The sequence below is a fragment of the Rhodococcus sp. 5A-K4 genome (genome assembly GCF_046097995.1).
Taxonomy (GTDB): Bacteria; Actinomycetota; Actinomycetes; order Mycobacteriales; family Mycobacteriaceae; genus Rhodococcus_F; species Rhodococcus_F erythropolis.
Window position 1 is genome coordinate 1 of the sequence record NZ_JBJURM010000018.1, and the last position, 115,343, is coordinate 115,343.

Annotated in this window: 108 protein-coding genes (1 of these 108 running past the window's edge); 60 read left to right on the plus strand and 48 right to left on the minus strand. The window is 63.0% G+C overall.

What is annotated here, in order from left to right; translation table 11 throughout:
- Positions 1-33 precede the first annotated feature (33 nt).
- Together ACKAMS_RS21795 and ACKAMS_RS21800 are read left to right on the plus strand one after the other, a co-directional pair.
- Positions 34-1,329, plus strand: coding sequence for a thymidine phosphorylase (locus tag ACKAMS_RS21795; RefSeq protein ID WP_408989512.1), 1,296 nt, complete (start codon positions 34-36; stop codon positions 1,327-1,329).
- A gap of 9 nt (positions 1,330-1,338) precedes the next feature.
- Positions 1,339-2,424: an adenosine deaminase gene (locus ACKAMS_RS21800; RefSeq protein WP_019747695.1), complete on the plus strand. Its 1,086-nt coding sequence runs from the start codon at positions 1,339-1,341 to the stop codon at positions 2,422-2,424.
- Between the two features lie 15 nt (positions 2,425-2,439).
- On the opposite strand, the gene ACKAMS_RS21805 is transcribed toward ACKAMS_RS21800, so the two are convergent.
- The 5 genes from ACKAMS_RS21805 to ACKAMS_RS21825 are packed head-to-tail and all read right to left on the minus strand — an operon-like array spanning position 2,440 to position 5,675.
- The gene (locus ACKAMS_RS21805) at positions 2,440-3,678 is read right to left on the minus strand and encodes a hypothetical protein (RefSeq protein WP_020969158.1); all 1,239 of its coding nucleotides are present in this window, start codon (positions 3,676-3,678) and stop codon (positions 2,440-2,442) included.
- Positions 3,679-3,725: 47 nt separating this feature from the next.
- Positions 3,726-4,025 (minus strand): YbaB/EbfC family nucleoid-associated protein, encoded by a 300-nt coding sequence (locus tag ACKAMS_RS21810; protein WP_021332523.1) that lies wholly within the window; start codon positions 4,023-4,025, stop codon positions 3,726-3,728.
- On the minus strand, positions 4,022-4,375 hold the full coding sequence (locus ACKAMS_RS21815; protein WP_021332524.1) for a hypothetical protein: 354 nt from the start codon (positions 4,373-4,375) through the stop codon (positions 4,022-4,024). Before ACKAMS_RS21815 ends, ACKAMS_RS21810 begins: the two co-directional genes overlap by 4 nt.
- Positions 4,372-5,364, minus strand: a complete 993-nt coding sequence (locus ACKAMS_RS21820; RefSeq protein WP_042951361.1) for a C40 family peptidase — start codon at positions 5,362-5,364, stop codon at positions 4,372-4,374. The genes ACKAMS_RS21815 and ACKAMS_RS21820 overlap by 4 nt, the downstream gene beginning before the upstream one ends.
- Positions 5,361-5,675, minus strand: a complete 315-nt coding sequence (locus ACKAMS_RS21825; protein ID WP_020969162.1) for a type VII secretion target — start codon at positions 5,673-5,675, stop codon at positions 5,361-5,363. Before ACKAMS_RS21825 ends, ACKAMS_RS21820 begins: the two co-directional genes overlap by 4 nt.
- An 81-nt stretch (positions 5,676-5,756) precedes the next feature.
- On the opposite strand from ACKAMS_RS21825, the gene upp reads away from it, so the two are divergent.
- Positions 5,757-6,380: a uracil phosphoribosyltransferase gene (gene upp / locus ACKAMS_RS21830; protein ID WP_007727319.1), complete on the plus strand. Its 624-nt coding sequence runs from the start codon at positions 5,757-5,759 to the stop codon at positions 6,378-6,380.
- On the opposite strand, the gene ACKAMS_RS21835 is transcribed toward upp, so the two are convergent.
- Entirely contained in the window at positions 6,377-7,969 is a 1,593-nt protein-coding gene (locus tag ACKAMS_RS21835; RefSeq protein WP_408989513.1) for a phospho-sugar mutase, read from the minus strand. The genes upp and ACKAMS_RS21835 overlap by 4 nt on opposite strands.
- A complete protein-coding gene (locus ACKAMS_RS21840) occupies positions 7,966-8,763 on the minus strand; it encodes a purine-nucleoside phosphorylase (protein ID WP_007727315.1) in 798 nt (265 codons plus the stop codon). The genes ACKAMS_RS21835 and ACKAMS_RS21840 overlap by 4 nt, the downstream gene beginning before the upstream one ends.
- Before the next feature lie 67 nt (positions 8,764-8,830).
- Here ACKAMS_RS21840 and ACKAMS_RS21845 point away from each other — a divergent pair, with 67 nt between their 5' ends.
- The 4 genes from ACKAMS_RS21845 to ACKAMS_RS21860 are packed head-to-tail and all read left to right on the plus strand — an operon-like array spanning position 8,831 to position 12,979.
- The gene (locus ACKAMS_RS21845; RefSeq protein WP_019747702.1) at positions 8,831-9,529 is read left to right on the plus strand and encodes an enoyl-CoA hydratase-related protein; all 699 of its coding nucleotides are present in this window, start codon (positions 8,831-8,833) and stop codon (positions 9,527-9,529) included.
- Between the two features lie 12 nt (positions 9,530-9,541).
- Entirely contained in the window at positions 9,542-10,702 is a 1,161-nt protein-coding gene (locus ACKAMS_RS21850; RefSeq protein ID WP_020969164.1) for a M20 family metallopeptidase, read from the plus strand.
- A complete protein-coding gene (locus ACKAMS_RS21855; RefSeq protein ID WP_003940741.1) occupies positions 10,699-11,847 on the plus strand; it encodes a M20 family metallopeptidase in 1,149 nt (382 codons plus the stop codon). Before ACKAMS_RS21850 ends, ACKAMS_RS21855 begins: the two co-directional genes overlap by 4 nt.
- A gap of 55 nt (positions 11,848-11,902) precedes the next feature.
- Entirely contained in the window at positions 11,903-12,979 is a 1,077-nt protein-coding gene (locus ACKAMS_RS21860; protein ID WP_019747704.1) for a hypothetical protein, read from the plus strand.
- A gap of 13 nt (positions 12,980-12,992) precedes the next feature.
- On the opposite strand, the gene ACKAMS_RS21865 is transcribed toward ACKAMS_RS21860, so the two are convergent.
- A complete protein-coding gene (locus ACKAMS_RS21865; protein ID WP_003940753.1) occupies positions 12,993-13,463 on the minus strand; it encodes a gamma-glutamylcyclotransferase in 471 nt (156 codons plus the stop codon).
- 154 nt (positions 13,464-13,617) lie between these two features.
- Between ACKAMS_RS21865 and ACKAMS_RS21870 the strand changes: the two genes are divergently transcribed.
- Together ACKAMS_RS21870 and ACKAMS_RS21875 are read left to right on the plus strand one after the other, a co-directional pair.
- Positions 13,618-15,021, plus strand: a complete 1,404-nt coding sequence (locus tag ACKAMS_RS21870) for an NAD(P)H-quinone dehydrogenase (protein WP_020969166.1) — start codon at positions 13,618-13,620, stop codon at positions 15,019-15,021.
- Between the two features lie 180 nt (positions 15,022-15,201).
- Entirely contained in the window at positions 15,202-16,383 is a 1,182-nt protein-coding gene (locus ACKAMS_RS21875; RefSeq protein ID WP_408989514.1) for a PLP-dependent aminotransferase family protein, read from the plus strand.
- On the opposite strand, the gene ACKAMS_RS21880 is transcribed toward ACKAMS_RS21875, so the two are convergent.
- Together ACKAMS_RS21880 and ACKAMS_RS21885 are read right to left on the minus strand one after the other, a co-directional pair.
- Complete coding sequence (locus ACKAMS_RS21880) at positions 16,364-17,149, minus strand: 3-oxoadipate--succinyl-CoA transferase subunit B (protein WP_021343669.1); 786 nt, start codon at positions 17,147-17,149, stop codon at positions 16,364-16,366. The genes ACKAMS_RS21875 and ACKAMS_RS21880 overlap by 20 nt on opposite strands.
- The gene (locus ACKAMS_RS21885; protein WP_408989515.1) at positions 17,146-18,060 is read right to left on the minus strand and encodes a CoA transferase subunit A; all 915 of its coding nucleotides are present in this window, start codon (positions 18,058-18,060) and stop codon (positions 17,146-17,148) included. The genes ACKAMS_RS21880 and ACKAMS_RS21885 overlap by 4 nt, the downstream gene beginning before the upstream one ends.
- A gap of 84 nt (positions 18,061-18,144) precedes the next feature.
- On the opposite strand from ACKAMS_RS21885, the gene ACKAMS_RS21890 reads away from it, so the two are divergent.
- Positions 18,145-19,041, plus strand: coding sequence for a LysR substrate-binding domain-containing protein (locus tag ACKAMS_RS21890; protein WP_408989516.1), 897 nt, complete (start codon positions 18,145-18,147; stop codon positions 19,039-19,041).
- Here ACKAMS_RS21890 and ACKAMS_RS21895 read toward each other — a convergent pair.
- Complete coding sequence (locus ACKAMS_RS21895) at positions 19,038-20,453, minus strand: MFS transporter (RefSeq protein ID WP_019747710.1); 1,416 nt, start codon at positions 20,451-20,453, stop codon at positions 19,038-19,040. The two genes, ACKAMS_RS21890 and ACKAMS_RS21895, sit on opposite strands and share 4 nt — an antisense overlap.
- Positions 20,454-20,624: 171 nt before the next feature.
- Positions 20,625-22,115 (minus strand): glycerol kinase GlpK, encoded by a 1,491-nt coding sequence (gene glpK / locus ACKAMS_RS21900; protein ID WP_019747711.1) that lies wholly within the window; start codon positions 22,113-22,115, stop codon positions 20,625-20,627.
- 108 nt (positions 22,116-22,223) lie between these two features.
- Between glpK and ACKAMS_RS21905 the strand changes: the two genes are divergently transcribed.
- The 3 genes from ACKAMS_RS21905 (at position 22,224) to ACKAMS_RS21915 (ending at position 25,375) form a co-directional block, all read left to right on the plus strand.
- Entirely contained in the window at positions 22,224-23,966 is a 1,743-nt protein-coding gene (locus tag ACKAMS_RS21905) for a glycerol-3-phosphate dehydrogenase/oxidase (protein WP_047890264.1), read from the plus strand.
- Positions 23,967-24,065: 99 nt separating this feature from the next.
- A complete protein-coding gene (locus ACKAMS_RS21910; protein ID WP_019747713.1) occupies positions 24,066-24,608 on the plus strand; it encodes a hypothetical protein in 543 nt (180 codons plus the stop codon).
- Positions 24,609-24,658: 50 nt separating this feature from the next.
- Positions 24,659-25,375, plus strand: a complete 717-nt coding sequence (locus tag ACKAMS_RS21915; protein ID WP_019747714.1) for a GAF and ANTAR domain-containing protein — start codon at positions 24,659-24,661, stop codon at positions 25,373-25,375.
- Here ACKAMS_RS21915 and ACKAMS_RS21920 read toward each other — a convergent pair.
- Positions 25,344-26,291 (minus strand): LysR family transcriptional regulator, encoded by a 948-nt coding sequence (locus tag ACKAMS_RS21920; RefSeq protein ID WP_021332532.1) that lies wholly within the window; start codon positions 26,289-26,291, stop codon positions 25,344-25,346. The two genes, ACKAMS_RS21915 and ACKAMS_RS21920, sit on opposite strands and share 32 nt — an antisense overlap.
- A 153-nt stretch (positions 26,292-26,444) precedes the next feature.
- On the opposite strand from ACKAMS_RS21920, the gene ACKAMS_RS21925 reads away from it, so the two are divergent.
- Positions 26,445-27,821, plus strand: a complete 1,377-nt coding sequence (locus ACKAMS_RS21925) for an MFS transporter (protein WP_408989517.1) — start codon at positions 26,445-26,447, stop codon at positions 27,819-27,821.
- Positions 27,818-28,561, plus strand: a complete 744-nt coding sequence (locus tag ACKAMS_RS21930; protein WP_060938853.1) for a 3-hydroxybutyrate dehydrogenase — start codon at positions 27,818-27,820, stop codon at positions 28,559-28,561. The genes ACKAMS_RS21925 and ACKAMS_RS21930 overlap by 4 nt, the downstream gene beginning before the upstream one ends.
- A gap of 22 nt (positions 28,562-28,583) precedes the next feature.
- Here the strand turns inward: ACKAMS_RS21930 and ACKAMS_RS21935 are convergent, their stop codons facing one another.
- The 3 genes from ACKAMS_RS21935 to ACKAMS_RS21945 form a co-directional block, all read right to left on the minus strand.
- Positions 28,584-29,468, minus strand: a complete 885-nt coding sequence (locus tag ACKAMS_RS21935) for an aldo/keto reductase (protein ID WP_029537905.1) — start codon at positions 29,466-29,468, stop codon at positions 28,584-28,586.
- 100 nt (positions 29,469-29,568) lie between these two features.
- A complete protein-coding gene (locus ACKAMS_RS21940) occupies positions 29,569-30,105 on the minus strand; it encodes a hypothetical protein (RefSeq protein ID WP_019747719.1) in 537 nt (178 codons plus the stop codon).
- Positions 30,106-30,122: 17 nt separating this feature from the next.
- Positions 30,123-31,064 carry an oxygenase MpaB family protein gene (locus tag ACKAMS_RS21945; RefSeq protein ID WP_019747720.1) on the minus strand — a complete coding sequence of 314 codons (942 nt, stop codon included), beginning with the start codon at positions 31,062-31,064 and terminating at the stop codon, positions 30,123-30,125.
- A gap of 87 nt (positions 31,065-31,151) precedes the next feature.
- Here ACKAMS_RS21945 and ACKAMS_RS21950 point away from each other — a divergent pair, with 87 nt between their 5' ends.
- The gene (locus ACKAMS_RS21950; RefSeq protein WP_019747721.1) at positions 31,152-31,721 is read left to right on the plus strand and encodes a TetR/AcrR family transcriptional regulator; all 570 of its coding nucleotides are present in this window, start codon (positions 31,152-31,154) and stop codon (positions 31,719-31,721) included.
- Here ACKAMS_RS21950 and ACKAMS_RS21955 read toward each other — a convergent pair.
- Together ACKAMS_RS21955 and ACKAMS_RS21960 are read right to left on the minus strand one after the other, a co-directional pair.
- On the minus strand, positions 31,708-32,499 hold the full coding sequence (locus tag ACKAMS_RS21955; RefSeq protein WP_060938854.1) for a DNA-formamidopyrimidine glycosylase family protein: 792 nt from the start codon (positions 32,497-32,499) through the stop codon (positions 31,708-31,710). The genes ACKAMS_RS21950 and ACKAMS_RS21955 overlap by 14 nt on opposite strands.
- Before the next feature lie 48 nt (positions 32,500-32,547).
- Positions 32,548-37,095 (minus strand): ATP-dependent helicase, encoded by a 4,548-nt coding sequence (locus ACKAMS_RS21960; protein WP_243617105.1) that lies wholly within the window; start codon positions 37,093-37,095, stop codon positions 32,548-32,550.
- Between the two features lie 106 nt (positions 37,096-37,201).
- On the opposite strand from ACKAMS_RS21960, the gene ACKAMS_RS21965 reads away from it, so the two are divergent.
- The gene (locus ACKAMS_RS21965; protein WP_020907057.1) at positions 37,202-38,533 is read left to right on the plus strand and encodes an anaerobic C4-dicarboxylate transporter family protein; all 1,332 of its coding nucleotides are present in this window, start codon (positions 37,202-37,204) and stop codon (positions 38,531-38,533) included.
- Position 38,534: 1 nt separating this feature from the next.
- On the opposite strand, the gene ACKAMS_RS21970 is transcribed toward ACKAMS_RS21965, so the two are convergent.
- The 3 genes from ACKAMS_RS21970 to ACKAMS_RS21980 are packed head-to-tail and all read right to left on the minus strand — an operon-like array spanning position 38,535 to position 41,286.
- A complete protein-coding gene (locus ACKAMS_RS21970; RefSeq protein ID WP_020969180.1) occupies positions 38,535-39,626 on the minus strand; it encodes an N-formylglutamate amidohydrolase in 1,092 nt (363 codons plus the stop codon).
- Between the two features lie 34 nt (positions 39,627-39,660).
- Positions 39,661-40,665 (minus strand): acyl-CoA dehydrogenase family protein, encoded by a 1,005-nt coding sequence (locus ACKAMS_RS21975; RefSeq protein ID WP_279163744.1) that lies wholly within the window; start codon positions 40,663-40,665, stop codon positions 39,661-39,663.
- A 57-nt stretch (positions 40,666-40,722) separates the two neighbouring features.
- Positions 40,723-41,286, minus strand: a complete 564-nt coding sequence (locus ACKAMS_RS21980) for a helix-turn-helix domain-containing protein (RefSeq protein WP_003940980.1) — start codon at positions 41,284-41,286, stop codon at positions 40,723-40,725.
- A gap of 134 nt (positions 41,287-41,420) precedes the next feature.
- Here ACKAMS_RS21980 and ACKAMS_RS21985 point away from each other — a divergent pair, with 134 nt between their 5' ends.
- Genes ACKAMS_RS21985 through ACKAMS_RS21995 form a run of 3 tightly spaced genes read left to right on the plus strand, consistent with a single transcriptional unit; the run spans position 41,421 to position 44,639 of the window.
- The gene (locus ACKAMS_RS21985) at positions 41,421-42,812 is read left to right on the plus strand and encodes a uracil-xanthine permease family protein (RefSeq protein ID WP_408989518.1); all 1,392 of its coding nucleotides are present in this window, start codon (positions 41,421-41,423) and stop codon (positions 42,810-42,812) included.
- Complete coding sequence (locus tag ACKAMS_RS21990; RefSeq protein ID WP_408989519.1) at positions 42,793-43,857, plus strand: isopenicillin N synthase family dioxygenase; 1,065 nt, start codon at positions 42,793-42,795, stop codon at positions 43,855-43,857. Before ACKAMS_RS21985 ends, ACKAMS_RS21990 begins: the two co-directional genes overlap by 20 nt.
- Positions 43,854-44,639, plus strand: coding sequence for an alpha/beta fold hydrolase (locus ACKAMS_RS21995; RefSeq protein WP_019747729.1), 786 nt, complete (start codon positions 43,854-43,856; stop codon positions 44,637-44,639). The genes ACKAMS_RS21990 and ACKAMS_RS21995 overlap by 4 nt, the downstream gene beginning before the upstream one ends.
- On the opposite strand, the gene ACKAMS_RS22000 is transcribed toward ACKAMS_RS21995, so the two are convergent.
- Complete coding sequence (locus ACKAMS_RS22000; RefSeq protein WP_408989520.1) at positions 44,590-46,095, minus strand: aldehyde dehydrogenase family protein; 1,506 nt, start codon at positions 46,093-46,095, stop codon at positions 44,590-44,592. The genes ACKAMS_RS21995 and ACKAMS_RS22000 overlap by 50 nt on opposite strands.
- Positions 46,092-47,408: a VOC family protein gene (locus ACKAMS_RS22005; protein WP_042951383.1), complete on the minus strand. Its 1,317-nt coding sequence runs from the start codon at positions 47,406-47,408 to the stop codon at positions 46,092-46,094. The genes ACKAMS_RS22000 and ACKAMS_RS22005 overlap by 4 nt, the downstream gene beginning before the upstream one ends.
- Positions 47,409-47,438: 30 nt before the next feature.
- Here ACKAMS_RS22005 and ACKAMS_RS22010 point away from each other — a divergent pair, with 30 nt between their 5' ends.
- The gene (locus ACKAMS_RS22010) at positions 47,439-47,903 is read left to right on the plus strand and encodes an Lrp/AsnC family transcriptional regulator (RefSeq protein WP_019747732.1); all 465 of its coding nucleotides are present in this window, start codon (positions 47,439-47,441) and stop codon (positions 47,901-47,903) included.
- A 66-nt stretch (positions 47,904-47,969) separates the two neighbouring features.
- Complete coding sequence (lat, locus tag ACKAMS_RS22015; RefSeq protein ID WP_070796163.1) at positions 47,970-49,298, plus strand: L-lysine 6-transaminase; 1,329 nt, start codon at positions 47,970-47,972, stop codon at positions 49,296-49,298.
- On the opposite strand, the gene ACKAMS_RS22020 is transcribed toward lat, so the two are convergent.
- The 6 genes from ACKAMS_RS22020 to uraD form a co-directional block, all read right to left on the minus strand.
- The gene (locus ACKAMS_RS22020) at positions 49,295-52,006 is read right to left on the minus strand and encodes a molybdopterin cofactor-binding domain-containing protein (protein ID WP_113683019.1); all 2,712 of its coding nucleotides are present in this window, start codon (positions 52,004-52,006) and stop codon (positions 49,295-49,297) included. The two genes, lat and ACKAMS_RS22020, sit on opposite strands and share 4 nt — an antisense overlap.
- Complete coding sequence (locus ACKAMS_RS22025; RefSeq protein WP_060938629.1) at positions 52,003-52,812, minus strand: FAD binding domain-containing protein; 810 nt, start codon at positions 52,810-52,812, stop codon at positions 52,003-52,005. Before ACKAMS_RS22025 ends, ACKAMS_RS22020 begins: the two co-directional genes overlap by 4 nt.
- A 7-nt stretch (positions 52,813-52,819) precedes the next feature.
- Positions 52,820-54,133, minus strand: a complete 1,314-nt coding sequence (locus ACKAMS_RS22030) for an 8-oxoguanine deaminase (RefSeq protein WP_230091204.1) — start codon at positions 54,131-54,133, stop codon at positions 52,820-52,822.
- A gap of 53 nt (positions 54,134-54,186) precedes the next feature.
- Positions 54,187-55,104 carry a factor-independent urate hydroxylase gene (gene pucL, locus ACKAMS_RS22035; protein WP_024487453.1) on the minus strand — a complete coding sequence of 306 codons (918 nt, stop codon included), beginning with the start codon at positions 55,102-55,104 and terminating at the stop codon, positions 54,187-54,189.
- Between the two features lie 64 nt (positions 55,105-55,168).
- Positions 55,169-55,498 carry a hydroxyisourate hydrolase gene (uraH, locus tag ACKAMS_RS22040; protein ID WP_408989521.1) on the minus strand — a complete coding sequence of 110 codons (330 nt, stop codon included), beginning with the start codon at positions 55,496-55,498 and terminating at the stop codon, positions 55,169-55,171.
- On the minus strand, positions 55,495-56,013 hold the full coding sequence (gene uraD / locus ACKAMS_RS22045) for a 2-oxo-4-hydroxy-4-carboxy-5-ureidoimidazoline decarboxylase (protein ID WP_113683016.1): 519 nt from the start codon (positions 56,011-56,013) through the stop codon (positions 55,495-55,497). The genes uraH and uraD overlap by 4 nt, the downstream gene beginning before the upstream one ends.
- A 116-nt stretch (positions 56,014-56,129) precedes the next feature.
- Between uraD and ACKAMS_RS22050 the strand changes: the two genes are divergently transcribed.
- Positions 56,130-56,930, plus strand: coding sequence for a tyrosine-protein phosphatase (locus ACKAMS_RS22050; RefSeq protein ID WP_029255030.1), 801 nt, complete (start codon positions 56,130-56,132; stop codon positions 56,928-56,930).
- On the opposite strand, the gene ACKAMS_RS22055 is transcribed toward ACKAMS_RS22050, so the two are convergent.
- The 9 genes from ACKAMS_RS22055 to ACKAMS_RS22095 form a co-directional block, all read right to left on the minus strand.
- Positions 56,931-57,293, minus strand: a complete 363-nt coding sequence (locus ACKAMS_RS22055) for a VanZ family protein (RefSeq protein WP_113683015.1) — start codon at positions 57,291-57,293, stop codon at positions 56,931-56,933.
- Positions 57,290-57,640, minus strand: coding sequence for a hypothetical protein (locus tag ACKAMS_RS22060; protein ID WP_003940792.1), 351 nt, complete (start codon positions 57,638-57,640; stop codon positions 57,290-57,292). Before ACKAMS_RS22060 ends, ACKAMS_RS22055 begins: the two co-directional genes overlap by 4 nt.
- On the minus strand, positions 57,640-58,065 hold the full coding sequence (locus ACKAMS_RS22065; RefSeq protein WP_020907074.1) for a DUF1707 domain-containing protein: 426 nt from the start codon (positions 58,063-58,065) through the stop codon (positions 57,640-57,642). Before ACKAMS_RS22065 ends, ACKAMS_RS22060 begins: the two co-directional genes overlap by 1 nt.
- A 76-nt stretch (positions 58,066-58,141) precedes the next feature.
- Complete coding sequence (locus ACKAMS_RS22070; protein ID WP_019747743.1) at positions 58,142-59,938, minus strand: acetyl/propionyl/methylcrotonyl-CoA carboxylase subunit alpha; 1,797 nt, start codon at positions 59,936-59,938, stop codon at positions 58,142-58,144.
- A gap of 138 nt (positions 59,939-60,076) precedes the next feature.
- Complete coding sequence (locus ACKAMS_RS22075) at positions 60,077-61,477, minus strand: condensation domain-containing protein (protein WP_046378325.1); 1,401 nt, start codon at positions 61,475-61,477, stop codon at positions 60,077-60,079.
- Between the two features lie 4 nt (positions 61,478-61,481).
- Entirely contained in the window at positions 61,482-61,898 is a 417-nt protein-coding gene (locus ACKAMS_RS22080) for a SufE family protein (RefSeq protein ID WP_019747745.1), read from the minus strand.
- Positions 61,895-62,800, minus strand: coding sequence for a sulfurtransferase (locus ACKAMS_RS22085; RefSeq protein WP_019747746.1), 906 nt, complete (start codon positions 62,798-62,800; stop codon positions 61,895-61,897). The genes ACKAMS_RS22080 and ACKAMS_RS22085 overlap by 4 nt, the downstream gene beginning before the upstream one ends.
- Positions 62,801-62,918: 118 nt before the next feature.
- On the minus strand, positions 62,919-64,382 hold the full coding sequence (locus ACKAMS_RS22090) for a condensation domain-containing protein (RefSeq protein ID WP_408989522.1): 1,464 nt from the start codon (positions 64,380-64,382) through the stop codon (positions 62,919-62,921).
- Positions 64,382-65,875, minus strand: coding sequence for a condensation domain-containing protein (locus ACKAMS_RS22095; RefSeq protein ID WP_020907077.1), 1,494 nt, complete (start codon positions 65,873-65,875; stop codon positions 64,382-64,384). Before ACKAMS_RS22095 ends, ACKAMS_RS22090 begins: the two co-directional genes overlap by 1 nt.
- A 150-nt stretch (positions 65,876-66,025) precedes the next feature.
- On the opposite strand from ACKAMS_RS22095, the gene ACKAMS_RS22100 reads away from it, so the two are divergent.
- A complete protein-coding gene (locus ACKAMS_RS22100) occupies positions 66,026-67,723 on the plus strand; it encodes an MFS transporter (RefSeq protein WP_046378326.1) in 1,698 nt (565 codons plus the stop codon).
- A gap of 63 nt (positions 67,724-67,786) precedes the next feature.
- A complete protein-coding gene (locus ACKAMS_RS22105; protein ID WP_060938608.1) occupies positions 67,787-69,097 on the plus strand; it encodes an HNH endonuclease signature motif containing protein in 1,311 nt (436 codons plus the stop codon).
- A 154-nt stretch (positions 69,098-69,251) separates the two neighbouring features.
- On the opposite strand, the gene ACKAMS_RS22110 is transcribed toward ACKAMS_RS22105, so the two are convergent.
- Genes ACKAMS_RS22110 through ACKAMS_RS22120 form a run of 3 tightly spaced genes read right to left on the minus strand, consistent with a single transcriptional unit; the run spans position 69,252 to position 71,887 of the window.
- Positions 69,252-69,893 carry a nucleoside triphosphate pyrophosphatase gene (locus ACKAMS_RS22110; protein ID WP_007731146.1) on the minus strand — a complete coding sequence of 214 codons (642 nt, stop codon included), beginning with the start codon at positions 69,891-69,893 and terminating at the stop codon, positions 69,252-69,254.
- 15 nt (positions 69,894-69,908) lie between these two features.
- Positions 69,909-70,250, minus strand: a complete 342-nt coding sequence (locus tag ACKAMS_RS22115; protein ID WP_019747751.1) for an acyl-CoA carboxylase subunit epsilon — start codon at positions 70,248-70,250, stop codon at positions 69,909-69,911.
- On the minus strand, positions 70,247-71,887 hold the full coding sequence (locus tag ACKAMS_RS22120; RefSeq protein WP_003940853.1) for an acyl-CoA carboxylase subunit beta: 1,641 nt from the start codon (positions 71,885-71,887) through the stop codon (positions 70,247-70,249). The genes ACKAMS_RS22115 and ACKAMS_RS22120 overlap by 4 nt, the downstream gene beginning before the upstream one ends.
- A gap of 115 nt (positions 71,888-72,002) precedes the next feature.
- Here ACKAMS_RS22120 and ACKAMS_RS22125 point away from each other — a divergent pair, with 115 nt between their 5' ends.
- The 5 genes from ACKAMS_RS22125 to ACKAMS_RS22145 all read left to right on the plus strand — a co-directional run bounded on the left by ACKAMS_RS22125 (position 72,003) and on the right by ACKAMS_RS22145 (position 76,291).
- Positions 72,003-72,857: a biotin--[acetyl-CoA-carboxylase] ligase gene (locus ACKAMS_RS22125; RefSeq protein ID WP_019747752.1), complete on the plus strand. Its 855-nt coding sequence runs from the start codon at positions 72,003-72,005 to the stop codon at positions 72,855-72,857.
- 118 nt (positions 72,858-72,975) lie between these two features.
- Positions 72,976-73,551: an HdeD family acid-resistance protein gene (locus ACKAMS_RS22130; RefSeq protein WP_003941007.1), complete on the plus strand. Its 576-nt coding sequence runs from the start codon at positions 72,976-72,978 to the stop codon at positions 73,549-73,551.
- 106 nt (positions 73,552-73,657) lie between these two features.
- Positions 73,658-74,224 (plus strand): PH domain-containing protein, encoded by a 567-nt coding sequence (locus tag ACKAMS_RS22135; protein WP_279219501.1) that lies wholly within the window; start codon positions 73,658-73,660, stop codon positions 74,222-74,224.
- A gap of 37 nt (positions 74,225-74,261) precedes the next feature.
- A complete protein-coding gene (locus ACKAMS_RS22140; RefSeq protein ID WP_003940916.1) occupies positions 74,262-74,942 on the plus strand; it encodes a response regulator transcription factor in 681 nt (226 codons plus the stop codon).
- A gap of 26 nt (positions 74,943-74,968) precedes the next feature.
- On the plus strand, positions 74,969-76,291 hold the full coding sequence (locus ACKAMS_RS22145; protein WP_019747754.1) for a HAMP domain-containing sensor histidine kinase: 1,323 nt from the start codon (positions 74,969-74,971) through the stop codon (positions 76,289-76,291).
- 26 nt (positions 76,292-76,317) lie between these two features.
- Here the strand turns inward: ACKAMS_RS22145 and ACKAMS_RS22150 are convergent, their stop codons facing one another.
- Positions 76,318-76,935 (minus strand): GtrA family protein, encoded by a 618-nt coding sequence (locus tag ACKAMS_RS22150; protein WP_021332550.1) that lies wholly within the window; start codon positions 76,933-76,935, stop codon positions 76,318-76,320.
- Positions 76,936-77,126: 191 nt separating this feature from the next.
- Between ACKAMS_RS22150 and ACKAMS_RS22155 the strand changes: the two genes are divergently transcribed.
- The 7 genes from ACKAMS_RS22155 (at position 77,127) to ACKAMS_RS22185 (ending at position 84,537) form a co-directional block, all read left to right on the plus strand.
- Positions 77,127-78,326 carry a 5-(carboxyamino)imidazole ribonucleotide synthase gene (locus ACKAMS_RS22155; RefSeq protein WP_020907084.1) on the plus strand — a complete coding sequence of 400 codons (1,200 nt, stop codon included), beginning with the start codon at positions 77,127-77,129 and terminating at the stop codon, positions 78,324-78,326.
- Entirely contained in the window at positions 78,310-78,822 is a 513-nt protein-coding gene (gene purE / locus ACKAMS_RS22160; protein WP_019747756.1) for a 5-(carboxyamino)imidazole ribonucleotide mutase, read from the plus strand. Before ACKAMS_RS22155 ends, purE begins: the two co-directional genes overlap by 17 nt.
- Before the next feature lie 7 nt (positions 78,823-78,829).
- On the plus strand, positions 78,830-79,207 hold the full coding sequence (locus ACKAMS_RS22165; protein ID WP_020907086.1) for a hypothetical protein: 378 nt from the start codon (positions 78,830-78,832) through the stop codon (positions 79,205-79,207).
- Between the two features lie 35 nt (positions 79,208-79,242).
- Complete coding sequence (locus tag ACKAMS_RS22170; RefSeq protein WP_019747758.1) at positions 79,243-80,430, plus strand: sensor histidine kinase; 1,188 nt, start codon at positions 79,243-79,245, stop codon at positions 80,428-80,430.
- Between the two features lie 35 nt (positions 80,431-80,465).
- The gene (locus ACKAMS_RS22175; RefSeq protein WP_019747759.1) at positions 80,466-81,158 is read left to right on the plus strand and encodes a response regulator transcription factor; all 693 of its coding nucleotides are present in this window, start codon (positions 80,466-80,468) and stop codon (positions 81,156-81,158) included.
- Positions 81,159-81,292: 134 nt separating this feature from the next.
- A complete protein-coding gene (locus ACKAMS_RS22180; protein ID WP_019747760.1) occupies positions 81,293-82,090 on the plus strand; it encodes an ABC transporter ATP-binding protein in 798 nt (265 codons plus the stop codon).
- Positions 82,087-84,537 (plus strand): ABC transporter permease, encoded by a 2,451-nt coding sequence (locus ACKAMS_RS22185; RefSeq protein WP_408989523.1) that lies wholly within the window; start codon positions 82,087-82,089, stop codon positions 84,535-84,537. Before ACKAMS_RS22180 ends, ACKAMS_RS22185 begins: the two co-directional genes overlap by 4 nt.
- A 3-nt stretch (positions 84,538-84,540) precedes the next feature.
- Here the strand turns inward: ACKAMS_RS22185 and ACKAMS_RS22190 are convergent, their stop codons facing one another.
- Both ACKAMS_RS22190 and ACKAMS_RS22195 read right to left on the minus strand, forming a co-directional pair.
- Positions 84,541-85,254 (minus strand): TIGR03089 family protein, encoded by a 714-nt coding sequence (locus ACKAMS_RS22190; RefSeq protein ID WP_408989524.1) that lies wholly within the window; start codon positions 85,252-85,254, stop codon positions 84,541-84,543.
- Between the two features lie 21 nt (positions 85,255-85,275).
- Entirely contained in the window at positions 85,276-86,760 is a 1,485-nt protein-coding gene (locus ACKAMS_RS22195; protein ID WP_408989527.1) for an LCP family protein, read from the minus strand.
- A gap of 114 nt (positions 86,761-86,874) precedes the next feature.
- Between ACKAMS_RS22195 and rfbD the strand changes: the two genes are divergently transcribed.
- The 4 genes from rfbD to ACKAMS_RS22215 are packed head-to-tail and all read left to right on the plus strand — an operon-like array spanning position 86,875 to position 90,554.
- On the plus strand, positions 86,875-87,714 hold the full coding sequence (gene rfbD / locus ACKAMS_RS22200; RefSeq protein ID WP_020907092.1) for a dTDP-4-dehydrorhamnose reductase: 840 nt from the start codon (positions 86,875-86,877) through the stop codon (positions 87,712-87,714).
- 43 nt (positions 87,715-87,757) lie between these two features.
- Entirely contained in the window at positions 87,758-88,672 is a 915-nt protein-coding gene (locus tag ACKAMS_RS22205) for a glycosyltransferase family 2 protein (RefSeq protein ID WP_019747765.1), read from the plus strand.
- Positions 88,669-89,751, plus strand: a complete 1,083-nt coding sequence (locus ACKAMS_RS22210) for a sugar phosphate nucleotidyltransferase (protein ID WP_019747766.1) — start codon at positions 88,669-88,671, stop codon at positions 89,749-89,751. The genes ACKAMS_RS22205 and ACKAMS_RS22210 overlap by 4 nt, the downstream gene beginning before the upstream one ends.
- A 32-nt stretch (positions 89,752-89,783) precedes the next feature.
- On the plus strand, positions 89,784-90,554 hold the full coding sequence (locus ACKAMS_RS22215; protein ID WP_019747767.1) for an SGNH/GDSL hydrolase family protein: 771 nt from the start codon (positions 89,784-89,786) through the stop codon (positions 90,552-90,554).
- Here ACKAMS_RS22215 and ACKAMS_RS22220 read toward each other — a convergent pair.
- From ACKAMS_RS22220 to cofD, 3 genes are read right to left on the minus strand one after another with little or no spacing between them, the layout of a single operon-like run.
- Positions 90,545-91,105, minus strand: coding sequence for an NUDIX hydrolase (locus tag ACKAMS_RS22220; RefSeq protein WP_019747768.1), 561 nt, complete (start codon positions 91,103-91,105; stop codon positions 90,545-90,547). The two genes, ACKAMS_RS22215 and ACKAMS_RS22220, sit on opposite strands and share 10 nt — an antisense overlap.
- A 3-nt stretch (positions 91,106-91,108) precedes the next feature.
- On the minus strand, positions 91,109-92,494 hold the full coding sequence (locus ACKAMS_RS22225; RefSeq protein WP_021343712.1) for a coenzyme F420-0:L-glutamate ligase: 1,386 nt from the start codon (positions 92,492-92,494) through the stop codon (positions 91,109-91,111).
- Entirely contained in the window at positions 92,491-93,483 is a 993-nt protein-coding gene (gene cofD, locus ACKAMS_RS22230) for a 2-phospho-L-lactate transferase (protein WP_003940958.1), read from the minus strand. Before cofD ends, ACKAMS_RS22225 begins: the two co-directional genes overlap by 4 nt.
- A 380-nt stretch (positions 93,484-93,863) precedes the next feature.
- On the opposite strand from cofD, the gene ACKAMS_RS22235 reads away from it, so the two are divergent.
- Complete coding sequence (locus tag ACKAMS_RS22235) at positions 93,864-94,142, plus strand: WhiB family transcriptional regulator (RefSeq protein ID WP_020907098.1); 279 nt, start codon at positions 93,864-93,866, stop codon at positions 94,140-94,142.
- A gap of 175 nt (positions 94,143-94,317) precedes the next feature.
- Here ACKAMS_RS22235 and ACKAMS_RS22240 read toward each other — a convergent pair whose 3' ends face one another.
- Complete coding sequence (locus ACKAMS_RS22240) at positions 94,318-94,806, minus strand: metallopeptidase family protein (RefSeq protein WP_003940797.1); 489 nt, start codon at positions 94,804-94,806, stop codon at positions 94,318-94,320.
- A gap of 80 nt (positions 94,807-94,886) precedes the next feature.
- Between ACKAMS_RS22240 and ACKAMS_RS22245 the strand changes: the two genes are divergently transcribed.
- The 18 genes from ACKAMS_RS22245 to secA all read left to right on the plus strand — a co-directional run.
- Entirely contained in the window at positions 94,887-95,273 is a 387-nt protein-coding gene (locus ACKAMS_RS22245; RefSeq protein ID WP_020969213.1) for a DUF3499 domain-containing protein, read from the plus strand.
- A 128-nt stretch (positions 95,274-95,401) separates the two neighbouring features.
- On the plus strand, positions 95,402-96,775 hold the full coding sequence (locus ACKAMS_RS22250) for a phosphomannomutase/phosphoglucomutase (RefSeq protein ID WP_019747772.1): 1,374 nt from the start codon (positions 95,402-95,404) through the stop codon (positions 96,773-96,775).
- 163 nt (positions 96,776-96,938) lie between these two features.
- Positions 96,939-98,033, plus strand: coding sequence for a hypothetical protein (locus tag ACKAMS_RS22255; RefSeq protein ID WP_020969214.1), 1,095 nt, complete (start codon positions 96,939-96,941; stop codon positions 98,031-98,033).
- Entirely contained in the window at positions 98,034-99,296 is a 1,263-nt protein-coding gene (gene manA, locus ACKAMS_RS22260; RefSeq protein WP_047889548.1) for a mannose-6-phosphate isomerase, class I, read from the plus strand.
- A 28-nt stretch (positions 99,297-99,324) separates the two neighbouring features.
- Positions 99,325-100,284 carry a cation diffusion facilitator family transporter gene (locus ACKAMS_RS22265; protein WP_021343715.1) on the plus strand — a complete coding sequence of 320 codons (960 nt, stop codon included), beginning with the start codon at positions 99,325-99,327 and terminating at the stop codon, positions 100,282-100,284.
- Positions 100,285-100,370: 86 nt separating this feature from the next.
- A complete protein-coding gene (locus ACKAMS_RS22270; protein WP_019747776.1) occupies positions 100,371-101,867 on the plus strand; it encodes an amino acid permease in 1,497 nt (498 codons plus the stop codon).
- Positions 101,868-101,978: 111 nt separating this feature from the next.
- On the plus strand, positions 101,979-103,205 hold the full coding sequence (locus tag ACKAMS_RS22275) for an alkane 1-monooxygenase (RefSeq protein WP_020907102.1): 1,227 nt from the start codon (positions 101,979-101,981) through the stop codon (positions 103,203-103,205).
- Positions 103,205-103,390 carry a rubredoxin gene (locus tag ACKAMS_RS22280; RefSeq protein WP_003940827.1) on the plus strand — a complete coding sequence of 62 codons (186 nt, stop codon included), beginning with the start codon at positions 103,205-103,207 and terminating at the stop codon, positions 103,388-103,390. Before ACKAMS_RS22275 ends, ACKAMS_RS22280 begins: the two co-directional genes overlap by 1 nt.
- Positions 103,387-103,569: a rubredoxin gene (locus ACKAMS_RS22285; RefSeq protein WP_084326458.1), complete on the plus strand. Its 183-nt coding sequence runs from the start codon at positions 103,387-103,389 to the stop codon at positions 103,567-103,569. Before ACKAMS_RS22280 ends, ACKAMS_RS22285 begins: the two co-directional genes overlap by 4 nt.
- A gap of 48 nt (positions 103,570-103,617) precedes the next feature.
- The gene (locus ACKAMS_RS22290; RefSeq protein ID WP_019747778.1) at positions 103,618-104,274 is read left to right on the plus strand and encodes a TetR family transcriptional regulator; all 657 of its coding nucleotides are present in this window, start codon (positions 103,618-103,620) and stop codon (positions 104,272-104,274) included.
- A 60-nt stretch (positions 104,275-104,334) separates the two neighbouring features.
- Complete coding sequence (gene ahcY, locus ACKAMS_RS22295; RefSeq protein WP_020969217.1) at positions 104,335-105,813, plus strand: adenosylhomocysteinase; 1,479 nt, start codon at positions 104,335-104,337, stop codon at positions 105,811-105,813.
- Positions 105,814-105,893: 80 nt separating this feature from the next.
- Positions 105,894-106,535, plus strand: a complete 642-nt coding sequence (locus ACKAMS_RS22300; RefSeq protein WP_019747780.1) for a dTMP kinase — start codon at positions 105,894-105,896, stop codon at positions 106,533-106,535.
- A gap of 116 nt (positions 106,536-106,651) precedes the next feature.
- Positions 106,652-107,329, plus strand: a complete 678-nt coding sequence (mtrA, locus tag ACKAMS_RS22305) for an MtrAB system response regulator MtrA (protein ID WP_003941013.1) — start codon at positions 106,652-106,654, stop codon at positions 107,327-107,329.
- A complete protein-coding gene (gene mtrB / locus ACKAMS_RS22310) occupies positions 107,326-109,065 on the plus strand; it encodes an MtrAB system histidine kinase MtrB (protein WP_019747781.1) in 1,740 nt (579 codons plus the stop codon). The genes mtrA and mtrB overlap by 4 nt, the downstream gene beginning before the upstream one ends.
- The gene (lpqB, locus tag ACKAMS_RS22315; RefSeq protein ID WP_020907106.1) at positions 109,062-110,840 is read left to right on the plus strand and encodes an MtrAB system accessory lipoprotein LpqB; all 1,779 of its coding nucleotides are present in this window, start codon (positions 109,062-109,064) and stop codon (positions 110,838-110,840) included. The genes mtrB and lpqB overlap by 4 nt, the downstream gene beginning before the upstream one ends.
- A 33-nt stretch (positions 110,841-110,873) precedes the next feature.
- A complete protein-coding gene (locus tag ACKAMS_RS22320) occupies positions 110,874-111,605 on the plus strand; it encodes a ComF family protein (protein WP_408989525.1) in 732 nt (243 codons plus the stop codon).
- A 175-nt stretch (positions 111,606-111,780) separates the two neighbouring features.
- Positions 111,781-112,461: a ribosome hibernation-promoting factor, HPF/YfiA family gene (hpf, locus tag ACKAMS_RS22325; protein ID WP_003940893.1), complete on the plus strand. Its 681-nt coding sequence runs from the start codon at positions 111,781-111,783 to the stop codon at positions 112,459-112,461.
- 130 nt (positions 112,462-112,591) lie between these two features.
- Positions 112,592-115,343, plus strand: the 5' portion of a protein-coding gene (gene secA / locus ACKAMS_RS22330) for a preprotein translocase subunit SecA (RefSeq protein ID WP_046378336.1). The gene runs 92 nt beyond the window's last position; only the first 2,752 of its 2,844 coding nucleotides appear in the window; the start codon lies at positions 112,592-112,594; its stop codon lies off the right edge, out of view.

A 115,343-nucleotide genomic window follows, 5' to 3' on the forward strand; every position in this document is an offset into this window, starting at 1 on the left:
CTTTCGGGCCGGAACAAGCAGAGGGGCTCCGCCATGTTTGACGCAGTTTCCATCAGCGGCGCCAAGCGTGACGGCCGCGAGTTGTCGGGAACCGAGATCGACTGGATAGTTCAGGCGTTCACTGAGGGGGTCGTCGGCGACGAGCAGATGTCGGCGCTCGCGATGGCGATCTATTTCCGAGGAATGTCACGAGCAGAGACCGGCCGATGGACCGAGGCAATGATCGAATCCGGCGGGAGGATGGACTTTTCGGACTTGCCGCTGCCCACTGTCGACAAGCATTCGACCGGTGGTGTTGGGGACAAGATCACCCTTCCGCTCGCGCCCCTCGTCGCGGCATGTGGTCTTGCAGTCCCGCAGTTGTCGGGACGCGGACTCGGCCACACCGGCGGAACTCTCGACAAGCTCGAGGCCATTCCAGGTTGGCGAGCCGAGCTCACGGCGACGGAGATGGTCGACATTCTCGCGGACCCGAAAATTGGCGCGGTGATCTGCGCTGCCGGAGCGAACCTGGCCCCCGCCGACAAGAAGCTCTACGCGCTGCGCGACGTGACCGGAACGGTGGAATCCATTCCGCTGATCGCAAGTTCGATCATGAGCAAGAAGATTGCCGAGGGAACCGGCGCCCTGGTGCTCGACGTCAAAGTCGGTTCCGGAGCGTTCATGAAGGACCTCGGCGACGCGCGAGAGTTGGCACGCACGATGGTCGAGTTGGGCAACGACGCCGGCGTGCGTACAAGTGCTCTCATCACCGGGATGGACACCCCGCTGGGATTGACGGCTGGCAACGCTCTCGAGGTGCGTGAATCCGTCGAGGTGCTGGCAGGCGGCGGGCCGTCCGACGTCGTCGAGCTGACCCTGGTCCTGGCTCGGGAGATGCTGTCCGCGGCTGGGATCGACGGTATCGACCCCGCAGACAAACTGGCCGACGGCACAGCCATGGACCGGTGGCGCGCGATGATCGCCGCACAAGGTGGGGACCCACACGCGACGCTGCCGGTGGCCCGGCACAGCGACGTCGTCACCGCGGACCGAGACGGCGTACTGACCCGACTCGACGCCATGGCGGTGGGCATCGCGGCCTGGAAGCTCGGGGCCGGACGCGAACGACAGGGCGAAGCCGTTCAGGCCGGTGCCGGCATCGAGATGCACGCGAAGCCCGGCGACGTGGTCCGCGCCGGACAGAAGCTGATGACACTGCACACCGACACTCCCGAGAGATTTGATGCCGCGCGGCGGAGCCTCGGCGGAGGCTGGTCGATCGGGGCCGATTCCGACACCGTTTCGCGACCGTTGCTCATCGAGCGAATTGTGGGTGATTCGCGTTAGCGTTGGCGAATGAACGCACCGGAGTTGACCACGATCCGCAGCGCACCCAAAGTTCTTCTCCACGATCATCTCGATGGAGGACTCCGACCCGAGACTGTCCTCGAACTGGCCGAGCAGTGTGGCTACGACGAGCTGCCGGCGAATACGGCATCCGAACTGGCGCAATGGTTCCGAACTGCCGCTGACAGTGGTTCGCTCGAGCTCTATCTCGAGACCTTCGCCCACACCGTCGCCGTGATGCAGACTCCCGAAGGGCTCGCGCGGGTCGCGCGCGAATGCGCCGAGGATCTGGCCGACGACAACGTCGTATACGCCGAAATCCGTTTTGCGCCCGAGCAGCACCTGGAACAAGGCCTGACTTTGGACGAGGTCGTCGAGCACGTTCTCGAAGGTTTCCGGGCCGGCGAATCCGCTGCCAGGGTCGCGGGACGGGAGATCCGAATCGGGTGTCTTCTCACGGCGATGAGGCATGCCGCCCGGTCACGAGAGATCGCCGAACTCGCTGTGCGATTCCGGGACCGCGGCGTCGTCGGTTTCGACATCGCCGGTGCCGAGGCCGGTAACCCGCCGAGCCGGCACCTCGACGCCTTCGAATACATGCGTGATGCGAACGCCCACTTCACGATTCACGCGGGTGAGGCGTTCGGGTTGCCGTCGATCCACGAAGCCATCGCCTTCTGCGGAGCGGATCGGTTGGGCCACGGCGTGCGGATCGTGGACGACATCGATGTAGCCGGCCAAGGTGGGGCAGAGTTGGGTCGACTCGCGAACTACGTCCGTGACATGCGCATTCCCCTGGAACTGTGCCCGAGTTCGAACGTGCAGACCGGAGCCGTAGCGGCCCTGGCGGACCATCCGTTCGGACTGTTGGCGGACTTGCGCTTCCGCGTGACCGTCAACACTGACAACAGACTGATGAGCGACACCAGCATGACCCGGGAAATGGCCGCGTTGGTCGAGACCTTCGGTTACGGCTGGACCGATCTGGAACGCTTCACCATCAACGCGATGAAGTCGGCCTTCATCCCGTTCGACGAGCGCCTCGCGTTGATCGACGACGTCATCAAGCCGGGTTACGCCGTGCTCATCGGCTAGCTGACGTGCACCCGACTACTCAGATCGCAGCCGGGCCTCGAACTCACGCTCGAGTTCGCGCCAGGCCTCGGATTCCTTGGTGAACGGTGCACTCGGAGCCATCCGCGACGGATCGGGGTTGAGGAGGTACGAGACGTACCAACCCAGCTCGTTCGACGCGGACAGAGCCTCCTCGGTGGAGTCGTCGTCGGCGAAATCTGCTGCATCGGTGAACAATTCGACGGCAAGTTCCAGTTGCTCGGCGTCGACGACGTCCGGACCCTGGGCGAGGTCGTCGGCGATGCCGGGCAGAACGTAGACGTTCTCGTCCGTGACCTCGATTTCGAGTGAACCGTCGACGGCAGCATTCTGAATTTCGCCGTACGTGCTGACCTGCGAGAGATCGTGTTCGTGGTTGTCGGCGAGGTAGCGAGCGAGTGCGCGCTCGCTACGGAAGACGGTGATCAGTCCGTCCTTGCCGAGGAAGATCGCCTGATCGCCCATGTAGCAGCGCAGAGTGTAGAACGTCTCGGCTGAGGTGATGATGCGGATCGGGTCGACACCGACCTCGCCCCAGAAGGTCTCGACTTCGTCTTCCTCCTCGTCGAGGTCGTCTTCGTCGAATTCCTCGTCCTCGCCCTCCTCAGCGACATCGTCGGCGTCGACGGTGTTCTCGGCGGCAGCGAGCAGTTCAGCTTCGGCGACCGCGACGGCAGCTGCGTCGACCTTCGGGGAGGTGACCACCTTGTCGATGGCGTCGAGAACGGCGTCCCAGTCCTTGACGATCGCAGCGCCGACCTGGTCCCACAGCTCCAGGCCTTCGCGACCTTCGAAGGTGCCGGCGCCGGTCGCAAGCGCGCCGAGTACCGGATGGCCGCTGAAGAAGCGGATGACCGCGTCCAGTTCGCACACCTCGCCGATGTTGCGAGCCATGTTCAAGGTGTCTTCGAGTTCCGAGACCGCCAGTGCCTCAGGATCACCTGCGGCCAGTTCCGGCACGCCGACGAAGTCGAACGTGAAGTTCTCCTCCGGTTCGAGCTCGGCTGCCGACAGTCCGGAGACGACGGCCCACGCCGGATGCTCGACCAGGTCGTTGTCGGAGTCCGTTCGGATGAAGGCCGCGAGTTCTGCGACGGAGGAGAACCCGTACAGGTCTTCCTCATGGCCGAGGAACGCTTCCCACTCGTCGTCGCCCTCGCGCCAGCGGGGTGCCCACAAAGTGACGAGGTCTCCGTCGGTGAGTCCGATTTCGATAGGGACGATGTCTCCAGCCATGGGCGGAAGCCTATCCACCGCAGAGCGAAAGGCATAGCGGGGGTTCGTCACGTTTGTTTCAGTGCCACTCGGAGCTCACTGACCAGTCGCTCTCGTTCGTCGTTGGACTGTCGAACTGCCTGGTGAATTGTTGCGACAGTCAATGCGGCCACAGTGCGAGAATTCATCGTGGTGATTGCGTCGGTAATCCGTAGGTCGACCAGAGCGCCCAGCCCGTCGACAGTCGCCGTGACTATCCCACCCTCGCTCGAGACGACCGCCCGCAGAGCGCCGACCCCGTCGACGGCGTCCTGCAAGAGTCCGGTCCGGTGTTTCGCCAGCTCCATGATTCGATCAATCTCGCTCATATCGAACGCATCCAGCTCGACGGAAGGATCTGGCCCTCGGCGGCATCGACATCGGCCAGTTCGTCTCGGGTCGCGAGACCGAGCCGATCGAGGATCGCTGCCGGGACTCCGGTCTCTTCGAGCTCCACACGATGGCGGGCGCCGGCCTCGATTGCTGCTTTCGAGCACAGTGTGAGTATCTGTTGCGCCAACCGTTCCCCGCCGTACCGCAGTTCCTCCTGGCTGATCCGCAGGTCCACGGGAATGGCGTGTTCCGTGGCGCGGACCGCGATGGTTCCAGCGCGGTTGACGGAGACGGCTGTGATGATCGGCGGTGATTCCCGCATGTTCTCGTTCATGTTTCCTGTCATTCTGTCGGACGGTAGAAACCGTGAAAGCCCATGCCGCTGTTCGTGGTTCGGATGGCGCTGATTTCGACTGGGTCGCCGGCTTCGATCATCTGGCCGCCGCCAATCACCATCGCGACGTGGCCGTCCCAGACCGCGAGGTCGCCCGGCATCAGGTTGTTCTGATCGACCTGGTTCCCGATTCCCTGTTCCTGAGCCAACCTCGGAATATCGACTCCGGCCTGGCCGTACGCCCATTGCGTCAGACCACTGCAGTCCAGACCGACTCCGGGTGTCGTGCCTCCCCAGGCGTACGGGACACCCTGTTGAGTAAGCGCGTTGCGTACGGCAGCAGCGGCCTCGGCGTTCGGTGCGGTGGCAATCGAGCCGTCGGGAAGTTCGACCTCTACTCCACCGACGGAACCAGAACCACCGACGGAACCGGAACCACCGACGGAACCGGAACCACCCACCGAACCGGAGACTCCAGGTGCGGGATCGGGTATCGGGACGGACGGGACGAGTGCGGACATCTTGTCGGTCGACCCCGCCAGCTCACCGCGTACCCGCTCGATAACCGATACCGCGCGTCCGAGGTGCTCCAACGCGGCCGACAACAACATCAATTGGCCCGTCGGTGTCATCAGCGTCGGCCCGGCCTTGATCGCGAGTGTCAGAAAGGACTGGAGAATCTCACCGAGTTCGGTCATTCCCGCGTACACGGACGTTGTTGCTTCGTCCACGACGCCGGCGATGTCGGTCCCACGATCGGCGAGGTTTCGCGTCGACGTCTGCGTCTGCTCGGTTTTGGTCACCGCAGCGGTGAGTGCCGTGGACGAGCTCTGAGAGGACGCCAGTTCGCTCAGAGCAGCGCTTCCCAATTGGTATGCGATCTCGAGGGCGTCCGTAGCGATTCGGATGCCGACGTCGGGTCCACTTGCGCTGGGGACGCCAGTCCCGACAATGTCGACCAGATCGATGATCGGTCGTGCGAGTGCGTCGACGTCGATCATGAGCGTGCGGCTTCAGCGAGAGTCGTTCGTACCGATTCCTCGGAGTCGAGATAGACGGCGTGAGCGTCGCGGGTGGCTGACTGGACGCTGGAGATCACAGCGGACAGTCGATCGATGTCGTCGATGTGCGCTTGCTGTGCTCGGCTCGCGACATCGACGAAGTCGCCGCCGATCAGCCCCAGCACAGTGGACAGAGCCAAGTGATCGCCACCCGCCGCGTCCTGTCGCGCTTGCGCGACGTTGTCGGCAACAGTGCCCAACCGCGTGGCGAACTCCGCGATGCTTTCAGTGTCCAGATCCAGATTTGTCAACTTGTCTTCCCCCCGTTGCGCTTACTCCTTCTTGGACGCCGCGCGGGGTGCTCCGGTTCCCGAGGAACTATTCTGATGGTCATGCAAACGCACGTAGTCGACCATCCGCTCGCGGCGGCCCTCTTGACGACAATGCGTGATGCACGCAGTGAGAACGCAACTTTTCGTTCCGCACTTCGCAGGCTCACGCACATGCTGGTCTACGAGGCCATGCGTGACGCGGAGGTCGAGGAGTTTCCGGTCGACACCCCGGTAGCAGCGACGACGGGCATCCGGCTCGCGAAGCCGCCGTTGTTGGTACCCGTGCTGCGGGCCGGTCTGGGCATGGTCGAACAGGCGAGTGCGCTGATTCCGTCGGCCGGCGTCGGCTTTGTCGGAATGGCACGTGACGAAGAGACTCATCAGCCGGTTCCGTACCTCGAATCCCTGCCTGCGGATCTGTCCGGTATCCCGGTGTTCGTGCTCGATCCGATGCTCGCCACCGGTGGCTCGATGGTGCACACCATCGACTTGCTGGTTGCGCGTGGCGCGACGGATGTCACGGCAGTGTGCGTCGTGGCCGCTCCGGCCGGCGTCGACGCGCTGGCAGCGTCCGGCCACCCGGTTCGTCTGGTCATCGCGAGCATTGATGACGGACTCGACGAGAACGCTTTCATCGTCCCCGGTCTCGGTGACGCCGGCGATCGGCAGTTCGGGCCCCGCTAGAGCGAAAGGGCGAAGGTTCGGAGTTCGGCCAGCCGGGCCTTCGCCTGCTCTAGTGCCTTCGCGAGGTCGTCGCGGTTCGCCACCGGGACGACAACTTCGAGATAGCACTTGAGCTTGGGCTCGGTTCCGGACGGCCGAACAACCACGCGGATCGACGGCCCGTCGAATATCACTGCGTCGGTGCGCATACCGCCGCGAACCAGGGACAAGTCCTCGGTCGTGACCGGCTCACCCGCGAGTTGGCCAGGAGGATCGGCGCGTAGTCGTTTCATCATCTCCGCGATGTCATTCAAATCCTCGACGCGGCGGGATACTTGGTCCCCACGATGCAGTCCGAATTCGACGGCATAGTCGGCTAGAACGTCCAACAGGGTTCTGTTGCTGCCCGCGAGGGTGGCAGCCAAGTCGGCCACAAGGACGGCAGCTGAGATTCCGTCCTTGTCCCGCACCACATCCGGATCGACGCAGTGCCCGATCGCTTCCTCGTAGGCGTAGACGAGTCCGTCGCTGGCGCGCGTGAGCCACTTGAATCCGGTGAGTGTCTGCGCAAACCTGGCTCCGCGAGCTTTCGCCAACTTCGAGAGCAGAGTCGAGGAGACGATCGTCGTCGCCACCAACGAATCTTCGGGCGCCGTGTGCAGTACGTGGTCGGCCAGGAGCACCCCGGTTTCGTCGCCGCGCAACATGCGCCACTGATCACCGTCGCGAACTCCGACGGCGCAGCGGTCGGCATCCGGGTCGAGTGCGATCGCCAGATCCGCGTCGATACTTCGGGCAAGGGCGAGCAGGCGGTCTGCGGCACCGGGCTCTTCGGGATTGGGGAACTCGACGGTCGGAAACGTGGGGTCGGGATCGAACTGCTCCGCCACGACGTGCAGATCGTCGAACCCTGCTGCTCGCAGAGCCGCTGTCGCAGTCTCCCCGCCGACGCCGTGCATTGCCGTGAACGCAATCCGGATCGAGCGGGCGTCGCCGTGCGGGAGGGTCGCGATGCGGGCGATGTACTCCTCGACCAGAGAATCGTCGGCCGGAATCACCGATGCCCGGGCGACGTCGGCGGCACCACCGATGCGGGCGATCTCGCTCTCGATTTCACGATCGGCGGGGGAGACGAGTTGCGCTCCGCCCGAGAGATACACCTTGTAACCGTTGTCGGCGGCAGGATTGTGGGAGGCGGTGATCTGGATACCTGCCGCTGCCCCGAGCCTGCGCACCGCGAACGCCACCAGCGGTGTCGGCAGTGGGCGGGGGAGCAGGGTCACCTCGAACCCGGCCGCTGCCATGACCTCGGCGGCGGCGAGAGCAAATGCCTCTGAACCGAGCCGGGCGTCGCGGCCGACCACAACGCGGGACCCGCCCTGGCAGCGAGCTGTCAGCCAGGCCGCCAGACCGGACGTGGTCCGGATGACGACCGCGAGGTTCATGCCGTTGGGTCCGCCGCGCACCGGCCCGCGAAGCCCAGCAGTGCCGAACGTCAGTGGTGCGGAAAAGCGTTCGGCCAGTTCATGTTCGGAAAGGGCTGCTAATTCTGCGCGGGTAACTGGGTCCGGATCGGCGTCGATCCACTCCGTGACGTTCAGTGGTGTCACAGCTGCTCGACCAGTTGACGCAGCAGCACTCCCATCCGGGCCGCCGATGCTTTGCCTGCCGCCAGCACTTCCTGATGGTCGAGCGGGGCGCCCGTGATTCCGGCGGCCAGATTGGTGACCATGGAGATGCCGAGAACGCGGGCGCCGAGCGCGCGAGCCGCGATGGTCTCGTGAACCGTCGACATGCCGACCAGATCGGCGCCGAGTGTACGAAGCATTCGAATCTCGGCCGGAGTCTCGTAGTGAGGACCGGGAAGCCCGGCGTAAACACCCTCGGCAAGGTCCGGGTCGATCGAGCGAGCCAGCGCACGCAGTTCCGGCGAGTATGCGTCGACCAGGTCGACGAACTCTGCGCCGACGAGGGGAGAGCGGGCCGTCAGGTTCAGGTGGTCACTGATCAGCACCGGTTGCCCCACTGCGTAGTCCTCGCGGATTCCGCCGGCCGCATTGGTGAGGATGACCGTGTCGGCGCCGGCAGCAATGGCTGTCCGGACCGGGTGGACGACGGTACCGAGATCGTGGCCCTCGTATGCGTGCGCGCGCCCGAGCAGCAGCAGAACTTCGGTGTTTCCGACGCGCACCGAACGAATGGTGCCCGCATGGCCGAGAGCGGACGGTGGGGCGAAGCCAGGAAGATCCGCCATCGAGACTTCGGCTGTCACGTCCGCACCGGCGTCGCCGAACACGTCTGCGGCATCGGTCCACCCCGACCCGAGCACGATGGCGACTGACGGTGACGAAGAGCCAGTCATGGCGGACAGAGCAGCGGCGGCGGCCTCGGCGATCGTTCCCATGTGAGCAACCCTACTGAGGAGTCGGGTCGGTTCGCCGGGTGAGTTGGCGGGCGTTACTCTCCCATCCATGCCTTATCTCGAACGCGACGGCGACGTATTCATCCTGTACCTCGGCAACGAGGGCGAAACGGACAACGAGAACCGCTTCGGCCCTGAGTGGATCGACGCTGTTCACAGCAAGTTGGACGAAGTCGAAGCGCACGAGGGACCCGCAGCCCTGGTGACGACGGCGACGGGCAAGTTCTACACGAACGGCCTGGACACGACGTGGATCTTCGGCAATCTCGACGGTCTGCCCGGCTACCTGGACAAGGTCCACACCATCTACAGCCGTTTGTTGACCTTCCCGATGGCCACGGTCGCGGCGGTGCAGGGGCACGCGTTCGGCGCCGGCGCCATGCTCGCGTCCTCGCACGACTTCCAGATCATGCGCGCGGACCGCGGCTTCTACTGCCTCCCCGAGGTCGGACTGAACATGCCGTTCACTGTCGGCATGTCAGCACTGTTGAACAGTCGTCTGCCCAAGCAGACGGCAGTCGACGCGATGACGACGGGGCGTCGATTCGGCGGCGCCGACGCGCTTGCTGCCGGCATCGTGCAGGAAACGGTCGACGGCGACGGAGTACTCGCCGCAGCAGTGACCAAGGCGTCGGCACTGACGTCGACTCACGGCAAGAACTTGGCGGGAATCAAGGCAGGCATCCACCGCGATGCTCTTGCGGACCTCGCTCAGGTGACTGACAAGAGCAACTTCTCCTTCGGGTGAGACAATGATCGCGTGAACCAGAATGTCGACAGCGCAGTCAGGTCCGTAGAGGCCGATCTGATTGCGCTGTCGCATTCGATTCACAGCGATCCGGAACTTGCCTTCGAGGAGTTCCGCAGCGCTGCCAAAGTGTCGGACCTACTGGCGCAGCACGGTTTCGCGGTCACTCACGGGATCGTCGATCTGCCGACGGCATTCGATGCCACCTACGGCAGCGGAGAGTTGGTCATCGCGATCTGCGCCGAGTACGACGCGCTGCCCGAGATCGGTCATGCCTGTGGGCACAACATCATTGCCGCCGCCGCGGTCGGGGCCGGCATCGCGTTGGCTACCGTGGCCGACGAACTGGGGATCACAGTCCGAGTGATCGGTACTCCCGCGGAGGAAACCGGTGGCGGCAAAGTTCTGATGCTCGAGCGTGGTGCATTCGACGGCGTCGGCGCGGCCATGATGGTTCATCCAGGACCGATCGACATCATCGGTGCCACCTCGCTGGCCCTGGCGGACATCGCCGTCAGCTATCACGGTCGCGAAGCGCACGCCTCTGCTGCGCCGGAATTCGGTCGTAATGCCGCCGATGCCGCGACGCTCGCGCAGGTGGCGGTCGGACTGTTGCGCCAGCACCTCCAGCCAGGGCAACAGATTCACGGAATCGTCAGTGATGGCGGCACTGCTCCCAACATCGTTCCGGCTCGGTCAGAACTGCTGTACTACCTGCGTGCCGAGACGGCCGCGTCGTTGGCCAATCTGTCCGAGCGTGCCGACGCCTGCTTCGCCTCGGGCGCACTCGGCACCGGATGCACCCACGAAATCCGCACGGTATCGCCCACTTACACCGAGTTGACCCCCGATCCGTGGCTGGCGGCGGCGTACCGTGAACAGATCGTCGACCTCGGGCGGGTGCCACTGGCAGCGGAATGGGAGCGCTCCCGTCCACTGGGTAGTACGGATATGGGTAATGTGACCAATGTGATTCCGGGAATTCACCCGGTCATAGGCTTGGATTCATCGGGGGCAGTGACACATCAGCCGGAGTTCGCGGCCGCGTGTATCACCACCTCCGCAGATCGAGCGGTAGTCGACGGTGCAATTGCGTTGGCCCGCACTGCTGTCCGGGTAGCGTCCGATCCAGAACAACGCACCCGTCTGTTGGAAGGGGTAGATCGCCGGTGAACGCGGCAATCGACACGTGGATTCACGCGCACACCGACGACCTCGTCGCGTGGCGTCGACACATCCATGCCAACCCGGAGTTGGCTCGCCGCGAATACGCGACCACCGAATTCGTCGCGACCCGCCTCACCGCCGCTGGGCTGTCGCCGAAGATCCTTCCCGGTGGCACCGGGCTCACGTGCGACATCGGACCTGAGGGGCCGCGAATCGCACTTCGCGCCGACATGGACGCTTTGCCGATGCAGGAGGCGACCGGGGCGACGTATTCGTCCACGGTCCCCGGTGTGTCTCATGCATGCGGGCACGACGCCCACACCACCATCCTGCTCGGCGCCGGATTGGCTCTGGCCACGCTGCCCGAACTTCCCGTCGGGGTTCGGCTGATCTTTCAGCCCGCCGAGGAAGTCATGCCTGGTGGTGCACTCGACGTCATCGCTGCCGGCGCGCTCGACGGCGTGTCCAGAATCTTTGCTCTGCACTGCGATCCGCGACTCGAGGCGGGCCAGGTCGGAATGCGTCTGGGCGCGATCACCTCTGCTGCAGACACGATCGAGGTCGTTCTCGACTCTCCGGGTGGGCACACGTCGAGGCCGCACCTGACCACGGACCTCATCTACGCACTCGGCACAGTCGTGACCGGGCTGCCGGGAATGCTCAGCCGTCGTATCGATCCGCGTACCGGCACCGTGATGGTGTGGGGTGCGGTCAGTGCAGGTCAGGCGCCCAACGCGATTCCGCAGACCGGCATGATGACGGGCACGGTACGTACCGGCGATCACGACACGTGGGAGTTGCTCGAACCGCTCGTGGAAGAAATCGTCCACGGACTGCTCGCGCCCACCGGAGTTCGCTACCAACTCAACTATCGTCGCGGAGTGCCACCGGTCGTCAACGACGAGGTGTCCACTCGGATGTTCGAGGACGCCATCGCGACCGTCGGACAAGATGCTTTGGCGGACACCCCGCAATCCGGTGGTGGCGAAGACTTTTCGTGGTACCTCGAAACCGTGCCGGGTGCCATGGCGCGGCTCGGCGTGTGGTCGGGTGAAGGCGATCAGCTCGACATCCACCAACCCACTTTCGATCTCGACGAGCGTGCACTCGGCGTCGGTGTGAAGGTTCTGACGAGCCTGGTTCTGGGATAGTTCCGGTTCCCGTCGGGGGTACCGTTTTTCGTGTCGTTCGAGTGAAGGTACGGGCATGTCCATAGGTGTGGGAGTGCGAATCGGCACATTGGTGTCGACGGCTGTAGTTGCGTCCAACGATCCGGGTTCGGCCGATCCGGTGGTGTTGGTCAGGGACACGATTCTCAATCAACGCAAGGACGGAACGACCGTGCTCGGCGGTACCGAGCAATTGGGTGCCGGCCGTGAATTCTCGGAATCATGGTCAGGTTTTGTCGGCCGTGTGGGGGACCCGAGTGGCGTCTCCGGAACGGCCGATACCCGTTACCGCGCCGAGGATTTGGTGGCGACGTCGATTCGCTGCCTATTGCAGGAATGCGAGCCGCTGCCCGATCGTGGTGGTCGAAGTGGGGGAGCGCCCGACATCGTCGCGACCTACCCGTCGCGCTGGGACTCGTCCACAGCGGCCCTCATGCAGGATTCACTGGTCTATGCAGGCCTCGAGCGGGTCACTCTCGTCTCGGACGCCGAGGCGGTCTCGGCGTGGTTCGAGTCGGAAATCGCGGCACTCGCCGGCACGCTCATCGGCATCTATCACGTCGACGACACCGGGGCAGCGGTCACGCTGGTGCGTTCGGGCGTCGCCGCCGGCCGCGCATTCGGCTTCGCCGGCGACGGGAGTTCACCGAGTTCACGCCTCGCGACGGCACTGGGTGCGTTCGGTTGGATGCCGGAGAACCTGGACGCCGTAGTCGTCACCGGTGACGGAGAACCGGCGACAGACAAAGCAGCCATGATGTCCATAGCGGCCGGAATCGCCGAAAAGCTCGGTGTCAGATGTGAACTCGGGCCCGGACCGGAGCAGTCGGCCGCGCTGGGAGCCGCAATTCTGGCTGCCGGTTTCACCTCGACGTCGCACACGATCGTTCCGATCGGTTTGCCGCCTTCACACGACGTGACGGAGGTGTTCGACACTCTCGGACGTGAGAAGGTGGCGGCTGAAACTGCAACCGGGGTGGCAACAGTCGAGCCGGAAACTGCAGTTGTCGCAGGCGAATCGGAGTCACGCGGTTCCAAGCGTGTGCTTATCGGCCTGACGATTGTGGTGGTACTCGCAGCACTTGCAGTGCTCGCGTATTTCCTGCTGCTTTGAGCAGGACAGCTATCTAATCGGTAACACCGTTACCGGGACCCACGTTGCGGCTGTTTCTCGTCCGCAACTCTCGCACGTACTCGGCCGGCGCTCCGGCAATCTCGGCGGCGTCGGCCATCACGCCGATGTAGCGGGCCGACGGCAGTCCGCCTTCGTACGCATCCATGACGTAGAGCCAAGCGAGCACCGCATCGCCTGCGGTGTCGACCCGCACGCGGATCTTGCGGTGCAGACCGAGTTCGGCACCTTCCCAGCGGTCCAGACTCACTTCGTCCTCTTCCGGGACGTCGTAGAGGACCACGAAAACACTGGAATCGGGGTCTTCGACCACGGTGGCGAGAGCCCCCTCCCAGCCGAGGTCCTCGCCGCTGAAGGTCAGGCGCCAGCCTCGCAGCCACCCTGTCCCGGACATGGGCGAGTGTGGGCAGCGCAACAACATCTGCTCGGGATGCATGTTGGAACCGTAGGCGGCATAAATCGACACGGGCGCAAGCCTAAACCGTGGTCCGAGGGTGTGGCGAAGCGGACCACCGGACGCAAGTAATCTGGTACAAGCACTGCGCGACACGTGGTGCTCGAATAGCGTGACACTGGTCGACGGGAGACCCCTGCCGGCCACGCGAGGACTTGGAGGACACATGACCCGGATCGTGATCATCGGTGGCGGACCCGCCGGCTACGAGGCGGCACTGGTAGCCGCGCAGCACGGGGCCACGGTCACCCTGGTCGATTCGGACGGCGTCGGCGGCGCGTGTGTGCTGTTCGACTGTGTCCCGTCGAAGACGTTCATCGCGTCCACCGGAATCCGCACCGACATGCGTCGTGCATCCGACCTCGGCATCACTCTGGATCCGGAGCAGGCTTCGGTGTCACTGCCGAAGATCCACTCCCGAGTCAAGAGTCTCGCGTTGTCCCAGTCCTCGGACATTCGCGCACGGTTGCAGACGGTTGGCGTCGAGGTTCTCTCCGGCACCGCCGAACTGACCGATCCGCTCCTCGGTATGGCAGCACACCAGGTTCGCGCGACGCTCGGAAGCGGCGAGCAGAAGACCATCGACGCAGACGTCGTGTTGATCGCCACCGGCGCCAGCCCCCGCATCATCCCGGGAGCCGAGCCCGACGGTGAGCGAATCATGACGTGGCGTCAGCTCTACGACTTGGACGAGCTGCCCGAGCACCTGGTCGTGGTCGGTTCCGGTGTCACCGGTGCCGAGTTCGTCTCCGCGTACACCGAGATGGGCGTCAAGGTCACACTCGTGTCCAGTCGTGACCGTGTTCTGCCCGGCGAGGATGCCGATGCGGCGCTCGTGCTCGAGGACGCCCTCGCCGAGCGCGGTGTCACCCTCGTCAAGCACGCCCGCGCAGACGCCGTCGAGCGCACCGAGAAGGGCATCATCGTCAAGCTCTCCGACGGCCGCACGGTCGAAGGAAGCCACGCACTGATGACCGTCGGTTCCGTCCCCAACACCAACGGTCTCGGCCTGGAGCGGGTCGGCATCGAGTTGGACAAGGGTGGATACCTGCGTGTCGACCGGGTCTCGCGCACCACGGTTTCCGGTATCTACGCCGCCGGTGACTGCACCGGACTGCTCCCGCTCGCGTCGGTGGCTGCGATGCAGGGACGTATCGCGATGTACCACGCACTCGGTGAAGGCGTCAGCCCGATCAAGTTGAAGACCGTCGCATCGGCCGTCTTCACACGCCCCGAAATTGCAACGGTGGGTGTTTCGCAGGCCGCGATCGACAACGGAGAGGTGCCTGCTCGCACCGTCATGTTGCCGCTCAACACCAACCCGCGCGCCAAGATGTCCGGTTTGCGCCGCGGCTTCGTGAAAATCTTCTGCCGCCCGGCTACCGGCGTGGTCATCGGCGGTGTTGTGGTCGCGCCCACCGCTTCGGAACTCATCCTGCCGATCGCGATCGCCGTGCAGAACAACCTGACGGTCAACGACCTGGCTCAGACGTTCTCGGTGTACCCGTCGCTGACCGGATCGATCACCGAGGCAGCTCGTCAGCTCATGCGTCACGACGACCTGGACTGAGAACGGACCAGAGTCTTCTTACAATGTGAGAAGTCTGTTTCACATACTGAAGTATTGGTGAGATAGTCGAGATACCGACCGAATCAAGGGTCGGTATCTCGGCGCTCTCCCGCCCCGTTGACCCAGGACGGCTCAGGGTGTTTTCCTCTGACCTTCATTCTGCGTGCCTGGGAGCTTCACATGACACACGCCGCGCTGTCCGCTCGTATGGACGGACTCCGTAGTTCTGCAATTCGCGATCTGCTCACCTTGACTGCCCGACCCGACGTCATCAGTTTGGCCGGCGGACTACCCGATCCTGATTTCATTCCGCGGGAACGAATCTCGAAGGCAGCCCACGACGCACTCGGTGACCCCTCGTCCGTTCAATACGGCGAGACGTCAGGCCTGCGGCGCCTCCGTGAGGTGATCGCCGAGCGCGAATCCTCCAAGATCGGGCGGGTACTCGACGTGTCCGAAGTTGTGATCACACACGGTTCTCAGCAAGGTCTGAGCCTGCTCGCGCAGGTCCTCCTCGACGCCGGTGACGTTGTGGTCGTGGAGGAACCGGCATATACCGGTGCGCTGCAGGTCTTTCGGACGGCGCAGGCTCGTCTCGTTCCCGTCCAGTTGGACGAGGACGGAATGGACACCGACGCGCTCGAGGCGAAACTCGCCGCCGGTCTTCGGCCCAAAGTTGTGCACACCGTGAGCAATTTCCACAACCCGCGGGGCGCGGTGCTTTCGGCGCAGCGGCGAGCGCACTTGGCGGCGCTGGCGGACCGATACGGGTTCTGGGTTCTCGAGGACGACCCGTACGGCGAACTGTACTTCGGCGAGAAACCGCCCGCACCGCTGGCGGCGTTGTCGGACAGGGTGATTCGGCTGTCCAGTGCTTCCAAAGTGTTGGCACCGGCGCTGCGCGTCGGCTGGCTGCACGGCGACCGAAAGGTCTGCGAGGCGGTCGAACTGATCAAGCAAGGCGCTGACCTGTGCGGGTCTTCGCTCACCCAGCAGATCGCCGCAGACCTCTTCTCCGACGTCGAATGGTTCGAAACGCACCTCGACAAGCTCCGGGAGGGTTACGGCGCCAGAGCGAAGGCGTTGGTCACGGCCGCCGAGACGGAATTGAGTGGGCGTGCACGCTTTTCCGAGGTCCGCGGCGGGATGTTCTGTTGGATGGATTTCGTCGACGACGTCGACACCACCGAACTCCTGGGTGCCGCGCTCGAGCACGGCGTGGCATTTGTCCCAGGTTCGGCCTTCGCGGTCGAAGCTGACCTCGGTCGAAGCGCTCGACTGTGTTTCGCGACGTATCCCGAAGCCGTGCTGGTCGATGCCGTCGGCAGGCTCCGGAAGAGTGTTACCGCAGGTACAGCCTGACCTTGTCGATAGTGTTGCGGAGCAGATCGATCTCCGTGCTCGATGGTGGGGTGGTGATGGTGACGTGCTCGGCGACGGCGAGGTCCCATCCCGTCGACTCTCGGACTTGATCGACAGAGATTCCCTCGTGGACGCTGGTCAACTCCAATTCGCCGCCGGGGCCCTGGTGTGTCAGGACGCCGAGGTTGGTGAATACCTTGGTCACTCCTGCACCTACCGGCATGATGCCCTTACCGCTGGCGTGGGCGCGGGCAGGGCTGGGTGAGGTGCAGAAGTCGAGCTCGGCCGGAAAGGAACTGAGATCGTGGCGACGCATCACGACGAAGATCTCGGCGGCGTTCGCGATGATCTCGACGGCCCCGCCTGCTCCGGGCAGTCTGACCGTCGGGTTCTTCCAGTCACCGATGAAACTTGTGTTCAGACTGCCCGTTCGATCGATTTGAGCGGCCCCGAGAAATCCGACGTCGACGTTGCCACCTTGCAGGACGTAACCGAAGAGCGCGGCCATGCTGAGCACGGATTCGGCACCGGAGACAACCACGGAGTCCGCGATACCCTCGGCCATTGCCGACGGATGTGCACCGCACACTCCGGATTCGTAGATCAGCTCGACGTCCGGATTCGACGTGTGCCGCGCGAGATCGACTGCGAGCGTGGGTAGCCCAACTCCGGCGAAGACCCGGCGCTTACCCGCCAATTCGCGTGCCGCGACGGCGACGATCGTTTCGGTGGAGGTGGTGTTACCGGTGTCGATCGTGGTGGTCATAGTCTGCTCCCGTAGTCGACTGGTGTGGAGAGTTTTGGTCCGACCTCGAGATCCGACCAGTAGTCGGCTCCGAGTTTGGCGAGATACTCGCCGTGACTGTCGAGTGCGTACACCCATTCGTCGAGCCAATTTCTCAGCTGTGAAGGGTCTTTGGAGATTTCGGTCCAGCGTCGGTAGAAGCCGCAATCGCGGTCGTAGTATCCCTGCGCGTACGACGGGTGTGCGCCGCGCGGGCAGACGACAACCGCGTCGACTGCATGCGAGGGAATCAGAGTTCGGCTCGGGTCTGACCTGATGACCTCGTCGTCGACCAGTTCTTCGACAACGACGATTGCCTTCTTCGCGGCGTACACGGCCTCTTGCTGCACCCCGGCGATGCCCCAGATCTGCGCATTCCCGGACGAGTCCGCTCGCTGTGCGCCGATGATCGTGACATCCGGATTCAATGGCGGCACAACGTAGACGCTCCCGCCGCCGTACGGGTCCTCGACGAGTCTCAGTTGTGGGTTGAGTGCGGGTAGATCACTACCGGCGTACGACCGTAGCGGGAAGAAGGGAAGCCTGGCGGCTCCCGCCTGATACCGGCACACCATGCCGTAATGGCTGTATTCCTCGACTTCGAGGGGGAGCGGGTCCTGGTTCTCGATGCGTCTGCGTAACTCGTACAGAGAACCTGCGGAGCCGCTGGCGAAGAACGAAGCGACCAGCTTTCGGACGCAGCCGGCGGCGACGAGTTGGTCGGAAACGATGTCCGGCGTCATCCGGCACAGCGTGAGGTCCTTCCTGCCCTGCCGGATGATCTCGTGTGCCGCGGCAAATGGAATGAGATGCGAAAAGCCCTCCAACGCAACAGTCATTCCGTCGCCGACGTATCGACCGATGGCCTCTTTCATCGAGAGCGTCTTGTCCACGTGTATACCTCTTCTTACGTTCTCGCGCACTTGGTCGGTTTCGGAAACTTGACATGGTCGGCCGGTGTGGCGCAACAATGTCGGGTGGAAATTCATCAGATCAACGCATTTCTCGCGGTGGCTGAGGAGCTACATTTCGGCCGTGCGGCTCAGCGCCTTCGGATTGCGCAACCGCCGCTGAGTCGAACGATCAGGCAATTCGAGAAACAGCTCGGTTCGCCGTTGTTCGATCGAAGTACTCGAACTGTGCGGTTGACTGCTGCCGGTGAAGCACTGCTGCTTCCGGCGCGCGAAATTCTGGACGCGTGCCGGATGGCCGAGATCGCGGTATCCGCGGCAGGCCAGGGAACGACAGGTCGCGTTCGCCTGGGCTTCGCGGGAACCTCGTCGCACCTACTCGTCGGGCGGTGGGCGAAATTGGTGAGAAAGACGAATCCCGGTATCGAATTCGTGCTCGACAGTTCCGCTTTCGCGAACGAGGCGTTGTTGATGTTGCTCGATCGACGCCTCGACATCGGGATGGTCCGGTGGACCGTCCCGCCGCTCGGGATCACGTCGAGATTGATCGCCGAGGAGAACTTTCTGGTTGCCATGTCGAAAGACCATCCGATGGCGTCGAGGGAATCGGTTCGGTTGATCGAATTGGAGTCCGAGAATTGGGTGACGCTTCCGGCGGAGCCGGGTTCGATTCTGCGGGAGTCTCTGCTCACTGCGTCGAAGAACGCAGGGTTCCTGGCTCGAATCGTGCAGACGGCACCGGATTCGATGTCGTTGATCGCGCTGGTGTCCGCGGAAATCGGATGCTCGTTGACTGTTTCGTCGGTGGCCCAAAGCATCGTGAACCCTGATGTTGTCTTTGTTCCCGTCATGGATCCACCTCCTCCCCTTCAACTGCGTATCGCCTGGCGAGATGGAGACGACAGACCTGCTCTTCTCGAAGTGTTGAAATTGTCCGAGCAAGCGCTGCCGTCCCTGGCTTAGACGGTTGCCCGACCGGTAGGAATTTCACCCGCTTCGGACTTCGGCGAGTTTGCAGTATCGGCAAGAGCGTTCTCGAGTTCGAGCTCGTCGTAATCCGCTTGCTCGGCCGTCGAGAGTTCGCTTGCGTTGTAGCCGGTACGTCGGAGCAGGAGAAGGGTGCAGATCAGCGAGACAAGTGCGTACAGTCCGGACACGATCGCGACCCCGACGATGTTGCCTGACGTGTTGAGCATCCACTGCGCCAGTACCGGAGTTCCGCCGCCGACGACAAGGGAACACAGTTGATACGCCGTCGACAGACCCGTGTAACGGATGTTCGCAGGGAAGGCGCGAGCGAGAACGCCGGCGATGGCGCCGTAGAACATCGAGTGCGGGATCGTGGCGAGACACATCGCAACGACTGCGATGGTGAAGTTCCCGGTTCTGATGGCAAAGAACATCGCGGGCATGAGAACGAACTCCGGTATCACCATCAGGCACATGGCCTTCCGCATGTCTATCTTGGAAACCAGAACGGCCCCGAACGGTTGGACGATGAACTGCACGACAAGTGCGATCGCGATAGCGGCGAGGAATGTGCCGCGGTCGTATCCGAGTTCTTTTGTAGCCCAGGACAATGCGAAGGTGTTCTTGAAATAGGTGACCTGGGCGAGGGGGAGTGCGCCGGCGCCGAGGAGAACCAGCACCCAATGCTTGCGCAATACTTCGGCGAGCGGAAGTTTGACGACCTTCTTGCGGGCGAGAACGGCCTTCATCTCGTCGGACTCTTCGAGTTTCAGGCGAATGATCATGCCGAGGATGACCAGGCCTGCCGAAACGAGAAAAGGGATTCGCCAGCCGTAGAGAAGGAATGACGGCGTCGGCATCGAGGACAGTAGGAAGAATGCGATGGTTGCCAACAGATTTCCCGCGGGGGAGCCCTGCTGAGCGAACGCGGAGTAGAGGATGCTCTTGCCCTTCGGCGCGTTCTCGCTGGCGATGAGTACCGCGCCACCCCACTCACCACCGACCGCAATTCCTTGGATCACGCGAAGGGTGACCAGACCGATCGGGGCCCACATGCCGACCTGCGCGTAGGTGGGGAGGAGTCCGATCCCGACAGTGGCGACGCCCATCATCATCAAGGTGATGACCAGAGTGTTCTTGCGCCCGATCCGGTCGCCGAGATGACCGAAGATGATCCCGCCGATCGGCCTGGCGAGGAAGCCTGCCCACAGGGTGATGAAGGCGAGGAGCGTGCCGACTCCGTTCGGCAGTGTGTCGGAGAAGAAGATCTCGCCGAATACCAGGGCAGCAGCGGTGCCGTAGATATAGAAGTCGTACCACTCGATGGTGGTTCCGATGAATGAAGCGATACCGGCTCTTCGTGCCTTGGCGTTGATCTCCTCGGAACTGCGAGTGGGTGAACTCATGCGTGGCGACCTTTCTCTGCAACATTCGCGGCGCCGAAACGTGGCGCGCCTGAATGAGATTCGCAGAGTGGTGTAGGTCACGTCCAATACCAACTTGGTCGCCTATTGATACCTCAGGAGTATCAATAGGCGACCATGATCAGCTCTTCCGGTATGGAAGGATCGGGGTGATTACTCGGACCAGTTGTACGTCCGCTCGACGGCCTTGTTCCACTCCGCGTACAGCCGTGACCTTTCGGATTCGTCCATCGCCGGTTCCCAGGTTTGGCCGACGGCCCAGTTGTTGCGGATGTCTTCGGTGTCGGCCCAGTAACCGATGGCGAGGCCCGCTGCATACGCAGCGCCGAGTGCTGTCGTTTCGTTGACCACCGGACGGATGACGGGAACTCCGAGGATGTCCGACTGGAACTGCATCAGGGTTTCGTTGACCACCATGCCGCCGTCGACCTTCAGCGCGGACAGTTCGACTCCCGAATCCGCACGCATGGCGTCGATGACCTCACGGGTTTGGTATGCCGTCGCCTCGAGTGCTGCGCGTGCCAGGTGTCCCTTGTTGACGAACCGCGTCAGGCCGACGATCACGCCGCGTGCATCCGGTCGCCACCGGGGTGCGAACAGTCCGGAGAACGCGGGTACGAAGTAGGCGCCGCCGTTGTCGTCGACACTCGCGGCGAGCGGCTCGATGTCCTTGGCGTTCTGAATGATTCCGAGATTGTCCCGAAGCCACTGGACCAAGGAGCCGGTCACCGCGACGGAACCTTCGAGTGCGTAGACGGCAGGGGCTTCGCCGAGTTTGTAGCAGACGGTCGTCAGCAGTCCGTGCTTGCTGTGCACCGGCTTCGTTCCGGTGTTGAGAAGCATGAAATTGCCGGTGCCGTAGGTGTTCTTGGCTTCACCCTCGGAGAGGCAGGCCTGGCCGAATGTGGCTGCCTGCTGGTCACCGAGGATTCCGGCGACCGGCACACCGGCGAGATTGCCGCGAGGACGGCCGGTGCCGTAGACCTCGGACGAACTACGGATTTCCGGGAGCATCGACATCGGGATTCCGAAGTCCGCGCAGATCGATTCGTCCCACTGGAGGGTCTCGAGATCCATCAGCATCGTGCGTGACGCATTGGTGACATCTGTCACGTGAACACCGTCGGTCAGGTTCCATACGATCCACGTGTCGACGGTGCCGAAGCACAATTCTCCGGCCTCCGCTTTGGCTCTCGCGCCGTCCACGTTGTCGAGAATCCACCGGATCTTCGGCCCGGCGAAGTAGGTCGAGAGTGGCAGTCCGGTCTTGTCTCGGTACTTGTCCGGACCCTCGTCGCCGCCCAGTTCGACACACAGTTGATCCGTGCGCGTGTCCTGCCACACGATCGCGTTGTAGATCGGCTTGCCCGTCGAACGCTCCCAAACGACGGTCGTCTCACGCTGATTCGTGATTCCGACGGCCGCGATGTCGGCCCGCGTGAGGTCGACCTTCGCGAGAGCGCCGGCCACCACCTCCCGGGTGTTGATCCACAGCGCAACCGGGTCGTGCTCGACCCAACCGGCACGCGGGAAAATCTGCTCGTGTTCTTTCTGCGCAACGCTCACCACGGCGCCGTCGTGATCGAAGATCATGCAGCGGCTCGACGTCGTGCCTTGGTCGATGGCGGCGATGTATTGATTCACTGTACTCCTATGTTCGGGCGCGTTCGCAGTTATCCGTGCGCTGTCGCAGTATGTGGATCAAGCTACTAGCCTGTAAACGGATTCGTCGTCGACTTACAGGAGACCGGGTTGAGTAAGCAGCAAGGTGCGCAGTTTCTCGGCCCGCAGCAGCGTGAAGCTGCTTGGGAACAGCTTCAGACCGAGCAATTCGACGTCGTCGTTGTCGGCGGCGGTGTTGTCGGTGTCGGGGCTGCGCTCGATGCGGCCACCCGCGGACTCAAGGTTGCGTTGGTCGAGGCCCGTGACTACGCATCCGGCACGTCCAGTCGCTCGTCGAAGATGTTCCACGGCGGTCTCCGCTATCTAGAGCAACTCGAATTCGGCCTCGTTCGTGAAGCATTGCGTGAGCGCGAACTCTCGCTGACCACGCTCGCTCCGCACCTGGTCAAGCCGCTGAAGTTCCTGTTCCCTCTGGCTCACCGAGTGTGGGAGCGCCCGTACATGGCGGCGGGAATCTTCCTCTACGACCGAATGGGCGGCGCAAAGTCGGTCCCCTCCCAGAAGCACTTGACGCGGGCGGGCGCACTACGCATGTCGCCGAGCCTCAAGCGCAGTTCGCTGACCGGTGGCATCCAGTACTACGACACCGTCGTCGACGACGCTCGGCACACCATGACCGTCGCACGGACCGCTGCACACTACGGCGCGGTCGTCCGAACGTCGACGCAGGTCGTCGGCTTTCTGCGGGAAGCGGATCGGGTCTCGGGAGTTCGTGTTCGGGACTGCGAAGACGGCCGTACCGCCGAGGTCAAGGGTCACGTCGTCATCAATGCGACCGGTGTCTGGACGGACGAGATCCAAGCGCTCTCACGTCAGCGCGGACGGTTCCGGGTGCGAGCGTCGAAGGGCGTACACATCGTCGTCCCGCGCGATCGCATCGTCAGTGAAGCCGCCATCATCCTGCGTACCGAGAAGTCGGTGCTGTTCGTCATTCCGTGGGGCAGTCACTGGATTATCGGCACCACTGATACCGACTGGAACCTGGATCTCGCACATCCGGCGGCAACCAAAGCAGATATCGACTACATCCTCGGCCACGTGAACTCCGTCCTGGTCACGCCGTTGACGCACGCCGACATCGACGGTGTGTACGCCGGCCTGCGCCCGCTGCTTGCCGGTGAAAGCGACGAGACGTCGAAGCTCTCGCGCGAGCACGCCGTTGCCCGTGTGGCTCCAGGTCTGGTCGCCATCGCCGGCGGAAAGTACACGACGTATCGGGTCATGGCGGAAGACGCCGTCGACGTCGCAGCAGAAGACATTCCGGCGCGGGTTGCGTCGTCGATCACGGAGAAGGTACCGCTCGTCGGCGCCGACGGATACTTCGCGTTGATCAACCAGACCGTGCAACTGGGCGAGCAGTACGGCTTGCATCCGTATCGCGTCAAGCACCTGCTCGACCGCTACGGTTCGCTCATCACCGAGGTCCTCGAACTCGGCCGGCAGACACCGGAGTTGTTGCAGCCCATCACGGACGCGCCCGATTACCTTCAGGTCGAAGCTGTGTACGCCGCCGCGGCCGAGGGGGCACTGCACCTCGACGACATCCTCGCCCGCCGTACGCGTATCGCAATCGAATATCCGCATCGTGGTGTCAACTGCGCACAGCAGGTCGCCGGATTGGTTGCCCCGATTCTCGGTTGGGATGCCGCCACCGTCGAACGCGAGGTCGACACGTACCGAGCGCGTGTCGAAGCCGAAATCGAGTCTCAGACCCAGCCGGACGACGAGTCGGCCGACGCATTGCGCGCCGCAGCGCCGGAGTCGCGGGCCGAGATCCTCGAGCCCGTCGTCGTGGTGCCGGATCGGGTCTGAGTCGCCTGTCGTTTGTTCTCGGTCTGTCGCGGGTAGGCGGATGGCGAATCACCACCCGTGTCAGCACAGACCGGTCGAGCGTCGCCCAGGAGGATCTCAATGTTCGGTAATCGGTCGCGATCTGCTGAGGAACACATAGCTACCGGCTATCTGGTCACTCACCTGTGCGGGGCGATGGTGGGGCTGCAACTCTCGCGGTCACTCTCGGACTCGTACGGCGTCTGGGCCGACGGTGAGCTGGATTCGTTGCCGGGTGAGCTCGAGTACGAGATCGAGCAGCTGCTGCAACTGATCGAGGACACCCAGGGCATATCTCTGCCGCGGTACTCCAAGATCGACGCGACGGTCAATCGGATCAGACGTCTCGTCCATGTCGACGCCATCTGGCGTAATCGCCTCGTGAAGTTGGCAACGCTCGAGATCATGCGGACCGCGCTGTGCGGCAAGAGTGCGATGTGGGAGGTCCTGCGAGACATTCCGGCCGGGGAGACCGAGGAGCAGTACCGCGAACTCAACGACCTGGTGTCCAAGCAGATCACCACGGTCACGGCGCTGCATCACCGCGCAGCTACGGAGGCTTTTCAGGGGACGGACGGGCGGGAATCGGCGAGCGGCGGCGACCCCATCAGGTCGAGTAAGTAAGGTTTGTACCGTTCGATGAAGAATTCGATGAACGGTAGACCCCGAGGTGTATGGAGATGGCTGAGCGCGACCAAGCACTGACAGAACCCAAGGCAGTGTTCGCGGCGTTGGCGGAGATCCTCTACTCCGCGGCAGACAGCGCCGAGGTGTACTCCGCGATCTGTTCGGCGGCTGTCGAGTTGATTCCCGGTTGCGACCACGCAAGTCTGATGCTGCGACGTGGAAACACCAACGTCACCGTAGCGGCGAGCGACGAGATCGCCGATTATGCAGACGATCTCGAGCGTGCCACCGGTGAGGGGCCGTGCATCGACGCCCTCGATACGGAGGCGCCGCAACTCGAGTCGGACCTTCGCACCCCGAATCAGTGGCCCGAGTTCGCTCGGAAAGTAGTGGCAGAGACACCCATTCGCGGATCGATGGGGTTCCGGCTGATGGTCGATCGTCAGAAGTTCGGTGCCCTCAACCTCTTCTCGGACACTCCGGGGGCTTTCACCGAAACCGTTGCCGACCACGCGATCATGTTGGCGTCATTTGCATCCGTGGCCGTCACTGCGCTGACGCGAGGCGAGGATGCCGACTCGCTGCGACGTGGTCTGGCAAGCAGCCGCGAAATCGGTCAGGCCGTCGGTCTGCTGATGGCACTGCATCGTGTGTCCGACGACGAGGCCTTCGACATTCTGGTGCGAACCTCACAAAACATGAACGTCAAGATCGCCGAATTGGCGCGCAAGGTCATCGTCCAGCATCGTTCGACTCTGGACTGAGCGCTTCGTTCGTTCCGGGAGAACCGAGGAGTTGAGATCGCTTGCGATCCACCGTCTCTCGAAGAGCTGTCACCACCGCTGCGACCTCCGGGCGTCGCAAGGATTCCGAACGGGCCACCAACCAATAGGAAAGTCTCACCTCGATGTGAGCCGGTAGAACGCGAATCAAATCGTCGTGCTGCTCGGCCATGAAACAGGGGAGAAGGCCGATGCCGGCACCCGCGCGCGTTGCCTCGATGTGTACGAACACGTTGGTGGACGTGACGGCCTCGCGCATGGAAACCGTGAGCTTGCGAGCCAGATCGAGTTCGTCGACCTGCAGCATCGAGTCGATGAAGTACACGAGCGAGTGATCGGCCAGATCTGCGGCACTCTCGGGAACAGCATTCTGACGTAGATAGTCTCGGGACGCGTACAAACCCAGCGCGTAGTCGGCCAGATGGACTGCTTCGGCGCGGTGAACGTGAGGCTTGCCGACCACAACCTCGATGTCGAGACCCGAGCGTATCTGCGACGCCTTTCTGGTTGCGACAACAATCTCGACGCTGACGCGGGGATGGCGTCTGCGAACCGCGGCGCCGGCGGGCGCCGCGATGTATGCGCTGAATCCGTCGGTCGCCGAGACTCGCACGACGCCGTCGAGTTGCTGCTGACCGGTGGAGTCGAGCGCCAGTTCGTTCACCGCAGCCTCGATGCGCTCGGCCGCGCTGAGGGCTTGTCTGCCCAGGTCGGTCAGCTCCCAGCCGCCGGACGAGCGAACCAGGACACGGCCGCCGAGACACTTCTCGAGCGAGGAAATGCGGCGCGAGATGGTGGTGTGATTGAGGCCGAGGTCGTCGGCGGCGGTGTTGAAGCGACCGGTGCGACCGACCGCGAGAAGCACCAGTAGGTCGTCCGGGCTCAGTCCGAGAGTCATATCTGCATTTTTGCACCTATATGGTGCGAGATTTGTCATTGTCGTGCCATCAATCTGCACTGATACTCATCGAGTCACAAAAAGTGTGCGAGCGGTCACATTCCTGATCGTGAAGAGCAGGCGAATCGCGAACTGAAGACGAGGGAGTCCACGATGAGCGTCGACAACATGCCGAAACCCGAGAGCCAAGCCCCACCATCGGGGCTGAAGAAGGTGGTCGGCGCCTCGATGGCGGGCACCGTGGTCGAGTGGTACGAGTTCTTTCTGTACGGCACGGCGGCCACGCTGGTCTTCAGCAAGGTCTTCTTCCCCGGCGGCGGCAACGAGCTGGATGCGATCATCGCGGCTTTCATCACCTACGCCGTCGGATTCGCCGCCCGGCCACTCGGCGGAATCGTCTTCGGATACTTCGGAGACAAATTCGGCCGAAAGCAGTTGCTGCAGTTCAGTTTGCTGTTGGTCGGCGCCGCAACGTTCTTGATGGGCTGCCTGCCTACCTACGGTCAGATCGGCTACTGGGCGCCGGCAATGCTGGTCACGCTGCGCTTCATCCAAGGATTCGCGGTCGGCGGCGAATGGGGTGGGGCGGTACTCCTGGTCGCCGAGCACAGCCCGAATCGATCGCGCGGATTCTGGTCGTCGTGGCCTCAGGCCGGCGTGCCGATGGGCAACCTGGTGGCGACGGTCGTGCTGTTGATCCTGACGTCGACGCTCTCGGACGAATCCTTCATGAGTTGGGGCTGGCGCGTTGCCTTCTGGCTCTCCGCGGTGATCGTTCTGGTCGGGTACTACGTTCGGACCAAGGTCACCGATGCTCCCATTTTCATTGCGGCGCAGAAGAAAGCAGAACTGGTCAAGGCAACCTCGTACAGCGTTTTCGAGGTCGTCAAGCGTTACCCGCGCGGAGTGTTGACCGCGATGGGGCTGCGTTTCGCCGAAAACGTCATGTACTACCTCGTGGTGACCTTCTCGATCACTTACCTCAAGGTCGTCGTTCATGCGGACACGGCGCACATCCTCTGGTGGATGCTGATGGCACATGCCGTGCACTTCGCAGTGATTCCGTTGGTAGGCAAACTGTCCGACACGATCGGTCGACGCCCGGTGTACATGATCGGCGCCGTCACCGCCGGAACGTGGGGATTCTTCGCCTTCCCGATGATGAACAGCGGGCACAATGCAGTCATCTTGTCGGCAATCATCATCGGGCTCGTGTTCCACGCGTTCATGTACGCAGGCCAACCCGCGATCATGGCCGAGATGTTCCCGACTCGGATGCGCTACTCCGGTGTCTCCCTGGGTTATCAGGTCACGTCCATCGTGGCGGGTTCACTGGCTCCGATCATCGCGACCGGATTGCTGAGCAAGTTCGACTCCTCGGTCCCCATCGCGATCTATCTCCTGCTGGCATCCCTGGTCACCATCGTTGCAGTCATTTTCGCGCGGGAGACCAAGGGAATCTCGCTCGAGTCCGTCGACGCCGCTGACGCCCGTGTTCTCGCCGACGAGCGGGCCGGTGTGTCTGTATGACGCTGACCGGAAAGTCTGCTCTGGTCACCGGTGGTGCCAGCGGGATCGGCGAGGCGTGTGCTCGACTCCTCGCCGCCCGCGGCGCGCACGTGACCGTCGCCGATCTCGACGACGTCGCCGCGAAGTCGCTGGCCGAGGAGATCGACGGCACTGCATGGGCCGTCGATCTCCTCGACACCGACCAACTCGTGGATCTGTCACTCGAGACGGACATACTCGTCAACAACGCCGGCATACAACGGGTCAGTCCTATCGAGGATTTCGACGTCGAGGACTTCCGGAAGATTCAGCGCCTCATGGTCGAAGCGCCATTCCTCCTCGCTCGGGCCGCCCTGCCGTACATGTACCGCAACAGTTTCGGTCGCATCGTGAACATTTCCTCGGTCCACGGGCTCCGCGCTTCGGCATTCAAGAGTGCATACGTCACGGCTAAGCACGGACTCGAAGGACTGTCGAAAGTTGTTGCGCTCGAAGGCGCCTCACACGGTGTCACCAGCAACTGCGTCAATCCGGGCTATGTCCTGACGCCACTGGTGCGATCCCAGATCTCCGACCAGGCAAAGGTTCACGGAATCAGTGAATCCGAGGTTGTCGAAAAGGTGATGCTCACCGAGAGCGCAATCAAACGGATGGTCGAGCCTGCGGAGGTGGCATCGCTGGTGGGCTGGTTGGCATCGACCGATGCGTCGATGGTGACGGGGGCGTCGTACACCATCGACGGAGGGTGGAGCGCCAGCTAGACCACGCGAGCTGCTGGGTTTTTCACGCTTCGGGGATCTCGATTCCGAACTTCTCGCGAGTGATGACCTCGGGTTCGGGACCACCGCGAACTCCGGTGTCGAGTGCGTCGATTGCGGAGAGTTCTTCGGCGGTGAGTTCGAAGTCGAACACGTCGAAGTTCTCCGCAATGCGTGAGGGAGTCACCGACTTGGGGATCACCTGGCGGCCCTGCTGGAGGTGCCAGCGGAGCATCACCTGTGCGGGAGACTTGCCGTGAGAGGAAGCGATAGCACCGATGGTGGCGTCCTCGAGGGTTGAGCCGTGAGAGCCGTCGCGATAGAACGTGATTCCGCCGATCGGTGACCATGCCTGAGACAGAATGCCGTGATCGGCGTCGGCCTCGAGCAAGGTCGACTGCCTGAAGTATGGATGGACCTCGATCTGGTTGACCGCCGGCACTACGGACGTTGCGTCCAATAGTCGGGTGAGGTGATCCGGCATGAAGTTACTGACTCCGATGGCACGAACCTTGCCGTCTGCGAGAAGTGTTTCCAGGGCCTTGTATGCGTCAATGGTGCGCTCGAACTCGCTCGGCAACGCCTGGTGAAGGATGAGGAGGTCAAGTTGCTCGACTCCGAGTTTGCCTGCGCTCTTGTCGAAGGCGTGCAAGGTCTCGTCGTATCCGTAGTCGGTGATCCAGACTTTCGTTTCGACGAAGATCTCACCGCGATCGAGACCGGATCGCCGGATCGCCTCGCCGACACCCTTCTCGTTGCCGTAGGCCGCAGCCGTATCGATATGGCGATAACCCACCGACAGCGCGGACTCGACTGCGGCGACAGTTTCGTCCGGCGGGGTCTGGTAGACGCCGAAGCCCAGCGCGGGGATGTCGACGCCGTTGTTCAGTTTCAGGCTCGGGATGCTCATGTCGTCCACGGTAGCGGCGGCCACTGGTTCGGTGGGAGTGACTGCTCAGCCGGGTAACGGCAGTACCCCTTCAGGCCTGGCAATTTGCACTTGTGGCTCGTCAATGAGTGAGCACTATCTTCAAGCCGACTATGAGGGTGGCGACGGCAGCGAGGCCGAAGGCTGCCAGATGTGTGTTCGTGCTGACTTTCTCGCCGTGAAGACGGCTGATCACGTAACTGGTGGATCCGATGCGCAGGATCAAGACGATTTCCGCGATCAACTGCGCCGTCCGTGGTTCCAGGAAGTTGAACCACGCCGTCGCGAGAATGGCGACAGGAACAACCGCGGAGGTGAGGATCGGGACAGAATCGCGCAGCGAGTCGATTCTCTCCGCGGTGGTGAGACGGCGGTCGTTGCGAATGCTCTCGCCGACGCTCTCGGCAAATGTGTGGGCGATGTACGTCGACAATGCCGTGCCGACCACAATCGCGGCGCCCAGCGATTCCTGAGATTTCGTCACCGGGACGAGTGCGGCGAGGACAAGAATGTTGCCGTAGATGTACGCGGTGGTTCTCGCCGCCACACGTTCTTGTCCCAGCGGCGCACCGTGAGACGTGATCGGCCGGTTCAGCAGTGTTCGCAGGTCCCACTCCATGTTCAGAGCATGGCAGATCAGACCCTCGGGCTGTAGTGCATCGGATTATCTCGCTGCTCGAGCGGAGGTAGATTGCGCGCCGGTGTGTGGACCAGTGGTGCCCCGGCGGGAATTCTGCCGCTGGCTCGGTCCCATCCCGCGCGAGCGCGCGGTTGATACCGGTATCGCCACGGCACCAGGCGGAAGACGGCGTTGACGGTGCGGCCGACAGCGTTGTGAATTTTCTGATCGCGACTGGTCCACGAGTAGCCGAGAAGGTCGCGAACCGGTTGGTCGTACATGCCCACTGTCAGCCACACGAATCCGCGGGCGAGGGGAATCCGCGTGAGCCGCCACAACGGATCGGGTAGCCACGTCATGTACGGGGGCTTTCCCAGCCCCGACAAATCCAAGACGTCGCGGGTCGCTTTGTTGTCTTCGAGTACGTTGCGGCACATGTGGTCCCAATACTCCTGAAATGCCTCCCAGGTTTCGGGAACCGGGCGCATGCTCATCCCGTACAGGCGGTACCACTGAATGTGCTCGGTGAAGAGTTGTCGTTTCTGGGCCTCGGTCAGGCCACCGGAGAAGTTCTCGGCGGTGACGATGGTGCCCATGAAGAATGTCGCGTGCGCCCAGTAGAAGGTGTCGGGATCAAGTGCGTGGTACCGGCGTCCCAGCTTGTCGATGCCCTTGATCCGTGTGTGATAGCCACGGACTTCTTCGGCTGTCTGCTGCGCGCGATCGCCGTCGAAGACCACGCCGGCAATGGGATACAGCGAGCGGTACAGCCGTTCCCAGCGCTCGTCGAAGAACTGCGAGTGCTCCTCGACCCCGGCGCCGAGACCAGGGTGCATGTTTTGCATCGAACCTGCCCAGACACCTTGGAGCATCCCGCGCCAGTCGCCGAAATACTTCCAGGTCAGGGAATCCGGACCGAGGGGAACCGGGGTGCTGCTGTCGCCAAGTTGACTACGCATGTTGTCAGATTAGGATCGACAACAGCGGTAGTCAAGGATCGAATACCGGGTGCATTGAAGAACAAGTGTCGGCGAAGTGGGGAAGTTGTGAGCATCGAAGAACGCAGGGCCACTCGAAAGGCGACGTTGTTCGACGTCGGAGTGACACTGCTCGGTGCGGTCGACGGTCCGGCCGTCAACGTGCGAGCGGTCTGCAAGGCCGCTGGTCTGACCGAGCGGTACTTCTACGAGAGCTTCACCGATCGCGATCAGTACGTTGTCGCGGTCCACACGTTTGTCGCCGAGCGCGCGCAGTCGGCGCTCGCCACGGCAGTGGAGTCCGAGACGACATCCGAGGCAGTCGCCACCGCTGCGGTCGACGCTTTCGTCAAGCTGATGGTCGACGACCCGGCAATGGGGCGAGTGCTTCTGATCGCTCCGCTCTCGGAGCCGGTGCTGAGCGGACGCGGTATCGAATCGATGCCGGCGTTCGTGGACCTGGTGTACGACCAGTTGTCCGAGATTGCTGATCCGGTGGACAAGCAGCTGGTGGCAGTCGGGCTGGTCGGGGCGTTGTTCACACTGTTCATCGGTTATCTGGACGGCTCGATCGTCGTCGAACGCGAGCGATTTGTGCGCCATTGCGTCCGGCTGCTGATCAACGCTAACCAGGCGTGAACGGCTGGCACACGGGGCAGAAGAAGATATTTCGCTCGGTGAGCCGATCCGGTCCGAGGGTGTCTTCTCTGATGCGGGTTCCGCATCGGCGGCAAGGTTTTCCGCGTCTGCCGTACACCCACGTTTGCCTACCTGGGCGGGTGTCGCCGGTGGTGACCCGGATGCGACGCGACTTGTTGACGTTGATGGTGCGGAATGACAGATCCACAATCGCGTCGAGGTTCCCGGCGCGGTGTGTCGGCGTCTTCGGGTGAATGCCTCGTAGGAAGCAGATCTCGTTGCGGTACACGTTGCCCAGTCCGGCCATCACGCGCTGATCCAGGAGCGCGATTCCGATCGGTACGGAGTCTGCAGCGCGAAGATTCTCGACGGCCACGGAACTGTCCCAATCGGTCCCGAGCAGGTCCGGTCCGAGGTGCCCGACGGCCTCCTGTTCCTGCCCCAGTTCGAGGATCTCGGTTATTCCCAGTGAAAAGCCCACTGCTACAGAGTCTTCGGTGGCCAAGATTATGCGCGCTTGGTGGGCGGGTCTGCGCCAGCGCTCGCCGGGGCGATAAATCTGCCACTGACCCTCCATCTTCAGATGCGTGTGAATGGACGCTTCGCCCACGCGGATCAGCAGATGCTTTCCGCGGCTGGCGACGGAATCCACACGATGTCCCGATAAATCGACGGTGGCATAGCGAGGAACGCGGACATCGCAGGTGGTGAGTACCTTCTCGGCCAGGGCAGCGCGCAGATCGTTGGCGGCCCGCCACACGGTATCGCCCTCAGGCATGGTCGCCGCTCCAGCACTTCACGATCGCAACCATCATGACCTCAATCCTCATGACCTCAACCGGAATCCGCGAGGAGTGGCGGCGAAGCCGGCTTCGACCAGGACGGGAGCAAAATCGTTGCCGTGGATGGTCTCTCCGTCGACCTTCTCCACTACCAACTTGTCGACAGCGCGAGAAGTCACCTTCTGGGCAAGCGACAGCGCTGCCAGGCGCAAAGTTCCGCCGTCGTCGGTGAATGTCAGGATGGTGCGACCGCCGCGCTCGACGAACAGAACCAACTCGCCCTCCACCAGAACGACCAGTGCTCCCGCCTTACGTCCGGGTCGGTGTCCGGGTGACTCTTCGCCCCCCGACGCCGGCCACGGCAGTGCGGCGCCGTATGGATTGGCCGGGTCGCACGCCGCGAGAGTGACTGCAGCCGAGGAGGTGTGGCGCCCCTCGATGGAATCACCGAACGTGCGCAAGCGGTCGACCACGGGAGGAGTCGAGAATTGAGCGCCGCCCAGGGTGTCCACGAAGTATCCGCGTCGAGCGCGCCCGTTGTCCTCGAACGTGCTCAGTACCTTGTAGATCAACGCGAAACCGCCCGGCACGTTCTCGCTCATCACAGAACCGCGGGTTACGACGCCGTACCGTTCGAGCAGCAGATCAGCCGTGGCGTGCGCCCGGATAGTGGGGTCAGGTTCGATACCTGGCAGCTGGAACCACCGACCGGAGGCGGTTGCCGGTCCCGTGCGAGCCGGGGTTGAAGTGCGCGCCATTCCGCGGTACGGACGGGCACGAGGAACACGTCGAGGCGATCGGTGACTTGTGGTGGTTCTGGTGGTGTCCGAGAGAAGTGCGCGCAGCGGTGCGACGGTGTCGTTACCGATGTGTCCGAGCCACACCAACTCCCACAGTGCCGTCGTCACCGCACTGTCGACCGTGTCTGCAGCCGACTCCGTAGTTTGCAACGCGTCGACCAACTGGCGGAAGAAGTAGGCACCGCCGCCGGACAGCAGGTCGAGGATGCGCTTCTGCAACTCCGAGACGTCGGTGTCGGCGGGCGAATTGAGCGTGATCGGTGCCAGGTCGGCGGGGTGCAGCACTACCCACCCGTCTTTGCCGGAGATTGCTCCGGATCCGGACCACAGGACTTCGCCCGTCGAGGTGAGTTCGTCCAACATCGCGGGGGAGTAGTCGGCGACTCGGCTCGGCAGGATCAACGATTCGAGAGCGGACGCCGGAATCGGAACGCCGGCAAGTTGATCGACTACCGTTGCAACACCGTCGATTCCGCGCAGCGTGCCGCCCACATGCTGCCAACCGGGAAGGAAACGTCCGAGCGTTGCGGTACTGACCGGCTCGACCTCTTGCCGTGCCGCGGCGAGCGAGCGACGCCTCAAGCGGCGCAGGACTTCGGCGTCGCACCATTCGCTCCCAGTTGCAGACGGGCGGAATTCTCCTTCGAGAACACGCTTTTCGAGCGCGAGCCGACCGAGAACGTCACGCGCGACGGATACTCCGATACCGAAGCGTGCAGCCGCATCCGTGAGAGTGAATGGTCCGTGAGTGCGTGCGTATCGGCTCAGGAGGTCGTCGAGTGGCTGATCGACCGGCTCGATGAACGCGGCCGGAACCCCGATGGGTAGGGGAACGCCGAGTCCATCGCGAAGGCGCGCTGCATCTTCGACGACGGTCCACCAGCTCTCGCCCGCATAGGAGACGTGGAGGGCACGTTTGTCTGCGACCAACTTGTCGAGCCACGAGACCGGATCTTCGAGACAGCGTTCGGTGACTTCTTCGGTGGTCAGCGGGCCGAGCATACGGAGGAGGTCGGCGACGCCCTCGAGGTCCTTGGCCTTGCGGTCCGGAGCGAGCCGTTGCAGTTCACGTTCTGCCTGCTCGATCACTCCGGCGTCGAGCAGCTCGCGCAGTTCGACGCGGCCGAGGAGTTCGGCCAACAGCGTGGAGTCCAACGACAGTGCGGCGGCGCGTCGCTCGGCCAGGGGGCTGTCGCCCTCGTACATGAACGCGCCCACGTAGTTGAACAGGAGCGCACTTGCGAACGGTGAAGGCGAGGGCGTCTCCACTTCGACTATTCGAATCTGGCGCCGTTCGATCTTGCCGAACAATTCCTTCAGTGCCGGCAGGTCGTAGACGTCCTGCAAGCACTCACGCACGGTCTCGAGCAGGATCGGGAATGTCGGGAACTTGCGAGCGACGTCCAGCAGTTGCGCCGACCGCTGACGTTGCTGCCACAGTGGAGCACGCTTGCCGGGATTGCGGCGTGGGAGAAGCAGTGCGCGGGCGGCACATTCGCGGAATCGGGAGGCGAACAATGCCGAGCCACCCACCTCCTGGGTGACCAGATCTTCGATGTCCTCGACGTCGAAGGTGAACAGTTCGGCGCCGGGAGGTTCGTTCTCGGTGTCGGGGAGACGGATGATGATGCCGTCGTCGGAGGCCGTCGGACTGGAATCGACGCCGTATCGTTCCTGCAAGCGGGCCCCGATGGCGAGGGCCCACGGTGCGTGAACCCGTTGGCCGTACGGGGAATGCAGCACCAGACGCCAATCGCCGAGTTCGTCGCGGAAGCGCTCGACAACCAATGTTCGATCCGACGGGACCTGCCCGGTGGCATTCTTCTGCTCACCGACGAGTTGGATCAGATTGGTTGTGGCGTTGTGATCGAGCCCGCCCACGCGACAACGCTCGACGACGTCGGCTTCATTACCCAGCGCGGTCTCTCGAACGAATTGTCCCAACGCCTGTCCGAGTTCGGCAGGGCGACCGAGTCCGTCGCCATGCCAGAAGGGCAAACGACCGGGCATGCCGTAGGCGGGGCTGACCAGAACCCGATCGAACGTGATCTCCTCGATCCGCCAACTGGTGGCGCCGAGCGCAAAGACGTCGCCGACCCGGGATTCGTAGACCATTTCTTCGTCGAGTTCGCCGACTCTTGATGCTTTCTCACCGACCATGTAGACCGTGAAGAGGCCGCGGTCGGGGATGGCGCCGCCGGAAGTGACTGCCAAGCGCTGCGAACCCGGGCGGCCCGTCAGAGTGTTGGACTCGCGATCCCAGACCAGGCGCGGACGTAATTCGGCGAACTCGTCCGAGGGGTACCGCCCGGCGAGCAGATCCAGAGTCGACTCGTAGGCCGAACGGGGAAGCGTTGCAAAGGAACCGCTTCGGCGCACCGTCTCGAACCAGTCGTCGACGTCGATCGGTTCCAGAGCGGTGGCCGCAACAGTTTGCTGGGCAAGGATGTCGAGGGGATTGGCGGGAACGGCCATCGCCTCGATCTTGCCTTCGACCATGCGCTCGACGGTCACCGCGCAGTGAATCAGGTCGGTGCGATGTTTGGGGAAGACGACGCCTCGTGAGATCTCGCCGACCTGGTGGCCGGCGCGACCGACACGTTGCAGGCCGCTGGCAACCGAAGGCGGCGCCTCCACCTGGATGACCAAGTCGACGGCGCCCATGTCGATTCCGAGTTCGAGACTGCTGGTGGCGACGACGCATCGCAATCGACCCGATTTGAGGTCGTCTTCGATGAGGGCTCGCTGGTCTTTGCTGACCGATCCGTGGTGGGCGCGAGCAAGGAGGGGTTCTGCGCCGTAGTTGACCTCGGTGGGAGCTCCGATCTGCGCGGGCGGGCGAGGTGTTTTCTCGACGGCCAGACCGATGCGTTCTGCATGAATCTCGTTGAGCCTGGCTGTCAATCGTTCGGCGAGGCGACGAGAGTTGGCGAACACGATGGACGATCGGTGATCGAGCACGAGGTCGACAATCTGTTCCTCGACGTGGGGCCAGATCGAACCGGCTTGCGGGGTGGGGGATTCGGAACCGTCGGCGGGCGTCGCGATACCCAATTCGGTCATGTCCTCGACGGGGACACGGACCGTGAGGTCGAAGGTCTTGGCGGCAGGCGGTGCCACGATTCGGATCGGTGCCGAACCGGCGAGGAACCGCCCGATCTCCTCGTGGGGACGGACAGTGGCCGACAATCCGATGCGTTGCGCCGGACGCTCGAGCAAGCCGTCCAGACGTTCCAGAGAGAGCGCAAGGTGCGAGCCGCGCTTGGTACCCGCCACCGCGTGAACCTCGTCGACGATCACGGTGTCGACGCCGACCAGTGTTTCCCGGGCAGCGGAGGTGAGCATGAGGAACAACGACTCCGGCGTCGTGATCAGGATGTCCGGAGGACGCTTGATCAACGAGCGCCGATCGGCCTGTGACGTATCGCCGGAACGGACACCGACGGTGATCTCGGGCGGGGTGAGGCCCAGACGTTTCGCAGTCTGTGTGATGCCGACCAGCGGCGCGCGAAGGTTCCGTTCGACGTCCACGCCCAGCGCTTTGAGTGGCGAAATGTAGAGGACTTTGGTGGCGCGTTCGCCTTCGTCCTTCGCGGCGAGTTGATCGAGGGCCCACAGGAACGCCGACAATGTCTTGCCGGAGCCGGTGGGTGCGACGACAAGTGTGTGAGAGCCACTCGCGATGGATTCCCAGGCACCGAGCTGCGCAGCAGTCGGAGCGCTGAAAGCGCCGCCGAACCACTCGCGTGTGGCGGGCGAGAACCTACCGAGGACGTTGGTCACGACCACCATATTGCCCCTTCCCACCGACAGCGTGTTCGTGCCCGCAGCCGAAGTGCAGAGCATACTATTTGCCCTGTTATAGCGATTCTCTTGTTATCGAGAAGGCGAGTGCCTGATGGAAGCAGTCAAGATTGTCCTCGAGCTGGCGGTCGTGCTCGGGGCGATTGTCATGGGTACCAGATCGAGCGGTGTCGCTCTCGGTCTGTGGGGCGGCGCAGGTGTTGCCGTCCTCGTGTTCGTCTTCGGAGAGGACGTCGGCAGTCCGCCGGTCGACGCTCTCCTCATCGTCCTGTCCGTTGTCCTCGCGTCGTCGATGATGCAGGCGGCCGGTGGTATCGACTGGATGGTCACCATCGCAGCCAAGTTGATCGAATCTCGCCCGAAACAGATCACGCTGATCGCGCCGTTGGTGTCATTCCTGTTCTCGGTCGGTGCCGGTACGTCCAACATCCTCTACCCGCTGCTCCCCGTCATATACGACGTCTCGTACAAGAACGGTGTGCGGCCGTCACGACCGCTGTCGCTGTCGGTTGTCTCGACCGGTGTGGCGCTGGCGTGTAGTCCGGTGTCCGCGGCGATGGCGGCAATGGTCACGCTGACCGACGTGCCGCCTTACGATTTCGAACTCATCGACATCATCAAGATCACCTTCCCGGCCGCTGTTGTCGGCATCGTCCTCTCCTCCATCGCGGTCAACAGGCTCGGTAAGGATCTCGACGACGACCCGGACATACAGGCGAAGATGAAGTCGGGCGAATTGGCCGGACCTGGTGCAGCGTCCAAGACCGAACTCGTCTCGACGAAGACCGGACGAAACGCGGCACTGATCTTCCTGGCCGGCGTTCTGGCCATCGTGATCTTCGGCCTGTTCAAGGGAATTCGCCCCGAAGCCGCCGACGGTTCCCCGATGGGGATGACACCGATCATCGAAATGCTGATGTTCGTCGTGGGTACGTTGATCCTGCTGGTGTGCCGCCCGAACGTTGCCGACGTGCCCTCGTCGACGGTGTTCCGTGCCGGCATGGTCTCGGCCATCGCGCTGTTCGGTCTGGCATGGCTGACGGACACGTTCATCAGCGCACATTCGGAGCTGATCACGAGCACCGTCGGCGACTGGGTCAACGCCGCGCCGTGGATCTTCGCGCTCGGTGTCTTCCTGGTTTGTGTCCTGACGACCAGCCAGTCGACCGCGACGAGGACCATCGTGCCGATCGGTCTCGCTGCCGGGATTGCACCCGGCCTGGTGAGCGGCATGTGGGCCGGAGCCTTTGCCGGTGTCTATCTGTTGCCGACAAACGGTTCACAGATCGCAGCTGCGAACTTCGACCTCTCGGGCAGCACGAAGCTCGGCTCCAAGCTCGTCGACCACTCGTTCTTCCTGCCGACCATCATCTTGGCCGTCACGACGATTGCGGCCGGCGCGGTGTTCGGAGTGGTACTCGGCTGAGTCAGCTGTTGCGGTAGTGGTCCCAGCTCGCCTTGCACGCGTGGGCGAGCTGGTCCACCCGCTCGGCGTCGGGTGTAGGCCAGTCGAGGCCGGGTTCCATGATGTATGCGGCCAGTTCGTCTCCCAGTAGGAATTCTCGTTTGAATTCGGCCTGAACCGCACTCAACGTGATCCCGGCTTCGGCGGCGCGGGCGCTCAATTCGGCGAATCTGGCTCCGGCTCGGATGATTTCGAAACTGCCGAGGTACGGCTGATTGAGAGCGACGGCATCTGGATCGTCGACCTGAAATCCCTTGCGATGTGAGACCGCAAGTGTGCGAATGAGCTCCGGATCCATCGTCACGGGATTGTCGCCGCGTCGATTGCCGTGGTGGTCGCCACGATTGGAGAGTGCGACGACGTCGGGGAGTCGATCTGCTTCCGGCCGTTCGACATTGACGGCGCCGTCCCGCCGGGTGGTGTGGTTCATCGTGTCGTGGAACGACAACGTCGTGAACGATCGACCGAGTTCGAAGCTCTTCTCCACCATGGCTTCGATCAGTGCGTCGCGAGTTCTTTCGTAGACACCCAAACCGTGTTCGGCTGTCTCGGTGAAGGTCTCGGCGAGGTTCTTCCAGCCCGCGTCGTCGGTCGGCTCGAGCAACAGGGGGTAGAACGAGAAGGTGACAGGGCGAACTGCGTCGACGCCGGTGAGGTCTGCTTTGTTGCCTGCACCGGCCTTGTGGACGCGGGCGAAGGCTTCGCGCAGTGACGCTTCCAGGTTTTCGGGCTTCGCACGGTTGGGATCGCGAATCATGCGAGGGTGCGGATTCTCCACGTACACGATGCGCGAATCTATTTCGGCCCAACGGCGCACGATGGGACTGGTGGACATGTCGGTGAAGTCGAATTGCAGCCGCTGTGTGAACTCGGGTGCGAGAAAACGTGAGAGTTCTGCTGGAATCGCGGAACCCGAGTGTGGGCAACTGACAAGAAGGTCGGCTTCGGCGATGGCGTCGTCGAGACTGCGGGAGTCGCGATCGGCATAGAACGTCAGGTCCTCCGGCGTGAACACGGTTCCGGCCGGGATGAGTACTGGTTCTCCACTGGTCATGAGCCCCAGCGTAATCGAGTGCAACCGTGCAGACTCAGTATCCGCTGAGTCGTTCCACGAGAACTGTCTTGATCTCCGGTCGACCAGCCGCGACAAGAGTGAAGGTGGCTTCTCGCATGAGCCGCTCGGGGGTGTTGCTGCCGACGAGGGCGCGGCTTCCGGTCGCGGTGACGAGCGCGGCCGATGCTCGTATCGCAAGTTCCGATGCGCGGGCGCGTGCGGCCGACATGTCGCCGCCGCCGCGCAGTGCTGCATCGAGATCGGCGCGCGCCCGGGCGGCTTGTTCTTCGAACGCGTCGGCGTCGACTCCCAGATCCGCGAGTTCGGTCACGGCGCGGCGGGTGATGCCCATGGCCATCGCGCCGTTGAGCCACAAGCCGGGGAGTTGGGTGCTCTGGAACTGTTCGTCGCTGACGACAGCACAGACGTCGGTATCGGGAATTTCGAAAGCGTCGAACACGATTCGGACGGTGTTGCTCCCGCGCGCCGCGATCAGTGGAAGCTCCTCGATCGTCAGACCCGGGGCCTCGCCCACCGGTACGACGGAATGAACGATGGAATTGTCGAACTCGTCGCGCGCCGACACCAAGAGAACATCGACGATGCCCCAACCGGTGACGAAGGGTGCGATCCCGTCGAGGACGTAGCCGTCGTTCACCCGCTTGGCCCACAGGAGCGGTGGGCGGGGGATGGCGCCGGCATAGGCAACCCCACCGCGAATCGTGCCGGAAACCAGACCGTCCCAGTATTGTTCGCGCAGAGACGTATTGGTACTCGCTGCCAGGGCCCCGACGACGCCGTGATGCTGCATCCAGGTGAACGTCGTCGCGAGGCAACCGCCGCACAAGGTTTCGAGGACCTCGACCAGTTCTTCGCTGCTGGGGCCACCGTCACCGAGGGCGGCGATGCCGTAGAAGCCGTCGGCGGCGAGCGCGTCGAAATGGCTGCTGGGGATTTCTCCGTCGGCGTCGACGCTGTCGGCGACGGGAAACAGAACGGTATCGGCGATCTCACGCGCAAGTTCCGGCCACTTGGTCACGCTGTCAGGGTAAGCCGCGAGCCGGGGTTGTGGTGTGGAACTGCAGCGGTGGCGTATCTAGAAGGACGGCGGTGAACTCACGATGAGGAATCTCGCAACTGCAGCGGTGCGATTGAACCACCGATGCGGGATGGTCGAGGTGTAGAGGAGGGTATCGCCGACATGAAGAACGTGATGCTCGTCCAGCCCGACCTCGACCTCGACAGATCCTTCGAGAACATGAATGAATTCTTCGCCGGCATGCTCGGTGTGCTCACCTGCCTCGGAGTGAGGTGCTGCCGTGATCTCGTTGGGTTCCATGGTCCGTGAGCCGGTCGAGCAGAATCGGATCACCGAATCGTGTGCCAGTTCGAAGGTTCGCCCCTCGCCGGCGCGGACGAGGCTGGACGGAGTTCGCTCGCCCTGTGCCAAGAGTGAGTGCGCCGTGGTGCCGAGCGATTGCGCGAGGCGATGAAGGTTCATGACGCTGGGTACTGCGTGCCCGTTTTCGGTTTGGCTCAGGAATGGCTGCGACAACCCTGACTTCACGGCAACCTCACGCAACGTCAAACCGGCTTCTTTTCTCGCTGTCCGCACGGCTGCCCCGATTGCGGTCGCTATCGCTCTCTGGTCGTCGTCCATGTGCCGAAGATAGCAGTGCTCTGGTGAAAGTTTTGATTACACAGACGAAACAAATTCGACCACGGTAAGAAATTATCGACGTGCTGAATAGTCCCGTACACGAAACACTTCCAGCTTCGGACGGAGATCGGCGCATGGCCATCCATCCAGTCGACCAGCGGCTCCCCATTGCCCGCCAGTCTGCTTTTGCTCTTCAGCACGTCCTCATCATGTACACCGGTTGCATCACGGTTCCGCTGGTTTTCGGTGCCGCAGTCGGGCTGGACCGCAGCACGGTCGCGATGCTGATCAGTGCGGACTTGCTCGTTGCAGGCATCATCACGATCATTCAGAGCCTGGGCGTCGGCAAGGTTGCCGGTGTCCGCCTGCCGATCGTCTGCGGTGCGACGTTCGCCGGGCTGACGCCGATGATTCTGATCGCCAAGGAGTACGGCCTGCAGGCCGTGTACGGGTCCATGCTGGTCGGTGGCGTGGTCGGCATAGCCTTGGCCGTCCCGTTCGCCAAAATCGTCCGATACTTCCCACCCCTGGTCACCGGCGTCGTCCTCACAGTCATCGGCATCTCGTTGATCGGTGTCGCGGGAGGACTGATCGTCGGAAACGACCCGACCTCCCCGTCGTTCGCCGATCCGAAGAATCTGGCGCTGGCTGCCGCAGTCGTTGTGGTCGCGGTGGCGTTCATCTGCCTCGGTCGCGGGATGTGGACGCAACTCGGTGTACTGATGGCACTGGTGATCGGTACCGTGATCGCCATCCCGATGGGTCTGATCGATCTGAGTGGCGTCGGCGGCTCGGCCTGGGTGGGCTTCCCGATGCCGTTCCACTTCGGCGCTCCGGAGTTTCCCGTCACCGCCGTGGTGGCGATGAGTATCGTCATGGCAGTCGTCTTCGCAGAATCGACGGCGAGCATGCTGGCGGTCAGCGAGATCACCGGAAAGCCTTTGAAAAAAGCAGATCTCGCACGCGGGCTGGTGGCCGACGGCATGTCGGGAGTTCTGGGCGGAATCTTCAATGCCTTTGTCGACACCGTTTTCTCGCAGAATGTCGGCGCCGTTGCCACGACCCGGGTGTACAGCCGGTACGTGACCGCTACCAGCGGTGCCATTCTGATCGTCCTCGGCCTCATCCCGCGAATGGGTGAAGTAGTTGCAGCCCTGCCTGATCCGGTGGTCGGCGGCGTCGGAATCATCTTGTTCTCCACTGTCGCCGTGGTCGGAATCAACACACTGCGCAAGGTCGATCTCAGTGACCCGATCAACACCACGATCGCTGCTGTGTCCGTCGGAATCGGTATTCTGCCGGAATTTGCGGAGGGGATGTTCGAGCGATTCCCCTCCTCGGCTCAGATCCTCCTCGGTAGCGGCATCACCTTGGCTGCGGCCTCTGCCTTTTCACTCAATCTGCTGTTCAATCACACCCGACTCGGTGAACTCGCGAGGCGATCGCGAGAGAGCCTCCACCCCACTGCACAAACTGAACCCGCTACCAGCTCTGCAGGAGACGCCAGTGTCATCGTCCCAGTCTGATCCCTTCGAAGTTCCCGTCATCGACATCTCGCCCTACGTACTCGGTGGTGCCGACCAGGACAAGGCGCGAGTAGCCGCCGAAGTCGACCATGCCTGTCGGACTGTCGGTTTCATCCAGATTCGGGGCCACGGCGTTCCGACCGATGTTTCTTCCGGCCTCGCCGAAGCCATGGACGACTTCTTCGGGCTGCCGATGGAGACGAAAACGGGCTACCGAATCGAGGGCGCGAATCGTGGATACAGCCCGCCCAAGAGCGAGTCGCTGAGCTTGAGCCTCGGCGTCGAATCCGCGACTCGGATGAATGACTTCTTCGAGGCCTTCAACGTCGGAACCGAAGCCAGATCATTCACCGAACTCGAACTGTCGGAGGAGGACTACGGAATCAATCTGTGGCCCGCAGTGCCAGGTTTCACGGAACGAGTGGAGAATTACTACGCCCATGGCGAGCGGGTGGCACGCACACTGACAACTATTTTCGAAGATGCGCTCGGTCTGACCCCAGGATTCTTCGAGTCGATCACCGACCATTCCATCGACGTACTGCGGATGAACAACTACGCATTACCCGAAGGGACGGTGACATTGGACGGTGAGTTGAAGGGTATGGGCGAACATACCGATTTCGGGCTGGTCACCGTGCTGTGGGCGGATCAGGTCGAAGGTTTGCAAGTACTCGGGAGCGACCGACGCTGGCACGATGTCTGGCCGGTCGACGGCGCGCTACTGGTCAATCTCGGGGATCTCACCGCGCGACTGACCAACGACAGGTGGATGTCCACGCTGCACCGAGTTGCGCCTCCGGTGGTGAACGGCACCATCAAGCGTCGGCGATCGGCGGCCTTCTTCCACGACGGAAACGTCGACGCGGTGATTGCGACTCTGCCGAGTTTTCAGGACGACTCCGGCTTGGAGTACGAATCCATTACCGTCCGCGATCACATCAAGGCCAAATTGGCCGGGTCGAGGCAGGGAAAGTCCAACGCCGCCGCAGGTCGTGAGGCGGCTCGGGTACTTTCGGCTGCAGAGTTCGAGATCAAGCAGTGAGTGCACGGAACATCGTCCTCATCCACGGAGCGTGGGCCGGCGGTTGGGTCTGGGATCGTGTGTGTGGCCCACTGAAATCGGCCGGCTTCAATCCCGTTGTGGTGGAGCTTCCCGGCTCGGGAAGTTGGAACCCCGACGACGTGATCGATCTCGACGCAGTTGCCGAACATGTTGTGGCAGTAGTCGAGTCCCTGGACGGGCAGTGCACCCTCGTCGGTCACTCCGGCGGAGGCATCGTGGCCTCACAGGTGGCTGAGTTACTGCCGTCGCGGGTAGCGGGTCTTGTGTACGTCGCGGGGATGATGCTTCCATCGCAGATGGACTTCGGGATGCTCTGCATCGAAGTCGGTCTGGCAAGTCCGGTCGGGATCTCACGTTGGTTGGTCCCCGTGGACGACGGGAATGCGACGGTGGTTCCGCCCGAAGCCGGTGCCGCTGTGTTCTTCCACGAAGCGCCGGTGGCTGATGCGATCTTCGCCGCGCGCATGCTCGTTCCACAACTGGAGTCGGCCCGCCTGATGGCACCCGTCTGGACGGAAGAACGATTCGGAACCGTCCCGCGTTTGTATGTCGAATGCACGCTCGATCGAACCGTGCCGATCGAAGCTCAGCGTGCCATGCAGAAACTTGTTCCCGGTGCCCAGGTGGTCAGCCTGGACACCGACCACGCCCCGCAGTTGTCGAGGCTCCCGGAGTTGATCGAAGCGATCGCCGATTTTGCCCAGAACGCGTTCAGCCGAACTCGACGCCTTGAGCCAGCGGCAACTGGTCCGAGTAGTTGACGGTATTGGTGGCTCGGCGCATGTAGGCCTTCCATGAATCCGAACCCGATTCGCGTCCGCCGCCCGTCTCCTTCTCGCCGCCGAATGCGCCGCCGATCTCCGCACCGGACGTTCCGATGTTCACGTTCGCGATGCCGCAATCGGAGCCGTCGGCGGCGAGGAAGCGCTCTGCTTCTCGCTGATCGAGTGTGAAGATCGAGGATGAAAGTCCTTGAGGTACACCGTTGTGCAGCGCAATAGCGTCGTCGAAGTCGGTGTAGGTCAAGACATAGAGGATGGGTGCAAATGTTTCCGCCCGTACCACCTCGGTCTGTGCGGGCATACGAACGAGAGCAGGTGTCACGTAGAACCCGGATTCGCCGACGCGATCACCGCCACACACCACGGTTCCGCCGTCGCCGCGCGCGGCCGAGAGGGACTTCTGCATTGCCTCGTACGCGGCTTCGTTGATCAGCGGTCCGACCAGAACACCGGAATCGAAGGGACTACCGACCGGGAGTTGCGCGTACGCGGACGCAATGCGGTCGACGACCTTGTCGGCGATCGACTCGTGAACGATGAGTCGGCGCAGTGAGGTGCAGCGCTGCCCGGCAGTTCCCGCGGCGGAGAAGACAATTCCGCGCACGGCAAGCTCGAGATCCGCCGACGGCGTGACGACCGCGGCGTTGTTCCCACCCAACTCCAGAAGACTGCGTCCGAAGCGCGCGGCGACCCGCGGAGCCACGGCGCGGCCCATCCGCACGGAACCCGTGGCGCTGACCAAGGCCACGAGTGGGTTGTCCACCAGCGCCTCACCGACGTCACGTCCGCCGACGACCAACTGGTGCACGTCGATCGGTGCTTCACAATCCGCGAGCGCACGCCGCAGGAGCGCATGACATGCCAGAGCGGTCAACGGAGTGGTTTCCGAAGGCTTCCAGACGACGGAGTCGCCGCAGACCAGAGCAATGGCGGTATTCCACGACCACACCGCTACCGGAAAGTTGAACGCAGAGATGACCCCGACAACGCCGAGCGGGTGCCACGTTTCCGACAACCGGTGGCCGGGACGTTCGGACGGCATGGTGCGCCCGTAGAGCTGCCTGGAGAGACCGACCGCGAACTCACAGATGTCGATCATCTCCTGTACCTCGCCGAGAGCTTCCGAGGTGACCTTGCCTGCCTCCAGCGTCACGATCTCCGCGAGATCCTCCTTGTGCTCGGTAAGTAGGCTGCCCAGCCGCCGCACGACCGCGCCGCGCGCCGGAGCGGGGACGGTGCGCCAGGTGAGGAACGCTCGATGAGCCGCCTCGACGGCGTCGTCGACCTCTCGGCCGGAGTGCTGCCGGACCGTACGCAGCTGTGTGCCGGTGATCGGCGTGTGTGCGCTCAGATCACCGGCGGGCCACTCGACACCGCAGGCAGCGAGGGCTCTCTCGGCGCGATCGGCGAGGCTCGAAGGATCAGGCAGGTTCACGGGGAGTCCTCTGTGTTTGAAGGCGGGAGTGTTTGTAGGCGGGAGTGGTTGTTGGCGGGAGAAAGCAGGGCACGTGATGCCTCTTGTTGTGCGCGGTACAGCTCGAACGGATCTTCGATGGTGCGGTCGATGGCGCCCTCCAATCGATCCTGCCCGTATTCGGCGCCGGGCGCATCGGAAACGAATCCGGTCACGGAATCGAGATTGGACGCGAAGATCCCGGCCGCGGATGCCGGTAGGAAGTCCTCGTAGACGATCGGGTCGCGGACGACAACAGTTCCTTCGTTTCGGTACGTGAAGTACGCCAACCCCGCGTCGTCGAGTCCGTCCTCGGTGTGCGGAAATTCGCTGTCCCAGTCGGCGTCCGCGGGCCTTGCGATCAGTCGGTCGTAGATTGCACGCCCGCTGCGGGTCAACGCGATTCCGCGTGCCTCGACCTCGCCGAATCTGACGCGGACAGGTTCTGTGGTGACCGATCCGTCCGGCCGGCGAAAACGTCTGTCTTCGGCGAGTGCGCGAAACGACGTCTGCCGCAGAAGCAGTGGCGGTCCATTCCATCTCGGCGGGCCTTGGATGCGGTCGATCATGGTGATGCCGCGCTCGGTCATTCGGCGGTACAACTCGTCGATGTCGAGCACTCGCGGGGTGAGGTGGTTGACATGTGTCGAGCTCTGGCCGGCGATGTCTGCGGCGACAGGTGAGATCGCGGCAAGTTCGCGATACCAACCGGCGTCGATGGGATCGGTGCCGAGCCGAAACGCCGAGGTCGCCGCTTCGACGAATTGTGTCGCCTCGGGCTCCGGTAGGCCGCACTCGCGGTTCGCTTGCCGTGCCCACTGCAGAAGTTCTGGAGAGAACAGGGTGCGGCGACGCAGGAACCCGGTGATCCGACGCTCGAGGTCGGTGTCGAAGAACCTGGAATCGGAGCCGGTCAGTACCGAAGTGAAAACACGGAACGGGTTCCGGGCGAGTTGGGCAGGGTCGGTGGGGCGAAAGGCCGTCGAGACAACGGGAATGGGGGAGTCGGTGAGCCGGAGGTCGTAGTAGCCGACCGGAAACATACCGAATCCGCCGAAGACGGTGGCTACGTCACGTAGTTCGTCGAGAGTCCCCAGTCTGATGGCGCCGTGACGCTCGGCGCTGACTCTCGCCAGGCTGCCCAGGCGCTCCGCCGAATCCGGATGCTCGGCGGCAAAATCACGGTTCACCTGCATCGTTACATCTACCAAGGTGTTGTAAGCGGGGACCTCGTCCCCATACATCTTGGCGAGGGCCGCTGCGAACCGTGCACGTAGCTCCCAGGTTTCAACCATACGAATGTCCGATTGCGTTAGCCTGCGCAGGTGCGAGAAACAGAAACCAGTGACGCTGCCGGGGTTCCGGTCGACGAAACCGATCGACTTTTGATGCGTGAATTGGTCTTGGACGGCCGTGCCACTCTCGCGAGTCTTGCTGAGAAGGCCGGACTCTCGATCTCTGCAGTCCAGTCGAGAGTGCGTCGATTGGAGTCTCGCAAGGTGATCCGTGGCTACTCGGCGAAGATCGATCCGGAGGCACTCGGTCATAATCTGTCCGCATTTGTCGCCATCACTCCTCTCGATCCTTCGCAGCCCGACGATGCGCCTGCTCGCTTGCGTCATCTACCGGCCGTCGTCTCGTGTCACTCCGTGGCCGGGAGCGAAAGCTACGTCCTCCTGGTCCGGGTGGCGTCACCTCGCGCGTTGGAACGATTGCTGCAGGAGATCCGTACGGCAGCCAACGTCAACACGCGAAGCACCATCATCCTACAAACTTTTTACGACGAATGACGGGTGTTCCGTAACTTTTACGGCTTCCTATCGACACTTTCGTAGAATTGACATAATCTTCGCAGTATGAGTACTGCGATGCGAGACTTCGGTGACAGTGCGCTCTTTCCGGTCTACGAGGTGCTGAAGGCCAGCATTCTCGTCGACGGATTCGATCTGATTCTCGATGTGCAAAGGTCGCAAGGTTCGTATCTCCGCGACCTGCGAGACGGCACCGAGTTTCTGGACATGTTCGGTTTCTTCGGCTCTTCCGCCCTGGGGATGAATCACCCGGCGATCGCCGACGACGAGGAATTCCAGCAGGAATTGGCCGTTGTCGCTTCCAACAAGCCGAGTAATTCCGACATCTACACCGAGCCTATGGCGCGCTTCGTTGCGGCTTTCGCTCGGGTCCTGGGGGATTCGGCGCTCCCACACTTGTTCTTCGTGGACGGCGGGGCACTTGCGGTGGAAAATGCGCTCAAGGTTGCCTTCGACTGGAAGAGTCGGTTGAACGAAAGCCGTGGATTGTCAAGCGATCTGGGGACGAAGGTCCTGCATTTGACCGAGGCCTTCCACGGTCGGAGCGGATACACGATGTCGCTCACCAATACCGAACCGGGCAAGGTCGCGAGATTCCCCAAGTTCGACTGGCCACGGATCGACTCGCCGTATCTCGCAGACGGTCGCGATGTCGAAGCTGCGGAGAGGAAAGCTCTCGACCAAGCGCGCCGAGCGTTTTCCGACAACCCCGACGATATAGCCTGTTTCATCGCCGAGCCGATCCAAGGCGAAGGCGGTGACCATCACCTCAGGCCGGAATTCCTGCAGGCGATGCAAGAGCTGTGTCGTGAGAATGACGCCCTCTTCATTCTCGACGAGGTGCAAACGGGATGCGGAATCACCGGAACCGCTTGGGCCTATCAGCAATTGGGATTGCATCCGGATGTGGTTGCCTTCGGTAAGAAAACGCAGGTCTGCGGCATCATGGCCGGCGGTCGAGTGGATGAAGTGCGCGACAATGTGTTTCACGTCAGTTCCCGGATCAATTCGACGTGGGGTGGCAACCTCACCGACATGGTGCGCGCCCGGCGGATACTCGAAGTCATCGAGCAGGACCGGCTGATCGACCGCGCGCGATTCACGGGTGCGCATCTCCTTGCCCGGTTGACCGAAGTCTGCGGGCGCTACGCGGCGGCGACCGAGCCGCGCGGTCGTGGTCTGATGTGCGCGATTACGTTGGCGGACAGTGACCTTCGTGATCGCGTCGTCCAGCGACTGCGAGAAGACGAGCAAGTGATGATACTGCCAACCGGGAAGAGAGGAATCAGATTCCGTCCCGCGCTGACGGTGACCACCGGTGAGTTGGACGACGCGGTCGACGCAGTCGAGCGAGTGCTCGAGCGCGAAGTCTAGGCTCTGGCCTGGAGTTCGCTCCACACTCGATCCGGTGTCATCGGTGTGGAGTACATACGCACTCCACACGCGTTGGCTATCGCGTTTGCCAACGCCGGTGCTACCGGATTGAAGGGGGCCTCACTCATCGATTTTGCGCCGAAAGGCCCGAGTTTGTCGTACGTGTCGGCAAACAGTACTTCGGTGATCGGCAAATCTCCGATCTGTGGAACGTGGTAATTGCGTAGCTGAGGATTGATCACTCGACCTTCTTCGATGACGATTTCCTCCGACAGTGCAGCGCCGAGGGCCTGTCCGACACCGCCTTCCACCTGCCCTCGCAGTTGTGCCGGGTTCATGACGGTGCCGGCATCGGCGGCCTGAACCGACTGCAGGATCTTCACCCGGCCGGTATCCGTGTCGACGGCAACGCGAAAACCGTGAACGTTGAACGAGACCGAGCGCGGTGTTCCGTCGTGGCGACCGTCAGCGGCGAGCGGGCCACCTTCGAGTAGCGTCGCGAAATCGAGGCAACCGTGGGACGTTTCGACCCCGTCCGGCGAAAGATCGTCGATCTGCGCGCCGCGGCCACTCAATCGCACTGCACGGGTCAGTATCCGCTCGCGAAGGCGCTCGCAGGCGATCAGGAGCGCCTTGCCGGCGACCACCGTTCCCGTCGACCCGAATGCTCCGGTGTCGTATCCGCCTGCATCGGTGTCGGATTGAACAATCGTGATGCGATCGACTGTCGTCCGCAATTCGGTGGCCGCGATCTGTTGGTGAATCGTGGTGGTTCCGTTGCCGAACTCAGCGGTCCCGATGTTCACGACGTACCGACCGTCTGCCTCGAGTGCGACGGTGGTGTCGGAGAAGTGACCACGCGGCGGGATCGTCGCGATCATGGCAATTGCCATGCCCCGGCCGATCTGCCAACGCGACCCTGCCGGTGCAGCCTCGCCGCGTCCGCTCGACAGTGCACTGTCGACGAGGTCGATGCACTGGTCCAGTCCGTAGCTGCCGAATTCGAGATCACCGTCCTCGACGTGCCAGTCGACAAAATCGTCTCCGGGTACGACGACGTTTCGCCGCCGAAACTCGAAGGGGTCCATGCCGAGACGATCAGCGAGCTGATCCATGGCCGCCTCGACGGCGAAGATGATCTGGCCGAGCCCGTAACCACGGAAGGCGCCGGACGGAACGTTGTTCGTGTAGACCGCTTCGGCGTCGACGCGTTTGGTTGCAGCGCGATAGACCGCCATGGATTCGGCGCAACCGTGGAACATGACTCCGATCGAATGGTTCCCGTACGCCCCGGCGTCGGAAAGGACGTCGATGGCCAGTGCAGTGAGAGTTCCGTCGGCATCGGCGCCGGCGCGAACCGAAACTCGCATCGGGTGCCGTGACGGTGCGATGGTGAACTGATCGCTGCGGCTGAACTCGTAAGCAACGGGCCTACCCGTTCGCAGGACGGCGAGTGCGACCAGATCTTCGGTGAGTAGTTCCTGCTTCCCGCCGAAGCCTCCACCGACCCGCTTGGCGAACACCCGGATTCGGCTGCGATCGAGATCGAAGATGTGCGCCAATTCGTCCCGAACCAGAAACGGCACCTGTGTGCTGCTTCTGATGACGAGACGGCCGTCCTCGTCGAGCCACCCCACTGCGCCGTGAGTTTCCAAGGCCACGTGCTGGACTCGCGCAGTTTTCCACGTACCTTCGACGACTGCAGTGGCATCCGCAAGCGCACGGTCCAGATCGCCGACACCATCGTGAAGCGCGGCAACCACGTTGCGAGGGACTTCTGCGATCCGCGAGCTCTCGTCTTTGTCGCCGTGCAGAAGCGGAGCGCCGGGGGAACGCGCCAGATCTGGTTCGAATACCGCGTCGAGTACCTCGTAGTCGACTTCGATCAGCGAGAGTGCACGTTCCGCCTGCGTCGGGGTTTCGGCGATGACCGCGGCGACTCGCTGGCCGCGGAAACGGACGGTCCTGTCGAACACCCGCGTGTCGTCCGGATCGTCGTTGCGGTCCTCGTGCCGGGCGGTCGAGAACAGCACGTCCGGACTGTCCTGAAAGGTGAGGACCGCGGCGACGCCCGGCGCCGCTTCCGCTGCTGCCGTGTCTATCCGGGTTATGTGTGCGTGTGCGTGCGGACTGCCGAGTACTGCGACGTGAAGCAGGCCGATCGGCTTCTCACCCGGGGAGAAGTCCATGGTGTACTGCTCGGTCCCCGTGACGATGCGTGCGGACGCCGGGGCTGCGATGGAACGCCCTTGTGCCCCGCCTGTTTTGGCGGTCTCGGTATTGGATGTACCCGCGAGGGCGTCACGAATGGACCGATAACCGGTGCAACGGCACAGGTTACCTTTCATCGAGCACGCGAGATCGGATTTTTGTTCGACCGACAGCGCTGATGCGGTGACTACCATTCCCGCTGTACAGAAACCACATTGGAATCCACCGGCGTCCACGAATGCCTGTTGAATGGGGTGAAGTTTCTCCGGTGTTCCGAGGCCGGCGGCGGTGACGACGTCGCGGCCGCCGAGGCGGTGGGCGGGAAATATGCACGAATGGGTGGGGTGTCCGTCGACCAGAACCGAGCAGGCGCCGCAGTCTCCGGCATCGCACCCCTTCTTGACGGAGTTCGCTCCGTGCTCGCGGAGGAAGGTTCGCAGGCACTGTCCGGGGCGGGGCTGGTCGTCGCGGGGAACTCCGTCCACCGAGTACTTCATTCCAGTTCACCTCGGATTTCTTCGGCGAGAAGGTCAGTCATCGCCTTCCGCCACGGCGCAGTTCCATGGACATCGGTGAAGTAAGCGTCTTCCGGAATCCTGCTGTGCAACGCATCCGCAAGTGCAGCGGCGTCGGGGAGTTCGTCGAATTTCAGAGCGTACGGACGGCGGGTCGCGGCGGTGATCGCCAGTGTGAAACCGTCGGCACCGCAGCGTCCGGCAACGGCTACGGCCGATCGCCCGAGTGACGTCTGTGCCAGTTTTCGCATCGCGGTACGTGCGGTCAGTGCATGCACGGGAATCCGGATACTGCGGATGATCTCGCCGGGGCCGAGCACGTTGCGAGAATCGTCGATGACGAAATCGACTACGGGGACTGAGTATTCGGTACCGTCCGGACGCCAGATCGTCAGTTCGGCATCGAGAGCGGTGCACAGAGTCGTCATCGCTCCGGCCGGGAAGGAGAGCGCGATGTTGCCGCCGACGGTCGCGTATCGCAACACCTTCCACGATGCGAGCAGTGCGTCAGCGCAGTGTTGGAACAGCGCTGCGGCGGACCATGAGGTGGGAAGACCGGCGCGGCACAGTTCCTCGATGGTGCAGGTGGCCGCGATTTCGAGACCGAGATCGCCGACCACGACAGCTTTCCAGTCGAAGCCCGCAAGGTCGACAAGAGTGGTCAGGTGCGGCTGCGGTTCCGAGTACAGCCAGGTGCCGCCGCCGATGAACCCGATACCGGGTGAGGCACAGGGGAGCTCGGAGCGGGTCCGCGGCACCAGAACTTCGTCGACGCTGTGCAGATCCATCGCTGCCTCAAGCCTTTCCGAGTAGGTCGCGGTGTGCGCGTGCGACATCCGAGGCCACGACGTCCTCGTCGACGGTGGTGACTCGTCCGTCGGCAACTACGATTTGCCCGTTGACGAGTAGTAACTTCAGCGGGGGCGTCGAGCCGAGTACGAGCGCCGCCACCGGATCGGTGATGCCGGCGTGCGCGACGGTGTCGAGTTTCCACACCGCCAGGTCGGCAAGTTTTCCGACCTCGATCGATCCGATTTCGCCCTCGCGGCCCAGAACTCGTGCGCCGCCGATCGTTCCCAATTCCAAGGCTTTTCGCACCGTCATCGTCTGCGGTCCGCCCTTGGCGCGAGCAAACAGAAGCGCATGACGAGACTCCTCGATCAGACTGCATGCTTCGTTGCTCGCCGCGCCGTCCACACCGAGCCCCACGGTGACCCCGCCCTTCACCAGATCGGCGGCACGGGCGATACCGGCCCCCAGTCGCGCATTGGAGGTCGGACAGTGTGCCGCGGCAGTTCCGGTTCGCGCCATCGTCTCGATACCGGCGTCGTCGAGATGGACTGCGTGTGCGTACCAGACGTCCGGACCCACCCAACCGACGCGTTCCATGTATTCGACCGGCGTGCAACCGAAAAGCTCTCGGCAGAAGCTTTCCTCGTCCAGGGTCTCGGCGAGATGCGTGTGCATTCGCACGCCGTTTTCGCGGGCCAGCGTCGCGGACTCTCGGAGCAGTGACTCCGTCACCGAGAAGGGTGAGCAGGGAGCTACCGCGATCTGCAGCATCGACCCCGCATTCGGATCGTGCCAGCGGTCGATCACCGACTGCGTGCCGGTCAGGATGTCGTCGAGTTTTTCCACGACGTGATCCGGTGGCAGGCCGCCGGAACTCTGACCGAGGTCCATCGACCCACGACACGGGTGGAATCGAAGGCCAACCTGCGCAGCGGCGGTGATCTCGGCTTCGAAAACGTCGCCGGCGTCGCGGGGAACGACGTAGTGGTGGTCGGTGGTGGTCGTACATCCGGTTTTTGCCAACCAGGTGAGTCCGCCGGTGGCCGCCACGTGAACGGCGTCGGCGTCGATACCCGCCCAGACGGGGTACAGCGTGGTCAGCCACTCGAAGAGCGTCGAGTCTGCTGCCAGGCCACGGGTGATCCATTGGTAGAGATGATGATGTGTGTTCACCAGACCGGGCGTGATCAGGCAACCGTTGCCGTCGATCACGTGCGCATTGGGGTACACGGGAGCCTTTCCGGCCCCCACGTCGACAATCTTGTTGCCCGAGATCACGACGTAGCCGTCGGGGTGCTCGGAAAGCTCGCTGTCCATCGTGACCACATGGGCATTGGCGACGACGAGAGTGGTCCCGAGGGCCGGGTCGGTCACGACAACCAGCCTGAATAGGGTGTCCACGACGGCCCCGCGTCTGGTGCGTCGGATCGGCTGACCGCAGCTTGGATCAGCCCGTACGGACGATCGGCGGCGTGGAACACCTCGTTGTCGTTCTCGACTCCGAAGCGGCCGAGTGCATATTCGAAATGATGCTTGTTGGGTGCCGACAGTCGAACCTCGGCAATGATCGGAAACTCTTCGAGAATTGCCTTGCCGATGTGGAAGAGCGTCTGCTGCAAGGCAAGTGAATGCACCTGCGCGAACTGTTTGACGATTTGTGCCTTGATACCCACGTAGACCGATTCCCAGTCGACGTCGGTGGTGACGAATCGCCACTGGGCGACCAACGTCGTCGCCATGACGCGGTCGTCTGTCGGCTCGAGGATCGTGTACGGATCTTCGAGGAAACCCGAGAACTCACTTCCGGTCGATTTGAGGATCACCAGGTCCTTCAAACCGCCGATCACCCACGTCCCGGCATCGGCTGTCCCAGTATCGGAGATCGTGATCGACGCCGTCCGAACTTCCTGACCCTTCCGAATCCAGGTGTAGTCGTGCTCGCTGCCGTCGACAATCGCACGCTCCCAAGCGTATTCCTCGATCTCGATCCGCGCGCCACTGACCGGTTCGATGTCGTCGACGAAATGACGGGCGAGTTCGAGTCCGTACGTCTCGATCGAGATCAGACCCTTTTCCTTGGCGTAGGAATAGGCCGTTTGTTTCTGCGTGTCGGTCGGCAGAACCTTCGACTGATCGCCGGTGAGGTACGCGTCGGCGAAATCTCCACGCAGGCAGGTGGAGACGTTGATGTCGTGGATCTCGTGACGAGGAGTGTCGCGGTAGATTCGGACTACCCTGTTCTCAGCTTTGCCGTACTGGTGACCGGTAAGTTCGATGGATCCGCTCAACCGGTCGGTGCTTGTAACACCGGTCGTGATGTTGCCGGTTGTGATGTTTTCGGTAGTCACGTGTTCAGCTCCCGCGATAGGTGGAATAAGCAAAGGGCGACAGCAACAGTGGGACGTGATAGCCCCGCGTCGTGTCGTCCACCCGGAAGGTCACTGTCACTTCCGGGTAGAAGTTCTCTTGTCCGTTGGTCTCGAAATACGTTCCCGTGTCGAAAGTCAGGGTGTAGTGACCGGTGACCAGACCACCGGGAGCAAGTTCGGGGATGCGGCCGTCGGAGTCGGTCTCGACACTGGTGATCGTGACGCCGTCTCGATCACGAAGTTCGACGCGAATCCCCGCCGCGGGAATGCCCGTCGTCGCGTCGAGAACGTGCGTGCTCAGGGTCTTGCTCATGCTGCGCCTCCGGCGAGTGAATCGATCAGACGGGCAAGCCTGATTCGATTGATGGCGGCCAATTCGGTTCGAAGCACGGAACGCTCGGTCGCCGGGTCGTTTCGGAGACGGCCTCGAAGGATGTCGAGGAGCTCCGTTCCAGATTTCCCCGACGCGCAGACCAGGTAAACATGGCCGAATGTCTCTTCGTACTCGGCGTTCTTCTGTCGAAGTTCCGCGAGGACGTCTTCTGTCGCGGACGAGACTTCCGACTGTTCACGGGTCGAGGCCGCGCTTTCGCTTCGCTCACCGATTCGTGGGTGGCCGGACAGAGCGTCGTCGATCTCGGACTCGGGAAGCTCGGCCAGCACCGCATCTGCTTTGTCGAACAGAGCTTCCAGATCGGTGAACGGGCGAGACGCGGCGATTTCCTGTGCCCACACGGCGGAATGGCAACACTCGAGCAGCGCCGCGACTGCCTGGTGGTCACCGAGCGCATCGAAGGCTCCGAGACCACTGGAATTCGTTGTAGGCATGTCCACAGGATTACTTGAGCATGTTACGGATCTGTAGCGCAGCAATTACGGGAGATGATGTGTCTCGATCTTATTTCTCCGGCCGCCCTTTTCCGGTGACAGATACATTCTTAGGTATGACCGATACTCCGAAGCTGTCTTCCGTCGTACCGTCCCTGGCGAACCTCCGAGACATCGGTGGACCCGAATCGAGCTTCGGTGGCACCGTCCGCACCGGGAGTGTGTTTCGTTCCACCGATCTGGCATCGCTCAGTGCGGAGGGCGCACAGACCCTCGCCGATCTGGGCATCGTCACGATCTACGACCTGCGCACCGAGTCCGAACGCGAGACGGCGCCGGATCTGACGCCGGACGGAATACGAGAACTCGGCCTGGACGTATTGGCGGACAAGCAGTATCGCGCCATTCCGGCTCAGATGCAGCAGATGATCGCCGACCCGGCGTTTGCTGCCGAAGCGTTGGGCGGCGGCCAGGCGCTCGAGTACTTTCAGGGAAGTTACCGCGATTTCGTGACCTTGCCGAGTGCGGTCGCGTCGTACCGGCAACTGTTCGTCGACTTGGCGCAGCCGCCCAGCTCGCCGGCACTCATTCACTGCACCACGGGCAAGGACCGCACGGGCTGGGCCGCAGCCGCGCTACTGCTGTTCCTGGGTGCCTCCGAGGACGCGGTCTTCGCGGACTACCTCGAAACCAACAAGGTTCTGTTGCCGATGTTCGCGCCGCTCCTCGAGCGATTCGAGGCCAAGGGTATCGATCCGACCCTGCTCGAAGGTGTCCTCGGTGTCAGGCGCGAGTACCTGGAGGCGTCGATGGCAGAGCTCGCGCAGGTCCACGGATCGATCGAGGCCTACTTCACCGACGGCCTGAAGATCGACGCGTCGACCCAGGAACAATTGCGGAGCAACCTGCTCAGCTGATCAGGACCTGCTCGGCTCGTCGTCGCGGGCCCTTCGACGCCGCATCACGAGGCTGACGATACCGATCCCGATGGCGATGCCGAGCAGGTCGGCGGTGCCGTCCCAGATCGAACCGGAACGCGAAATGGGCAGCGCTGCTTGAAGAACCTCGGAAGTCGCAGCAAAAATCACGAGCCACACCGCGGTGATCCACGCCGGGATCCGGGCGTGCAACGAGGTGATCGCCAGCACCGCGAACATCAACGTGTGAGTGATCTTGTCGGTGTTCTCCGGGCTCGACGGGACGGTGGAGCCCGGGGAGAAGAGCATGATCAGGGCAATGACCACGGCGATCGCCAGCGGCCAGTATCGGTTGTTCTTCAATTCGTCTGCCCCTCGACGACGACGAGTCCGAGTGCACCTTCGGCGAACCTGGTGACGGCGTCGGCGGCTGTCGTGAGCGCCTCGGTGTGCCCGTCGCGGGCCCAGCCGGTCAGCAGGGCGGTGGAGTCGAGAGGCGTCAGAACGACCTCGGCGAGAAGCTCACCGGTGTTGGGCTGGCACACGGCCCAGGAGTAGACGCTGTTTTCGTGCCACTGAGCGCTCCGCTGACTCACGTAATCGGGGTCGGTGATACCGCCGTCGGCAAGGGCAGGGCGGTCGTCCACACGCTCGTCTGCGCGCAGTGCTCGCAGATACCATCCGCCTGCGTTGATCTCGATCGGCTCCATCAGTCGGAGTCCCGCTCGCGGCGACGCTTGGCTTTGCGTTCCCTGTCGGTACCGAACAGCAGTGCGCCGGCGAGGGGAATCGCGAGGAACCACAACCAGGTACCGGTGACGAAGAACAGGATCACCGCGAGAATCGGGATGACGGCCATGACGCGTCCGGACCAGTCGGGGTTGAATCGTCGCTCCGCCGGTGCGGCGGGAGGTGTCACCATCGACAGGGGAGCGGTGCCTGGAGCTTGATAGTTGCCCGGTAGATCGGCGAACACCGGAACGAGTTCACTGCGAGTTGTTGCGGCACTGACGATTCCGCTTCTCTCGTCGAACTCTGTGACGGTGAGGCGGCCTGCGGCGAAGTGCTCGCTCAGGAGATCGAGTGCCTGCTCGCGTTCTGCAGTGCCGATGCGAATGTCGGGGACGTCAGCCATCGTTACAGCCTACTCAAACGACTGTGCGCCTTTCCGGTAGTGGGGACTACCGGAAAGGCGCACGGGGCCGGAGGCCTTACTTCAGTTCTGCGAGAACCGTTCCCTGCGTGATTGCTGCACCCGGCTCGACGGACAGTCCGGTGACGACACCGGCCTTGTGCGCGTTGACGGGGTTTTCCATCTTCATGGCTTCGAGAACCGCGATCAGGTCGCCTTCTGCGACTTCCTGGCCTTCGGTCACTGCGACCTTGACGACGGTGCCCTGCATCGGAGCGGTGACGGCGTCACCGGATGCTGCGCCGCCGCCGGCGCCGCCGCGCTTGCGTGCCTTCGGCTTCTTGCGGATGGCACCGGATGCTGCGCCGCCGCCGTTGCCGAGCGAGAACTGGCCCGGGAGGGAAACCTCGACGCGACGTCCACCGACCTCGACGACGACGTTCTGACGCGGCAGAGCCTCGTCCTCGTCGTCGACCGGTGCACCGGAACCGGCGTACGGCTCGATGGTGTTTTCCCAGTCGGTTTCGATCCACTTGGTGTAGATGTCGAACTTCTCGCCGTCACCGACGAATGCCGGGTTCTCGACGATGTGGCGGTGGAACGGGAGGACGGTCGCGAGGCCGTCGATCTCGAACTCGGCCAGAGCGCGCGATGCCCGCTGGAGGGCTTCTTCGCGGGTGGCGCCGGTGACGATGAGCTTGGCGAGCATGGAGTCGAACTGTCCGCCGATGACGTCGCCGGCGACGACACCGGAATCGACGCGGACGCCGGGGCCCGTGGGCTCACGGTAGACGGAGACCGGGCCGGGGGCGGGCATGAAGCCGCGGCCGGCGTCTTCACCGTTGATGCGGAACTCGAAGGAGTGTCCACGCGGGGTGGGATCTTCCTTGATGGAGAGCTCTTCACCGTTGGCGATGAGGAACTGCTGACGCACCAGGTCGATGCCCGCGGTCTCTTCCGTGACGGGGTGCTCGACCTGCAGGCGGGTGTTGACCTCGAGGAAGGAGATGGTGTCGCCCTGAACCAGGTACTCGACCGTTCCGGCGCCGTAGTAGCCGGCTTCCTTGCAGATGGCCTTCGCGGACGCGTGGATGCGTGCGCGCTGGTCGTCCGTCAGGAACGGAGCCGGAGCCTCTTCGACGAGCTTCTGGAAGCGACGCTGCAGTGAGCAGTCGCGGGTACCGGCGACGACGACGTTGCCGTGCTGGTCGGCGATGACCTGAGCCTCGACGTGGCGGGCCTTGTCCAGGTACTGCTCGACGAAGCACTCGCCGCGACCGAAGGCTGCGATGGCCTCACGGGTGGCCGACTCGAACAGCTCGGGGATTTCCTCGATGGTCTGGGCGACCTTCATGCCGCGTCCACCGCCGCCGAAGGCAGCCTTGATCGCAACCGGTACGCCGTATTCCTTGGCGAATGCGACGACCTCGTCTGCGCCCTTGACGGGGTCCTTGGTGCCGGCAGCCATCGGGGCCTTCGCGCGTTCTGCGATGTGGCGTGCCGTGACCTTGTCGCCGAGGTCGCGGATGGACTGCGGTGACGGACCGATCCAGATGAGGTTCGCGTCGATGACGGCCTGGGCGAAGTCGGCGTTCTCGGAGAGGAAGCCGTAGCCGGGGTGGATGGCGTCGGCGCCGGACTTCTTGGCGGCATCGAGGATCTTGTCGAACACGAGGTAGGACTCGGCGGACGTCTGTCCGCCGAGGGCAAATGCCTCGTCTGCGAGCTTCACGAACTGCGCTTCTGCGTCGGGCTCGGCGTAAACGGCAACGCTGCCGTAGCCGGCATCCTTGGCCGCCCGGATGACCCGTACCGCGATTTCACCGCGGTTCGCGACAAGCACCTTCGTAATGTGCGCGCTGGCATGACTGGGCACTGAGCCTCCTGTGGTTCGCATAGTCTGTCTCCGCGGTGTATTCCTCTGGGATTTCACCATCGGGGGATTGGCATCACTTCGGAGTGTATGCATCGCTTCGGCGCTGGCTGTAACCGGATCGCTAAAGCCCACTCCGGCTTAGGAAACGGTTTCGAAAACTACCGATGAGTAGCTGCCGGAGGTGCCGGTGTCCGGTTCGGCGACGATTTCTTCGACGGTCCGGCGCAGTGTGGCCACGTAGGCGTGAACCGCGGCGTTCGCCGTCTCGTTGCCTGGATACCTGACTGCGAGATTGAGGCCTTGGGGTGTGCGGTTGATCCAGATGTATACGTCGTGCGTGTATGCCTTGCTTCGAAGTGCTCTGGCGTTCCATTCGGGCCACTGTGCGGCCTCGGGTACAAAGCGAACATCCATGTAGGACACCACGAATCGCGGTCGAATCGGGGTTTCGAGGTGCTCACCGATCCGATCGAACGGGACAGCGGCGGCAGGCTTGACCGAAGCGATCGATTCGGCGGCGCGTGTCGCGAGGTCGCCGAACGAACAGTCCGATCCAACGGCGAACTCGACCGGGCACAGTCCGACGAACCAGCCGAGCGCACCCGCCCACTCCTGAGCGCTGCGGGTGTGAACCGGCGTCACGACCTCGAATTGATCGGATCCCGCGACTTCGCGACCTACGGCCGCAAGTCCGCCGAGTAGTCCGGCGAAATAACCCACGCCGGCGGCTGCACACGTCGAACTGAAGGCCTTGGACTGCTCGGCGTCGAGTAGCCAGGTCGACAGGCCGTTCTGAGAATCGGTTCCGCGTTCACCGATCGGTAGCGGGAACTGGGGTAACCCGTCCGTTCCGAGAGCCTTACGCCAGATCTCCACCGCAGCCTTCTCGGCTTCCATGTCGGCCATCTGCTCGCGTTCGACGGCACCGAAATCGACGTAGCTGCCCACCGGGAACAGATTTGCAGCGCTGCCGGTCGAGGCCTCGCGGTACAGCGCTGCGATCTCGTGAGCGACCAGCACGATCGAGAAACCGTCGATGATCGAGTGGTCCGCCGCGAAGAACACGGTGAACGGACCGTCGCCACCGCGGGGCGTCAACGTCGCGAAGACGTACGACGGCCAACTGTGCGGGGACGCGTAATCGTCGAACAGGCGGTGAAGGTGGTCGAAGTTGTCCTGGCTGGATGCGTCGTAGCCGTGGCTGACGACCCCGATGTCGATTCCGCCGATCGGGACGGTGTGCCGGGTGATCTCGCCACTCGAGGGCTCGAGGACGGTATGCGAGCGCAGAACTTCATGACGGTCGATCCAGCGGCCGAGGGCGACTCGGAACGCATCGACATCGAGCGGGCCGGAAATCTCGAAAGCTGTTCCCAGCCAAGACTTGTCGCCCGCGCCTGCAGCGGAACGGTTGAGATGTGCCTCGTGAATGTAGGAGACGGGCCGCGGATCCGGAACCCAAGGCCCGGTTGCGCACGGCAACCATTCGACGAGTGCGCCGGCCGGAATCGCATAGTCGGCCAGTTCGGTGAACTCCATGTTTTCAGCCCCGCAAGTGCCGCTTGATGCGCGCGAGCATGGCCGACATTCCGCGCAGACGGAGCGGGCTCACAGCTTCTGCGAGACCGAGCGCCGAATAGAAGTCGTCGGGTACACCGAGGATCTCGTCCGCGCTGTGACCGTCGAGCCCCTGCGCGAGGATCGATGCGAAACCACGCGTCGTGGGAGCCTCGGGGGGCGCGCTGAAGTACAGACGGACGTTGTCGCGATCCGAATCGTCGACCGAGAGGAACAGCGGCGACTGACATTCGGGGACCGGCTCCATCGCGCTCTGCTCGAGCTCCGCCGGCAACGGCGGTAGCTCTCGGCTGAACTCGAGAAGAAGAGTGAGCTTGTCCGAGGCGCCGACGGCTGCGAAGTCGTCGACGATCTCGGCCAGGGCCGAAGGAAGAGTGCTCATGACGCCGATACGGAGGAAGGAACTGCGCCGGGCTCTTCGCCCTGGACGATCGGGACGCGCACTGCATTGCCCCACTCTGTCCAGGAACCGTCGTAGTTACGAACGTTCGGGTAGCCGAGAAGATGGGTCAACACGAACCAGGTGTGGCTGGAACGCTCACCGATGCGGCAGTACGCGACGATGTTGTCGTCGGCCGACAGACCGCCGTAGATCTCGCCGAGTTCGGTGCGGGTGCGGAAGCGGCTGTCCGGTGCCGCTGCCTTCGCCCACGGGATGCTGAGAGCGCTGGGAATGTGTCCACCGCGCAACGCACCCTCTTCGGGGTAGTCGGGCATGTGGGTGCGCTCGCCGGTGTACTCCTGCGGAGATCGCACGTCGATGAGCGGCCCGTCGCCCAAGTGTGCAAGTACGTCGTCCTTGAATGCGCGGATGGGAGCGTCGTTGCGCTTGACGACCGGGTAATCCGTTGACGTGATGTCGGGAACGTCGAATGCGGTGTCACGGTTCTCGGCGATCCACGCATCGCGGCCACCGTCGAGAAGACGGACGTCCTCGTGGCCGAACAGAGTGAAGACCCAGAGTGCGTAGGCGGCCCACCAGTTGCTCTTGTCGCCGTAGATGACGACGGTGTCGTCGCGGCTGATGCCCTTGCGGTTCATCAACTCTGCGAACTTCGCACCGTCGATGTAATCGCGGGTGACCGGATCGTTGAGGTCGAGATGCCAGTCGATCTTCACTGCGCCGGGAATGTGGCCGACGTCGTACAACAACACGTCTTCATCGGATTCGACGACCTTGAGGCCCGGCGTACCGAGATTCGCCGAGAGCCATTCCGTCGAGACCAACCGGTCGGGATGCGCGAACTCGGCAAACGCGGTTGAGGGATCGGGGGCAACGGGCACGGGCGTACTCCTGAAGACGAATCGTTCGGTTCGAACACGGACTTGATCGATTCTATGCGCTGCGCGCAAGGGGAGACGCCCGGAAGCAGGTTCTGCCTGCTCGTACCCGTTGCCGACACTAAATCCTCGGTGTTCCTGCCCCGACGCTCGAATCTCTCAATTGTTCGGTGACACTTCCGATCGGCGTCACGCCCCGGGCGCAGACTTCCCTCAGAATCCGGTTGAGATCGGTGAGGAAATTCACCATGGTTTCGTTTGCCGTGTCGGTGTCCGGGAAGCGCGAACGCAGCGAGAGACCACGGTTCGTTCGCGAAATCCAGAACTGGGCATCGTCGGCGACAGTCACATTGCTGATGTGATGAGCGTTGAGGAGATCATGATCGTCGGTGCCGGGTAGTTTGCGGTAATCGATGTACGACACCATGAAGACGTCAGTGCGCGTGCGTCGAATCTTGTCGCCCAAAGCATCTCGAACCTGGGCCATGGTGACGCCCTCGAGCGTCAACGCAACTCGGAATGACGCGTGCGTATGTGCAAGGGATGCACCGAAATCCGCGTCGGGAGTGATCTGGACCGTGATCGGCGCGCTCGTGGTGAGCCAGCCGATGGCGTCGGCCCAGCGTGGATCTTTGCGGATGTGCAGCGGGAATTGCAGTGGAAGCGTCGCCTGTCCGGTGAACGAGTGGACGGAAAGTCCCATCGCAGTGAGGATTCCGGTGAACACGCTACCGCCGGCGGATAGGCAGATCTCGTCGAACGTCGCGGTCAGTTCCTCGTCGAGCAGCACGCGCACATCGGCGCCCTGAGGCGCGGGCTTTCCTGCCTCGACGCCGAGATCCAAGGGGAAACTCGGCGATGTGCCACCACAAATCTCGTAGAACCTTGCCCACTCTCGGATTCGAGGGTCGTTGTCGACGGGAAGCAGAGCGTCGGCCTCCAGTTCGCAGTACCGCACGAAACTTCCCGGGTCACCCAGTCGGCTCATCACTGCGTCGACGGCCTCGTGGTCGGTCAGTTCGGGTATTGCGATCAGTCCCTCGTAGATCTGTCGCAGTTCCCCGAGAGCGATGACCAACGAGTAGCCGTCGACGAGGGTGTGATCGAAGGCGCTCAGGACCGTGTAGTGCTCTTCGCGTTCGACCGTGGCAAACGTGTAGGCGGGGAAGGTCAGTGGATCGCATACCGTCGTGAATCGCTTCTTGAGGTGCGCTCGGAGGACTTCGGTCGAATCGAACTTCACAGGTTCCGAAGTCTCGATGTGTGTGCCGTCGGGATCGAGTCCCATTCGGGTGGTGGTGAACTCGCCCACCTCGAATCCTGTGTGCAGAGTGTCATGGCGACTGATGAACAGGCGCAGCGCGAGATCGAGTGCGGGCCGATTCAGTTCTCCGGGAAGGTCGAATGCGGCTGCCATCCACACACTCCGGCCCATGCCGTGTGTTCGCGCAGTCTCGAGATGGAAATGTTGGTTGTACGACGGTGGTACTTCCGACTCGGTGACGGCGCCGTCCGCGGGCTGGAGCGACCATTCGGTGACGATTCCGGGCTCGAGTCCGTATCGATCGATCGAGGTGACATGCATCAGGACGCTCCCTCTGGTGCCGAGAACGAGTAGTCGCCCTGAGCTGCAACAGTTTTGATGATCTTGGAGACGTGCTCGGCGAAGCGGGTGGCCGATTCGTGGGCAATAGGGGTGTCAGGGTGGGACACGGCGATCCAGGTGCCGGTGTGCATCCGGTTGATCCACATCGACGCGATCTGCGTCTCTTTGCCGCCGACGATTCCCGTTGCCTTCGTCTCGGCGTAACTGTATGGATCCGGCATGCGGCGGCCGTCGATGTACGAGACGATCGGCGGTGGGGTGAGCGTCTTCGACAATCCGCCGGGTGCGGAATCCGACTCGGCCAAGCTCGACAGAACCAGATCGATGACTTGCTGCACAGAGACATCGAGGAGTGCCTTGCCGTCGTGGTACCCCTGCTGCCCGAGCTTTGCCAACTCGGTGAAGCGTCGCTTGTCGTCGACGTCGATGCCGACCGGGATCAGGTTGATGTACCAGCCCTGTGCAAACGAGTCGGCCTCGGTTCGTGTGCTGACCGGCGAGAGGGCGATGTACTTGTCGCGTCCGGCCAGTTCGAATTCCGCAATCGCGAGGGCGGTGAATATTCCACCGATGAAGTTGGCGCCGTTGGCTTTACAGACCGCACCGAACCTTTCGCACTCATTGTCGTCGGCCAGGTCGAAGCGTGAACCGATAGCCGGTTTGGGCGCGTCTTCCGCCCCGAGCGGGAGCGGAAATCCGGGGAACGAGCCGCCGCTGCGCATGAGGTAACCGAGCCACTGGTGCACTTCGGGGGACTGCATAGTCAGTTCGGTTGTTCGCTCGCGTTCGACGCGACCGAACTGTGCGTAACTTCCCGCGGGGCCCAGTTCGGGATGTGACCCGGTCGTTTCCGCGGCGTAGAGCTGACGCAATTCCGCGTACATCAGCACCATCGAGTTCATGTCCGAATGGGCGTGGTCGACTGCATGGAACAGGGTGAAGCTCGGATCGGCTTCGAGGTCGGCATGGTGGTGCTCGACGGCGCCGAACACGAAGGCCGGCCACTGAAGGGCACTGGTTTCCGTTGCGAACTTGGTTGCGACGAGTGCGCGGATCGCCTCGGATTCGGAGACGTCGTCGCCGACGCGGTACTCGAGTTCGATGCTCTCGACCGGCACCACGTGTCGACGGACCTCGAACGCGGTGTCCGCAGCGTCGGTGGTTGCTTCGTCGAAGGAGAACCAGCTGTGCAGCGTGTCGTGGCGACGGACGTAGCGCTGCAGGGCTCGCGTCATGGCGTCGCGGTCGAGTGTTCCTGCGAAATCGAAGGCGATACCGATCCACGGAGACTGCGGATCGCCCTTCTCTGCGGTGACGCGGGCGCGTCGCAGGTGGCGATCCTGCATCGTGGTCGGGGGTAGTTCTCGGTCGATCTCGGCTTCGGCGGCTCGTTGAGCGGAAGCATGCGTGACGCCCCATTCGATTACCCGTCCAGGAAGCGGGTGCCAATGGGTGATCAAGTTCAGATCCATCGAGTAGAACTCCTGCGTGTGTCGTCGAGAAGCCTGCTCTGAAAATGGGCAGACGACGAACTATCCCATCTGGGGGACTGAATTGTCCGAAATACTACAATCTAAACAAGAACAGGTTCTAGAAGCGTCCTGTTCGATTAGGATCATTCGGTGCTTCCGGACCCTTTAGGTGACGCTGTCGGCGCCGACCACAAGGGCGGACGACGAGCTGGTTCTCTGACGCCCTGGCTCGGGTTGGCGACGAGTCTGGCGGCGGCGTTCATGCAGTTGCTCGACGCGACGATCGTCAACGTCGCGCTTCCGAGTATCGCCGTCGATCTTCAAGCAGGCGTATCGGCGCAGTTGCTCATGGTCAGCGTGTACATCCTGGCTTTTGCGTGTTCGTTGATCACCGCGGCCAGGTTGGGGGACCTGTTCGGTCGTAGGGTTGTTTTTCTGACCGCCCTGTCCGTATTCGTCGCGGCCTCGTTGCTGTGCGGGCTCGCTCAGAGCGCGACGATGTTGATCGTCTTCCGGGGTTTGCAAGGGTTGGCGGCCGGTTCGATGTCCGCTCAGACGTTTGCCATCATCTCGGGTCTGTTTCCGAAGGCCAGGCATCCGCGAGTGTTCGGGATCTACGGTGCGACCATCGGGCTCGCAACGGTCAGTGGGCCTCTGATCGGCGGGCTGCTGATCGAGTGGAATCTCTTCGACTGGGGCTGGCGCCTGATCTTCTTCGTCAACATTCCGATCGGCATCGCCGCCTTGATTCTCGGGTATTTCCATCTCGTCGATGCTCGCGCTGAGCATGTGCGCTCACTGGACCTCATCGGCGCCGCACTGTCATCGCTGGCGCTGTTCCTGCTGATCCTTCCCCTGGCCGAGGGAAGGGCGCGTGGATGGCCCACAGGTCTTGTTGTCATGCTCGCGATGTCGGTGCCGGTGGCATTGGCGTTTGTGCTCTACGAATCGCGTCTGGCGAAACGAGGCGGCGATCCGGTCCTTCGTCTGGAGCTTTTCCGCGACCGAGCCTTCGCGATCGGCGCGGTTCTTGCGTTCGTATTCTTCGGAACCCTGACTTCGTTGATCTTCACCATCAGTCTCACGCTTCAGTTCGGGTTCGGGTTCTCCGCATTGCGAGCGGGCGTGATGACGCTCCCGTGGGCCGTCGGCATGGGCGTGGCTGCGGTTCTCTCATCCGCGGTGTACCGGATGCTTGGAAACCGCGTCCTGATCTTGGGGATGGTCGTCTTTGCCGGCTCGCTGATCGCGTTGTCGGTCATCCTCGAGCACGAAGGAACTGATCCACGCTGGCTCGCGCTCGCCGGTCCTCTCCTCCTCGGGGGCGCAGGGCTCGGACTGTTCGTGGCGCCACTGCAAACCGCGATCCTCGCGACGGTCGAACCCGCGCACGCGGGTTCGGTGTCGGGACTGCTACCGACCGTTCAGCAGGTTGGCAGCTCGATCGGACTGGCCCTGATCGGAGTGGTGTTCTTCTCGCTCGTTGCGGGGCAAGCTCCGCAAGCAGTGCAGGGGGAGCGGCCCGAGTACGTTGCGAATCTTGAAGCTGCCGGCGTGAATCCCGGCCTGGTCGACATCGCCGAAAAGGCATTTGTCGATTGCGCGACAAGTCAATTGGCATCCGGAACACCGATGGAGGTGGCGCCGGAATGTCGCCGCGAAGGAACTGCCGGCGCCGGGGGCCAAGCCGTTCAAGTGGCAGTTGATGCCGCGTACGCATCTACTCGCGCGGCGGCCGGCGAAGCGTTTCTCGAAGCCCAACGCCGCGTGCTCGCGATCATCGCAGCAATTGCGCTCGGCATCGGATTGGCCTCGACCGCCCTGCCGCGGGTCAATTCCCCAGTCTGAAAAAAATACCCTTGACTCGAACGGGTGTTCGAGTAGCCTGTGTTCAGGGGATCGGGGGATTCAATGAGTGTCTTGTTGTCGGATGTGGTGTCTGGTTCTGCGGTGGGGTTGCGCGGACGTCTGTGGCGGTTGTCTGCTTCTGAGTTGTGTGCAGCTGCGGTGTCGGCGAGTGCGGAGATTCTGCGTCTCGAGGCTGTTCGGGTGGCGGTGGTGGACGAGTTGTCGTTGCGGCCGGATGATCAGGTGATCGCGAGCCGCGGGGTGGGGTGCTGGTTGGCGGCGAACACGATGCTGCAGGTTCGGGACGGGAAGAAGATCGCCGCCCTCGGTGCAGCGCTGCGCCCGTTTCCGGCGGTGGCAGCTCGGTTCGATGTCGGGGACTGCTCGTTCGATCATGCCGTGTTGATCGTGGCGTTCTGCGAATCCCCGCCGAAGGGCATGCCGGACGAAGCGCTCCCTCGCTGTATCGACTTGTTGTTGGCTGCCGCTTCCGGGGTGGAGGCCACGACCACGAAGGTACGGAACGTGATCGCGACCTTGGAGCGAGTGTTCGAATCCGATGAGATTCCGCCCGCCGAAGATATCGACCGCAACGAGCTCCGGATCGCGTCGACGTTGAACGGTCGGGTGGTGGTGCGCGGGGATTTCGATGCTCTCACCGGTGAAATGTTGTTGTCGGCGTTGTCGAATCTGACGATGCCGACCCCGGCACCGGATGGAACCCCGGATTCTCGGTCGGCGGCGAAACGCACGGCGGACGGGTTCACCGAACTGATCCGCCGGTATTTGGACTGCGCCAAGACCGGTACGGATGGTGGTCAGCGGCCGCATGTGAACGTGCACATCAATGCTCGTGATTTGGCTGAGCATCGGGGTTGTGCCGCACAGTCTTCGGATTCGGGTGATGACGGCTCACTGGAGCCGGCCGATCTTGATGTCGGGCACATGTCCTGGCTCGGACCACTGTCCGTGTCGCAGACCAGACTCCTCGGGTGTGACTGTTTCCTGTCGACTGTTCTGCTCGACGACCACGGCGCGCCGTTGGATGCGAAACCCGGGAAACGGTTGGTGTCCGCCGAACAGCGAGTGGCGTTGATCGCCCGCGACAAAGGCTGCGCGTTCCCCGGCTGCACGTGTGTACCGGCCTGGACGGATGCGCACCATATTCGGCACTGGGCCAACGGCGGGCCGACGGTGATGAGCAACCTTGTCCTGCTGTGCCGTTCGCATCACCGGCTGATGCACCGCAAATCCAGGTTCGTCGGGAAATGGGAAATCCGAATCGGGGTCGACAACAAACCGTGGTTCATCCCGCCGCCCTCGATCGACCCGCGGCAGCACCCGCGGCCCGCGAACACCACATTCAAAACCTGAGGGGTCAAGCCTCTTCGGCGACAACAAAAACGACCAGCTTCGCATCGGCATGAACCCGATGCGAGGCTGGTCAGTGGTGCTTGGAGAAAACGTGCGTGGAGAAAACGTGCGTGGAGAAAACGTGCTTGGAGAAAACGTGCTTGGAGAAATCGTGTCAGAAGATGCTCTGCGTGCGCCAGAGATCCGAGACGGAAACCCCGACACGCTCGAGCAGTGTTCGTACCAAAGGTAATCCGATACCGATGACACTCGAGGGATCACCCTCGATCCTCTCCACGAACCAGCCGCCGAGACTGTCGAGCGTGAATGCTCCGGCGACTTGGAGCGGTTCGCCCGTTGCCAGGTATGCCTCGAGATCTTCGGTGGACGGTTGCGCGAAATGAACCACTGTTGCGCTGTGATCCGAGGCCATGCGAACGATGCGGCCGTCGGCGACGCGCAGGACACAGTGCCCGGTCAAGAGAGTGGCGCTGCGTCCGGCCATTGCGGCCCATCGCTTTCGGGCGATGTCTACGCTGCCCGGCTTGCCTTGAAGTTGCCCGTCGATCAGGAGCATCGAATCGCACCCGACAACGACTACGTCGGTGAGATTGTCGGCGGCGAGGCCGGGAACGATCTCGGCGGCCTTGGCTTCCGCCAGCACCGTCACGACTTTTTCGGGAGCGGCGTCGGGGCCGAGGTTGTCGGCAATCTTGTCCTCGTCGACGCCGGAGACACGCACAAGCGGCGAAACCCCGGCCGCCCGCAGAACTGCGAGGCGAGCCGGGGACGCTGAAGCTAGAACCAGTTGAGTCACGTCAGCAAGTGATCGTCAGCTGCGACGGATCGCGGGGTTCAGGTACGCGTACGGCGAGAACGGCGCACGCGTGCGGTGGAACTGAGTCGGATCGCCCCAGGTCTCCGCGGGAACATTCGACTCGGGAGCCTGACCGCTGCCGGCAGCCGCGGCAAGCACGCTTACCAGTGCCGCGATCTCGACGTCGGTGGGCGAACCCTTGACGATCTTGATGACCGACGCGTCGGAGGTCGACGTCTCGGTCAGCTCCGTGAGCGAAGCGTCCGTCGCGCTTCCCTCGACGACCGCACCGTTGGTCGGTGCAGTCTCCGCCAGTGCGACATCTTCGCTGAGAATGTCCTCGGTGGTTGCGGTCATAGGGGAATGTTCCCATGCTTCTTGGGCGGAAGGGAAACGGCCTTGCGCTCGAGCAGTCGCAATGCGGAAACGATTTGTCCGCGGGTGTGCGACGGAGGAATGACAGCGTCGACGTATCCGCGCTCAGCGGCGACGTACGGGTTGACGAGGGTGTCCTCGTACTCGTTCTGCAGCTTGAGGCGCAGTGCATCGACGTCTTCGCCGTTCTTCGCGGCTTCGAGAAGCTGCTTGCGGTAGACGAATCCGACAGCTCCGGATGCACCCATGACGGCGATCTGAGCGGTCGGCCATGCCAGGTTCACGTCGGCGCCCATGTGCTTGGAGCCCATGACGTCGTACGCTCCGCCGTAAGCCTTGCGGGTGATGACCGTGATCTTGCCGACCGTTGCTTCGCCGTACGCGTAGAGGAGCTTCGCGCCGCGACGGATGATGCCGTTGTATTCCTGCTCGGTTCCGGGGAGGAAACCGGGAACGTCGACGAGGGTGATGATCGGGACGTTGAACGCGTCGCAGGTACGCACGAAGCGAGCGGCCTTCTCCGAGGCGTCGATGTCGAGGCAGCCCGCGAACTGGGTGGGCTGGTTGGCGACGATGCCGACCGAGCGGCCGTCGACGCGACCGAAACCGACGATGATGTTCATCGCGCGCTCGGCCTGGACCTCGAGGAACTCGTCGTCGTCGAGGATGCGACGGATGACCTCGTGCATGTCGTACGGCTGGTTGGCCGAATCCGGGATGAGGGTGTCGAGTTCGATGTCCTCAGCGGTCAGGCTGTCTTCGATCGAACCGACGATCGGGTCGGTGATCTCGCCGCGGGGAGCTGCTGCCTGGTTGTTGGACGGCAGGTAGCTGAGCAGGTCCTTGACGTAGTCGAGGGCATCCTGCTCGCCGGAAGCGACGTAGTGGGCGACTCCGGACTTGACCATGTGGGTGCGAGCACCACCGAGGTCTTCCATCGTGACGTCTTCGCCGGTGACTGTCTTGATGACGTCGGGGCCGGTGACGAACATCTGGGAAGTCTCGTCGACCATCACGACGAAGTCGGTCAGTGCGGGGGAGTAGACGTGGCCGCCGGCGGCGGGTCCCATGATCAGTGAGATCTGGGGGATGACACCCGAGGCCTGGACGTTGCGGTGGAAGATCTCGCCGTAGAGGCCGAGCGAGACGACGCCTTCCTGAATGCGCGCGCCTGCACCTTCGTTGATGCCGACGAGGGGGCGACCGGTGCGGATCGCGAGGTCCATGACCTTGACGATCTTCTCACCGTAGATTTCGCCGAGCGATCCGCCGAAAACGGTGGCGTCCTGTGAGAAGACACAGACGTCGCGGCCGTCGATGGTGCCGTAACCGGTGACGACGCCGTCGCCGACCGGGCGGTTGTCAGCGAGACCGAAGTTCACACTTCGGTGCCGTGCCAGTGCGTCGAGTTCGACGAAGGAGCCCTCGTCGAGGAGGGCGGTGATGCGCTCGCGGGCGGTCAGCTTGCCTTTGGCGTGCACCTTGTCGATGGCGGCTTCGCCGCTCGGTGCCTGCGCCTGGGCTTGGCGATTCCGCAGGTCCGCGAGCTTTCCCGCGGTCGTGTGGATATCGGGTGCGGCCGCCGCCTCCGGCGCGTTCGGCTCTTGGACAGTGGTCATGGACGTGAGCTTAACGAGAGTGCGTGGGGGGCTTCGAAGGCAGGTCCGATTGTCGCTGTCTTGCAGGCTCAAGCTACTGACCAGTACATTCTCGCTGTCGTCATAGGCTGGGGCTATGTGGACCGACTTGAACCGACCGCCCCTCGACGGCAATGCCCTACGACGCGCACTCGTGCGCAGTGACAACGACGACGCGCGCGTTTTCTGGAACCGCCTCGACGTTGTCGAGGAGACCGGTTCGACGAACGCGGATCTCCTTGCGCGAGCGGCAGATCCGGATGCCGACCGTCACGTTCTGATCGCCGAGTATCAGGCGAGTGCCCGCGGCCGTCATTCGCGCACTTGGGTGAGTCCGCCGCAAGCGCAGATCTCGATGTCGGTTCTGCTGTCGATGCCCGGAATGAATCTCACGGACATGGGTTGGCTCCCGCTACTGTCGGGAATCGCGGTCGTCGACGCGCTGCGGAACGTGGCCGAAGTGCCCGCAGAACTCAAGTGGCCGAACGACGTTCTCATCGGTGACAAGAAGGTCGCCGGAATTCTGGCCGAGGTGGCAAGGACAGCGCCCGATCCCGCGGTGGTGGTGGGCATCGGGTTGAACGTGAGCCTGGGTGTCGAGGAGCTGCCCGTCCCGACCGCTACATCACTCCTCATCGAAGAAGCATCGACTGTCGACCGCGACACCCTCGTTCGAGCAATCGCCCGTGAGTTGGCGACGCAATTCCGTGCTTGGGAATCATCGAAATGGGATACATCTGTGTTGGCTGCCGAATACCGGCAGCGTTGCGGGACGCTGGGCAAACGAGTCCGCGCGGTCTTGCCGGGCGACAAGGAGGTGTTCGGTATCGCGACCGACGTCGACACTTCCGGCCGCGTTGTCATCGAAATCGAAGGAACAGATGGGGAGACCTTTGCGGTCGCTGCGGGTGATATCACGCACCTTCGGGCCGCCCCGGTAGCCGAATCGTGAGCCTTGCCGGATTTTCTGGCACCAAAGTGCTAATTTTTGGCCCTGGCCGGTTTTCGAACCAACCGTCCGTCCTTCATTTCATTTAACTGCGGGATTTACTGAGCTGCCTAGGGGCGTCATGACCACACCGATCGTTGTTCCGACCGAAGCCGAGACGGCCGAGAGCGCTCGCCGCGTACTCACCGGTGTGACGGTGCTGCTCGGTGTCCTCACATTGGGCCTGGGTATCGCGGTACTCGCATGGCCGGATGCCACCCTTTTCGTGGTCGCGGTGGTCATTGCGATTCAGTTGTTCGGATTCGGAATCGTCCAGATCATCCGTTCGTTCGCGGACGTGACGGCTTCGGGTGGAACTCGGACGCTTGTCGCGATCTCCGGCGCGTTGGCAGTGCTCCTCGGATTCCTGGTTCTCCGTAGCCCTTTGCAGACGGTGGTTCTGATCGCATTGGTGATCGGTGCCTGGTGGGTATTCCGTGGCGTTCTCGATCTGGTCGACGCGGCGTCCGGGCACACCGTCGATCGCGGTCTGTCGATCGTGCTCGGAGTCATCAGCATCGTCGCGGGTGCAATCGTCCTTCTGCAGCCCGAGCTCTCGCTCGACGTCTTCCGCATCGTGGTCGGCGTGTGGATGGTGTTGTACGGCATCATCATCGTCGTGACCCCGTTGGTGCTGCGAAAGATCGCTCAGCCCTGAGCGTTGCCCTGAACGTGGGTGTGCCTGAAAGTGGGTGTGCCTGAAAGTGGGTGTGCCTGAAAGTGGGTGTGCCTGAAAGTCGGTGCGGGATGGCAGACTTCCCGTCATGGGATATCCCGAAGACGCCCTCGCTCAGGACGAGGAACTGATACTGCATCGCCATCCTCATTGGAAGATGTTGGTGCTTCCGGCGCTGACGTTCGTGCTTGCGACGGCCGTAGCCGGGTTCTTGTTGGGCCTCGCACAGACGAGATTGGACGGCACGGCTCGCACCGTGTCGTCCATCGCCATCGGAATCATCTGGCTCGGTGTCGTGGCCTGGCGATCGGTTGCGCCGTTCACGGTCTGGAAGTTCACGCATTTCATCGTCACCGATCGGCGAGTGCTCATCCGCCACGGAGTGCTCACGCATACCGGTATCGACATCCCCATGGGGCGGATCAGCAATGTTCAGTTCCGCCACGGCTTGATCGATCGAATGCTCAAGACCGGAACTCTGGTCATCGCCTCTGCCAGTGACGATCCGCTCGAGTTCGACGACATTCCTGACGTCGAGCACGTTCACGCCCTGCTGTATCACCAGGTTTTCGATTCCATGCAGCAGCCACCATCGCAGCCACCGCAGTGGCCGGCGGGTGAAAACGACGACCCGAACGATCGAAATGGCTGGTAATCAACGTGCAAAGGCGTGTTGTCCGTAGTCTGTTCGTGTGACTGCCGTATTGCTAGCCGAAGACGACGAGGCCATTGCCGCACCCCTCTCCCGCGCACTGGGGCGTGAAGGGTATTCGGTGACGGTCGAACCGACCGGACCCGCTGCGTTGCAGCAGGCGCTCGAAGGTGATTTCGATCTGTTGATTCTCGATCTCGGCCTTCCGGGCATGGACGGCCTCGAGGTCTGTCGACAGATTCGTGCGCATCGCACCTCGCTCGCCGTGCTGATGTTGACCGCCAGGACCGACGAAGTCGACTTCGTGGTCGGGTTGGACGCCGGCGCCGACGACTACGTCAGCAAGCCGTTTCGTCTCGCCGAGTTGATGGCACGTGTGCGAGCACTCCTGCGTCGCCACGGTGGCCGCGAGGACACGATCGTCGAGGTCGGTGGCATCAGGCTCGAGCCCGCGGCACGACGCGTACTCGTCAACGGCTCCGAAATCGCCTTGGCCAACAAGGAATACGAACTTCTGCGGGTCCTCCTCGAACATGCCGGGGAAGTAGTATCGCGCGATACGATCCTTCGTGAGGTGTGGGGCGACGTCGAGCTTCGTGGATCGAAGACGCTCGACATGCACATGTCGTGGCTGCGCCGCAAGATCGGTGACGAGGGCCCCGCTGTGGAACGCAGAATTGCCACCGTCCGCGGTGTCGGTTTCCGAATCAACACCGACTAACTTCTCGAGAATCAGGAACTGCCGGCATGCGGCGTCGCATATTGCAGTCGATTCTCGCTGTCGTGATCATGACGGCGTTGCTGCTGGGAGTTCCGCTGATCTACACGGCGTGGCTCTGGGTGGAGGACGTGACGCGAAGTGATCTCCGGGTGCGCCTCGACCGGATGGCCGCTGAGGTCATCGCGCAAGAGGGGACGAACGGGCTCGTCGAAGGCGCGTTGAACACCGATTCGCTCAAGGTTCTCACCCCGAACGACGGGCGCCTCGTCGTCGTGTATCCGACCGTCGTCGACGGCGCTGCACGCGTCGACGTCGGTGAGGCGACGGTCAAGAACGCACTCGTCGAATCGCTCGCGATGGGAACGTCCGGCTCGTTGCGTCTCGAGGTGCCGTCGGAGAACTTGCGCACCCAGCAGAAGCAAGCGGTGATGGCCGTCGGTGTGCTCGTGCTTCTGTCCATCACGGCAGGCACCGTGGTCGCTGTGGTCACTGCACGTCGGCTTGCCGATCCGCTGCAGGATGTGGCCGACCGGGCGGCGCGCCTCGCCGAAGGTGACTTCCGGCCGGATCCTCGTCGGCACGACATCCCCGAACTCGACCGCGTGTCCGACGTCCTCGACGCGGCAACTGTGGAAATTTCGGTGCGGCTGCAACGAGAACGCGCGCTGGTCGCGGACGTCTCGCATCAACTGCGCAGTCGACTGACTGCAGTGCGGCTGCGCTTGGACGAGTTGTCCGTTCACGAAGATCCTGACGTCGTGAACGAGGCCGAGGAAGCCATGGCGCAAGTGGACAGGCTCACCGACGGAATCGACGACCTGATTCGCTCGTCGCGCACCAGTGGGTCATCGGCGAGTCTGGTGTCGGTAGTCGGCGAGCTGGAACAGGTGACCCGCGACTGGCAGGCTCAGTTCGACGGAGAGGGACGCAGGCTCCGCCTACGCGGCGATCGCGCGGTGATGGCCGCGACCACAGGTTCGCGTCTGCGTGAAGCTGTTTCCGTTCTGGTCGACAATTCGTTCGAACACGGTGAAGGTACGTGCACGGTGTCTGTCCGATTGATCGACGGTACCGGGCGCAGTTCGTCTCGTCGTGACTCGATGGTGTGCGTCGAGGTCACCGACGAAGGCTCCGGCGTGGAGAACGATCTTGCACCGCACATCTTCGACAGAGGATTTTCGGGGGCCGGGTCCACCGGCGTCGGGTTGGCGCTCGCACGTGCACTGATCGAGGCCGACGGGGGCCGACTGGAACTGCAGAGGCGTAAGCCTGCCTTGTTCGCGGTCTTCCTGCCGGTGGCCAACACTGCGCCGACCGCGGACGTCGTTCCGCACCGCGAACCGCGCTGACCGAAAGGCTCGCGCAGACGGAAAACTCAGGAGTGCCCGAGCTCCTCTTCGGCATCAGGAATGACCGGGTCAGGCGCCGTGGTTTCGGATAACGCTGTGGTTTCGGATAACGCTGTGGTTTCGGACAATCCTGTGGTGTCGGACAGTTCGAGCGGTTCCGGATTCTCGTCGGGAAACACGAACTTGCGGAAGGCCCAGAATCGGAACGCCATCTGCAGCAGGTTGCCGATGACATATGCACTGATGAAGTCGGCGATGTTCTCCGTCGCCAAGCTGACTTCGGGTACACGCAGGTTGAAGACGTAACTGGAGATGTAGAGCGGGATGAAGCTGATGACGACGCCGATGGCGCTGATGATGAAGAACAGAGCAGCTTCGTGCGCTGGCTCACGGCCACCACGGTTCTTGAACGACCACTCGCGGTTGAGAATGTACGACGCGATCACCGCGACGACGCCGGCGATGATCTTGGCCGTGATCGGCTTGGATTCGAGGATCGACAGCTTGAGTGTGTAGAAGATGCCCGAGTCGATCAGGAAGGTAGTTCCGCCGACGATCGCGAATTTGATCAGCTCGCTGTGACGCAGAGCGATGTCACGAAACGGTTGGGGTATGCGGGCAATGACCCCGTCGACAAATGGCACAACAGATGAGTTTACGAAACGAAACCGCGTTACCACCAATTTGCCGCGGATTCATCAGCAGAATCACAGATTGGGAACGCTGAATGAACGGGCGAACGCGGCACATGACAACATAGAGAGCCGTGACCGGCAACAACGATCCCGCGCAGATCCCCGCCCGCCCGACCACCCCTCGACCGGCAAAAGCATCCATGCCCGTCGTCACCATGATCGGTGGCGGACAGTTGGCCAGGATGACTCACCAGGCGGCGGTGGCCCTGGGCCAGACGCTCCGAGTGCTCTCCGGAACTGCGGACGAGCCGGCAGCTCAGGTCAGCCCCGATGTCGTGCTCGGTAGCCACACCGACCTCGACGCTCTTCGCCGCGCAGCGGTCGGTTCCAACGCGTTGACGTTCGACCACGAGCACGTGCCGACCGAACATCTCGAGGTTCTTGTTGCCGAAGGCGTGAACGTTCAGCCTCCGCCGCAGGCTCTGATCTTCGCTCAGGACAAATTGCTGATGCGTCGCAAACTTGCCGAACTGGGCGCACCTGTACCCGCGTACGCCGAAGTGACGTGGGCGGAAGACGTCGTGCGTTTCGGTGCCGAACACGGTTGGCCGCTTGTCATCAAGGCAACCCGCGGAGGCTACGACGGCCGGGGCGTCTGGATCACCGATGATCAGGACGAAGCAGAAGCCATTGTCACCGAGCAGCTGGACAAGGGTGTTCCGCTGATCGTCGAGGAAATGGTCTCGATGCGTCGGGAACTGTCTGCCATGGTTGCGCGGTCGCCGTTCGGACAGGGCGCTACGTGGCCGGTCGTAGAGACCGTTCAGCGCAACGGCCAGTGCGCCGTCGTGATCGCACCTGCCCCCGCCCTTTCGAGTGCCGTTGCCGAGGAAGCCGAACAATTGGCGCTGCGCATCGCTTCCGAGTTGGGTGTCGTCGGCTCGATGGCCGTCGAACTCTTCGAGACGACTGACGGCACTCTCGTGGTCAACGAGCTGGCAATGCGCCCGCACAACTCCGGTCACTGGACGATGGACGGCGCACGCACCTCTCAGTTCGAACAGCATCTGCGTGCCGTTCTCGACTACCCGCTCGGCGACACCTCGCCGATCGCGCCGGTCACGGTGATGGCAAACGTTCTGGGTGCGCCGGAAGCGCCCGAGATGACGATGGACGAGCGTGTCCATCACCTCTTCGCGCGGATGCCCGATGCGAAGATCCACCTGTACGGCAAGGGTGAGCGCAAGGATCGCAAGATCGGCCACGTCAACATCGTCGGCGGCGCCGGATCCATCGACGATCCGAATTACGTTGCCGCAGTTCGGGAACGCGCCGAGCGCGCAGCACATTGGCTTTCGTATGCAGTTTGGACCGACGGATGGGATGTACACGGTGAGTGAGAGCGCGCAGGTCGGCCTGATCATGGGCAGCGATTCGGATTGGCCGACCATGGAAGCTGCAGCCGAAGCTCTGGCCGAGTTCGGTATCCGGTTCGAGGTCGGTGTCGTCTCGGCGCATCGCACGCCTCAGCGGATGCTCGACTACGCCAAGGAAGCCGCGGGCCGCGGAATCAAGGTCATCATCGCCGGTGCCGGTGGCGCCGCGCATCTTCCGGGCATGGTTGCCTCGGCTACACCGTTGCCGGTCATCGGTGTTCCGGTGCCGCTCAAGTACCTCGACGGTATGGATTCACTCCTCTCGATCGTGCAGATGCCGGCCGGCGTCCCGGTGGCGACGGTCTCGATCGGCGGCGCTCGCAACGCCGGTCTGTTGGCTGCTCGGATCCTCGGCGCTTCGGATCCCGCACTGCAGCAGCGGATGGTGGCTTTCCAGGAGAGCCTCGAGGCGATGGTGCTCGACAAGGACAAGGCGCTCCGCGAGAAACTGCTGGGCTGATCTTCTCGTGTGTGCACGGCGCGGACTGCCGCTGATCCGAGCGAGTCGGGGCAGCGCGCAGTCCGCATTCGTCACTCGCGTCGCGCTGTTCTACGCCGGGATTCTCGGCGCGGACATCCGCTTCGACGACGAGTCCGGGATCTTTGTCGCTTCCGGGCTGCGCGGCGGGTTCGCCAGAGGCGGAACAACTCTCGGTGGTGTGTACCTCACCCGGCGAAACACGACTCGATCCGTCCTTCGTCACGAGGCAGTTCACGCGGACCAATGGGCCAGGTACGGAATCGTATTCGGGCTGCTGTACCTGCGTGAGGAGTTGCGTCATCGCGGTCCGCGGAACCGATTCGAAATCGAGGCCGGTCTCGAAGACGGCGGTTACCGCACCTGAGTGAAAGCTCGTCAGTAAAAGCTACTCTTGGCGGCATGGCTCGTTTTCCGACTAGTGAACGCTTCGTCCGCTGGAGCGCGGAACATGCTCGCGGTGTGGACATCTGCATTGCGACGGTTGCCGCACTGTTCAGCGTTGTCGTTGCGGTCGAGGCGAGTCCGCTGGCGGTGTTCGTCTCGCTGGGTATGACCGTTCCGTTGGCATGGCGACGCTCGCGCCCCGAACTCTCCGGCATGGTGATCGCAGGGTTCGCAGTTCTACACGTGATCTTCATCGGCAACACACTGCTCGCATCGGCCGTTGTCGTGCCCATCTCCCTGTACGCGCTGGCCGCCTATGGCGCTCGGTGGAGTTCGCTCACCGGCCTGGTGCTCGCGTTGCTCGGCTCGATTGCCGGAACTGTTCGATACTTCGGCTACGACGGAATCCCGGTGTCTTCGCAGGTCATGCAGTCCGTGGCCGTCATGATCTTCATGCTCGCGGTCTGGGCGTTCGGTGATTTGCGTCGAGTTCGCACCAAACAATTGGAAGGTCTGACCGAGCGCGCACGGTTGCTCGAACTCGAGCGTGCGCAGGAAGCGGAAATCGCGACGATCAGCGAACGCTCGAGGATTGCGCGCGAGATGCACGACATCGTCGCGCATTCGTTGACCGTTGTCATCGCTCAGGCCGACGGCGGACGTTACAGCGCGGCCAAGGATCCTCAGGCTGCAATTCAGGCGCTCGAAACCATTGCCTCCACCGGTCGCCAAGCGTTGACCGACATGCGATCGCTTCTGTCCGTCCTGCGTGAGGACACGCCCCGGGATTTCTCGGTGATCCCGGGCGCCGGCGATATCGACAGTCTCTTCCACGAGTTACGCAGCAGCGGACTCGACATCGCCGTCAGTGTGACCGGTGAACCACGCGAACTCTCTGCGGGTGCGGGGTTGACGGCGTATCGCATCGTCCAGGAATCGCTGACGAACGTTCTCAAACATGCGGGGCCAGGAGCACAGGCGAGCGTCGAGATGACTTGGGCTGAAACCGAACTCGTTCTCGGCATCACCGACGACGGACGAGGCGGCAGCGCCGCGCTGGTCGAATCGTCACCAGGCGGACAGGGACTGATCGGAATGGCCGAGCGAGCCAAGCTGCACGGAGGCAAAGTAACCGCCGGGCCGAAATCAGGCGGCGGATACAGTGTCCGGGCCGTCCTGCCGTATGAACGAACGTCTGGGTAGGTCTTGAAACGTCTGAAGGTCTTAAGGTGAGTGGCATGGACGAACACGTGGCTCCGATCGCAGTGGCACTGATCGACGATCAGCAGCTGGTCCGCGCAGGTTTTCGAATGGTCATCGACTCGCAGCCGGATCTGTCCGTGGTGGTCGAGGCTTCGGACGGTCAGCAGGCATTGACCGAGTTGGCGGCCCGACATGTCGACGTCGTCCTGATGGATGTCCAGATGCCGAAGATGGACGGCATCGAGGCGACCCGTCGGCTCCTGGCCGACCCCGATGCGCCGAAGGTCGTGGTGCTCACCACCTTCGACAACGACGAGTACGTGATGTCGGCAATCAGGGCGGGCGCCAGCGGCTTCCTGCTCAAGGACGTGCCACCGGAACAGTTGCTCGACGCCATCCGCACCGTGCATCGCGGGGACGCGGTGATCGAAGCTCGGGCCACTCGGCGGCTGCTTCAGCACGTCGGACCTCTCCTGGAAGGTTCGGCGCCCGAATCGCAGTTGCCCGAAGAGCTGACACCGCGCGAGGTCGAGGTGCTCGAGGCCATGGCGTACGGGCTGTCGAATTCGGAGATCGCCGCAAAATTCCACGTCTCCGAAACGACAGTGAAAACCCATGTCGGACGGGTTCTTTCGAAGACCCATTCACGTGATCGTGTGCAGGCCGTCGTCTTTGCCTTCCAGATCGGACTTGTCCGGCGCGCAGATCTCCTCGGCACCGAGGGCTGACGCGCAGCCCTGTTCAGTCCTACCCCGGGATGACACCGGGCTCTCCAAGATCGCCCCGCGCTCCGACGCGGAGACCACTTGCGCTGCAATAACGTCGATTCCGTCATAGCGAGAAGCTTTACGGAGGGCAAAAAATGCATGCGCACACCACGACGGAACCAGCCGCAGTGCCGGCGATCACTGCCCGCGGTGTCACCAAGGTGTACGGCACCGGTGAGACCACGGTTCACGCGCTCGGCGGGGTCGACGTGGACTTCGGTCGTGAGCGGTTCACCGCGATCATGGGCCCGTCCGGCTCCGGAAAGTCGACGCTCATGCACTGCCTGGCCGGGCTCGACACGGTTTCGGGCGGACAGGTCTTCCTGGGCGACACCGAAGTCACGAAACTCGGTGACACGGAACTCACCGAACTTCGACGCGAGCGAATCGGATTCGTCTTCCAAGCGTTCAACCTGCTGCCGGTGCTCACTGCTCGGGAGAACATGCTGCTGCCGATGAAGCTGGCGGGTAGTGAACCCTCGCCCGAGTGGATGGACGAGGTGATCGGGAAACTGGGCCTGTCGAAGCGCCTCGACCACCTGCCGCACGAGTTGTCCGGTGGTCAGCAGCAGCGTGTAGCTGTCGCCCGCGCACTACTGCCGCAGCCCGACGTGATTTTTGCCGACGAGCCCACGGGAAATTTGGATTCCCGTTCCGGGACCGAGGTTCTGGGCCTCTTGCGCACCAGTGTTCGGGAGACCGGTCAGACGGTTGTCATGGTGACACACGATCCGGTGGCGGCGTCGTATGCGGACCGCGTCGTGTTGATCGCGGACGGGCGTATTGCCGGAGAGATCGACCATCCCACCGTCGACTCGGTGATCGGTGCCATGCGAGCACTCGGTGCCGACGACCTGGCTGATGTTCCTGCAGTTTCGGGTGCACTGCGATGAGGGGTCTGGCTTTTGCCCAGGCGCGGGCACATGCCGGGCGCTATGTGGCTTCGATACTCGCCGTGGTGATCGCAGTCGGATACATCGTCGCGACTTTGACATTGAGCTCGACGGTCGATGCGAGTGTGAGTAAATCACTTGCGACGCAATACGAAACCACGGATGTCGTCGCCTCCGGTCCAGGCGTGACGGAAGCACTGCTGAGTGCGGTGCCGGGCGTCTCGGCAGTCGCCGACGACGTGTCGACGTATGTTCGTGTCGACTCCGAGGCAAAGGGCGCGTCCTACGGGGATGCTCTCTCGATCGCCGACAATCCCGAATTGCGTTGGGAGAACTTGTCGGAGGGTTCGCTTCCGGCCGGTCTGGGGCAGGTGTTGGTGAGCGCGGACTCCGGGATACCGACGGGTGCCCGAATCGCTGTCACGGCAAGGGATTCGACGGTCGGTGCCGCTGCGCCCACCGCGCAGGTGGTCGGGCTGGTCGATCTCTCCGGTTCGGCGCAACGACTGGGCGGGATCAAGATATTCACCACCGCCGAGCAGGTGAGCGCGTGGGCCGGGGACAGCGCCAAACGTGAGTTCCGTGTCGCCGGTGACGGTTCGCGCTCTCAGCAACAACTCGTGGATTCGATCGCGAGCGCGTTGCCCGCGGACTCCACCGTGTTGACGGGAGAAGAAGCCACCGACAACGCGGCAGCGGAATACATGGGTGGCACCAAGATCCTCAGCACGGTGTTGCTCGCCTTCGGTGCCATTGCCGTTGTTGTTGCCGCGCTGGTGATCGCCAATACGTTTGCCGTTCTGCTCGCCGCGCGCACTCAGGAACTCGCGTTGCTGCGATGCGTCGGCGCCACAGCCAAACAGGTTCGCCGGAGCATTCGCAGCGAAGCCGCTGCGGTCGGCGTGATCGCCTCGGTGATCGGCGTCGGACTCGGTGTCGGACTTGCCTGGGCGATCGGTCGCGTAGCAACGGCCGCAGATGTGCCGGTGCCTCTTTCGTCACTGAGCGTCACCCCGGTGACCGTGCTGGTCGGTCTTGCCGTCGGCATCGTGATGACGATGCTCGCTGCATCTGCGCCCGGGCGGGCGGCAACGAGGCTCTCCCCGCTGGCGGCACTGCAGCCGATGGAGTCCAAGCCCGAGAGCGTTCAGGTGTCGGTCGTGCGCCGGGTTCTGGGCGTCGTGATACTGCTCGCGGGAATCGCGATGACCGTTCTGGGAGTGACGAATCAGCAGGTGCCGGCGGCGACTGCCGGTGGACTCTTTTCGTTCCTGGGGATCGCAGCACTGTCCGGGCGAATCGTGCCCGCGCTGATCAATGCCGCCGGCGGAGTGCTGGCGAGACTGATCGGTCCGGTGGGAAGCCTGGCAGCAGGCAACGCCGGTCGGAACCCACGCCGGACCTCGGCGACAGCCACGGCCCTGTTGATCGGGGTGGCCTTGACGAGCACGCTCGTCGTGGGAATCGCGACGGTCAAGGAAGCCGCACCCGCGGCGATGGACAGTCAATTCCCCGTCGACGTCATGGTGAGCAGTTCCGGTTCGGCACCGCTTCCCGCAGGGTTGGGCAAGGACATCGCCGCGGTCAACGGCGTCGGCGCGGTGAGCGGTCTGGACAAGGCCGAACTGACGATCGACGGGCGCGGTTCGTTGGCCGGGTTCGGTGTCGACGCTGCTCGGGTGAAAGATGTTCTGCGTACCGAGATCTCGGTACCCGCGGCCGGTCAGTTGGTGCTCTCGCCCGCTGACCTGACCGAATACAAACTCTCGGCGGGCGAGACGGCGACGGTGCGTGGGGATCGCGGTGCCGTGAACGTCAGCGTGATCGAAGGTGTGAAAGGTCAACCAGCGCTGTTGGATCGAGGCGATCTGGGTGCAGCCGCCACCACGTCGACCACCGATTCCTACTGGGTCAGGTTGGGGACGGACACCGACGAAGAGGCGCTCGCTGCCACCGACCGCATCACCGAACTGGCACGCCAGGAAGCTCCGGGCAGCGATGTTCAAGGAATGACCGAAATGCGCTCGGCGCTCGATTCGATCCTAGACACCATGCTCATGGTGGTTGCCGGGTTGCTGTCGGTAGCGGTGTTGATCGCTCTGATCGGCGTCGGAAACACCATGGCACTGTCCGTTCTCGAACGGCGCCGCGAATCCGGACTGCTTCGCGCACTCGGACTGACCAAGAAGGGAATTCGAGCCATGTTGATTTGGGAAGCACTGCTGGTGGCAGGAGTCGCATCGGTGATCGGAGTGCTGTTCGGGATGGTGTTCGGTGTAGCCGGTACCGCCTCGGTGTTCGGGATCGAGGACGTCGCCCTCAGCGCAGTGCCGTGGGCGCAATTGGTAGCCATCGTGTTGATCGGCGGAATCTGCGGTGTGATCGCGTCACTGCTCCCCGCTAGGCGGGCGGGGCTGGTGTCACCGGTGACAGCTCTCGCGAGCTAGCGTTCAGAACTGCTTCGTGACCTTCTCGGTGCCCACTCGGCGCGCGGTAGCTTCCGCGTCCGGGTGGGCTACCTGCACGAGTGAGGCGCCCGCGGCGAGAACGGCCAGAAGCCCGTCGATCAATTCGTCTGCCGTGTCCCACGTGCGGCTGGAGAGGACACGATCCGTCGACGCCAATTCGACGTTCTTCGACGATGCCCGTGCGGCGTCGATCGTGTCCGCTACGGACCGGCCTTCCAGCGCCGAACCGGCTCCGGCGCTACGGAACTGGTCGCCGTGGACACGAATGGAGGTTGCGTAGTCGGCGACGCCGAGCGGAAGATCGCTCAAACCTTTGCCGAACGCGTCGAGTGAGAGTGCGGCTACTTCCGGTACGTCCGCAACATCGTCCAGGCGGTCGGCAGTGACAAAAGCCAGTTCGGCGTCGGCGTCGGGGGAGAGGACGACCTCACCGCCTGCCCACCACACACCCAGCAAGACGGCGGCGCTCTGCCAGTGCGCGGGAAGCAGCACGGCAACTTTGCCACCGGGCTCGAGGGCGAACTCGTCCCGAACCATGTTCGCTGTCTTTGCCGCCCAGTTGGCCAGAGTGCTCGCAGACAATTCGATGCGCTCGCCGGTGGCGTCGTCGTAGTAGGTCACGCGAGGGCCGGCCGGGTCGGCAGCCAGGATCGGTCCGAGGAGGGCGTCGGTCAGGTTGTCTACAGGCGAAGGCACGTAATCAGCTTACGCAGCCGTTCAGTTAACACAGCGGGGACCGTTGGAGGCTGCATCGATCGGGGGACCGGGCGGTGCGGGGGTGGGGCTGGTCTCGGTGGTGCTCGCCGATTCAGTCGTGGTCGCTGCGCCTTCGGACGGGGATACCGCGTCCGCGGATTGCGGTCCGTTGTAGTCCTCGGCAATGACAACCCGAACCTTGCCCGAGGACAATGACGAATCCGCCTTGACCGTCAGACCGCCGAGTGCCTCGGCCACCGCGAGTGCAGCGTCGTCGTCCGCGGACTTTGCGAACACCGTCGATTCGGAGACGTCGGAGCCGGTGTTGTTGCCGACCTGACCCTGCTTGTACCCGAGGGCACTCAATGCCTCGGAAACCCCGCTGGCCAACCCCGCGATGTCGCTGGCGTTAGCGACGTCGACCGTGATCGAGGACGCATTCACGGTGGTCGGTGCCTCGGAGGTCTCCTCCGAGTCCTCGCTGTCGGCGCCGACCAATCCGGCGATGTACTTCTTGACGGCCTTGGGATCGACCTTGACGATGGACTCGCCGTAATCGGTCATGCCGTTGATGTCGAGAACGGGAATGGTCTCGAATTGCACCTTTCCGCCGGCCAGATTCTGCAACTGCTTGGCGAATTCGATGATGTCCCAGTCGTCGTCGATGACGACGGAGCGCTGAACGGCCGAGGTCAGCTGGCTGAGTTTGCCGGGGTCACTGAGAGTTTTTGCGCTGAGTACCTTACTGACGAGGGACGCCATGAACACCTGCTGGCGCACGATCCGGTCCAGGTCGCCGCGAGGAAGGTCGTGTCGTTGTCGCACGAAGCTCAGCGCGTCGGCGCCGTCGAGTGTCTGTTTCCCGGCTGCGAAGTTGGCTCCGGACATCGGTTCGTCGACTGGCGCGTTGAGACAGACGTCGACTCCGCCCACTGCGTTGGTCAGCAGGACGAATCCGAGTAGACCGACTTCGGCGTAGTGATCGACGGTGATGCCGGTCAGATTTCCTACCGCTCCGATGAGCGCGGTCCGGCCGGCTTCCGTCGACTTCTTGTCTGCGTCGCTGTCGGACGACCCGTTGTTGACCAACTTCAGTCGCTCGGTTTCCTTGGTGGCACCGAACGCGGCGTTGATCTTTGACATACCGATACCGGGGACGTTGACGTACGCGTCTCGGGGAATCGAGATCGCGGTTGCCGAACTTCCGTCGTTGGGGACGCGGATCAAGATGATGGTGTCGGTGTTGGACGCAACTTCCTCACCAGCGCGCAACGAGTCGAGCTCGCTTTGTGAAAGCGGGTTGCCGTGTGCGTCGGTGCGACTGTCGGTTCCCACCATCAGAATGTCGATGGCTCCGTCCTTGCCCCCACCGAGGCCGAGTCCGCTTGCAGTGGCAAGGCTGTTTCTCAACGAGTCCACACCTCGCCATGCGAACCCGGTGACCAGCAGTACGAGCACGGAGAGCACCGCGACCGCTATGCGAGCCGGGCTCGTCTTGGTCCGAATCGGCGCAGGTCGTGGACGCGCGCGGCGCTGCGGTTGCTGGTGGGACACCCCTTCAGGTTACTGGTCCGATGCTCGGCCGCGGGTACCTCGACGCGGCGTGCCAGACTCAACCATGTGACGAATATCCTGCTCACCGGCGCCCGAGGGCAGCTCGGAACACGTATCGATGCTCTCGCAACGTCGGCGGGTCACACTGTGACGGCCGTCGGTTCCCGCGAGCTCGACATCACAGACAGCCGCGCGGTCGACGACTTCGTCTCGCCCGATTCGGTGCTGATCAACTGCGCTGCGTACACGGCGGTCGACGCCGCCGAGACCGACCAGGAGGCAGCGAGGGCGGTCAACGAGATCGGACCGCTGAATCTCGCGCGAGCGTGTGCGCGGGCCGGTTCGCGGTTGATCCACGTTTCGACGGACTACGTCTTTCCGGGTGACGCGAGCACTCCATACGACGTCGATGCACCGACCGGTCCCGCGACGGTCTACGGCCGAACCAAGCTGGACGGCGAGATCGCAGTACGAGAGTCGGGCGCCGACGTGGCCGTTGTCCGTACCGCGTGGGTGTATTCGGGTGTCGGTACGGATTTTGTCGCCACGATGCGCAGGCTCGAAGCCGAACGAGAATTCGTGAACGTCGTGGACGACCAGATCGGGTCACCCACGTACAGCGTCGATCTGGCCGGCGGCATCGTCGAACTCGCGCTGCGGGACTTCACGGGTGCGTCGACGTTCCACCTGACCAACGGCGGGCAAGCCAGTTGGTACGAGTTGGCGCGAGCGGTGTTCGAGGAGATCGGAGCAGACCCGGCGCGGGTGCGCCCGTGCAGCAGCGCGGACTTCGTGCGCCCTGCGCCCCGCCCGGCATATTCGGTTTTGTCCGAGCGCGCGTGGGTTACCGCGGGAATGACGCCGCTGCGTCCGTGGCGAGAGGCTCTGCACGCCGCTCTGGCGTGAGCATTGTTCGGGGCAGTGCCCGTGGGCGGCTAGGCTGACCGGCGTGAGTCCCAAGCTGGCCGTGGTAACGGTGACGTACTCCCCAGGCGAGCATCTCGAGAATTTCTTGAGCACGCTCGCCGCGGCGACGACAGAAAAACCCCAGGTCATCATGGCCGACAACGGGTCGACCGATGGTGCGCCGGAGGCGGCGGATGCCAAGTACGAGCATGTTCGTCTGCTTCGTACAGGGGGAAACATCGGCTACGGCGGAGCGATAAATCGGGCTGTGGCGGAGATCGATTCGTCGATCGAATTTGTCGTGATTTCCAATCCTGACGTCCAATGGGCACCTGGTTCACTCGACGAATTGGTCGCTGCGGCAAATCGGTGGCCAAGGGCCGGTGCACTGGGGCCGAAGGTCCTCGAACCGGACGGCAGCGTCTATCCGTCGGCACGAACGGTGCCCGACATTACCTCGGGCGTCGGGCACGCATTGCTCGGCACCGTGTGGCCGAAGAACCCGTGGACTGCCCGTTACCGTCAGGAGAACGAGGCCGTCACCGAGCGCTCCGTCGGTTGGCTTTCCGGGTCGTGCCTGTTGGTCCGACGTGATGCCTTCGACGCCATCTCCGGGTTCGACTCGCGATACTTCATGTACATGGAGGACGTCGATTTCGGTGATCGCCTCGGAAAAGCCGGGTGGCTCAATGTCTTTGTTCCCTCCGCTGTCGTGACCCATGCCAAAGGCCATGCGGCAGGCCGGCATCCGGAACTGATGCTGCCCGCCCATCATCGCAGCGCATACCAGTTCCAAGCTGATCGTCATCCGCACTGGTGGCAGGCTCCGCTGCGACTTGCCTTGCGCGGTGGCCTGGCCGTGCGGTCCAAGATCGCCGTAGCTTCTGCTGTTCGCGAGCGCGCTCGCACCGACGACTCGACCGACAACCCATCAGTTTCGAACCACGGGGGAAAATGATGTCCGATCCGAATCCGACCGACGCCGTAATCCTGGTAGGCGGCAAGGGCACTCGGCTGCGTCCGTTGACGCTGTCGGCGCCCAAGCCGATGCTTCCGACAGCCGGCCTTCCGTTCCTGACGCATCTGCTTGCCAGGATCGAGGCTGCCGGTATCAAGCACGTGGTGCTCGGAACATCTTTCAAGGCAGAGGTATTCGAGGACTACTTCGGCGACGGCTCCAAGATGGGGCTCGAGATCGACTACGTCTTCGAGACCGAGCCGCTGGGCACCGGTGGCGGAATCCGCAACGTACTCCCGAAGTTGCGCGGCGACAACGTCATGGTGTTCAACGGTGACGTGCTCGGTGGCACCGACCTGAACGCCATTCTCGAGACCCACGAGAAGACGGACGCCGACGTGACACTTCACCTGGTTCGTGTGGGAGACCCGCGTGCATTCGGTTGTGTTCCGACCGACGAGGACGGACGAGTCTCGGCATTCCTGGAGAAGACCCAGGATCCGCCGACGGATCAGATCAACGCCGGCTGCTACGTCTTCAAGCGCGAGATCATCGAACAGATCCCGGAGGGACGACCGGTATCGGTCGAGCGCGAGGTGTTCCCGAATCTCCTGGCCGAGGGCAAGCGGGTGTTCGGCCACGTCGACTCGTCGTACTGGCGTGACATGGGAACCCCCGAGGACTTCGTTCGCGGTTCCGCCGACCTGGTGCGAGGCATCGCGCCTTCGCCGGCTCTCGAAGGTCCGCGCGGCGAGTCGCTCGTTCACCCCGGGGCGGGAATTGCGCCTGGCGCCGTCCTGATCGGCGGCACGGTTGTCGGCCGCGGCGCAGAAGTCGGCGCAGGTGCGCGCCTCGACGGTGCGATTCTCTTCGACGGCGCCGTTGTGGAAGCCGGTGCGGTAGTCGAACGATCGATCCTCGGATTCGGCGTCCGTATCGGACCACGAGCACTGGTCCGCGACGCCGTCATCGGAGACGGCGCGGACATCGGTGCGCGGTGCGAATTGTTGCGCGGCGCACGTGTGTGGCCGGGAGTGACGCTGCCGGACGGTGGCGTGCGCTTCAGCACAGATGTGTGATCGTTAGCTGACCTACTGGAATACTGGCGGGTATGACTTCTCTTCCGAGCCGTTACGTTGCCCTCGGTGACTCGTTCACCGAGGGCGTCGGCGACGCCGACGAACGATTCCCCAACGGTCTGCGCGGGTGGGCAGACCGAGTGGCCGAGCAGCTGGCGGTGAACAACCCCGAGTTCCGCTACGCCAACCTGGCGATTCGTGGTCGCCTACTCGGACCGATCATCGACGAGCAGTTGGAACCCGCTCTGGCGTTGAAGCCCGATCTGGTGACCATCTACGCCGGCGGAAACGACATGATGCGTCCGAAGCTCGACATCGACGCGATGGTCGCCCGCTACGATTCGGCAATCGGCCAGCTCACTGCTTCCGGTGCGCAGGTTCTCATGTTCACCGCATACGACACCGGATGGTCCGCCTTCTTCGGCAAGCTCCGCGGACGCCTGGCGATTTACAACGAGCTTGTTCGCGAGGTAGCGGACCGCCACGGCGCGACCCTCGTCGACTTCTGGCGATTCTCCGAATATCAGGACCTACGGATGTGGGACTGGGATCGCCTCCACATGTCGCCCGCCGGGCACGAGAACATGGCGACGCGGGTGCTCGACGTACTGGGCGTCGAACACGGATTGATCGCGCCCGACCTCGGGCCTGCGCCGGTTCTCACGAAAGCGGAAACTCGTCGCGAGGATCGTCAATGGGCGCGAGAGTTCTTGGTGCCGTGGGTAGCTCGGCGCGTGAAGGGAACATCTTCGGGCGACGGCGTGAGCGCCAAGCAACCCGAGCTGTCTCCGATTCAGTCCTGATTCTTGCGCTGATGGGCGAGCGCTACCAGGTGGTCGATGGTCTCGCGTTCGGCAGTCGGCGGTAGCGCGTCCACCGGCCACCACCGGAGGTCGGTGGACTCCGCGCTGCGGACGATATGTGAATTGTCCGGCGCCACAACAAGAAACCGTAGATCGAGATGTCTGGTCGGGACTCCGAGTGAGCACGTGATCGGATGTGTGTGGGCGGAGAGTAGGTCCGCGTCTATCCGAACGTCGTGAATTCCGGACTCCTCACGAGCCTCCCGCAATGCCGCATCGACTACCGTCTCGTCGTCGGGCTCGCAGTGACCTCCGAGCTGAATCCACCTGCCCACCTTGGGATGCAGGGTCAGTAAGACGTGGCAGCCACTCTCGTCGAGAACCAGAGACGACGCGGTGATGTGTCCTGGGGCATGGCGACGAAGGCAGCCGTCCGGAGCCGAATCGAGGAACGCGAGCATCGTGTGCCGCAGTGACTCGTCCGCTTCGGAGGACGTCGACCAGCCCTCCAGGACGCCCTTGGCGGAGGCGTGCAGCGATTCGGCTGACATGACCTACAGCTCCACCAACGCGTCCCCGGGGGCGGAGACCGTGCGCGGAGTCAGTGGTTCGAGGGGGTACCCGATTGCGACTGCGCCGAGTGGCTGCCAATCGGCCGGGAGATCGAGCTGTTCGCGTACGAGGTCGGCGGCGAAGATCGTCGATCCGATCCAGCAGCTTCCCACGCCGCGTGTGGCCAGCGAGACCAGCAGTCCCTGCACTGCCGCGCCGGCAGCGACGGTGAACATCGTGGACTCCGCCGCGGTACGTCGGGCATCCGGATAACTGTGTGCGCCGTCGGGCACGCAGAAGGGAATGACGACCTCGGGGGCGTCGAACAGGATGTTTCCACGGGCAACCCGCGCGTCGACGGATTCGTCGCTACGACCGTCCGCCCGCAGATCGGCGGCCCACTTCTCACGCATCTTCTCGAGAAGCGACGTGCGGACCGACTCGGTCCGCAGCCACACGAATCGAACAGGCCTCGTGTGGTGGGGTGCTGGAGCAGTGAGTGCCTCGGCGATCGAGCTGCGAATGATCTCCGCGTCGACGGGATCACCTGCGAACTGCCGAACCGACCGACGCAACAGCAGCGCCTGGCCGCGGCCCATCGCCGTAGCCTCCTCGGTTCCCAGCCAGAACAGATCGTCCGGGCCGCGACGGATCAGATCCTGGCCACTCGAACCGTCGTCCTCGAATCGGAGTCCTCGCACGACGGCGACGGGAACGCCGCCGAGCTTGCCCTTGACCAGATCGCCCGCAGCGGCGATCTCGTCCGCGATCGCGATCTCGGTGACGATCAGATCGTTGCCCTGGCTGTCCTGTGCCCCGAGGTAGCCGTGCAGGACCGGAATGCCGGAGGAACCGATCGCGGCATCGGTCTGCCCGTTGCGCCACGCACGACCCATCGTGTCGGTCACGACGACGGCGACGGACTTGCCCGTGCTCTCGAGAATTCGGGCACGCAGCCCCGCTGCGCTCGCATCGGGATCCACGGGGAGCAGGGCGAGTTCGGCACCGTCGACGTTGGAGCCGTCGATGCCCGATGCGGCCTGCACGATGCCGAGTTTGTTCTCGGTGATCAGAGTGCGGCCCTTGCGGGCCACGACGCGGACGGCTTCCTGATCCACCAGGAGGCGTCGTGCTGCGTCGCGCTCTTCCGGATCGGTCGGCGAGGAAACGATGCGACCCTCGACTTTTGAGAACACCTTGCTCGTGACGACAACGACGTCGCCGTTCTCGAGCCACGGTGTCGCGTCGACGACAGCGGCGGCCAAGTCGTCTCCGGGCCGGAACTCGGGAAGGCCGAGCACGGGAATGACTTCGATTGCGGCGCCGGGGGAGTGATCGCCGGGAGAGTGATTTCTGTCGCGGCTTGCTTCGGTTCCGGGCTCGGTCACAGTTCGACTCCGGCGATCTCGAAAGCCGTTCGAACCATTTTTGCGGTCTCTTCGGGGGACGTCATCAAAAGTGGGATGCTTCGCACGTCCACCCCGTCGATGTCGGCCGTGTCACCTTCGTCGACGAGCCAGCCGTCGAGAATGCCGTTGATCGAGCGAGCTCCGTAGTGGCGACCGATCGCCTCGGAAGTCGTCTCGACCCCGATCACTTCGAGGCACTCGTCAGCCATGCCGCGCAACGGTTTTCCACCGATGACGGGGGAGAGGCCGACAACCTTGGCCGCGGTGGTCCGCAGGGCTCCGCGAATGCCGGGCACCGCGAGGATCGCGCCGACGCTCACGACGGGATTGGACGGTGCGATCAGCACGATGTCGGCACCGTCGATCGCCTCGACCACCCCCGGCGCGGGCTTGGCCTGCTCGGCGCCGACGTGAGCGAAGCTGTGAGTTTCCACCTGTGCTCGATGGCGTACCCACCACTCCTGGAAATGAATCGCCTTCTGTTCACCGTCTTCCGGATCGGTGATCACGACGTGTGTTTCGCTGCGGTCGTCGCTCACGGGAAGCAGTGCGACACCCGGATTCCAGCGATTGCACAACGCTTCGGTGATCGCGGACAACGGATATCCCGTGCGGAGCATCTGGCTGCGAATCAAATGCGTTGCGATATCGCGATCTCCGAGGCCGAACCAGTCCGGCTTCGCTCCGTATGCCGCGAGTTCTTCTTTCGCATTCCAGGTTTCGCCGGCGTGCCCCCACCCGCGTTCGGTGTCGATACCGCCGCCGAGTGTGTACATACAAGTGTCCAGATCGGGGCAGATGCGCAGACCGTGCATCCAGACGTCGTCTCCGACGTTGACGACGGCCGTGATGCGATGTGGGCCTTCGTATTTCTCGAGGGATTCACCACCGGCGATTCCGAGCGCATTTTGCACACCTTGAAGGAAACGGGCCCCGCCGACGCCGCCAACCAATACAGTCACGTTCACGACATCAGAGCCTAGGCGGTCGGCGCGTCGTCGTGTCTGGCGGGCAGAAGGTCCCGTCAATTGGGGGCCGGAATACTAATGGATTCATCTCGTTTAGCTTGACCGCGACACGCTGGACGTGTGTAATCTCAAATGTGTCATTCCAACCGCTACTTGTGAGTTCACTTGCAGCGGGGCCGGTTTCGAACACAGTTTCGAACGGTCGACGGGGTGGGGTTGAAGATGGAGTGAAAATTCTGCGCTATTACAGGTGAGGAGGCGGAACGATGCCCAATGAAAATGTCGAGATCAGTTCTCTCGCAATGACAGTAAGCGACGAACCGCAGACCGATTCCCGAGCAGGCGCAGCAGAAGGTGCCTGCAGCAGTGAGTTCGACGGTATGAGTACTCGGCCAGTGCTGAGTCTCGTCACCGGCTTCGAAGAATTGTTCGACACCATCGAGGATCAGTGGCAGGAGCGTGCTCTCTGCGCGCAGACCGATCCCGAAGCGTTCTTCCCTGAAAAGGGTGGATCGACGAGGGAAGCAAAACGGATCTGCCTCGGTTGTGAAGTTCGTGACGAGTGCCTCGAGTACGCGCTCGCGAACGACGAACGGTTCGGAATCTGGGGAGGGTTGTCCGAGCGCGAGCGTCGGCGACTCAAGCGGGGGATCATCTGATCTGCTGCTGAATCGGTTCTGTCAGCGTCGGGGCTGACGGGCGGTCTTCGAAAGTCTGACCTGCAACGGGGAATTGCAGGTCAAGCAACGACTGTTTTGTTCTTCGTGTGGATTTACTTCTTCGTGTGACATCAGTTTTTTCGTCTGACGGTGCGTCAGTCCTCGTCGGGCAGTATCAGTCCTCGTCGGGCAGTGTGGGGTCGATGACCTGTGGGTCGACGCCCAGATACGTGCCGACTTGATGGACCAACACGTCGTGCACCAGATCCGTGAGTTCTTCCGGATCCTTCGCACGCTGCTCCAATGGGCGGCGAAACAGCACAATTCTTGCGCGAGTCGTATTTCCGTGACGGTCGATTCCGGCGGGTATCAGTCGTGACAGTGGAACCGGGCCGTCTGCGATGACCTCCGGCGGCCATGTGACGGACTCCGGATCGTGCGCGTGAATCTTCGGAACTTCGTCCACCGCGATGTCGAGTTTCGTCAACCTGTCGTGCCACGCGAGGTCGACGGGCGAGAAGGCGTCGAGCACCAGGAGATCGAACTTCTCGGCCCGGGTACGCCTGGCGGGCACCTCCGGGGGAAGTAGTGGTCCGCGCAGGCCACGGCCGTGTCGCTCGATGGAACGAGTGGTGACCGAGCGTCGGCGGCGGGCTTGTGGCATGGCGCCCAGATTACGACAGAAGAAACTGCTCGGTGTGTCCGAGTAGGTTCCGGACGTGGGGAGGGCTAGGCTCCGTACCTGTGAGATCTCTGCGTCGCTGCTGCCGCCCCGGGTGCAAGAACCCCGCCGTCGCGACGCTTACGTATGTCTACTCGGACTCCACTGCGGTTGTCGGGCCGCTGGCAACCGTCGCCGAGCCCCATTCATGGGATTTGTGTGACACTCACGGCTCTCGAATCACCGCCCCCAAGGGCTGGGAACTCGTCCGCCACGAAGGCGGATTCGCGTCGAGCACTCCCGACGAAGACGATCTGACCGCTTTGGCCGAAGCTGTACGTGAAGCCGGTCTCGGAGATCGCAACAAGTCCAACGTCGACGCAGATGAGGACATACGTCCCGCGGCTCCGAGTACTGCCCGTACAGGGCGTCGTGGACACCTCCGCGTACTGCCCGACCCATCCAACTGACGCGAGATTCGTCGCCGCAGACGCTAGGCTCGACCGAGTACTTCCACACCCGAGTACTGCGAAATCTCCGGACGCCATGCGCCCGGACGTTCCCGTCTGTGAGGGTGCATGCACAAGGAGAGTTTTCAGTGGGGCGAACAGCCGAGTCGGTTGCTGCAATCATCAAGGCGTACGACGTGCGCGGCGTGGTCGGTGAGCAGATCGACGAAGATTTTGTCCGCGACGTGGGAGCGTCGTTCGCCCGTCTGGTCCGTGACGAGGCCGGCGCAGCCACGACGGTTGTGATCGGCTACGACATGCGTGCATCGTCGCCCACACTGTCTTCTGCTTTCGGTGACGGCGTGCTCGCTCAAGGACTCGACGTGGTCTACATCGGATTGGCGTCGACCGACGAGCTCTACTTTGCATCCGGTTTGCTGAACTGCCCGGGCGCGATGTTCACGGCGAGCCACAATCCGGCCAAGTACAACGGCATCAAGATGTGCCGGGCCGGCGCCAAGCCCGTCGGTCAGGACACCGGCCTGGCAGTCATCTCCGCCGAGGTCGTCTCGGGTGTTCCCGCGTACGACGGACCGGCAGGTACCGCCAGCACGAAGGACGTCCTCGAGGAATACGCGAGCTACCTCCGCGGATTGGTCGACCTGGCTGCGTTGCGCCCGATGAAGGTCGCAGTCGATGCAGGAAACGGCATGGGCGGCCATACCGCGCCGGCCGTATTCGGGCCGATGCCTCTCGAAGTCCTCCCGCTCTACTTCGAGCTCGACGGCACGTTCCCCAACCACGAAGCCAATCCGCTCGATCCGGCCAACCTCGTCGACCTGCAGGCCTACGTGCGTGAGACCGGAGCAGACATCGGCCTGGCTTTCGACGGTGACGCGGACCGTTGCTTCGTCGTCGACGAGAAGGGCGACCCCGTCTCTCCGTCCGCGGTGACGGCACTTGTCGCCAAGCGCGAACTCGCGAAGGAACCTGGCGCGTCGATCATCCACAATCTGATCACGTCGCGGGCAGTGCCCGAACTGGTCGAAGAACTCGGCGGCGTCGCGATCCGTACCCGAGTCGGCCACTCGTTCATCAAGCAGGAGATGGCCGAGACCGGTGCCGTCTTCGGCGGCGAGCACTCAGCTCACTACTACTTCCGCGATTTCTGGGGCGCCGACTCCGGCATGCTCGCGGCGTTGCACGTACTCGCCGCACTGGGCGAGCAGGACCGTCCGCTCTCCGAGTTGATGGCGGAGTACACCCGCTACGCGGCCTCGGGTGAGATCAACTCCACGGTGGCTGACGCGGCCGATCGCACTGCCGCTGTGCTGGCAGCATTCGCGGACCGCACCGAGTCGGTGGATCGCCTCGACGGTGTCACAGTCAGTCTCGAGGGAAATGCCTGGTTCAACTTGCGCGCGTCCAACACCGAGCCTTTGCTGCGACTCAACGTCGAAGCACCCACGTCCGCCGATGTCGACGCATTGGTGAACGAAATTCTGGCGATCGTCCGGGCTTGAATCCGAGTCTGATCGGTTTGTCGGTGAGCCGAAGCCCTGGGATAGTTGGGGGACTATCTCGGGAACGACTGCCACGGGAACGAGGGCTTTGCCACCACGGACCGCGTAGAGCTGGAATGCTGGACGGTGCGGGAACTGCGAACGGAGAAGGGGGTGCGGTGAGATGACAGCGCCGATGCCGCTTCTCGACCTCGACGACAGCGAGGGTTTGTCGGCTGCCGATTCGGAAGGGTTACTGCGGTCTGTGGCCATGGGGGGCGCACAGATTCGGGCCACCGCATCGGCCGTCGGCGAGGGTGTGATCTCTCGGCTGGCCGGCCTGCGCCCGCGCAGCGTCGTGCTGATTGCCGGTGCCGGTGGCGCTCGGCACGGAGCCAGGATCGCGCTTGCTCTCGTCGGAGATTCGATCGGTTGTCCGCTCCTCGTACTCGACCGGACGCCGTCGTGGGCCGGACCGTTGGACGTGATCATCGTTGCCGGTGACGATGCCGGTGATCCGCGCCTGGTCGAATCCGTCGACAGTGCAGTTCGCCGTGGCGCCGAAGTTGTTGTCGCCGTTCCGGACGAGGGGCCCATGCGGGCCGTGGCGGCCGGGCGCACCATGTCGTTGCCGCCGCGGCTCTACGCCTCGCCGAGGCACACGATGACGCGGTTCCTCGCAGTCTTCCTCGCCGTTGCCGCCGAAATCGAGGGCAAGGGATCGATCGAGGACCGTTCGGCGGTGCTCGGTCGGATCGCCGACGCCGTTGATGCGGAGGCGCTGCGGGACGGGCCGGCCAACGAGGTATTTCACAACCCGGCCAAGTCGTTGGCCACCAGAATGAGCGGCCGGCGGGTCGTTCTGTGTGGGAGTGGTTCCGTGACAACAGCACTCGCAGAGTTCTCGAGCGTTTCGCTGATGAGTTCGGGCCTGAATGCCGCTGCCGCCGAGATGTCGGAGGTGATTCGTTCGGCGCGGGCGCTGTTCGCGCCGGACGCAGCTTCGCGTGATTCAGTGTTCCACGACCCGTTCTTTCACGATCCGCAACTGGACGGCGCATTGCCGACCCCACCGGCGCGGGCGTTCGTCTTCGCGACGGAATCCACGCGCGGGGAGGCGAGACGCCGGATGGACGCACTGGCCGACGCCGATCTGGTGGTGGCGGCAGACGAAGACCAGACCAACGTGGTGATATCGGAGATGGAGCAGGTATTCGTGTTGGCGTCTCGAGTAGACATGGCCGCGGCGTACGTGCAGTTGACGGGCGGTGCGAAGTAAGTGCGTGAACTCGAAGGTGCACTTCGTTCTTACGCGTGGGGCTCGCGAACGGCAATTGCCGAACTACGCGGTCTTGCGACCCCGTCGAATCATCCCGAAGCGGAGTTGTGGTTGGGCGCCCACCCGGGCGACCCGGCGCGCGTGATCACCGAATCCGGAAGCGAGTCGTTGCTCGAGGTCCTGCACCGCGAACCCGAGCGTGAACTCGGCCGTGAGAACCTCGATGCATTCGGTGAGCGACTCCCATTCCTGCTCAAGTTGCTTGCGGCGGAAGAGCCGCTGTCGCTTCAGGCGCATCCCAGCGCCGTTCAAGCCGACGAGGGTTTTCGTCGTGAGAACGCACTCGGCGTTCCCATGGAATCGCCGATTCGCAACTACAAGGACGGCAGCCACAAGCCCGAACTTGTTGTCGCGCTGAGCAGATTCGAAGCGCTTGCCGGATTCCGCGAGCCGACGCGGACTGTCAAACTGCTGCGCGCTCTGGCCGTCGACGAGTTGGAGCCGTACATCGGTCTGCTCGAAGGCCAACCCGATTCCGACGGACTCCGGGCGTTGTTCACGACATGGATCACGCTGCCGTCCACGGTGCTCGGGACGTTGCTCCCTGCCGTGCTTGCCGGGTGCATCACCTACGTCGCCCACCACGACGCCGAATTCGTGACCGAGATCCGTACCGCGCTGGAATTGAGCGAGGCGTACCCCGGCGATGCCGGCGTTCTGGCGGCACTGCTGCTCAACCGCGTCACACTCGAGCCCGGCCAAGGACTGTTTCTCGCTGCCGGAAATCTCCACGCGTATCTCCATGGACTCGCGGTGGAGATCATGGCCAACTCCGACAACGTGCTGCGCGGCGGGCTGACGCCCAAACACGTCGACGTGCCCGAACTGTTGAGGGTTCTGGACTTCGTCGGGGCCGATATCGAAGTGCTCGATCCGGCCCCTTCGCCAGGATCAGGTCAGTCAGGATCAGGTCAGTCAGGATCAGGTCAGTCAGGGTCAGGCAGATACGAGTACGTCACGCCCGCACCTGAATTTCGTTTGACGCGTCTGGAGTTCGACTCGAATGCCACCGACCTCGTTGTCGAAGCCGGCGGCCCGCGGATCCTGATCTGCACCGACGGCGCGGTCACTGCGACGTGCGGTGCCGACACTCTCGACCTCGATCGGGGCCGAGCCGCGTGGATTGCTGCCGACGAGCCCGTAGTACACCTGACCACACGAACCCCGACTGCGCAGGTTTTCAGTGCAGTGGTCGGTCGATAGGAATCTCGGTCGATAGCGAGGAGACATTGTGTCGGCTCATGGTGGCAAGAAGGCAATTCTGGCGGCCCTCGGAGCCAATGCCGGAATTGCCGTAGCCAAGTTCGCCGGATTCTTGATCACCGGATCGTCGTCGATGCTCGCCGAATCGGTGCACTCGGTGGCCGACACGTCCAATCAGGGTTTGCTGCTCCTGGGGCAGAAGAAGGCAGAACGTGAGGCAGATCAACTGCACCCGTTCGGTTACGGGCGCAACCGGTACTTCTATTCGTTCGTCGTTGCACTGGTGCTCTTCACCCTCGGTTCGCTGTTCGCGATCTACGAAGGTATTCACAAGATTCAGCATCCGGAAGAACTCAATTCGGCTTTCGTGGCAATCGCGATCCTGTTCATCGCGATCTGCCTGGAGGGCTACAGCTTCCGGACCGCAGCGAAGGAATCACGACCGCTCAAGGGAAATGCGTCGTGGTGGAACTTCATCCGAACCTCTCGTAGCCCGGAACTCCCGGTTGTGCTGCTCGAGGACACCGGCGCATTGATCGGTCTCGTCCTTGCACTCGGCGGCGTCGGTCTCACGATGGTGACCGGAAATCCGGTCTTCGACGGCATCGGAACTCTGTGCATCGGTGTCCTGCTCGGCATCATCGCGGTCATTCTGATCATCGAAATGCAGTCGCTGCTGATCGGTGAGGGCGCAACGGCGGTGGAGACCGAACTGATCCTCAACGCACTGGTCGACGGAACTCGTATCGAACGCGTCATTCATTGCAAGACGCAGTACCTCGGTCCCGAGGAGATCCTTGTTGCTGCCAAGGTTGCGGTGCCGATCGGATCGACGATCTCGGATGTGGCGACGGCGATCGACGAGGCCGAGTCTCGCGTGCGCGCTGCAGTGCCTGCGGCGCGGGTAATCTACCTCGAGCCGGACCTGGATCGTCTCAGCGCAGGAGATCGCCCTGAAACAGATCTACAGGCTCCCGACAAACCCTGAACAAAGCCGCGCCCGCGGGCTTAGGCTGATGCCATCTCTCTACTTGCCCATGGTGGGACCTGCTGGTCCCCAGCAAGGAGGCGGCAATGGCTGTCAAGGACGAGCAGGCCGGATCTGGACGGTCGAAGCTGTTTCGAACCAAATCGATCGAGCAGTCCATCAAGGACACCGACGAGCCGGAAACCAAACTCCGGAAAGAGCTGAACTCGTGGGATCTCACGGTGTTCGGTGTCGCAGTGGTCATCGGTGCGGGCATCTTCACACTCACGGCTCGGACGGCGGGAAACGTCGCCGGGCCGTCGGTTTCGCTGGCTTTTGTCATCGCGGCAATCGCCTGCGGACTGGCAGCGCTGTGTTACGCCGAGTTCGCGTCGACGGTCCCGGTCGCCGGTAGCGCGTACACGTTCTCGTACGCGACGTTCGGTGAATTCGTCGCCTGGATCATCGGCTGGGATCTCATCCTCGAATTCGCTTTGGCGTCTTCGGTGGTGGCAAAAGGCTGGTCGCTGTACCTCGGCGAAGTGATGGGTTCACGCAGCCCGATCGTCGAGTTGGGGCCGATCTCGTTCGACTGGGGTGCGGTGCTGGTGATCGCCGTCATCACGATCCTGCTCGCGACCGGCACAAAACTCTCTTCGAGGGTGTCACTGGTGATCACGGCGATCAAGGTCGCGGTGGTGTTGCTGGTGATCATCGTCGGTCTGTTCTACATCGACACCGACAACTACTCGCCGTACATTCCGCCGTCGGAGCCGGGCTCGACGGGAGAGGGCATCCACCAGTCGTTGTTCTCGTACGTGACCGGGGCCGGTGGCAGCACATTCGGGTGGTACGGATTGCTCGCGGCAGCCAGTCTGGTGTTCTTCGCGTTCATCGGCTTCGACGTCGTCGCCACGACTGCGGAGGAGGCGAAGGAGCCGCAGAAGGCGTTGCCACGCGGCATCCTGGGCTCGCTCTTGATCGTCACGGTTCTGTACGTGGCAGTGACACTCGTGTTGACCGGGATGGTGAAGTACACCGAACTCGAGGGCGATACTTCCAACCTGGCAACGGCATTCGCCTTCCACGACATCACGTGGGCGAAAAACGTCATCTCGTTCGGCGCGTTGGCCGGTCTCACGACCGTGGTGATGGTGCTGATGCTCGGGCAGACCAGGGTGCTCTTCGCGATGGCACGCGACGGTCTGATGCCGCGACGCCTGGCGCCGACCGGCAAGCACGGAACTCCCGTGCGGATCACGATCTTGGTCGGCGTTGTGGTCGCGGTGCTCGCCGGAGTGTTCCCGATCGGCACCCTCGAGGAAATGGTCAATATCGGCACGTTGTTCGCGTTTGTTCTCGTGTCGTTGGGGGTTCTCGTGCTTCGTCGGACGCGTCCGGACCTACCCCGCGGGTTCAGGGTGCCGCTGGTCCCGCTGATCCCGATCCTGGCTGTCCTCGCGTGTCTCTGGTTGATGTTCAACCTGTCGGTGGAGACCTGGATGAGGTTCGTGGTCTGGATGGCCCTCGGTGTTGTCATCTACTTCGCCTACAGCAGGCAGCATTCGTTGATCGGGAAGCGTGAACGCGGCGAAATCGAGTAAATGTACAAAGATTATGATTTGTCTATCACTTGTACAAATAGCGTAGTACTGTCTATCTCAGGGTGAACTGACTCACAGTTGTCGAGTCGGTCCGAATCGAGGAGGTAGACCGTGTCGACGCACGTGAACTCGCAGTCCGGGCAGACACTCCCGCCCGAGCAGTGGCGTGACAAGAAGAGATATCTTTGGCTGCTCGGCCTGGTGCCGCCGACGGCGGTCTTCATTGCCGTCGGATTGGTCGCGTTGTTCAACAGTCTCGGGTGGAACGCGGTCTCGCCGGTGTGGTGGTGGATCGGGCCGTTGCTCGTCTACATCCTGCTCCCGATCCTCGACATCTTCTTCGGTCCGGACGGCGAGAATCCGCCGGACGAGGTGATGGAGCGCCTCGAGAACGACAAGTACTACCGGTACTGCACCTACATCTACATACCGTTCCAGTTGGCCAGCCTGGTCCTGGCCTGCTATCTCTGGTCGGCGACCGACCTGTCCTGGCTCGGAATCGACGGGGGACTGGGGCTGATCTCCAAGATCGGTCTGGCGATCAGTATCGGTTGCGTCGCAGGAATCGGGATCAACACCGCACACGAACTAGGTCACAAGAAGGACGATCTCGAGCGCTGGTTGTCGAAGATCACTCTGGCGCAGTCGTTTTACGGCCACTTCTACATCGAGCACAATCGTGGACACCACGTGCGGGTCGCCACGCCCGAGGATCCGGCGTCGTCTCGCTTCGGCGAGAGCTTCTGGACCTTCCTGCCGCGCAGTGTGTGGGGATCTCTGCGCTCGTCGTGGTCCCTGGAGAAAGCCAGGCTCGATCGACTGGGTAAGAAGCCGTGGACAATTCGCAACGACGTCCTGCATTCGTGGTTGATGTCCGTCGTACTCTTCGGTGTCCTCGTCGCCGTTTTCGGGCTCTCGGTGCTGCCGTTCCTGGTGCTGCAGGCCGTCTTCGGATTCTGCCTGCTCGAAACCGTCAACTACCTCGAACATTACGGACTGAAGCGTCGCCGTCTGGACAGTGGGCGGTACGAGCGCGCCGCACCGGAGCACAGTTGGAACAGCGATCACATCTGCACCAACATCTTCCTGTATCACCTCCAGCGTCACAGTGACCATCATGCGAACCCGACACGTCGTTATCAGACGCTTCGAAGCATGGACGGTGCACCCAACCTGCCCAGTGGATACGCGAGCATGATCATGCTCGCCTACGTTCCGCCGCTGTGGCGAAAAGTAATGGATCCCAAGGTCCTTGCGCACTACGGCGGCGACATCACCCGCGTCAACGTTCAGCCGTCCAAGCGTGATCGCATCCTTGCTCGGTACGGAGCAGCGTGATGAGCAGCTATCGATGCCCGGTGTGTGAATACGTCTACGACGAATCGAAGGGTGCACCACGAGAAGGGTTTCCGGCGGGCACGCCGTGGGATGCCGTGCCGGACGACTGGTGCTGTCCGGACTGCGGCGTGAGGGAAAAGCTCGACTTCGAACCGATGCCGGCGACGGCGGGGAGTGAATCATGAACGACTACAAGCTGTATCAGTGCGCGCAATGCGGATTCGAGTACGACGAGGCAGTCGGCTGGCCGGAGGACGGTATCGAACCGGGCACTCGCTGGGGCGACATTCCCGAAGACTGGAGTTGCCCGGACTGCGGCGCGGCGAAGAGCGACTTCTTCATGGTTGAGGTCGAACGACGGTGAGATGCGTCGGCGTCGAACGGACCTAGGTGCGGCGGTAGTGTCGTCACCATGACTTCGACGCCAACTCGTCTGCCGCAGAAAGAAGCGTCGCGCCTGCTGCTGCGTACGTCGGTGCTCGATTCGATGCGTGAGTTGTTGACCGAGCGTGACTGGTCCGAGGTGACGCTGACAGTTCTGGCCAAGCATGCCGGTGTGAGTCGTCAGACGCTCTACAACGAGTTCGGTTCGAGGCAAGGGCTTGCCGAGGCATACGCGCTTCGCCTTGCCGACGGATTCGTCGATGCGGTGGACGAGGCCATGGTGGCGAACGACGGACGTGCAGTCGAGGCATTGACGGCGGGCTTCGGATCGTTTTTCGCCTCCAGCGCAACCGACCCGTTGGTGATCTCTCTGCTCACCGGTGAGGCCAAGCCGGACCTTCTTCGTCTGATCACCACTGACAGCGCGGTCATCATCGAACGCGCGTCGTCGCGGCTTGCGGAGAGCTTCCAGCGAGGGTGGATTCAGGCGTCACCCACCGATGCCGGGATTCTGGCCAGGGCGATTGCGCGTCTCGGACTCAGCTACATTTCGATGCCGCCGGAGTCCGAGGTTTCGGTGGCGGAGGATCTGGGCACATTGCTCGGGCCATTCATCGACGTGGCGCGCGAGGGCCGGGCAGGAGAGGGTCGCGCAGTAGAGGGGCGGGCGGGAGAGGGCGTCTAACCGATAGCCTGGTACACCGATAGGCTTGTGCATAGTTTGCACGTCAACCAGGAGAGGCAGATGACGACCTCAGTTTCAACAACGCCCGTGGCCGAGAGCCGTAACGGCATCGACTTCAAAGTTGCAGATCTTTCGCTCGCGGAGTTCGGTCGCAAGGAAATCCGTCTGGCAGAGCACGAGATGCCCGGCCTCATGGCGCTTCGTCGCGAATACGCAGAGGTGTTGCCGCTCAAGGGCGCTCGCGTTTCCGGCTCGCTGCACATGACCATTCAGACCGCGGTTCTGATCGAGACGCTGACGGCGCTCGGCGCCGAGGTCCGCTGGGCTTCGTGCAACATCTTCTCCACGCAGGATCATGCTGCCGCCGCCATCGTCGTCGGTCCGCACGGCACCCCGGAAGAGCCCAAGGGCGTTCCGGTTTTCGCCTGGAAGGGTGAAACCCTCGAAGAGTACTGGTGGGCAGCGGAGCAGATGCTGACCTGGCCGGGCGAGCCCGCCAACATGATTCTCGACGATGGCGGCGACGCCACCATGCTGGTGCTCAAGGGCGCACAGTTCGAGAAGGCCGGCGTCGTGCCGCCGACGGACGACGACCAGGATTCCGACGAGTACAAGGTCTTCCTTGCGCTTCTGCGTCAGTCGCTCGCCGCTGACAAGGGCAAGTGGACTGCTATCGCCGAGTCCGTCCAGGGCGTCACCGAGGAGACCACCACGGGCGTTCTGCGTCTGTACCAGGTTGCCGCTGCCGGCGAACTCACGTTCCCCGCGATCAACGTCAACGACTCGGTCACCAAGAGCAAGTTCGACAACAAGTACGGCACACGCCACTCGCTGCTCGACGGCATCAACCGCGGCACCGACGTTCTGATCGGCGGCAAGGCTGCGCTGGTCTGTGGTTACGGAGACGTCGGCAAGGGTTGTGCCGAGGCACTTCGTGGCCAGGGCGCTCGCGTCGCGGTCACCGAGGTCGACCCCATCAACGCCCTTCAGGCACTCATGGACGGCTTCGAGGTCAAGACAGTCGAGCAGGCCATCGGCTGGGCCGACATCGTGATCACGTCCACCGGTAACAAGGACATCATCACGTTCGAGCACATGAAGGCCATGAAGCACCAGGCCATCCTGGGCAACATCGGTCACTTCGACAACGAGATCGACATGGCAGGCCTCGAGAAGTCCGGCGACGTCACGCGGATCAACATCAAGCCGCAGGTCGACGAGTTCACCTTCGCCGACGGCCACTCGATCATCGTGCTGTCCGAAGGCCGCCTGCTCAACCTCGGCAACGCGACGGGCCACCCGTCGTTCGTGATGAGCAACAGCTTCTCCAACCAGGTCATCGCACAGATCGAACTGTGGACGAAGCCGGAGGAGTACGACAACGAGGTCTACCGCCTCCCGAAGCACCTCGACGAGAAGGTCGCCAAGATCCACGTCGAGGCACTCGGTGGCACGCTGACCAAGCTCACCAAGGATCAGGCCGAGTACATCGGCGTCGACGTCGAAGGCCCGTACAAGCCGGAGCACTACCGCTACTGACCCGGCGATTCGTCGCTGAGAAAGTAGTGCCCGCCGTCCCCCGGTCTGCGCAAGCAGGCCGGGGGATAGGCTTGTCCGCCGTGGGAACACTGGTGGCATTGGAAGGCCTAGACGGAGCTGGAAAGCGAACGTTGATCGGCAAAGTGGAGACCGAACTCCGCCGCGGCGGCACGTCGATCGCGACTCTGGATTTTCCGCGGTACGGAAAGTCGATCCACGCGGATCTTGCTGCCGAGGCGCTCAAAGGATCACACGGAGACCTGGCCGAATCCGTGAACGCGATGGCAGTCCTGTTCGCTTTGGACCGCGCCGGTGCTGCGGATCGGATCTCGGAACTGTTGTCCACCAACGACATTGTTCTCCTCGACCGCTACGTTGCCTCCAACGCTGCCTACAACGCGGCGCGAGTGCATCAGGGCGTGGACGGCGAGATGGTCGCCTGGATCCGTGAATTGGAGTTGGGTCGTCTCGCTCTCCCCGCTCCCGATCTGCAGCTGTACCTCGACGTACCGGTAGCTCTGGCCGAGCAGCGCGCCCGCTCCCGTGAGGCCCAGGACGCGTCGCGTCAGCTCGACGCCTACGAGCGCGACGGCGGTCTGCAGGCCAGAACCGGTGAGCTCTACAAGCAGTTGGCAGCGACGAACTGGGCCTCACCCTGGTGGATCGTGGGGCCGGAGACGGACCCGGCCGATCTGGCACGCAGGCTCGCGGATTTCGCGTGATCGGTCACCCTGGCAGCCGGGATTCGAACTTTCCGGCACAGTAGAGGGAAAGACGCGGCACGCCGCACGGCCTCGTAACGGTCTGATTCATCGCTCCGAGATGCAACGATAGGGATATGAAACCAAGGATTCTGGTTGTCGACGACGACACGGCACTCGCCGAGATGCTCACGATCGTGCTGCGTGGTGAGGGTTTTGATCCCTACGTGGTAGGCGACGGAACCCTGGCGCTCGCGGCAGTGCGTGAGACGCGCCCCGATCTCGTCCTGCTCGATCTCATGCTTCCCGGAATGAACGGGATCGACGTATGCCGGGTTCTGCGTGCGGATTCCGGTGTGCCCATCGTGATGTTGACGGCCAAGACCGACACCGTCGACGTCGTGCTCGGCCTCGAATCCGGTGCGGACGACTACATCATGAAGCCGTTCAAGCCGAAGGAGTTGGTGGCGCGAGTTCGCGCTCGCCTGCGCCGCACCGAAGAAGAACCGGCCGAGCTGCTGAGCATCGCCGACATCGTGATCGACGTTCCGGCGCACAAGGTCAGCCGCGGCAGCGAGCAGATCTCGCTCACACCACTCGAATTCGACCTGCTGGTCGCGTTGGCGCGCAAGCCGCGCCAGGTGTTCACCCGTGAAGTCCTTCTCGAGCAGGTGTGGGGATACCGCCACGCCGCCGATACCCGTCTGGTGAACGTGCACGTTCAGCGTTTGCGCGCCAAGGTCGAAACTGATCCCGAGAATCCCGAAGTGGTTCTGACGGTCAGGGGGGTCGGCTACAAGGCCGGACCGCCGTGAGCGGAGTTTCCAGGTGGCGTCGTCGTCTCAATCGACGGCTGACGCCATTTCTGCGGTGGTGTCACTCGATGAGCAACACCCTCGCGCACACGTGGCGACGCTCGCTCCAGTTGCGAGTGGTCGTCTCGACTTTGACGTTGTCCTTGATCGTCATCGTCATTCTCGGTGTCGTGCTGACCAGCCAGATCACCGATCGACTGTTGGAAACGAAGATCACCGCGGCAACCGAGGAAATGGACCGTGCCCGCGGCATCGTCGAAGACCAACTCGCGGGCGTCGACGATTCGACGGCGCTCAACGTTCAATTGGAAAGCGCTGCATCCGGACTGACGAGCCGTCGCAACCAGACCTCGGGACAGGCCTCCGGGTCGGCCGGCACCTTCGACCCGGTGCTCATCGTGCCCGGGGACGGGCCGCGCCAGCCGACGAGTTCGGGACCGGTCGATCAAATCCCCGACAATCTGCGCGAGTTCGTCAAACGCGGCCAGATCAGCTACCAATTCGCGACGGTGTCCAACCCGAACGGTTACTCCGGTCCCGCGCTGATCATCGGTAGCCCCACCGCGTCGTCGATATCGGGACTCGAGCTGTACCTGATCTTTCCGCTCGCAAGCGAAGACCGGAGTCTGTCGCTTGTTCGAAGCACCCTGCTGATCGGTGGAGCCGTGTTGCTGGTGCTCCTGGCTGCGATTTCGCTGTTGGTTGCCAGGCAGGTCGTGCTTCCCATCCGATCGGCCTCACGAATCGCGGTGCGTTTCGCAGACGGCCGACTCAAGGAACGAATGCCGGTCCGCGGCGAGGACGACATGGCGCGTTTGGCCATGTCCTTCAACGAGATGGCCGAGAGTCTGTCCAAACAGATCACCCAGTTGGAGGAGTTCGGCAGTCTCCAGAAACGCTTCACCTCCGATGTCAGCCATGAACTCCGCACACCACTGACCACGGTCCGCATGGCAGCCGACCTGATCTACGACGGCAGCGAGAACCTCGACCCGATGCTGCGTCGGTCGTCGGAACTGCTTGTCGCCGAGCTGGACAGGTTCGAGGGGCTTCTGGCGGACCTCCTCGAGATCTCCCGCCACGACGCCGGTGTCGCGGAACTCGCATCCGAACAACTCGACGTGCGTATGTGTGCGCGAGCGGCCGTTTCCACGGTTCGCCATCTCGCCCGCGAATCCGGCACCGAACTGATCGTGGACATGCCGGACGAGCCCGTCATGGCGGATGTCGATCCGCGCCGCGTCGAACGCATCCTGCGAAACCTCCTGGCCAACGCCATCGACCACGGTGAGGGGAAGCCGATTCTGCTTCGCCTTCGCGCCGACGACAATGCCCTCGCCTTCATCGTCCGCGACAGTGGCGTCGGGTTGCGTCCGGGCGAGGAGAAGTTGGTCTTCAACCGGTTCTGGCGATCGGACCCGTCCCGCGTGCGCCGCAGTGGCGGCACCGGACTCGGCCTCGCGATCAGCGTCGAAGACGCGAATCTGCACGACGGCAAGCTCGAGGCCTGGGGCGAACCGGGAGTCGGCGCCTGCTTCCGGCTGACGCTCTCGCGCACCCGTGGCAAGAAAGTCGTGTCGAGCCCACTGCCTCTCAAGCCGACGACCACAAAGTTCGTCCGCACCCCGAGCGAAGCCGACATCGTCGCCGATACCGTCGGCGAGGTCACGTCGTCCCTGCCGACTCCGCGCGAATCGGACTCGCGGAACGAGTCCAACGGTGGGGATCGATCATGATCGGAACCCGCCGCCGTCTGGCACTTCTCGCAACAACGCTCAGCGTGCTGTTGCTGACCGGCGCGTGCGCGAGTCTGCCGGAATCCTCCTCGCCGCAGGCAATCGGAACTCTGGCAACAGCCGTGCCCGGAACCTCCGTCGAATCACCGGCATCGGGGCGAGAGCCGGACTTGCTGGTACGTGACTTCGTCAAGGCGAGTACCGATCCGTCCAACCGGCATGCTGCAGCCCGTCAGTACCTCACCAAAGACGCCTCGGCGCGCTGGGACGACGCGGCCAGTGCCGTCATCGTCGACAAGATCGACACCCTGTCGGCGTCGCGAACCAGTTCCGAAGCGGTGTACACGATTCGTGTGAACAAGGTCGGTCGCCTCGACCCCGGCGGGCTGTACGTCCCCGAAGAGGGCAGCTTCGAAGCGAAGATGACGCTGACGTTGACCGATGGCGAATGGCGTATCAGCGATCTGCCACCCGGTGTGATCATGGAGCGCCCGCAGTTCCTCGGCGCATATCAGCGGAAGTCGTTGTTCTTCCTCGACCCGACGAGCCAGACAGTCGTCCCCGATCTTCGCTGGATCTCCGGCGGACAGGACCAGGTGGCAGCTCAGCTGATCGGCCTGATGATCGACGGACCGAAGGCAGCGCTGGCGCCGGCTGTACGAAACGAACTCGGCAATGGCGTGTCGGTGATCGGTCCGATCACCAAGGCCGACGGCAAGCCGGGACAGGTCGGAGTCGGTCTCGGCGGTGTGCGCATCAACTTCCGTCTGGACAACCCGATGGATGCTGCGACGCGCGGTTTGTTTGCAGCGCAAGTCATCTGGACGCTCGCCAATGCCGATGTCGCGGGGCCGTACGTTCTGGAGATCGACGGCGAACCGCTGGACGCTGCTCATGCGGAAGGCTGGACCACCGCCGACGTCGCGTCGACCAACCCGCTGGCCACCACGAGTGCGACCGTCGGACTGCACGCACTGCGCAACGGTTCACTGGTGAGCGTCAGCGAGCAGGAGGCGACTCCGGTGCCCGGTTTCGCGGGCAATGCGGGCAACCTCACGGCGGCTGCCCTCTCGCGGGACGGCAAGTTGGTCGCAGCCGTCGCAGACACCGCTCGGCCGGATCCAGCCACCCGGTTCGACTTGTCGCTCGGTACATACGGCGATGGTTCCGCTCCGGTGCTCGAAGGCAGCGCCATCACCCGACCTTCGTGGGAGCTGGACAACAATGCTGTCTGGGCGGCGGTGAACGGCAATACCGTCGTTCGGGTCGTCCGCGAACCAGGAACCGGTCGGGTGTCGGTCACCAACGTCGATGTCGGGGCCTTGACGTCGGTCGGTTCCACGATCTCTGAATTACGTTTATCCCGCGACGGCGTGCGAGCCGCGATGATCATCGACGGCAAGGTCTACCTGGCCGTGGTCGTGCGCACACCCAGCGGGGTCTACGCCCTGACGAGTCCGCGTGCGGTGGCGTCCGGCTTGGGAAGTACCGCGCTCTCACTCGACTGGAGCAACAGCGACACCATCGTGATCGCGCGCAGTGGAGCCGATATACCGGTCGTCCAGGTCGCGATAGACGGTTCACGAATGGACGCGCTGCCGAGTGGAAACCTGACCGCTCCCGTCACCTCCGTGGATGCGTCGCCGACCACCGAGTACGTCGCCGACGCGCGTGCGGTGTTCCAACTGAACAACAACGACCCCGCCGGGGATCGACGCTGGCGTGAAGTGACTGTGCTGACCGGACAGAAGGCGATTCCGGTTCTACCTGGCTGACGTCTCTGTGCTCTGGTGCATGTCGGTGCTCTGATGCATGTCGGTGCTCTGATTCATGATTCGGCCATGGGGGACAAGAAATTCGGTGCCGGATTGCTCGATCTGCTGTTGCCACGCGAGTGTGGTGGGTGTGGCCGCACGGGGACACTGTGGTGCGGTGAGTGCGCGGAACTGCTGCGTGACCATCCGGTTCAATTGAGTCCGCGCGTAGACCCGGGCGTGCCGGTCTGGGCACTCGGCCGCTACGACGGCCCCAGGCGGCGCAGTGTGATCGAGATGAAGGAACGGGGTCGTCGAGACCTCGCGACGCCTCTGGGGATCGCTGTGGCCGGCGCATTGGGCACTCTGGAACGGTGGGGCGAGGTCGGCGGCGGGGGTCGTATGCCGATCATGCTGGTGCCTGCTCCCACACGCGCCCGAGCGGCGCGTTCTCGCGGGGGTGATCCGGTTCGCCGGATAGCCGAGAGTGTGCGCGAAAAGCGGGAAGTTGGTTCTGTCGAGGGGTGTCCGGTACGTGTCTGTCCGATTCTCCGGATGACGCGAGGCGTACGTGACTCGGTCGGACTGTCCGCGGCCGACCGGGTGACCAATGTGAACGGTCATGTGTCTCTCGACACCACTGCAGTCTCTTCGATTGTCGGGGACGGCGACATCGTCCTGCTCGACGACGTCCTGACCACGGGAGCGACTGCGGCAGAGTCGGTTCGGGCTCTCGCGCTCAGTGGGATTCGGACAACTCTCGTGCTTGTTCTTGCAGGGGCTTAGATGAATTTCGTTGGAACAGTGGCACTCGCGCGCGTTACGTACTAGCGTCGGCGGCACACCCGAAAATACTGGTAGGAGGTGGTACTTCGATACTGGTGCCGGGCGGATCCCCTCTCGGTACTTGCAGAATTTGCCGCCGCCCACCGTGGGGCGGGGCCGTAATTGGGAGGTACGAGTGACGACCCCTTCGCAAGCCTCGTTTTTCATCGAGGACGCCACCATCGAGCGTTCCGAGAATGCCGCAGCTCCGAGATCCGACGTCGTAGTCAAGGGACGAAATGTCGAGATCCCCGATCACTTCCGAATCTACGTTTCGGAAAAGCTGGCGCGACTCGAACACTTCGACCCCTCCATATTCCACTTCGACGTGGAACTTCAACATGAACGCAACCGACGACAGGCCAAGAGTTGCCAGCGCGTCGAGATCACCGCTCGAGGTAAAGGCCCGGTGGCCCGAGCCGAAGCGTCCGCAGACAGCTTCTACGCCGCCTTCGAATCGGTGATCGACAAGCTCGAAAGCCGCCTCCGTCGAACCAAGGACCGCAAGAAGGTCCATTACGGCGACAAGCGACCGGTGTCCGTCGCGGAGGCAACCGCCTCCCTCGTCGACGCAGACTCACTCGGAGTCACACCGGACATTTCGCTGAACGGCCAAGAGCCGGACGAGTACGACGGCCCGGGACGCGTGGTCCGCACGAAGGATCACCCGGCCGAGCCGATGACCATCGACGACGCTCTGTACGAGATGGAACTGGTCGGACACGACTTCTTTCTCTTCCATGACAAGGAGTCGGACAAGCCGTCCGTCGTCTACCGTCGTCACGCTTTCGACTACGGATTGATCCGCCTGACATGACCCAATCGGTGGTGGGTTTGCTCGCTCGCCGCCGGTAGCGCCTACCATGGAATCCGGCCGGAGTTTTCGGACCCCGGCCGGATTTTCAGTGTGTGACCCCTGTCGCCGAAGATTGAGGACGAAGAAGACTGTGCCGTCGCTGTCGCTATCGAAGCTGCTCCGTGTTGGTGAAGGTCGCATGGTCAAGCGGCTCAAGCACATCGCCGAGCATGTGGAATCTCTGTCGCCCGATGTCGAAGGCCTGACAGACGAGCAACTCAAAGCCAAGACCACCGAGTTCCGTGAGCGCTATGCCGCCGGGGAAACTCTCGACGAGTTGCTGCCCGAGGCATTCTCCGTGGCCCGTGAGACGTCGTGGCGCGTGATCAACCAGAAGCACTTCCACGTGCAGATCATGGGCGGCGCGGCCCTGCACTTCGGCAACGTCGCCGAGATGAAGACCGGTGAGGGCAAGACTCTGACGTCGGTTCTTCCGGCTTATCTCAACGCGATCGCCGGTGACGGCGTCCATGTGGTCACGACCAACGACTACCTCGCCAAGCGTGACTCCGAGTGGATGGGTCGCGTTCACCGCGCCCTCGGCCTCGAGACCAGTGTGATTCTCTCGGGCATGACCCCGGCTGAGCGCCGCGTCGCCTACGCAGCCGACATCACGTACGGCACCAACAACGAGTTCGGCTTCGACTACCTGCGCGACAACATGACGCATTCGCTGGACGACCTGGTCCAGCGTGGCCACGCGTTTGCCATCGTGGACGAGGTCGACTCGATCCTCATCGACGAAGCCCGAACCCCGCTCATCATCTCGGGCCCGGCCGACGGCTCCAGCAAGTGGTACAGCGAGTTCGCTCGCATCGCGCCGCTGCTGAAGAAGGACGTCCACTACGAGGTCGACATCCGCAAGCGCACCATCGGTGTGCACGAGGCGGGCGTCGAACTGGTCGAGGACCAGCTCGGTATCGACAACCTGTACGAAGCCGCGAATTCTCCGCTGGTGAGCTACTTGAACAACGCGATCAAGGCCAAGGAGCTCTACACCAAGGACAAGGACTACATCGTCCGCGACGGTGAGGTCATCATCGTCGACGAGTTCACGGGCCGCGTGCTGGTCGGCCGCCGCTACAACGAGGGCATGCACCAGGCGATCGAGGCCAAGGAGAAGGTGGAGATCAAGGCGGAGAATCAGACTCTCGCCACCATCACCCTGCAGAACTACTTCCGTCTGTACGACAAGTTGTCCGGCATGACGGGTACCGCCGAGACGGAAGCTGCCGAGCTTCACCAGACCTACACCCTCGGTGTGATCCCGATCCCGACCAACCGCCCGATGGTCCGAGTCGACAACGGCGACCTCATCTACAAGACCGAAGAAGCCAAGTTCGACGCGGTGGTCGACGACGTCGTCGAGCGCCACGAGAACGGCCAGCCCGTCCTGATCGGTACCACCAGCGTCGAGCGCTCGGAGTACCTGTCCAAGCAGTTCACCAAGCGCGGCGTTGCACACAACGTCCTCAATGCGAAGTTCCACGAAAAGGAAGCGACGATCATCGCCGAGGCCGGTCGCTCCGGTGCGGTCACCGTCGCGACCAACATGGCCGGCCGCGGTACCGACGTCGTTCTCGGTGGTAACCCGGACATCATCGCGGACATCGCGCTGCGCAAGAAGGGCCTCGATCCGGTCACGACGCCGGACGAGTACGAAGCAGCCTGGGACGCAGTCCTGGACGAGGTCAAGGCTGAGGTCAAGGCAGACGCGGAGAAGGTCCGCGACGCCGGCGGCCTGTACGTTCTGGGCACCGAGCGTCACGAATCGCGTCGTATCGACAACCAGTTGCGCGGTCGTTCCGGACGTCAGGGTGATCCCGGCGAATCGCGGTTCTACCTTTCGCTCGGTGACGAGCTCATGCGCCGCTTCAACGGTTCGGCACTCGAGTCGATCATGACGCGCCTCAACCTTCCCGACGACGTCCCGATCGAAGCCAAGATGGTCTCGAAGGCCATCAAGAGCGCTCAGACTCAGGTCGAGCAGCAGAACTTCGAAATTCGCAAGAATGTCCTCAAGTACGACGAGGTCATGAACCAGCAGCGAACGGTCATCTACAAGGAGCGCCGCCAGATCCTCGAGGGTGAGGACATGGAGGGCCAGGTCGAGCAGATGATCACTGACGTGGTCACCGCCTACGTCGACGGTGCCACCGCCGAGGGATACGTCGAGGACTGGGATCTCGAGCAGCTGTGGACCGCGCTCAAGACGCTCTACCCGGTCGGCATCGATCACAAGACGTTGGCAGGGGAGGACGGCGCAGGCATCAACAGTGACCTGAGCCGTGACGACCTGCGAACCGCTTTGCTCGAAGACGCCCACGCGGCGTACAAGAAGCGCGAAGCCGAGATCGATGCGATCGCCGGCGAAAACGGTATGCGTGAACTCGAGCGTCGTGTCTTCCTCTCGGTCCTGGACCGCAAGTGGCGAGAGCATCTCTACGAGATGGATTACCTCAAGGAGGGAATCGGTCTGCGTGCGATGGCCCAGCGCGATCCGCTGGTCGAGTACCAGCGCGAGGGTTACGACATGTTCATCGGCATGCTCGACGGATTGAAGGAAGAGTCCGTCGGATTCCTCTTCAACCTGCAGGTCGAGGCAGCTCCGGCGCAGCCCGCGAGCGGAATCTCCGTCACGGCCGGCTCGGCCGCTGCGGCGTCCGCCACGGCGCCCAAGCCGCTCCCGACGCAGGAAGCCGCAGCCAGGACAACCGGAACTGCTGCCCCGACGGCGTTGCGCGCCAAGGGACTTGACGACGAAGGTCCGTCGCGATTGACGTACACCGGCCCGGACGAGGACGGTAAGGCGAAGGCAACGCGGGACTCGGCCGCCGACTCCG

Coding starts and splice junctions, on each gene's coding strand:
- ACKAMS_RS21795 (WP_408989512.1), top strand. CDS start 34: ATGTTTGACGCAGTTTCCATCAGCGGCGCCAAGCGTGACGGCCGCGAG.
- ACKAMS_RS21800 (WP_019747695.1), top strand. CDS start 1,339: ATGAACGCACCGGAGTTGACCACGATCCGCAGCGCACCCAAAGTTCTT.
- ACKAMS_RS21805 (WP_020969158.1), bottom strand. CDS start 3,678: ATGGCTGGAGACATCGTCCCTATCGAAATCGGACTCACCGACGGAGAC.
- ACKAMS_RS21810 (WP_021332523.1), bottom strand. CDS start 4,025: ATGAGCGAGATTGATCGAATCATGGAGCTGGCGAAACACCGGACCGGA.
- ACKAMS_RS21815 (WP_021332524.1), bottom strand. CDS start 4,375: ATGACAGGAAACATGAACGAGAACATGCGGGAATCACCGCCGATCATC.
- ACKAMS_RS21820 (WP_042951361.1), bottom strand. CDS start 5,364: ATGATCGACGTCGACGCACTCGCACGACCGATCATCGATCTGGTCGAC.
- upp (WP_007727319.1), top strand. CDS start 5,757: ATGCAAACGCACGTAGTCGACCATCCGCTCGCGGCGGCCCTCTTGACG.
- ACKAMS_RS21840 (WP_007727315.1), bottom strand. CDS start 8,763: ATGGGAACGATCGCCGAGGCCGCCGCCGCTGCTCTGTCCGCCATGACT.
- ACKAMS_RS21845 (WP_019747702.1), top strand. CDS start 8,831: ATGCCTTATCTCGAACGCGACGGCGACGTATTCATCCTGTACCTCGGC.
- ACKAMS_RS21860 (WP_019747704.1), top strand. CDS start 11,903: ATGTCCATAGGTGTGGGAGTGCGAATCGGCACATTGGTGTCGACGGCT.
- ACKAMS_RS21870 (WP_020969166.1), top strand. CDS start 13,618: ATGACCCGGATCGTGATCATCGGTGGCGGACCCGCCGGCTACGAGGCG.
- ACKAMS_RS21875 (WP_408989514.1), top strand. CDS start 15,202: ATGACACACGCCGCGCTGTCCGCTCGTATGGACGGACTCCGTAGTTCT.
- ACKAMS_RS21880 (WP_021343669.1), bottom strand. CDS start 17,149: ATGACCACCACGATCGACACCGGTAACACCACCTCCACCGAAACGATC.
- ACKAMS_RS21895 (WP_019747710.1), bottom strand. CDS start 20,453: ATGAGTTCACCCACTCGCAGTTCCGAGGAGATCAACGCCAAGGCACGA.
- ACKAMS_RS21910 (WP_019747713.1), top strand. CDS start 24,066: ATGTTCGGTAATCGGTCGCGATCTGCTGAGGAACACATAGCTACCGGC.
- ACKAMS_RS21915 (WP_019747714.1), top strand. CDS start 24,659: ATGGAGATGGCTGAGCGCGACCAAGCACTGACAGAACCCAAGGCAGTG.
- ACKAMS_RS21920 (WP_021332532.1), bottom strand. CDS start 26,291: ATGACTCTCGGACTGAGCCCGGACGACCTACTGGTGCTTCTCGCGGTC.
- ACKAMS_RS21925 (WP_408989517.1), top strand. CDS start 26,445: ATGAGCGTCGACAACATGCCGAAACCCGAGAGCCAAGCCCCACCATCG.
- ACKAMS_RS21930 (WP_060938853.1), top strand. CDS start 27,818: ATGACGCTGACCGGAAAGTCTGCTCTGGTCACCGGTGGTGCCAGCGGG.
- ACKAMS_RS21935 (WP_029537905.1), bottom strand. CDS start 29,468: ATGAGCATCCCGAGCCTGAAACTGAACAACGGCGTCGACATCCCCGCG.
- ACKAMS_RS21940 (WP_019747719.1), bottom strand. CDS start 30,105: ATGGAGTGGGACCTGCGAACACTGCTGAACCGGCCGATCACGTCTCAC.
- ACKAMS_RS21945 (WP_019747720.1), bottom strand. CDS start 31,064: ATGCGTAGTCAACTTGGCGACAGCAGCACCCCGGTTCCCCTCGGTCCG.
- ACKAMS_RS21955 (WP_060938854.1), bottom strand. CDS start 32,499: ATGCCTGAGGGCGATACCGTGTGGCGGGCCGCCAACGATCTGCGCGCT.
- ACKAMS_RS21960 (WP_243617105.1), bottom strand. CDS start 37,095: ATGGTGGTCGTGACCAACGTCCTCGGTAGGTTCTCGCCCGCCACACGC.
- ACKAMS_RS21965 (WP_020907057.1), top strand. CDS start 37,202: ATGGAAGCAGTCAAGATTGTCCTCGAGCTGGCGGTCGTGCTCGGGGCG.
- ACKAMS_RS21970 (WP_020969180.1), bottom strand. CDS start 39,626: ATGACCAGTGGAGAACCAGTACTCATCCCGGCCGGAACCGTGTTCACG.
- ACKAMS_RS21980 (WP_003940980.1), bottom strand. CDS start 41,286: ATGGACGACGACCAGAGAGCGATAGCGACCGCAATCGGGGCAGCCGTG.
- ACKAMS_RS21985 (WP_408989518.1), top strand. CDS start 41,421: ATGGCCATCCATCCAGTCGACCAGCGGCTCCCCATTGCCCGCCAGTCT.
- ACKAMS_RS22005 (WP_042951383.1), bottom strand. CDS start 47,408: ATGGTTGAAACCTGGGAGCTACGTGCACGGTTCGCAGCGGCCCTCGCC.
- lat (WP_070796163.1), top strand. CDS start 47,970: ATGAGTACTGCGATGCGAGACTTCGGTGACAGTGCGCTCTTTCCGGTC.
- ACKAMS_RS22020 (WP_113683019.1), bottom strand. CDS start 52,006: ATGAAGTACTCGGTGGACGGAGTTCCCCGCGACGACCAGCCCCGCCCC.
- ACKAMS_RS22025 (WP_060938629.1), bottom strand. CDS start 52,812: ATGGATCTGCACAGCGTCGACGAAGTTCTGGTGCCGCGGACCCGCTCC.
- ACKAMS_RS22030 (WP_230091204.1), bottom strand. CDS start 54,133: ATGGACAGCGAGCTTTCCGAGCACCCCGACGGCTACGTCGTGATCTCG.
- uraH (WP_408989521.1), bottom strand. CDS start 55,498: ATGAGCAAGACCCTGAGCACGCACGTTCTCGACGCGACGACGGGCATT.
- uraD (WP_113683016.1), bottom strand. CDS start 56,013: ATGCCTACAACGAATTCCAGTGGTCTCGGAGCCTTCGATGCGCTCGGT.
- ACKAMS_RS22050 (WP_029255030.1), top strand. CDS start 56,130: ATGACCGATACTCCGAAGCTGTCTTCCGTCGTACCGTCCCTGGCGAAC.
- ACKAMS_RS22060 (WP_003940792.1), bottom strand. CDS start 57,640: ATGGAGCCGATCGAGATCAACGCAGGCGGATGGTATCTGCGAGCACTG.
- ACKAMS_RS22065 (WP_020907074.1), bottom strand. CDS start 58,065: ATGGCTGACGTCCCCGACATTCGCATCGGCACTGCAGAACGCGAGCAG.
- ACKAMS_RS22075 (WP_046378325.1), bottom strand. CDS start 61,477: ATGGAGTTCACCGAACTGGCCGACTATGCGATTCCGGCCGGCGCACTC.
- ACKAMS_RS22080 (WP_019747745.1), bottom strand. CDS start 61,898: ATGAGCACTCTTCCTTCGGCCCTGGCCGAGATCGTCGACGACTTCGCA.
- ACKAMS_RS22090 (WP_408989522.1), bottom strand. CDS start 64,382: ATGCATGTCACCTCGATCGATCGATACGGACTCGAGCCCGGAATCGTC.
- ACKAMS_RS22095 (WP_020907077.1), bottom strand. CDS start 65,875: ATGGATCTGAACTTGATCACCCATTGGCACCCGCTTCCTGGACGGGTA.
- ACKAMS_RS22105 (WP_060938608.1), top strand. CDS start 67,787: ATGAGTGTCTTGTTGTCGGATGTGGTGTCTGGTTCTGCGGTGGGGTTG.
- ACKAMS_RS22115 (WP_019747751.1), bottom strand. CDS start 70,250: ATGACCGCAACCACCGAGGACATTCTCAGCGAAGATGTCGCACTGGCG.
- ACKAMS_RS22120 (WP_003940853.1), bottom strand. CDS start 71,887: ATGACCACTGTCCAAGAGCCGAACGCGCCGGAGGCGGCGGCCGCACCC.
- ACKAMS_RS22125 (WP_019747752.1), top strand. CDS start 72,003: ATGTGGACCGACTTGAACCGACCGCCCCTCGACGGCAATGCCCTACGA.
- ACKAMS_RS22130 (WP_003941007.1), top strand. CDS start 72,976: ATGACCACACCGATCGTTGTTCCGACCGAAGCCGAGACGGCCGAGAGC.
- ACKAMS_RS22135 (WP_279219501.1), top strand. CDS start 73,658: ATGGGATATCCCGAAGACGCCCTCGCTCAGGACGAGGAACTGATACTG.
- ACKAMS_RS22145 (WP_019747754.1), top strand. CDS start 74,969: ATGCGGCGTCGCATATTGCAGTCGATTCTCGCTGTCGTGATCATGACG.
- ACKAMS_RS22155 (WP_020907084.1), top strand. CDS start 77,127: ATGCCCGTCGTCACCATGATCGGTGGCGGACAGTTGGCCAGGATGACT.
- purE (WP_019747756.1), top strand. CDS start 78,310: ATGTACACGGTGAGTGAGAGCGCGCAGGTCGGCCTGATCATGGGCAGC.
- ACKAMS_RS22170 (WP_019747758.1), top strand. CDS start 79,243: ATGGCTCGTTTTCCGACTAGTGAACGCTTCGTCCGCTGGAGCGCGGAA.
- ACKAMS_RS22175 (WP_019747759.1), top strand. CDS start 80,466: ATGGACGAACACGTGGCTCCGATCGCAGTGGCACTGATCGACGATCAG.
- ACKAMS_RS22180 (WP_019747760.1), top strand. CDS start 81,293: ATGCATGCGCACACCACGACGGAACCAGCCGCAGTGCCGGCGATCACT.
- ACKAMS_RS22185 (WP_408989523.1), top strand. CDS start 82,087: ATGAGGGGTCTGGCTTTTGCCCAGGCGCGGGCACATGCCGGGCGCTAT.
- ACKAMS_RS22210 (WP_019747766.1), top strand. CDS start 88,669: ATGATGTCCGATCCGAATCCGACCGACGCCGTAATCCTGGTAGGCGGC.
- ACKAMS_RS22215 (WP_019747767.1), top strand. CDS start 89,784: ATGACTTCTCTTCCGAGCCGTTACGTTGCCCTCGGTGACTCGTTCACC.
- ACKAMS_RS22220 (WP_019747768.1), bottom strand. CDS start 91,105: ATGTCAGCCGAATCGCTGCACGCCTCCGCCAAGGGCGTCCTGGAGGGC.
- ACKAMS_RS22235 (WP_020907098.1), top strand. CDS start 93,864: ATGAGTACTCGGCCAGTGCTGAGTCTCGTCACCGGCTTCGAAGAATTG.
- ACKAMS_RS22240 (WP_003940797.1), bottom strand. CDS start 94,806: ATGCCACAAGCCCGCCGCCGACGCTCGGTCACCACTCGTTCCATCGAG.
- ACKAMS_RS22255 (WP_020969214.1), top strand. CDS start 96,939: ATGACAGCGCCGATGCCGCTTCTCGACCTCGACGACAGCGAGGGTTTG.
- ACKAMS_RS22270 (WP_019747776.1), top strand. CDS start 100,371: ATGGCTGTCAAGGACGAGCAGGCCGGATCTGGACGGTCGAAGCTGTTT.
- ACKAMS_RS22280 (WP_003940827.1), top strand. CDS start 103,205: ATGAGCAGCTATCGATGCCCGGTGTGTGAATACGTCTACGACGAATCG.
- ACKAMS_RS22285 (WP_084326458.1), top strand. CDS start 103,387: ATGAACGACTACAAGCTGTATCAGTGCGCGCAATGCGGATTCGAGTAC.
- ACKAMS_RS22290 (WP_019747778.1), top strand. CDS start 103,618: ATGACTTCGACGCCAACTCGTCTGCCGCAGAAAGAAGCGTCGCGCCTG.
- ahcY (WP_020969217.1), top strand. CDS start 104,335: ATGACGACCTCAGTTTCAACAACGCCCGTGGCCGAGAGCCGTAACGGC.
- mtrA (WP_003941013.1), top strand. CDS start 106,652: ATGAAACCAAGGATTCTGGTTGTCGACGACGACACGGCACTCGCCGAG.
- lpqB (WP_020907106.1), top strand. CDS start 109,062: ATGATCGGAACCCGCCGCCGTCTGGCACTTCTCGCAACAACGCTCAGC.
- ACKAMS_RS22320 (WP_408989525.1), top strand. CDS start 110,874: ATGCATGTCGGTGCTCTGATTCATGATTCGGCCATGGGGGACAAGAAA.